At 62.5% G+C, this 115343-nt stretch carries 110 protein-coding genes, 1 tRNA gene and 2 pseudogenes (2 of these 113 cut by a window edge); 50 read left to right on the top strand and 63 right to left on the bottom strand.

The window, feature by feature from the left end:
• Positions 1 to 1624 carry the 3' portion of a cytosine permease gene (locus ATN37_RS16865; RefSeq protein WP_003946122.1) on the top strand. The gene continues 62 nt to the left of window position 1, outside the view, so only the last 1624 of its 1686 coding nucleotides appear in the window; its start codon lies off the left edge, out of view; it ends in the stop codon at positions 1622 to 1624.
• Between the two features lie 55 nt (positions 1625 to 1679).
• Here ATN37_RS16865 and ATN37_RS16860 read toward each other — a convergent pair whose 3' ends face one another.
• Entirely contained in the window at positions 1680 to 3071 is a 1392-nt protein-coding gene (locus tag ATN37_RS16860; protein ID WP_063315960.1) for an MFS transporter, read from the bottom strand.
• A 173-nt stretch (positions 3072 to 3244) separates the two neighbouring features.
• Here ATN37_RS16860 and nhaA point away from each other — a divergent pair, with 173 nt between their 5' ends.
• The 3 genes from nhaA to ATN37_RS16845 are packed head-to-tail and all read left to right on the top strand — an operon-like array spanning position 3245 to position 6036.
• Positions 3245 to 4579 (top strand): Na+/H+ antiporter NhaA, encoded by a 1335-nt coding sequence (gene nhaA / locus ATN37_RS16855; RefSeq protein ID WP_007732414.1) that lies wholly within the window; start codon positions 3245 to 3247, stop codon positions 4577 to 4579.
• Entirely contained in the window at positions 4576 to 5085 is a 510-nt protein-coding gene (locus ATN37_RS16850; RefSeq protein ID WP_007732413.1) for a phage holin family protein, read from the top strand. Before nhaA ends, ATN37_RS16850 begins: the two co-directional genes overlap by 4 nt.
• Before the next feature lie 15 nt (positions 5086 to 5100).
• Positions 5101 to 6036, top strand: coding sequence for an alpha/beta fold hydrolase (locus ATN37_RS16845; RefSeq protein WP_007732412.1), 936 nt, complete (start codon positions 5101 to 5103; stop codon positions 6034 to 6036).
• Between the two features lie 3 nt (positions 6037 to 6039).
• Here the strand turns inward: ATN37_RS16845 and ATN37_RS16840 are convergent, their stop codons facing one another.
• The 4 genes from ATN37_RS16840 to nth are packed head-to-tail and all read right to left on the bottom strand — an operon-like array spanning position 6040 to position 9388.
• Positions 6040 to 7230, bottom strand: coding sequence for a MarP family serine protease (locus tag ATN37_RS16840; RefSeq protein WP_003946095.1), 1191 nt, complete (start codon positions 7228 to 7230; stop codon positions 6040 to 6042).
• Positions 7227 to 7946, bottom strand: coding sequence for a CoA pyrophosphatase (locus ATN37_RS16835; RefSeq protein ID WP_058038253.1), 720 nt, complete (start codon positions 7944 to 7946; stop codon positions 7227 to 7229). Before ATN37_RS16835 ends, ATN37_RS16840 begins: the two co-directional genes overlap by 4 nt.
• Positions 7943 to 8596 (bottom strand): TlpA disulfide reductase family protein, encoded by a 654-nt coding sequence (locus ATN37_RS16830; RefSeq protein WP_003943500.1) that lies wholly within the window; start codon positions 8594 to 8596, stop codon positions 7943 to 7945. The genes ATN37_RS16835 and ATN37_RS16830 overlap by 4 nt, the downstream gene beginning before the upstream one ends.
• Before the next feature lie 6 nt (positions 8597 to 8602).
• Positions 8603 to 9388, bottom strand: a complete 786-nt coding sequence (gene nth / locus ATN37_RS16825) for an endonuclease III (RefSeq protein WP_003943471.1) — start codon at positions 9386 to 9388, stop codon at positions 8603 to 8605.
• 80 nt (positions 9389 to 9468) lie between these two features.
• Here nth and ATN37_RS16820 point away from each other — a divergent pair, with 80 nt between their 5' ends.
• The 6 genes from ATN37_RS16820 to ATN37_RS16795 all read left to right on the top strand — a co-directional run bounded on the left by ATN37_RS16820 (position 9469) and on the right by ATN37_RS16795 (position 14202).
• Positions 9469 to 9741, top strand: a complete 273-nt coding sequence (locus ATN37_RS16820; RefSeq protein WP_019746620.1) for a hypothetical protein — start codon at positions 9469 to 9471, stop codon at positions 9739 to 9741.
• A 255-nt stretch (positions 9742 to 9996) separates the two neighbouring features.
• Entirely contained in the window at positions 9997 to 10671 is a 675-nt protein-coding gene (locus tag ATN37_RS16815) for a Crp/Fnr family transcriptional regulator (RefSeq protein WP_003943506.1), read from the top strand.
• Positions 10672 to 10800: 129 nt separating this feature from the next.
• A complete protein-coding gene (locus ATN37_RS16810; RefSeq protein ID WP_007732407.1) occupies positions 10801 to 11271 on the top strand; it encodes a nuclear transport factor 2 family protein in 471 nt (156 codons plus the stop codon).
• A gap of 15 nt (positions 11272 to 11286) precedes the next feature.
• Positions 11287 to 11847 (top strand): TetR/AcrR family transcriptional regulator, encoded by a 561-nt coding sequence (locus ATN37_RS16805; protein WP_003943459.1) that lies wholly within the window; start codon positions 11287 to 11289, stop codon positions 11845 to 11847.
• Positions 11848 to 11932: 85 nt separating this feature from the next.
• Entirely contained in the window at positions 11933 to 13225 is a 1293-nt protein-coding gene (locus ATN37_RS16800; RefSeq protein WP_063315189.1) for a carboxylesterase family protein, read from the top strand.
• A 50-nt stretch (positions 13226 to 13275) separates the two neighbouring features.
• A complete protein-coding gene (locus tag ATN37_RS16795) occupies positions 13276 to 14202 on the top strand; it encodes a LysR substrate-binding domain-containing protein (protein ID WP_218695418.1) in 927 nt (308 codons plus the stop codon).
• A gap of 58 nt (positions 14203 to 14260) precedes the next feature.
• Here ATN37_RS16795 and ATN37_RS16790 read toward each other — a convergent pair whose 3' ends face one another.
• From ATN37_RS16790 to ATN37_RS16750, 9 genes are all read right to left on the bottom strand, one after another.
• A complete protein-coding gene (locus ATN37_RS16790; protein ID WP_003943460.1) occupies positions 14261 to 15619 on the bottom strand; it encodes an MFS transporter in 1359 nt (452 codons plus the stop codon).
• A gap of 184 nt (positions 15620 to 15803) precedes the next feature.
• A complete protein-coding gene (locus ATN37_RS16785; protein ID WP_218695417.1) occupies positions 15804 to 16799 on the bottom strand; it encodes an amidohydrolase family protein in 996 nt (331 codons plus the stop codon).
• A gap of 3 nt (positions 16800 to 16802) precedes the next feature.
• Positions 16803 to 17324: a 3-hydroxyanthranilate 3,4-dioxygenase gene (locus ATN37_RS16780; protein WP_003943511.1), complete on the bottom strand. Its 522-nt coding sequence runs from the start codon at positions 17322 to 17324 to the stop codon at positions 16803 to 16805.
• The gene (locus ATN37_RS16775; protein WP_218695416.1) at positions 17321 to 17773 is read right to left on the bottom strand and encodes a RidA family protein; all 453 of its coding nucleotides are present in this window, start codon (positions 17771 to 17773) and stop codon (positions 17321 to 17323) included. Before ATN37_RS16775 ends, ATN37_RS16780 begins: the two co-directional genes overlap by 4 nt.
• Complete coding sequence (locus ATN37_RS16770; protein WP_003943526.1) at positions 17770 to 18543, bottom strand: 2-keto-4-pentenoate hydratase; 774 nt, start codon at positions 18541 to 18543, stop codon at positions 17770 to 17772. Before ATN37_RS16770 ends, ATN37_RS16775 begins: the two co-directional genes overlap by 4 nt.
• A 42-nt stretch (positions 18544 to 18585) precedes the next feature.
• Positions 18586 to 20061: a 2-hydroxymuconic semialdehyde dehydrogenase gene (locus tag ATN37_RS16765; protein WP_218695415.1), complete on the bottom strand. Its 1476-nt coding sequence runs from the start codon at positions 20059 to 20061 to the stop codon at positions 18586 to 18588.
• 126 nt (positions 20062 to 20187) lie between these two features.
• Positions 20188 to 20973, bottom strand: a complete 786-nt coding sequence (locus ATN37_RS16760; protein ID WP_007732381.1) for an MBL fold metallo-hydrolase — start codon at positions 20971 to 20973, stop codon at positions 20188 to 20190.
• Positions 20973 to 21443 (bottom strand): RidA family protein, encoded by a 471-nt coding sequence (locus ATN37_RS16755; protein ID WP_003943508.1) that lies wholly within the window; start codon positions 21441 to 21443, stop codon positions 20973 to 20975. Before ATN37_RS16755 ends, ATN37_RS16760 begins: the two co-directional genes overlap by 1 nt.
• Positions 21444 to 21448: 5 nt before the next feature.
• On the bottom strand, positions 21449 to 21613 hold the full coding sequence (locus ATN37_RS16750; protein ID WP_003943454.1) for a hypothetical protein: 165 nt from the start codon (positions 21611 to 21613) through the stop codon (positions 21449 to 21451).
• A gap of 53 nt (positions 21614 to 21666) precedes the next feature.
• Between ATN37_RS16750 and ATN37_RS16745 the strand changes: the two genes are divergently transcribed.
• Positions 21667 to 22680 (top strand): ArsA-related P-loop ATPase, encoded by a 1014-nt coding sequence (locus ATN37_RS16745; RefSeq protein WP_037130910.1) that lies wholly within the window; start codon positions 21667 to 21669, stop codon positions 22678 to 22680.
• Positions 22680 to 23858 (top strand): ArsA family ATPase, encoded by a 1179-nt coding sequence (locus ATN37_RS16740; protein WP_007732380.1) that lies wholly within the window; start codon positions 22680 to 22682, stop codon positions 23856 to 23858. Before ATN37_RS16745 ends, ATN37_RS16740 begins: the two co-directional genes overlap by 1 nt.
• Positions 23859 to 23876: 18 nt before the next feature.
• On the opposite strand, the gene ATN37_RS16735 is transcribed toward ATN37_RS16740, so the two are convergent.
• Positions 23877 to 24200, bottom strand: a complete 324-nt coding sequence (locus tag ATN37_RS16735; RefSeq protein WP_007732375.1) for a WhiB family transcriptional regulator — start codon at positions 24198 to 24200, stop codon at positions 23877 to 23879.
• A gap of 291 nt (positions 24201 to 24491) precedes the next feature.
• Here ATN37_RS16735 and ATN37_RS16730 point away from each other — a divergent pair, with 291 nt between their 5' ends.
• On the top strand, positions 24492 to 26861 hold the full coding sequence (locus ATN37_RS16730; RefSeq protein ID WP_003943525.1) for a transglycosylase domain-containing protein: 2370 nt from the start codon (positions 24492 to 24494) through the stop codon (positions 26859 to 26861).
• Between the two features lie 95 nt (positions 26862 to 26956).
• On the opposite strand, the gene ATN37_RS16725 is transcribed toward ATN37_RS16730, so the two are convergent.
• Complete coding sequence (locus ATN37_RS16725) at positions 26957 to 27433, bottom strand: GatB/YqeY domain-containing protein (protein ID WP_003943491.1); 477 nt, start codon at positions 27431 to 27433, stop codon at positions 26957 to 26959.
• A 132-nt stretch (positions 27434 to 27565) separates the two neighbouring features.
• On the opposite strand from ATN37_RS16725, the gene ATN37_RS16720 reads away from it, so the two are divergent.
• The 4 genes from ATN37_RS16720 to ATN37_RS16705 all read left to right on the top strand — a co-directional run bounded on the left by ATN37_RS16720 (position 27566) and on the right by ATN37_RS16705 (position 29490).
• Positions 27566 to 28534, top strand: a complete 969-nt coding sequence (locus ATN37_RS16720) for a metallophosphoesterase (protein ID WP_003943461.1) — start codon at positions 27566 to 27568, stop codon at positions 28532 to 28534.
• 54 nt (positions 28535 to 28588) lie between these two features.
• Positions 28589 to 28662: transfer RNA gene (locus ATN37_RS16715), tRNA-Pro, on the top strand.
• Positions 28663 to 28736: 74 nt separating this feature from the next.
• Positions 28737 to 29060 carry a hypothetical protein gene (locus ATN37_RS16710; protein ID WP_003943496.1) on the top strand — a complete coding sequence of 108 codons (324 nt, stop codon included), beginning with the start codon at positions 28737 to 28739 and terminating at the stop codon, positions 29058 to 29060.
• Positions 29061 to 29136: 76 nt separating this feature from the next.
• Positions 29137 to 29490: a VOC family protein gene (locus tag ATN37_RS16705; protein WP_064689103.1), complete on the top strand. Its 354-nt coding sequence runs from the start codon at positions 29137 to 29139 to the stop codon at positions 29488 to 29490.
• A 1-nt stretch (position 29491) separates the two neighbouring features.
• On the opposite strand, the gene ATN37_RS16700 is transcribed toward ATN37_RS16705, so the two are convergent.
• Positions 29492 to 31048, bottom strand: coding sequence for an acyl-CoA synthetase (locus ATN37_RS16700; RefSeq protein ID WP_007732369.1), 1557 nt, complete (start codon positions 31046 to 31048; stop codon positions 29492 to 29494).
• A gap of 189 nt (positions 31049 to 31237) precedes the next feature.
• On the opposite strand from ATN37_RS16700, the gene ATN37_RS16695 reads away from it, so the two are divergent.
• Complete coding sequence (locus ATN37_RS16695; protein WP_003943522.1) at positions 31238 to 32269, top strand: ABC transporter substrate-binding protein; 1032 nt, start codon at positions 31238 to 31240, stop codon at positions 32267 to 32269.
• A 57-nt stretch (positions 32270 to 32326) separates the two neighbouring features.
• Here ATN37_RS16695 and ATN37_RS16690 read toward each other — a convergent pair whose 3' ends face one another.
• On the bottom strand, positions 32327 to 32803 hold the full coding sequence (locus ATN37_RS16690) for a MarR family winged helix-turn-helix transcriptional regulator (protein ID WP_003943458.1): 477 nt from the start codon (positions 32801 to 32803) through the stop codon (positions 32327 to 32329).
• A gap of 120 nt (positions 32804 to 32923) precedes the next feature.
• On the opposite strand from ATN37_RS16690, the gene ATN37_RS16685 reads away from it, so the two are divergent.
• Entirely contained in the window at positions 32924 to 34540 is a 1617-nt protein-coding gene (locus ATN37_RS16685) for a DHA2 family efflux MFS transporter permease subunit (protein ID WP_064443026.1), read from the top strand.
• Positions 34541 to 34569: 29 nt separating this feature from the next.
• On the top strand, positions 34570 to 35298 hold the full coding sequence (locus tag ATN37_RS16680; RefSeq protein ID WP_256933314.1) for a hypothetical protein: 729 nt from the start codon (positions 34570 to 34572) through the stop codon (positions 35296 to 35298).
• 5 nt (positions 35299 to 35303) lie between these two features.
• Here the strand turns inward: ATN37_RS16680 and ATN37_RS16675 are convergent, their stop codons facing one another.
• The 3 genes from ATN37_RS16675 to ATN37_RS16665 all read right to left on the bottom strand — a co-directional run bounded on the left by ATN37_RS16675 (position 35304) and on the right by ATN37_RS16665 (position 38656).
• Entirely contained in the window at positions 35304 to 37049 is a 1746-nt protein-coding gene (locus tag ATN37_RS16675; protein WP_256520289.1) for a cholesterol oxidase substrate-binding domain-containing protein, read from the bottom strand.
• A 118-nt stretch (positions 37050 to 37167) separates the two neighbouring features.
• Positions 37168 to 37971, bottom strand: coding sequence for a metal-dependent hydrolase (locus ATN37_RS16670; protein ID WP_007732353.1), 804 nt, complete (start codon positions 37969 to 37971; stop codon positions 37168 to 37170).
• Positions 37972 to 38191: 220 nt separating this feature from the next.
• Complete coding sequence (locus ATN37_RS16665; protein WP_003943487.1) at positions 38192 to 38656, bottom strand: hypothetical protein; 465 nt, start codon at positions 38654 to 38656, stop codon at positions 38192 to 38194.
• Positions 38657 to 38823: 167 nt separating this feature from the next.
• Here ATN37_RS16665 and ATN37_RS16660 point away from each other — a divergent pair, with 167 nt between their 5' ends.
• A complete protein-coding gene (locus ATN37_RS16660) occupies positions 38824 to 39528 on the top strand; it encodes a response regulator transcription factor (protein ID WP_003943475.1) in 705 nt (234 codons plus the stop codon).
• The gene (locus ATN37_RS16655; RefSeq protein ID WP_218695413.1) at positions 39525 to 40904 is read left to right on the top strand and encodes a sensor histidine kinase KdpD; all 1380 of its coding nucleotides are present in this window, start codon (positions 39525 to 39527) and stop codon (positions 40902 to 40904) included. The genes ATN37_RS16660 and ATN37_RS16655 overlap by 4 nt, the downstream gene beginning before the upstream one ends.
• Here the strand turns inward: ATN37_RS16655 and ATN37_RS16650 are convergent.
• The 7 genes from ATN37_RS16650 to ATN37_RS16620 form a co-directional block, all read right to left on the bottom strand.
• Positions 40801 to 41790 carry an LLM class F420-dependent oxidoreductase gene (locus ATN37_RS16650; protein ID WP_007732341.1) on the bottom strand — a complete coding sequence of 330 codons (990 nt, stop codon included), beginning with the start codon at positions 41788 to 41790 and terminating at the stop codon, positions 40801 to 40803. The two genes, ATN37_RS16655 and ATN37_RS16650, sit on opposite strands and share 104 nt — an antisense overlap.
• 6 nt (positions 41791 to 41796) lie before the next feature.
• Positions 41797 to 42483, bottom strand: coding sequence for an HAD family hydrolase (locus ATN37_RS16645; protein ID WP_003943463.1), 687 nt, complete (start codon positions 42481 to 42483; stop codon positions 41797 to 41799).
• A gap of 269 nt (positions 42484 to 42752) precedes the next feature.
• Positions 42753 to 44204 (bottom strand): catalase, encoded by a 1452-nt coding sequence (locus tag ATN37_RS16640; protein WP_003943483.1) that lies wholly within the window; start codon positions 44202 to 44204, stop codon positions 42753 to 42755.
• 31 nt (positions 44205 to 44235) lie between these two features.
• Positions 44236 to 44790 (bottom strand): Fur family transcriptional regulator, encoded by a 555-nt coding sequence (locus ATN37_RS16635; RefSeq protein ID WP_218695412.1) that lies wholly within the window; start codon positions 44788 to 44790, stop codon positions 44236 to 44238.
• A gap of 112 nt (positions 44791 to 44902) precedes the next feature.
• Positions 44903 to 45646 (bottom strand): helix-turn-helix domain-containing protein, encoded by a 744-nt coding sequence (locus tag ATN37_RS16630; protein WP_218695411.1) that lies wholly within the window; start codon positions 45644 to 45646, stop codon positions 44903 to 44905.
• Complete coding sequence (locus tag ATN37_RS16625) at positions 45615 to 47234, bottom strand: AMP-binding protein (protein ID WP_218695410.1); 1620 nt, start codon at positions 47232 to 47234, stop codon at positions 45615 to 45617. The genes ATN37_RS16630 and ATN37_RS16625 overlap by 32 nt, the downstream gene beginning before the upstream one ends.
• Positions 47228 to 49198 (bottom strand): thiamine pyrophosphate-dependent enzyme, encoded by a 1971-nt coding sequence (locus tag ATN37_RS16620; RefSeq protein ID WP_218695409.1) that lies wholly within the window; start codon positions 49196 to 49198, stop codon positions 47228 to 47230. The genes ATN37_RS16625 and ATN37_RS16620 overlap by 7 nt, the downstream gene beginning before the upstream one ends.
• A gap of 279 nt (positions 49199 to 49477) precedes the next feature.
• Here ATN37_RS16620 and ATN37_RS16615 point away from each other — a divergent pair, with 279 nt between their 5' ends.
• From ATN37_RS16615 to ATN37_RS16585, 7 genes are all read left to right on the top strand, one after another.
• Complete coding sequence (locus tag ATN37_RS16615) at positions 49478 to 50395, top strand: alpha/beta hydrolase (protein ID WP_054187024.1); 918 nt, start codon at positions 49478 to 49480, stop codon at positions 50393 to 50395.
• 72 nt (positions 50396 to 50467) lie between these two features.
• Positions 50468 to 51766, top strand: a complete 1299-nt coding sequence (locus ATN37_RS16610; RefSeq protein ID WP_143542547.1) for a sugar ABC transporter substrate-binding protein — start codon at positions 50468 to 50470, stop codon at positions 51764 to 51766.
• A 17-nt stretch (positions 51767 to 51783) separates the two neighbouring features.
• Complete coding sequence (locus ATN37_RS16605) at positions 51784 to 53313, top strand: sugar ABC transporter ATP-binding protein (protein ID WP_218695408.1); 1530 nt, start codon at positions 51784 to 51786, stop codon at positions 53311 to 53313.
• Between the two features lie 8 nt (positions 53314 to 53321).
• Positions 53322 to 54335 carry an ABC transporter permease gene (locus ATN37_RS16600; protein WP_168421999.1) on the top strand — a complete coding sequence of 338 codons (1014 nt, stop codon included), beginning with the start codon at positions 53322 to 53324 and terminating at the stop codon, positions 54333 to 54335.
• A complete protein-coding gene (locus ATN37_RS16595; protein WP_218695407.1) occupies positions 54332 to 55183 on the top strand; it encodes a mycofactocin-coupled SDR family oxidoreductase in 852 nt (283 codons plus the stop codon). The genes ATN37_RS16600 and ATN37_RS16595 overlap by 4 nt, the downstream gene beginning before the upstream one ends.
• 49 nt (positions 55184 to 55232) lie before the next feature.
• Entirely contained in the window at positions 55233 to 56066 is an 834-nt protein-coding gene (locus tag ATN37_RS16590; RefSeq protein ID WP_054187020.1) for a mycofactocin-coupled SDR family oxidoreductase, read from the top strand.
• A gap of 26 nt (positions 56067 to 56092) precedes the next feature.
• The gene (locus ATN37_RS16585; RefSeq protein ID WP_218695406.1) at positions 56093 to 56395 is read left to right on the top strand and encodes a hypothetical protein; all 303 of its coding nucleotides are present in this window, start codon (positions 56093 to 56095) and stop codon (positions 56393 to 56395) included.
• A 258-nt stretch (positions 56396 to 56653) separates the two neighbouring features.
• On the opposite strand, the gene ATN37_RS16580 is transcribed toward ATN37_RS16585, so the two are convergent.
• From ATN37_RS16580 to ATN37_RS16565, 4 genes are read right to left on the bottom strand one after another with little or no spacing between them, the layout of a single operon-like run.
• Positions 56654 to 57301, bottom strand: coding sequence for an acetoacetate decarboxylase family protein (locus ATN37_RS16580; RefSeq protein ID WP_218695405.1), 648 nt, complete (start codon positions 57299 to 57301; stop codon positions 56654 to 56656).
• Positions 57285 to 59000, bottom strand: a complete 1716-nt coding sequence (locus ATN37_RS16575) for a GMC oxidoreductase (protein WP_158170261.1) — start codon at positions 58998 to 59000, stop codon at positions 57285 to 57287. The genes ATN37_RS16580 and ATN37_RS16575 overlap by 17 nt, the downstream gene beginning before the upstream one ends.
• Positions 58997 to 60481 carry an NAD(P)/FAD-dependent oxidoreductase gene (locus ATN37_RS16570; RefSeq protein WP_075831939.1) on the bottom strand — a complete coding sequence of 495 codons (1485 nt, stop codon included), beginning with the start codon at positions 60479 to 60481 and terminating at the stop codon, positions 58997 to 58999. The genes ATN37_RS16575 and ATN37_RS16570 overlap by 4 nt, the downstream gene beginning before the upstream one ends.
• Entirely contained in the window at positions 60478 to 61002 is a 525-nt protein-coding gene (locus tag ATN37_RS16565) for a TetR/AcrR family transcriptional regulator (protein ID WP_223304522.1), read from the bottom strand. The genes ATN37_RS16570 and ATN37_RS16565 overlap by 4 nt, the downstream gene beginning before the upstream one ends.
• Positions 61003 to 61185: 183 nt before the next feature.
• On the opposite strand from ATN37_RS16565, the gene ATN37_RS16560 reads away from it, so the two are divergent.
• From ATN37_RS16560 to ATN37_RS16540, 5 genes are all read left to right on the top strand, one after another.
• Complete coding sequence (locus tag ATN37_RS16560) at positions 61186 to 61890, top strand: LuxR C-terminal-related transcriptional regulator (protein WP_075831937.1); 705 nt, start codon at positions 61186 to 61188, stop codon at positions 61888 to 61890.
• Positions 61891 to 62039: 149 nt separating this feature from the next.
• Complete coding sequence (locus tag ATN37_RS16555; RefSeq protein ID WP_232354230.1) at positions 62040 to 62306, top strand: helix-turn-helix transcriptional regulator; 267 nt, start codon at positions 62040 to 62042, stop codon at positions 62304 to 62306.
• Positions 62307 to 62437: 131 nt separating this feature from the next.
• Positions 62438 to 63505 carry a sensor histidine kinase gene (locus ATN37_RS16550; RefSeq protein ID WP_218695404.1) on the top strand — a complete coding sequence of 356 codons (1068 nt, stop codon included), beginning with the start codon at positions 62438 to 62440 and terminating at the stop codon, positions 63503 to 63505.
• Positions 63502 to 64599: a hypothetical protein gene (locus ATN37_RS16545; RefSeq protein ID WP_075831935.1), complete on the top strand. Its 1098-nt coding sequence runs from the start codon at positions 63502 to 63504 to the stop codon at positions 64597 to 64599. The genes ATN37_RS16550 and ATN37_RS16545 overlap by 4 nt, the downstream gene beginning before the upstream one ends.
• Positions 64600 to 64646: 47 nt before the next feature.
• The gene (locus ATN37_RS16540; protein ID WP_007732306.1) at positions 64647 to 64952 is read left to right on the top strand and encodes a hypothetical protein; all 306 of its coding nucleotides are present in this window, start codon (positions 64647 to 64649) and stop codon (positions 64950 to 64952) included.
• Between the two features lie 6 nt (positions 64953 to 64958).
• On the opposite strand, the gene ATN37_RS16535 is transcribed toward ATN37_RS16540, so the two are convergent.
• From ATN37_RS16535 to ATN37_RS16520, 4 genes are read right to left on the bottom strand one after another with little or no spacing between them, the layout of a single operon-like run.
• Positions 64959 to 65855, bottom strand: coding sequence for a hydroxymethylglutaryl-CoA lyase (locus ATN37_RS16535; RefSeq protein ID WP_374103517.1), 897 nt, complete (start codon positions 65853 to 65855; stop codon positions 64959 to 64961).
• A 16-nt stretch (positions 65856 to 65871) separates the two neighbouring features.
• Positions 65872 to 67086: a CaiB/BaiF CoA-transferase family protein gene (locus ATN37_RS16530; RefSeq protein WP_003943481.1), complete on the bottom strand. Its 1215-nt coding sequence runs from the start codon at positions 67084 to 67086 to the stop codon at positions 65872 to 65874.
• 36 nt (positions 67087 to 67122) lie between these two features.
• Entirely contained in the window at positions 67123 to 68889 is a 1767-nt protein-coding gene (locus ATN37_RS16525; RefSeq protein ID WP_218695403.1) for a multicopper oxidase family protein, read from the bottom strand.
• 56 nt (positions 68890 to 68945) lie between these two features.
• Positions 68946 to 69785, bottom strand: coding sequence for an alpha/beta fold hydrolase (locus ATN37_RS16520; RefSeq protein ID WP_007732299.1), 840 nt, complete (start codon positions 69783 to 69785; stop codon positions 68946 to 68948).
• Positions 69786 to 69850: 65 nt separating this feature from the next.
• On the opposite strand from ATN37_RS16520, the gene ATN37_RS16515 reads away from it, so the two are divergent.
• Positions 69851 to 70627 carry a TetR/AcrR family transcriptional regulator gene (locus tag ATN37_RS16515; RefSeq protein WP_218695402.1) on the top strand — a complete coding sequence of 259 codons (777 nt, stop codon included), beginning with the start codon at positions 69851 to 69853 and terminating at the stop codon, positions 70625 to 70627.
• Between the two features lie 47 nt (positions 70628 to 70674).
• Entirely contained in the window at positions 70675 to 71979 is a 1305-nt protein-coding gene (locus tag ATN37_RS16510) for an HNH endonuclease signature motif containing protein (protein ID WP_218695401.1), read from the top strand.
• A gap of 88 nt (positions 71980 to 72067) precedes the next feature.
• Here ATN37_RS16510 and ATN37_RS16505 read toward each other — a convergent pair whose 3' ends face one another.
• Together ATN37_RS16505 and ATN37_RS16500 are read right to left on the bottom strand one after the other, a co-directional pair.
• A complete protein-coding gene (locus ATN37_RS16505) occupies positions 72068 to 73000 on the bottom strand; it encodes an oxygenase MpaB family protein (RefSeq protein WP_218695400.1) in 933 nt (310 codons plus the stop codon).
• Position 73001: 1 nt separating this feature from the next.
• The gene (locus ATN37_RS16500) at positions 73002 to 74783 is read right to left on the bottom strand and encodes an acyl-CoA dehydrogenase (RefSeq protein ID WP_218695399.1); all 1782 of its coding nucleotides are present in this window, start codon (positions 74781 to 74783) and stop codon (positions 73002 to 73004) included.
• Positions 74784 to 74932: 149 nt separating this feature from the next.
• On the opposite strand from ATN37_RS16500, the gene ATN37_RS16495 reads away from it, so the two are divergent.
• Both ATN37_RS16495 and ATN37_RS16490 read left to right on the top strand, forming a co-directional pair.
• Complete coding sequence (locus tag ATN37_RS16495) at positions 74933 to 75583, top strand: TetR/AcrR family transcriptional regulator (protein ID WP_007731498.1); 651 nt, start codon at positions 74933 to 74935, stop codon at positions 75581 to 75583.
• A gap of 43 nt (positions 75584 to 75626) precedes the next feature.
• A complete protein-coding gene (locus tag ATN37_RS16490; protein ID WP_003943507.1) occupies positions 75627 to 75968 on the top strand; it encodes an Imm51 family immunity protein in 342 nt (113 codons plus the stop codon).
• 62 nt (positions 75969 to 76030) lie between these two features.
• On the opposite strand, the gene ATN37_RS16485 is transcribed toward ATN37_RS16490, so the two are convergent.
• From ATN37_RS16485 to ATN37_RS16470, 4 genes are read right to left on the bottom strand one after another with little or no spacing between them, the layout of a single operon-like run.
• Positions 76031 to 77065: an aspartate-semialdehyde dehydrogenase gene (locus ATN37_RS16485; protein WP_042447794.1), complete on the bottom strand. Its 1035-nt coding sequence runs from the start codon at positions 77063 to 77065 to the stop codon at positions 76031 to 76033.
• Between the two features lie 6 nt (positions 77066 to 77071).
• Positions 77072 to 78337: an aspartate kinase gene (locus ATN37_RS16480; protein WP_003943494.1), complete on the bottom strand. Its 1266-nt coding sequence runs from the start codon at positions 78335 to 78337 to the stop codon at positions 77072 to 77074.
• Positions 78338 to 78386: 49 nt separating this feature from the next.
• Positions 78387 to 79340 carry a hypothetical protein gene (locus tag ATN37_RS16475; RefSeq protein ID WP_047271599.1) on the bottom strand — a complete coding sequence of 318 codons (954 nt, stop codon included), beginning with the start codon at positions 79338 to 79340 and terminating at the stop codon, positions 78387 to 78389.
• Entirely contained in the window at positions 79340 to 79705 is a 366-nt protein-coding gene (locus ATN37_RS16470) for a hypothetical protein (protein WP_003943492.1), read from the bottom strand. Before ATN37_RS16470 ends, ATN37_RS16475 begins: the two co-directional genes overlap by 1 nt.
• 270 nt (positions 79706 to 79975) lie before the next feature.
• Here ATN37_RS16470 and leuA point away from each other — a divergent pair, with 270 nt between their 5' ends.
• Together leuA and ATN37_RS16460 are read left to right on the top strand one after the other, a co-directional pair.
• Positions 79976 to 81784 (top strand): 2-isopropylmalate synthase, encoded by a 1809-nt coding sequence (gene leuA, locus ATN37_RS16465; protein WP_218695398.1) that lies wholly within the window; start codon positions 79976 to 79978, stop codon positions 81782 to 81784.
• 240 nt (positions 81785 to 82024) lie between these two features.
• Positions 82025 to 82402 carry an SHOCT domain-containing protein gene (locus ATN37_RS16460; protein WP_003943489.1) on the top strand — a complete coding sequence of 126 codons (378 nt, stop codon included), beginning with the start codon at positions 82025 to 82027 and terminating at the stop codon, positions 82400 to 82402.
• Between the two features lie 161 nt (positions 82403 to 82563).
• Here ATN37_RS16460 and ATN37_RS16455 read toward each other — a convergent pair whose 3' ends face one another.
• Positions 82564 to 83457, bottom strand: a complete 894-nt coding sequence (locus tag ATN37_RS16455) for a LysR family transcriptional regulator (RefSeq protein WP_003943476.1) — start codon at positions 83455 to 83457, stop codon at positions 82564 to 82566.
• A gap of 89 nt (positions 83458 to 83546) precedes the next feature.
• Between ATN37_RS16455 and ATN37_RS16450 the strand changes: the two genes are divergently transcribed.
• From ATN37_RS16450 to ATN37_RS16435, 4 genes are read left to right on the top strand one after another with little or no spacing between them, the layout of a single operon-like run.
• On the top strand, positions 83547 to 84488 hold the full coding sequence (locus tag ATN37_RS16450) for an EamA family transporter (protein ID WP_218695397.1): 942 nt from the start codon (positions 83547 to 83549) through the stop codon (positions 84486 to 84488).
• A 25-nt stretch (positions 84489 to 84513) separates the two neighbouring features.
• A complete protein-coding gene (locus ATN37_RS16445; RefSeq protein ID WP_003943457.1) occupies positions 84514 to 85767 on the top strand; it encodes a MurT ligase domain-containing protein in 1254 nt (417 codons plus the stop codon).
• Positions 85760 to 86473, top strand: a complete 714-nt coding sequence (locus tag ATN37_RS16440) for a type 1 glutamine amidotransferase (RefSeq protein ID WP_003943465.1) — start codon at positions 85760 to 85762, stop codon at positions 86471 to 86473. Before ATN37_RS16445 ends, ATN37_RS16440 begins: the two co-directional genes overlap by 8 nt.
• Before the next feature lie 59 nt (positions 86474 to 86532).
• Positions 86533 to 88233 (top strand): VWA domain-containing protein, encoded by a 1701-nt coding sequence (locus ATN37_RS16435; protein WP_218695396.1) that lies wholly within the window; start codon positions 86533 to 86535, stop codon positions 88231 to 88233.
• 4 nt (positions 88234 to 88237) lie between these two features.
• Here ATN37_RS16435 and ATN37_RS16430 read toward each other — a convergent pair whose 3' ends face one another.
• From ATN37_RS16430 to ATN37_RS16380, 11 genes are all read right to left on the bottom strand, one after another.
• Positions 88238 to 89401, bottom strand: coding sequence for a low temperature requirement protein A (locus ATN37_RS16430; protein ID WP_218695395.1), 1164 nt, complete (start codon positions 89399 to 89401; stop codon positions 88238 to 88240).
• A gap of 66 nt (positions 89402 to 89467) precedes the next feature.
• Positions 89468 to 90595: an acyl-CoA dehydrogenase family protein gene (locus ATN37_RS16425; protein ID WP_050656969.1), complete on the bottom strand. Its 1128-nt coding sequence runs from the start codon at positions 90593 to 90595 to the stop codon at positions 89468 to 89470.
• Position 90596: 1 nt separating this feature from the next.
• Complete coding sequence (locus tag ATN37_RS16420) at positions 90597 to 91802, bottom strand: acyl-CoA dehydrogenase family protein (RefSeq protein WP_058038230.1); 1206 nt, start codon at positions 91800 to 91802, stop codon at positions 90597 to 90599.
• Between the two features lie 17 nt (positions 91803 to 91819).
• Positions 91820 to 94030: an acyl-CoA dehydrogenase gene (locus ATN37_RS16415; RefSeq protein ID WP_218695394.1), complete on the bottom strand. Its 2211-nt coding sequence runs from the start codon at positions 94028 to 94030 to the stop codon at positions 91820 to 91822.
• Positions 94031 to 94057: 27 nt separating this feature from the next.
• Positions 94058 to 95188, bottom strand: coding sequence for a steroid 3-ketoacyl-CoA thiolase (locus ATN37_RS16410; protein ID WP_218695393.1), 1131 nt, complete (start codon positions 95186 to 95188; stop codon positions 94058 to 94060).
• A complete protein-coding gene (locus ATN37_RS16405; protein WP_218695392.1) occupies positions 95185 to 96039 on the bottom strand; it encodes an SDR family oxidoreductase in 855 nt (284 codons plus the stop codon). Before ATN37_RS16405 ends, ATN37_RS16410 begins: the two co-directional genes overlap by 4 nt.
• Position 96040: 1 nt before the next feature.
• Positions 96041 to 97249, bottom strand: a complete 1209-nt coding sequence (locus ATN37_RS16400) for a DegT/DnrJ/EryC1/StrS aminotransferase family protein (protein ID WP_218695391.1) — start codon at positions 97247 to 97249, stop codon at positions 96041 to 96043.
• Between the two features lie 32 nt (positions 97250 to 97281).
• Positions 97282 to 98463: a lipid-transfer protein gene (locus ATN37_RS16395; protein WP_099696764.1), complete on the bottom strand. Its 1182-nt coding sequence runs from the start codon at positions 98461 to 98463 to the stop codon at positions 97282 to 97284.
• Complete coding sequence (locus ATN37_RS16390) at positions 98460 to 98873, bottom strand: hypothetical protein (RefSeq protein ID WP_007731530.1); 414 nt, start codon at positions 98871 to 98873, stop codon at positions 98460 to 98462. The genes ATN37_RS16395 and ATN37_RS16390 overlap by 4 nt, the downstream gene beginning before the upstream one ends.
• The gene (locus ATN37_RS16385) at positions 98870 to 99298 is read right to left on the bottom strand and encodes a Zn-ribbon domain-containing OB-fold protein (protein WP_054781277.1); all 429 of its coding nucleotides are present in this window, start codon (positions 99296 to 99298) and stop codon (positions 98870 to 98872) included. Before ATN37_RS16385 ends, ATN37_RS16390 begins: the two co-directional genes overlap by 4 nt.
• Entirely contained in the window at positions 99295 to 99873 is a 579-nt protein-coding gene (locus ATN37_RS16380) for a MaoC family dehydratase N-terminal domain-containing protein (RefSeq protein ID WP_054188606.1), read from the bottom strand. Before ATN37_RS16380 ends, ATN37_RS16385 begins: the two co-directional genes overlap by 4 nt.
• A gap of 65 nt (positions 99874 to 99938) precedes the next feature.
• Here ATN37_RS16380 and ATN37_RS16375 point away from each other — a divergent pair, with 65 nt between their 5' ends.
• Positions 99939 to 100652 (top strand): TetR/AcrR family transcriptional regulator, encoded by a 714-nt coding sequence (locus ATN37_RS16375; RefSeq protein ID WP_172827063.1) that lies wholly within the window; start codon positions 99939 to 99941, stop codon positions 100650 to 100652.
• Here ATN37_RS16375 and ATN37_RS16370 read toward each other — a convergent pair.
• The 4 genes from ATN37_RS16370 to ATN37_RS16355 form a co-directional block, all read right to left on the bottom strand.
• Positions 100639 to 102111: an MFS transporter gene (locus ATN37_RS16370; protein WP_218695390.1), complete on the bottom strand. Its 1473-nt coding sequence runs from the start codon at positions 102109 to 102111 to the stop codon at positions 100639 to 100641. The genes ATN37_RS16375 and ATN37_RS16370 overlap by 14 nt on opposite strands.
• A gap of 86 nt (positions 102112 to 102197) precedes the next feature.
• Positions 102198 to 102767, bottom strand: coding sequence for a TetR/AcrR family transcriptional regulator (locus tag ATN37_RS16365; protein ID WP_007731538.1), 570 nt, complete (start codon positions 102765 to 102767; stop codon positions 102198 to 102200).
• Positions 102767 to 103387, bottom strand: coding sequence for a recombination mediator RecR (recR, locus tag ATN37_RS16360; protein ID WP_003943917.1), 621 nt, complete (start codon positions 103385 to 103387; stop codon positions 102767 to 102769). Before recR ends, ATN37_RS16365 begins: the two co-directional genes overlap by 1 nt.
• A gap of 12 nt (positions 103388 to 103399) precedes the next feature.
• Complete coding sequence (locus ATN37_RS16355) at positions 103400 to 103738, bottom strand: YbaB/EbfC family nucleoid-associated protein (RefSeq protein WP_003943929.1); 339 nt, start codon at positions 103736 to 103738, stop codon at positions 103400 to 103402.
• A 109-nt stretch (positions 103739 to 103847) separates the two neighbouring features.
• Between ATN37_RS16355 and ATN37_RS16350 the strand changes: the two genes are divergently transcribed.
• The 3 genes from ATN37_RS16350 (at position 103848) to ATN37_RS16340 (ending at position 106540) form a co-directional block, all read left to right on the top strand.
• On the top strand, positions 103848 to 104648 hold the full coding sequence (locus ATN37_RS16350; RefSeq protein WP_007731541.1) for an Rv3717 family N-acetylmuramoyl-L-alanine amidase: 801 nt from the start codon (positions 103848 to 103850) through the stop codon (positions 104646 to 104648).
• An 84-nt stretch (positions 104649 to 104732) separates the two neighbouring features.
• Positions 104733 to 105029 carry a hypothetical protein gene (locus ATN37_RS16345; RefSeq protein WP_218695389.1) on the top strand — a complete coding sequence of 99 codons (297 nt, stop codon included), beginning with the start codon at positions 104733 to 104735 and terminating at the stop codon, positions 105027 to 105029.
• On the top strand, positions 105029 to 106540 hold the full coding sequence (locus ATN37_RS16340; protein WP_118604753.1) for an alpha/beta hydrolase: 1512 nt from the start codon (positions 105029 to 105031) through the stop codon (positions 106538 to 106540). The genes ATN37_RS16345 and ATN37_RS16340 overlap by 1 nt, the downstream gene beginning before the upstream one ends.
• Before the next feature lie 54 nt (positions 106541 to 106594).
• Here the strand turns inward: ATN37_RS16340 and ATN37_RS16335 are convergent, their stop codons facing one another.
• Complete coding sequence (locus tag ATN37_RS16335; protein ID WP_218695388.1) at positions 106595 to 107029, bottom strand: SRPBCC family protein; 435 nt, start codon at positions 107027 to 107029, stop codon at positions 106595 to 106597.
• A gap of 338 nt (positions 107030 to 107367) precedes the next feature.
• On the opposite strand from ATN37_RS16335, the gene ATN37_RS16330 reads away from it, so the two are divergent.
• Entirely contained in the window at positions 107368 to 108771 is a 1404-nt protein-coding gene (locus ATN37_RS16330; RefSeq protein ID WP_007731548.1) for an FAD-binding oxidoreductase, read from the top strand.
• Positions 108768 to 110069 (top strand): class I SAM-dependent methyltransferase, encoded by a 1302-nt coding sequence (locus tag ATN37_RS16325; protein ID WP_003943932.1) that lies wholly within the window; start codon positions 108768 to 108770, stop codon positions 110067 to 110069. The genes ATN37_RS16330 and ATN37_RS16325 overlap by 4 nt, the downstream gene beginning before the upstream one ends.
• Positions 110070 to 110105: 36 nt before the next feature.
• On the opposite strand, the pseudogene ATN37_RS16320 reads toward ATN37_RS16325, so the two are convergent.
• From ATN37_RS16320 to ATN37_RS16305, 4 genes and pseudogenes are all read right to left on the bottom strand, one after another.
• Positions 110106 to 111144: pseudogene (locus tag ATN37_RS16320) on the bottom strand (type IV toxin-antitoxin system AbiEi family antitoxin domain-containing protein).
• A gap of 140 nt (positions 111145 to 111284) precedes the next feature.
• On the bottom strand, positions 111285 to 113426 hold the full coding sequence (locus ATN37_RS16315) for a 3-hydroxyacyl-CoA dehydrogenase NAD-binding domain-containing protein (RefSeq protein WP_003943799.1): 2142 nt from the start codon (positions 113424 to 113426) through the stop codon (positions 111285 to 111287).
• Between the two features lie 45 nt (positions 113427 to 113471).
• Complete coding sequence (locus ATN37_RS16310; protein WP_007731553.1) at positions 113472 to 114686, bottom strand: acetyl-CoA C-acetyltransferase; 1215 nt, start codon at positions 114684 to 114686, stop codon at positions 113472 to 113474.
• 222 nt (positions 114687 to 114908) lie between these two features.
• Positions 114909 to 115343: pseudogene (locus ATN37_RS16305) on the bottom strand (multicopper oxidase family protein) (it continues 1375 nt past the right edge of the window).

The following is a 115343-nucleotide window of genomic DNA, read 5'->3' as shown; positions in this document are numbered from 1 at the left end:
TGCCGCACTGAAGGAGACTCTGGAGGACTACACCCTCCGATTTGCGCCACGCAGCTACCGCAAATGGGGAACCGGCGTCGTCGCGACCTCCGCGCTCGGCGGAATCGCGTATCTCGCAGACTTCTCGATCGGCGCCAACATCGGCATCTCGTACGGCACCGGTAACGCATTGCTGGGCATCGCCGTGTTTGCCGTCGTCATCATGGCGACCGGCTTCCCACTTGCCTACTATGCCGCGCGATACAATATCGACCTCGATTTGATCACTCGCGGAAGCGGTTTCGGCTACTACGGCTCGGTGGTCACCAACGTCATCTTCGCGACGTTCACCTTCATCTTCTTCGCGCTCGAAGGTTCCATCATGGCCCAGGGTTTGAAACTGGGGCTCGGGATCCCACTCTCGATCGGCTACGCGGTCTCGACCCTGATGGTCATTCCACTGGTCATCTACGGAATGAAGGCTCTGGCAAAGCTCCAAGTGTGGACGACGCCTCTGTGGCTCGTCATGATGGTGCTGCCGTTCCTGTATCTGCTGTTCAAGCACCCTGATTCGGTGAGCGCGTTCTTCGCCTTCGGCGGTGAGGACGGCGCAAACGGCAAGGGCGTCAACTTCGGATCGGTGATGCTGGCCGCGGGTGTCTGCTTGTCGCTGATCGCACAGATCGCCGAGCAGATCGACTACCTACGCTTCATGCCGCCCAAGACGCCGGAAAACACCCGCCGTTGGTGGGCTGCAGTAATTCTCGCCGGCCCCGGCTGGGTGATCTTCGGCGCGTTCAAGCAGATCGTCGGACTGTTCCTCGCCGTGTACATCATCGCGAACGTCGTCGACGGATCCTCGATCGCCAACCAGCCCGTGCACCAGTTCCTCGAGATCTACCAGGACATGATGCCGCACTGGCTGGCCATGACGCTGGCCGTGATCCTCGTGGTCATCAGCCAGATCAAGATCAACGTCACCAACGCGTACTCCGGCTCACTGGCCTGGACCAACTCGTACACCCGCGTCACCAAGACCTACCCCGGACGCATGGTCTTCGTTCTGGTCAACCTGGCGATCGCACTGATCTTGATGGAAGCCAACATGTTCGACTTCCTCAACACGATCCTGGGCTTCTACGCCAACTGCGGTATCGCCTGGGTCGTGGTCGTCGCCTCGGACATCGCGATCAACAAGTACTGGTTGAAGCTCTCCCCGAAAGTCCCCGAGTTCCGACGCGGGATGCTCTACGACGTCAACCCCGTCGGCTTCGTGTCGATGCTGCTGGCCGCGGGAGTGTCGATCCTGGTGTTCTTCGGCGCTTTCGGTTCGACGATCAAACCGTTCTCCCCGATCGTCGCGATCGTCATCGCACTGGTGATGCCGCCGGTCCTGGCCGTCGCCACCAAGGGAAAGTACTACCTACGACGCACCGACGACGGCATCGATCTGCCGATGTTCGACGAGTACGGGAACCCCTCCGGTGAAACGCTTCTGTGCTGCGTCAGCGGAATCGAATTCGAGCGTCCCGACATGCTCGCGTCGAACGTGCCCGGCCCGAACGGCGAGAAGCAGTACATCAGCTCCCTGGCCTTGAGCACCGACAAGACCGGTGAGCACGTCCTGCCTGCTCAGCTTCCCTGACAACTGCTGTGCGCCTTTATTAACCGCCGGGGGTTAATAAAGGCGCACAGCAGGGTTATGCCCCTACATCGTCGAGCGACTCACCCTTCGTCTCACGCATGACCAGCAGCGCGACAAAAGTCAGCGTCGCCGCTACGAGAAGATAGATGCCGACCCAACCGACGCCGTAGTTCTTCGCGAGGTAGACGGCGATGAACGGCGCCACCGCTGCGCCCAGAATACTGGCCGTGTTGTACGCGATTCCCGAGCCCGTGTAGCGGACGTTGGTCGGGAAGAGTTCCGGGAGAACGGCACTCATTGGGCCGAAGGTCAGGCCCATGAGCAGCATGCCCACGATGAGGAACGCCAACATGCGACCGTCGTTCATTCCGTCCGGTTCGAGGAAGACACCGAAGGTCAAGCCGAACACCATGATCAGACCGGTGATGATCAGCAAGGTGATACGACGCCCGTAACGGTCGGCGAGCCAACCCGAGACCGGCACGGCGGCAGCGAAGAACACGACTGCGATCAACTGCAGGACAAGGAAATCGGTGTACTTGAAGCCCGCACCGGTTCCACCGTCGGCCGGCGTCTTGCCGGTTCCGTGGCTGAGAACCCAGGTGGTCATGATGTAGAACAGCGTGTACGTCGCGAGCATCACGAACGTACCGACGATCAGCTGACGCCAGCTGGTCTTGAATACCTCGGCGACCGGAGTCTTGACCTTCTCGCCGCGCTCGACTGCACGCGCGAACACCGGGGTTTCCTCGAGCTTGAGCCGGACGTACAGGCCGATCATCACCATGATTGCGCTGAGCAGGAACGGAATTCGCCATCCCCAGCTCAGGAAGGCGCCCTCGAGGTCCGGGCTGGAATTGTCGTGGTTCATGAACAACGTGATGATCAGGAACAGTCCGTTGGCCATGAAGAAGCCGATGGGCGCACCGAGTTGCGGCCACATCGCCGCCCAGGCCCGCTTGCCTTCCTTGGCTGTCTCGGTCGCGAGCAGCGCCGCACCCGACCATTCGCCGCCGAGCCCGAGACCCTGGCAGAAACGCATGAGCGCCAACAACGCCGGGGCCAGCAGTCCGATCTGGTGATAAGTGGGCAGCAGTCCGATGAGGAAGGTCGCGATGCCCATCGTCAGCAGCGAGCCGACCAGAGTTGCCTTGCGTCCGACGCGGTCACCGAAGTGTCCGAAGAGAATCGAACCGAGGGGACGGGCGACGAACGCGAGTCCGAACGTCGCCAACGACGCGAGAAGCGCGGTGGTGTCGTTGCCCTTCGGGAAGAACAGGTGCGGGAACACCGATACTGCCGCTGTTGCATAGATGTAGAAGTCGTAGAACTCGATGGACGTACCCACCATGCTGGCGACCACGATTCGGCTGCGCGGCACTCCGGCGACGGTATCTGCGTCGCCGCCCTCCGGCTTGGGTGGATTCTCACTGACTGACGTGCTCAAAACATGCTCCTGCGCCGTTATACGAAAGATGTCCAATTGGTGGGATAGTGTCCCAATCAGTAGGAATTGAACACCCGCGGGGTTTTCCGACGCAAATTCGGTTCGCGAATTCGGCTCAGCGGGCAATCCGCGATAAAATTCCGTAAAGGTGAGCCGGGAAGTCTGGTCGGCACGTGCATTCGATGCGTCACAACGTCGATCACGTTCATGTCTGTTGCATCCGAATTCGGTTGCACGAACAAAGGTCGTCCCCACGCGTGATCTCCACCCTGCGTTCCGAACTGTCCCGCTACCTCCGCACCGAAACGGTGGGCGGATCGATCCTCCTGATCGCTGCCGCCCTCGCTCTGATCTGGGTGAACTCTCCTTTCGGTGAGAGTTACATCGCACTACGTGACTTCCAGATCGGTCCGTCCGCACTCCATCTCGACCTCAGCTTGGGCACGTGGGCGCAGGACGGACTGCTTGCCGTCTTCTTCTTCGTCGCCGGCCTCGAACTCAAACGTGAACTGGTGGTCGGCGAACTCGCGGACCGCAAAGCCGCGATGCTCCCGATCATCGCGGCGTGCGGCGGCGTCCTGGTTCCCGCGATCATCGCGGCGTCCATCGGTTTCGGCACGCCCGGCATGGACAAGGGCTGGGCCATTCCCGTCGCGACGGACATCGCTTTTGCCCTCGGCGTGCTCGCGCTGACCGGCTCGAAGATCCCGGCGAGCGCCCGAGTTTTCCTGCTCAGCCTGGCCGTCGTCGACGATCTGCTCGCGATCATCCTCATCGCCGTACTGTTCACCGGTTCCCTCGCGATGTTGTGGCTGCTGACCGCGGCCGCAGCCCTGGCTGCCTACGCCTACGCCCAACACAAACGCATCACGACGCCGTTCCTCTACGTCCCGCTGGCACTACTGACCTGGTACGCGATGCACGAAGCGGGGATACACGCCACACTCGCGGGCGTCGCGCTCGGCTTACTCACCCGGGTGAGGCGCGATCCGGACGAGGAGTACGCGCCCGGTAGCCGTCTCGAGCACCGCATTCAGCCTTACTCCGCAGGCTTCTGTGTCCCCGTCTTCGCACTGTTCGCCTCCGGTGTTCCGATCAACGCGGCGGTACTCGGCGACATTTTCACCGACCCAGTAGGGCAATCGGTCGTCGTCGGTCTTCTGGTCGGCAAAACCGTCGGAATCTTCGGAATTTCCCTGCTCGCGATCAAATTGGGGATAGCAACCAAACCCAAGACACTGGAATTGAGAGACATGTTTGCCCTCTCAGTTCTCGGTGGCATCGGGTTCACCGTTAGCCTGCTTGTAGCAGACCTCGCATTGGACGGGGTCGGCGATGGCAGCGAGGCCGAGATAGCGAAGGCCGCAGTTCTCGTGACATCGTTGGTGGCATCGCTGATCGGATCAGCGCTGCTGTGGCGACGTGGACGAGTTCATGCGGCTCGAGACGACGCTTCCACCGCCATTGCCACGGACGCGAGAGAACTACCTGGAGAGGTCGACAAGTGAGCTTGACCAACGGAGAGAGCCAGCGCTTCACCGGAGATGGAGTACCGAACACGGTCTCTTCCATCCCTCTCACCGATGTGGACGCCCGCACGCCGGGCGAGGCCACCATCGGGGCCCTCGTCAAGGACGCGACCGCACAGGTCTCCACCCTCGTGCGCGCCGAGGTCGAACTTGCCAAGGCCGAGGTGACGGGCGAGGTCAAGAAGGGTCTGCAGGGCAGCGTCTTCTTCATCCTGGCCTTCACGGTTCTGCTGTTCAGCTCGTTCTTCTTCTTTTTCTTCCTGGCCGAGATGCTCGACACCTGGGTGCCGCGCTGGCTGGCGTTCCTCATCGTCTTCCTGATCATGGTGGTGACCACCGCGATTCTGGCGCTGCTCGGTTATCTGCGCGTGCGCAAGTTGAGGGCTCCGGAGAAGACGATCGAATCGCTCAAGCAGGCCAAGAACGTCATCCCCGGCAGCCATGACGACGCAAAGCCGTCGGTCGATTTCAACGCGCGCCGGTAGCGAGTCTGATCGAAAGTGGCAGCCCCAGATCCATCCACCGTCAGGTTCGACGGCCCCTGGATTCACCGGGACATTCACGCCAACGGCATCCGGTTTCACGTCGTCGAGGTAGGCGACGCGGAGCCGGATGCTCCGTTGGTGGTGCTTCTGCACGGATTCGCCGACTTCTGGTGGTCCTGGCGCCATCAATTGACGGCACTGTCCGAGCAGGGCTTCCGCGTCGTCGCGATGGACCTTCGTGGGTACGGCGACTCCGACAAGCCCCCTCGTGGCTACGACGGTTGGACGCTCGCCGGTGACGTAGCCGGCCTCATTCGTGCGATGGGTTACGGCAAGGCCACGCTGATCGGTCATGCCGACGGCGGGTTGGTGTGCTGGGCGACCGCGCTCCTGCATCCACGCCTGGTGCGGTCGATAGCGCTGATCTCGTCTCCACACCCGATGGCGCTCAAGAAAGCAGTCGTCCGCGACCCCTATCAGCGCCGCGCGCTTTTGCCCTCGTTCCTGGCCTATCAGGTACCGCTACGCCCGGAACGTCGGTTGACGGCCGACAACGGCGCCGAAGTGGAGCGTCTGGTTCGCTCGCGGTCGGGCCCCACCTGGCCGCAGCAACCCGAATTCGCAGACGTCATGAGCAAGATGCGGTCCGCGATCCGGATCCCGGGCGTCGCGCATTCCACCTTGGAGTACCAGCGTTGGGCCTTCCGCAGCCAGCTCCGCCCCGAGGGCCGACGTTTCATGCGTTTGATGGATCAGGTTCTTCGCATTCCGATCGTCCAGATTCACGGCGAACTCGACCCGTACGTGCTCACCCGTACCGTGCGTCGCGACAAGCACTGGGCTCCCGGCGAGAAACTGCGCACCATTGCCGGAGTCGGTCATTACGCGCATCAGGAAGCCCCCGAGCGCGTCAATCGCGAACTCGGGGACTTCCTCCTTACGGAGAAGTGACCGCTACAGGATGCACGCGCCCGTCGGTACGGGCGTCGATGCCGAGGCAGCCGCGTTCAACTGGCGCGAGACTTCCTGCGCGGTGAGGACGAATCCGGTGTCACTGTCGTCGACGGCAGCACCGAACACGACGCCGAGGACCCGCCCCTGATCATCGACCATCGGTCCACCCGAGTTGCCCTGCCGGATGGATCCGCGCACGGTGTAGACCTCACGCTGGGTGGTTCCGGCCTTGTAGATGTCCGGCCCGTTCAGGTTCAGGACCTCACGAACGCGGGCTGCGCTGGCCGTGTACGGACCACCGCCGGGGTAACCGAGCACCAACGCGTTGTCACCGGTCCGAGCCTGCTCCGGAGCGAACGGCAGCACCGGCGCGTCCAATCCGGGAACCGCCAGAATCGCGATGTCCACGGCGGAGTCGAAGAGCACCACCTGCGCGGGCAGTGCGCCCTCCATGGTGTCCACGGTGATGCTCTCGGTTCCGGCAACCACGTGGGCGTTGGTCATGACGCGTTCGGGGGCGACGATGAATCCGGATCCCTCGAGCGCGCGCTGGCAACTCGGTGCGACGCCGTTGATGCGGAGAACACTCGGACGCAACTGCGCCGCCAACGGACTGGCGAGAACGCTCGCGTCGGGTGCTTCGACCTCGGTGATGGGCGTGCGCCCGAACGGGCCGATGACGTCAGGCAGGCCGGAGGTGTCGAGCAGCGCCGAGAACTCGGTCGGGATGCGGCGCAGCCACTGCGGCGCCACTTCGTCCACGCTGGCGAGAACGTCCGAACCACGAACAGCGGCGGCAATATTCGGCTGCGACGAGGAAGTGAGCGGAATCGCGAGCAACCACGCCGCGACCACGACAGCCACCGCCTGTAGACCCGCACCGATGACGCTGTCGACGGATCGCGCCGTCGGACTGTGCATTCCGCTGCGCGCCGCGCGTCCGAGCACCATGCCGGCGACCTCGCCGATGATGACCAACACGACGATCAGCGAGATGCCCGCGAGGATGCGCAGCTTGCCTTCGGTGACGTGCACGAGCAGGTGCGGCGCCAACAGAATCCCGGCGACGGCACCGAGGATCACGCCGACGAACGCCAGCGCCGACGCCACCGCGCCCTGACGCCATCCGGACGTGGCCGCGATGAGGGCGACCAGAACGATGGCGATGTCCACCCAACGAGAACCTGTCATCGCGGCACCGCCGAATCCTCGACACCTTCACCGAACTCGGACAGCGCTGTGTCCAGGTCTCTCACGTCCTCGTAATTCCACGGAATCTCCCAGCCCGACACCGTGAACAGCGCCGCGAGGATTCCTGCTGTGAACCCCCAGACCAGCATGCCGTCGGCGCGGAACGCCGGGCCCTGGTATCCGAGGGGATGTCGAACCTGAAACCGGTTGTCTGGGTCGAGCAACGTGCGCAGCGGCACCCGGGCCACCCGTCCGACCTCGCCCTCGTCCTGAATGCCCACCGTCGTCGGCTGCTCCCAGTAGCCGAGCACCGGCGTCACGTCGAAACCCGACGGCGGGATGAAGATCTCCGGCAGCACGGTGAGCGGCTGAACTCCGCTCGGATCGAGCCCGGTCTCCTCCTGCGCTTCACGCAGCGCGGTGCCGATGGGGCCGTCGTCGCCCGGATCGGCGGCACCGCCGGGGAATGCGACCTGTCCGCTGTGCTGACGCATCGTCGACGCCCGTTGGGTCAGCAGGACGTCTGCGCCCTCCGGCAAGCCGCCGACGGCGAGAGGGTCGGCCTCACGCGGTCCGCCGAAGAGCACGAGCACCGCGGCCGGACGCGTCACGGTGCCGCGCGGCGCGCGACGCTCGAGGACGGGGTTGATCCGATGGGGATCGGTGGGCTGGGTGCTGGCGACAGCGCGCAACCACTCGGGAACCGGTGTGCTCATACGACGACTCCCAGATATTGCGCCGCAGCGGCGGCGATCTCGTCCGCACTGCGGAAGGGTTGGGGCAAGACCTTGGCGACTGTTCCATCCGCGCGCACGAGCACCGACACCGGCAGCACCGGCGGTGCGCCCACTGCGATCCGTACCTTGCCGTCACCGTCCTGGACGCCGGGCAAACGCACCGAGTAGTCGATGAGTCGCGTCAAAGCGTTCTCCTGATTCGGATCCGAATGCACGGTCAGCACGTTGATGCTGCCGTCGGCGCGCTCCGCGAATTCCTGAAGGTACGGAAGCTCTTCGGCGCATGGCGCGCACCAGTACGCCCACAGATTGAGCAGAGTCGGCTTTCCGCCCACCGCTGCGGCAAGGTCGACGGGCGCTCCGTCGGAGACGCAGTCGAGGGTGATTCCGGCGAGAGCCGAGCCGGCAGGCGCTTCGCCGGTCGGAGTCGGGCAGGAGGCCAGAGCCGCCTGGCTACGGAGTTGATCGAGCGATTCCGACGACGGAGTGAACGTCGGCGGCTGATACGCGGACGAGGACGGGCCCGTCGAGGTGGGCGTCGTGTCGTCTCCTCCGCGCGGCCAGATCGCCACGACGAGAGCCGCGACGACCACGAGCGCAGCGAGAGACCATCTTCCGGCACTTGTCATCGGTGATCACAACCCTGCCAGGGCGAGCAGATGATCGGTCTCGGGGCCTTTCACCAGGGCCGCGGCCTCGGTTTTGTCGGTCGGGCCGAGACCGTACGACGGGCAGTCCTTGGCCAGAACACACACACCGCATGCGGGCTTGCGCGCGTGGCAGACCCGTCGGCCGTGAAAGATCACGCGATGCGAGAGCAGAGTCCATTCCTTACGTTCGATCAGTGCCCCGACGGCGTGTTCCACCTTGACGGCATCTTCTTCCTCGGTCCACTTCCACCGACGCACGAGCCGACCGAAGTGGGTGTCGACGGTGATTCCCGGAATGTCGAAGGCATTGCCCAGCACGACGTTCGCGGTCTTGCGTCCGATGCCTGGGAGTTTCACCAGATCTTCGAGCTTGTTCGGGACCTGCCCGTCGTGGCGTTCGAGTAGCGCCTGACCGAGTCCGATCAGCGACGTCGTCTTGTTCCGGTAGAAGCCGGTGGAGCGGATGTACTCCTCGAGTTCGGTCCGATCGGCTTCCGCGTATGCCTTTGCGTCGGGATAACGGGCGAAGAGTGCCGGCGTGACCATGTTGACGCGGACGTCGGTGCATTGCGCCGACAGGATTGTCGCCACTGCCAGTTCCAACGGAGTCGTGAAGTCGAGTTCGCAGTACACGTGTGGGAAAGCCACAGCGAGCTCACGATTCATCCGACGCGCCCGGCGTACCAATCCGAGGTGTGATTCTTCCTTCCGCGCACCCCCCGAACGCGGTTTCTTCCGCTGCTCTGAACTGCCTGTCGGGGTGGTCTGCACTCAGACAACTGTACGGATACGACATGAGTGGAGACTCCGTCGTGTCGATTCTGAGACCTTCGACGTGTTTACTTCCCCCTATGCAAGGACTCGCAGTAATTCTCTTTCCGCTACTGCTTATGCTCTTTGCCCTGGCGATGGAACGAGTCGAAGGGCGATTGCGTCGGCTCTCGGTCCAAGAGCATGAAGTAGAAGACTTCCTCGACCAGGCAAGTCACGACGACGTCGCCCGCCTGGCAAGCGATGGGTTTCCCCATGCGTTCGCCCGCTTCCACCGGAAGCGTAAGGGCCGTCAGTCGGAGGCTCCCGAGAGCGCCAGCCTGGGCGAAATCCGGACACAACGGGCAAGTTGACGGCCATACAAAGTAGTCACCGCAGCGGATTCCGGAAGAATTTTCGGCTCTTACGTGGCATCAATCACTCGTCGCGAGCTAACGGGACGTAGACTTCGATGCCGTACCTGTTGCATTGAACACAGATTGCATTGGACACAGTGTCTCACTCATGAGGGCTGAGCCTGTGTACGACGGTTTGTGCACAGCGAGGGTACAAAGATAGATAGCGCAAAAATGACACCACAAACGAACAAATCCCAACAAGGAGCGCACGTGGACGACGTCCTGGCAAGAGCCGGCATCTTCCAAGGAGTCGAGCCCTCAGCGGTAGCGGCGCTGACAAAGCAGCTGCAGCCCGTCGACTTCCCCCGTGGACATGTCATCTTCAACGAAGGTGAACCCGGTGACCGCCTGTACATCATCGTGTCCGGCAAGGTGAAGATCGGTCGACGCTCACCCGACGGTCGCGAGAATCTGCTGACGATCATGGGCCCGTCCGACATGTTCGGCGAACTGTCCATCTTCGACCCCGGCCCCCGCACCTCGACGGCTACGACCGTCACCGAGGTTCGCGCCGTGAGCATGGACCGCGACGCTCTCAAGGCATGGATCCAGCAGCGCCCCGAGATCGCCGAGCAGCTTCTGCGCGTTCTCGCCCGCCGTCTGCGTCGTACCAACAACACCCTGGCCGACCTGATCTTCACGGACGTTCCCGGCCGTGTCGCCAAGGCGCTCCTGCAGCTCGCGCAGCGCTTCGGCACTCAGGAAGGTGGCGCCCTGCGCGTCACTCACGACCTCACGCAGGAAGAGATCGCCCAGCTCGTCGGCGCTTCCCGCGAGACCGTCAACAAGGCGCTCGCCGATTTCGCACACCGCGGATGGCTTCGCCTCGAAGGCAAGAGCGTCCTGATCTCGGATTCCGAGCGCCTCGCTCGTCGCGCGCGCTAGCTCTTCCTGTTCGACTCTTTCGGCCGCTCCCGCTTCTGTGGGGGCGGCCGAAGTCGTTCACTGGACTCTTGTTGTACCTATCGGTAAAGTCTGTACCGATAGGTACATATCTGATCGAGAGGCCCCGCAATGACCGTCCGAGCACCGATTCCGCCCTTCACTCACGAAACTGCCGTCCAGAAGGTCCGCCTCGCCGAGGACGGATGGAACTCCCGCGACCCGCACAAGGTGTCACTGGCCTACACGCCGGACAGTTGGTGGCGTAATCGGTCGACGTTCGTGACCGGCCGATCCGAGATCGTCGAACTTCTGACCGAGAAGTGGACCCGCGAACTGGACTACCGGTTGATCAAAGAGTTGTGGGCACACAGCGACGACCGCATCGCAGTGCGATTCGCGTACGAGTGGCACGATCACGACGGGCAGTGGTTCCGCTCCTACGGCAACGAGAACTGGGAATTCGACGCCGACGGACTCATGCACCACCGTCATGCCAGCATCAACGACGTTCCCATCGAGGAGTCCGAGCGAAAGTTCTTCTGGGATCCGACCGGACCACGCCCGCACGATCATCCGGGCCTGAGCGAGTTGGGTCTGTGATGAAAGGATGAATCCATGGCCAGACAGGTAGCTGAACGCTCGGACACGATTCCCGCTCTCGCGAACGTGTTTCGAACCTACGGGTTCGACGGAGCAAGCCTGGCCGTCATCACCGAACACACCGGTTTGGGCAAAGGCAGTCTCTACAACTTCTTTCCGCGCGGGAAGGAAGAGATGGCCGAGGCGGTGCTCGACGAGGTCGACGGATGGTTTCGCAGCGAAGTCTTCGAACCTCTTCGAGCAGAATCGGTTCCACCGAGGCAGCGCATCCAGAGTATGTTCGCTACCGCGGGCGACTACTTTCGGTCAGGGCAACGCATTTGCCTGTTCGGCGCATTTGCACTCGGTGAAGAGCGAAACCGCTTCGGCGCCAGGGTGCGAACATACTTCGACGAATGGACAGCGGCTCTCGAGGCGGCACTCGTCGGTGCCGAAGATTCCATCGGACTCGCCGAAGAAGCCGTGGCCGGGATCCAAGGGGCGATCGTGATGTCCCGGGCCCTGGACGACGGTTCCGTATACAGCCGAGTGACGACGCGACTCGAAGATCGACTGGTACAGGCACTCACGCCGTAACGCATACCGCACGACCACAAAGGCATTTGTGCCGCGGCATCCACCTGGCATGCTCGAAAAAGCATGCACAAGAAGAAAGGAACCCATGCCCTCGTTCGAGACGGTGATCGCATCCACCCCTTCGGGGAAGGTCCGCGGCCGAAAGCGTGACGGTTCCTACTACTTCGGTGCGATCCCCTACGCCAGCGCACCGCGCTTCGAGAAGCCGCGACCGGTGGAACCGTTCTCCGACGTCTTCGACGCCACAGCGCTTGGAACGGTCTTCCCCCAACCACCTTCACGACTCGAACGCATCATGGGGCCACCGCTCCCCGAACCGGGGCACAGCGAGGACAGCTTCACCGTCACCGTCACAACCCCGTCGCTGACCGGTCATCGCCCGGTGATGGTGTGGCTTCACGGTGGCGGGTACTCCAGTGGCGGCGGCTCACTCCCCTGGTACGACGGCGGCGCTTTGTCAGCCGAGGGCGACGTCGTCGTGGTGTCGGTCAACTATCGCGTCGGCGTGCTCGGATACCTCCTCCTCGACGGCGTCAGCGAAGGCAATCTCGGGGTACACGATCAGATCGCGGCGCTCGAGTGGGTGCGCGAGAACATCGAGGCATTCGGCGGCGACCCAGACTCGGTCACCGTATTCGGGCAGTCGGCCGGCGCCCATTCCATTGTGAATCTGTTGAGCAGTAACAACTCTCGAACCCTGTTCCATCGAGCAATTCTGCAGAGCACCCCACGGCCGGACCTCAACTTCACGCAGGCTGCCGCGATCGAGAACGGGGAGACGTTTGCCCGACTGCTCGACGGAGATCCTCGGACCGCACCGCTCTCCCACATTCTCGACGCATTCCGCGGCACGGCTGTCGAGTTCAGCCGGCGGTCCCCCAATGTCGTGCAACCGCCCTTCGCGCCGATCTCCGAACTGGAACCGGTGATCCGAACTTTCGAAACAGCGCCTGACGTCATCGTGGGATACACCCGAGAGGAGGGATCTGCTTTCGTGCGCGACGTAGCGGGAGTACCCGATCCCGAACACGTCGCCGAAAAGGCACTGACACAGAACATGTTTGCCGAACCGGCAATGGAGCTGGCCGAGACCTTCACAGCGGCCGGCGCGTCGGTGTACACGTACCGCTTCGACTGGGCACCGACGGACGACGTCTTCGGAGCAACTCACTGCATAGAACTACCCTTCGTGTTGGGAACCGAGCAGTCCTGGCAGGGCTCACCGATGCTGGGCAGCAGCGACTGGCAGAGCATCGACGCACTGGGCCGTCGGATACGCCGGCACTGGACGTCGTTTGCGCACACGGGAAGTCCGGACAGCAGCGAAACCTGGGAGAAGTACACCTCGTCCCAATCGATCGGAATCACCTTCTCCTGAGCAACTTCGGGCGCCTACCCACCCGGAGAAATCCCGTCTAGGATTGCTCCATGGACATGCCCAAGCTCCTCGACGGGCGACTCAAACTCCGCCATCTCCTGCTCGTCGACGCATTGAGCCGTCAGGGCAGTGTGGTCGGCGCCGCTGCCGCACTTCACATCACGCAACCTGTCGCGACTCGGAGTCTGCACGACATCGAGTCCATTCTCGGCGTCTCGCTCTTCGACCGCGGCCCTCGCGGCATCACCCCGACCATTTTCGGCGAGGCCTTCACAACTCATGCACGGGCCGTGATCGCGCAGCTGACCGAAGCCGGGCGACACGTCGTCGAACTTGCCGACGCCAATCGCGGAACCGTCATCGTGGGAACACATCTCGCCGGATCCAACGTGCTGCTTCCCGGCGCTATCGCGCGCCTGAAGGTTCACCACCCGTTGCTCACCGTCGTCGTGCGCGAAGGTACGCCAGAGCAGTTGCTCACCGATCTGGAAGCGGGCCGAATCGACCTGATCGTCGGCCGGCTCACCTCACCTACCGATGACACCGCGACAAGACGGAACCTCTACGCCGAATCCGTCGAACTCGTCACCCGCGTAGATCACCCGCTCGCTCACCGCGAGGACGTCCAACTCGAAGAACTACGCGGCTTCCCCTGGATCCTTCCCGGGGTCGAGACAGTGCTCCGCCGCGAACTCGAGGAGTTCTTCGCCCGCAACGGCTTGCCGTTGCCCGAAAATCGGGTCGAGGCAACCTCTTTCCTCACCGTGCGTCAGCTACTGGCCGAGACCGACATGATCGCGGTACTACCGAGCCTCATCCCCCGCGACGACGCGCGCTTGACCACCCTGTCCATCACACTCGATCCGATCGGGCACAGCGTCGGCATCACCTCGTCGGCGACTCGCACGTCGAGTCCGTCCGCGCAGGCCCTGATCGCGACGCTGGAGTCCTTTGCAACTGAGCTCATGCGACCATGAAACGCCGATCGGCCCGTTCCCTCCAGAGGGAACGGGCCGATGTCGGATCGACCAGGACTCAGGCGTTTTCGGAGACGCGAATCTCCTCGTGCTCCAAGCCCCGCGACGAATCGGGGACAATCTTGAACAGGGCGATGGCGCCGACCAGGCTGATCGTGCACACCCCGGCGAGATACCAGGTCACACCGACCGAAGATCCGGTGGCGTCGAGCAGAGCCGTGGCGATCATCGGTGCCAGTCCACCGCCGAGAATCGCACCGCTCTGGAGGATCAGAGACGAGCCGGAATAGCGGACCTTGGCCGGGAAAGTGTCGGCGATGATGCTGCCCTGGACACAATGTGTGACCGGAACGATCAGGCCCATGCCCAGGAACGCGATGACGGCGACCATTTTGTTCTCGGTGTTGAGGAGCGGGAAGAACACGATGCACCACAACAGGATTGCAGCTGATCCGCCGATGAACATGTGCCGACGCCCGTACTTGTCGGCGATCTTTGTCCAGAACGGGATGGAAAGGAACCACAGGACTGCTGCCGCGGTCACGCTGAGCACCAGGAATTGCTTGTCGTAGCCCAGATGTTGAGTTCCGTACGACAGGGTGAACACCATGAAGGCGTACGCCACGGCGGAGTTCGCCAAGCACGCGGCAAGCGTGAGAGACAAACGGGGGAAGCCGACCTTGAGCGACTCACGCAGCGGGAAGCGGACTATTTCGCCCTTCTCCATGATCCCGGCGAAAGACGGCGACTCGGTGACGCGCAGGCGAATCACCAGACCGATCGCCACCAGAACGAAGCTGAGCAGGAACGGGATTCGCCAACCCCACGAAGCGAATGCCGAGTCCGACATCACGGCGTTGGTCGTCAGGAAGATGCCGTTGGCGAGAACCAGTCCGGCGGGTGTGCCCATCTGCGGGAAACCTGCATAGAGATTCTTCTGCCCCGCCGGCGCGTGCTCCATCGACATGAGTGTCGCGCCGGCGCCTTCACCGCCCAGACCGATGCCCTGAACGACGCGCATTGCCACCAGGAGGACGGGCGCCCAGAAACCGATGGAGTCGTAGTTCGGGATGAGGCCGATGAGTGTGGACCCGACGCCCATCATCACCAATGAGACCACGAGCGTGGCCTTGCGCCCGATCCGGTCACCGAAGTGCCCGAACACGAGTCCACCCACCGGCCGTGCAATGAACCCGACGGCGAAGGTGCTGAAGGCAGCCAGCGTGCCGGCCGTGGGGCTCAGGCTCGGGAAGAATTGTTTGTTGAAGATCAACGCGGCGGCTGTGCCGTAGAGGAAGAAGTCGTACCATTCGAGAGTTGTGCCGGCCAGGGTTGCCATGGCAACTCGGCTACGGGCCGCTTTCTCCGGCAACGGCTTTCCGTCGCTCGTAGTGCTGTTGGATATCTTGTCTGACATCGCGGAACCTATCGATTGGATGGGGCAGGCGGACGATGAAGTCTGTAGTCACCGACCCCGTCTTCGGGATTGTCGGTATCACGAGCGTCGTCGATCGTTGTGTTTGGAATTGTGCTCGCTCGAGACATGACTCACAAATGCCGAATTCACCGTCCGCCATACCGGAAAAGGTATAGCCGGGGTCTCAGACGAGACCCAGGAAACGTTCGGCATTCCCCCGCGAAATCAGTTGGCGCGCAGTATCGTCCAAGAACTCACTCTTGCGAACCACCTCACCGACCGGACGCTCCCCCAAGGGGTACGGGTAATCACTACCCACCATCACACGGTCCACCCCCACCGTGTCCATCAACAGTCGCAGCGCACGCTCGTCGAAGACGACGGAATCCACGTAGAACCTTCCCAGGTAGTGCGAAGGCGGGAACTGCGACGTACCGATGATGTCGTTGCGGCCGTGCCAGGCGTTTTCCATCCGGCCCAACCAGAACGCGAAAGATCCACCACCGTGCGCAAATCCGATCTTGAGACGATCGTCGATCTTGTCGAACACCCCACCGAGAATCAGTGCGAGTATCGACAGGTGCGTTTCGGCCGGCATCGCAGTGAGCCACTGCGCCATCCAGCGATCGAGGCGCGGAGAGTTGGCCATGTCCCACGGGTGCACGAATACCGGCACGTCCAGCGACGCGCAGTGCTGCAGGAACGTCACCACGCCCTCGCTGTCGAGGTCCAGATCGCCGACATGATTGCCGATCTCGACACCGCGGTGCCCGTTCGCGATGCACCGCTCCAACTCACGGCACGCTGCGTCGGTGTCTTGCAGAGGCACCTGGCAGAACGGAATCAACCGATCCTTCGCCGGCTCCACGATCTCGAGTGCGAGGTCGTTGAAGATCCGTGCAATGCGACTTGCCTGCTCACCGCTCCGGCCGTAGTTGAAGAACGCCGGAGTAGGTGAGACGACCTGCGTCTGCACGCCGTCGGCATCCATGTCCCGAAGCCGCACCTCGGCGTCCCAGGCATCGGATTGGATGCGACGGAACTCCTTGGTGCCCATCATGATCATTGCTTCGGTTTCCGACTCGACCTTCAGCCACGGCGCTTGCGGCCCCGCGTCTTCGGTCAGATCCGGCCACCCGTTGGGCACGTAGTGGGTGTGGATGTCGATCAGGTTGCTCATAGCTCAGCCCTTGCCGGGATGGAGCGTGCCGCACTTGTCACACGTGCGGGCTTCTTCGCTCTCGTAGAACTTGACGAACACCGGCGGAAGGTCGGCCACGATGTCGCGCACCTGAAGTTCGACCTCGTGAATCTTGTGATCGCATTCGAGGCAGTACCACTGGAACTTCTCGAGCGTGCCTTCCTTGCGGACGCGTTCGATGACCAGGCCGATCGAGCCCGCGGTGGGACGCTGCGGCGAATGCGGAATGTCTCCTGGCAGCAACCAAGTTTCACCCTCGCGAATGTCGACGCGCTGAGGACCGTCTTCGGTCATGACATTGACGTGGATGTCGCCTTCGAGCTGGTAGAACCACTCCTCGTACGGATCGAGGTGGTAGTCGGTCCGCTGGTTGGGGCCGCCGACGACCTGCACGATGAAGTCGTCTCCGAGCGCCATCGTCTGATTGTTGACTGGCGGCTGCAGGAGGTGGCGGTTGTCGTCGATCCACTTCTTGAAGTCGATGACGGGAGGAATCGTGGTCATGATGCATTCTCCGTATCTTCGGACGCCGTGCGTCGGGAGGCGGGCACGTACGCCACGCCGGAAATTTCGATGAGCAGGTGAGGGTGGGGCAGCTGGTGAACAGCCACAGTCGTTCTCGTCGGACCGTTTTCGTCGAACAGTTCGGCATACACCTCGTTGTATCCGCCGAAGTCGTTCATCGACACCAGGTAGGAGGTGACCTGAACCAGATCACTCAGTTCTCCACCCACTTCGGCGAGAATCGCCGCGATGTTCTCGATGACGGCACGCGTCTGCGCCCGAATGTCGAGCGCCGTGGTTCCCATCTCGTCGACCGCGACGCCGACAAACGTGTTGTCGGGCCGACGCGAACTAGTCCCGGAGACATAGACGAAATCGCCGACCACCTTGACGTGGGGGAACTTTCCGCGCGGCTTCGCCAGCCTCTCGATGACCTGCGCCCCACTCATCGCTTCACACCTTTCACCGTGACGGTTCCGAGTCCGTCGATCGTGCACTGTGCGACGCCCTCGTCGAGTCGCACAGCTGCTGTGGCGGCACCGGCCAGAATTACCTGCCCGGCGCGCAACGGGATTCGGCGTCGACGAGCGATGTCGAGCAGTGCATGCAGAGCTCGCACCGGATCGCCGAGAATGGCCGACGTGGAACCGACTACCGTCTCGCCGCCGACTTCCATACGTACGGAACGGTCTTCGACGTTCTGTAGCGGCAGCCACCTCCCGATCACGTACCCGGCAGCGCTGGTGTTGTCAGCGACGACGTCGGTGTAGGTGAAGCGGAAGTCGCGGTACCGCGAGTCGATGATCTCCATAGCGGGAGCCAGTGCGTCGACGCAGGTTTCGATGTCGACGTTCGGATCGTCGAGATCGACGTCCTTCGACAGGCGGTATGCCACTTCGGGTTCGATCTTGGGATGAATGAACGTCCTCAGGTCGACTTCGCCGCCGTTGCTCACGCACATCGCGTCGGTCAACTGACCGACGATCACTTCGGAGACACCCATCTGCGCCATCTTCGCTTTGCTCGTGAAGCCGAGCTTGATGCCCACAATCGATTCACCACGGCTGGTGCGCCGTTCGAGGAGTTCGTTCTGGATCCGGTAGGCCTGGTCGATGTCGATGGTGTGTTCGTCGGCGAGGCTCGGCGTGTCGGTGCGCGTCTGCGCAGCGTCGTCGAGGCGACGCGCGAGCGCGGATACGGTGTCTTCGGGGGCTGTCATCACGCCTCGCTCATTTCTGGAAATCTTTTGCGGTTTCGATGTTCACAGTTGCACACATACATTCGTCGGTTCGGTGTAGAAGTGCAGCGAGGACTCGCCGCCCTCACGTCCGATGCCGGACAGGCCCATGCCGCCGAAGGGAGATCGCAGTTCGCGGGTGAACCACGTGTTGACCCAGGAGATTCCGACGTTCATCTTCTGCGCGACGCGGTGCCCGCGGCGCAGGTCGTTGGTCCACACGGAGGCAGCAAGGCCGTACTCGGTGTCGTTTGCGAGGGCGATCGCTTCGGCTTCGGTCTCGAACGGAATGAGTGCTGCGACGGGTCCGAAGATCTCCTCGCGCACGGCGCGATCCTTGTTGGTCAAGCCTGTCCACAGGGTGGGTTCGATCCAGGATCCGCCCGACAGTTCCTGTCCGAGGTCCGGAATACCGCCGCCGGTCAGCACTTTCGCGCCTTCCTGCTCGGCGATCTCGAAGTAGTCGAGTACCTTCTTCCGGTGTGCCTGCGAAATGAGCGGTCCGGTCGTCGTTGCATCGAGCGTCGGGTCGCCCAGACGCAATCCTGCTGCCCGCTCGACGAGTCCACCGGCGATGTTTTCGAAAATGCTGCGGTGCACGTACACCCGCTCGGTGCACAGGCAGACCTGGCCGGTATTGGTGAACACCGATTTGGTCAGGCCCGTCAGGGCTTCGTCGATGTCGACGTCGTCGAAGACGATCGCGGCGTTCTTGCCGCCGAGCTCGAACGAGACCGGACGGACTCGCGGCGCAACGGTTTTCATGACATGCGAACCCGTTGCCGAAGATCCGGTGAAGGTGACCCCGTCGATACCGGGGTGCGTGGTGAGGAACTCGCCGGCCGAGTTCGCACCGAATCCATGGACAACGTTGTAGACGCCGGCAGGCAGGCCGACCTCTTCGAGCACCTCGGCCAGCAACGACGCAGTCGCCGGGGTCTCCTCGGAAGGTTTGACCACCACGGAGTTTCCGCACGCGAGCGCGGGCGCAACCTTCCAGGTCAGGAGAAGCAGCGGCAGGTTCCACGGAACGATCACGGCGACGACGCCGAGCGGCTTGCGGATCGCGTAGTTCAGCGCCTGCTTGCCGCCCGCGAGATCCGTGACAAACGATTCCAGTCCCGCCGCGGCGACGATGTCGGCGAAGGTGCGGAAGTTCGTCAGGGCGCGCGCGACGTCGAGTTCGCGTGCCTGCGTGATCGGCTTGCCGGTGTCCGCCATCTCTGCGGCGACGAACTCTTCGAATCGCTCCTCGATCCGGTCGGCGGCGCGTCGCAGCAGAGCCGTCCGCTCTCGAACCGGCGTATCGGCCCAACCGTTGTCCAGAGCACGTCTGGCAGAGGTCACGGCCCGATCGACCAGGGCCTTGTCGGCCTCGTGGACCCGGGCGAGAACACGGCCCGTTGCTGGGTCGACCTGATCGAAGCTCGACGACTCGTCGGGTTCGACATAGGAGCCGTCCACGTAATTGCGGATCCATCCGTCGCATTGTGAGGTCATGGACTAACTATTGGCCCGTGACCCATATCAAACAAATGCAAAAACTGCCGCCAGCTATACCTCGATCGGCATAGATGGCGGCAGTTCGGCTACACAACTCAGCTCTTCGTGTCGGCGCCGAGCGCCTCAGCGGCGCAGATACGCCAACTGCACGTTGACGGATTTCTCCGCCACCGGCCACAGCTTCGGGTCGACGTCGGAGTAGACGTGCTCGACTACGTCGCGCACCGAGGCCGACTCCCCCAACGTCGACAGAGCGGCCCGCACCTGATCCAGACGCTCCTCGCGGTGGGCGAGGTACTGCTGCGAAATCGCCTGCAGATCGGGTAGGTCCGGACCGTGCCCGGGAAGAACCGTCAGTCCTTCGCCGAGTGCGGCCAGCGATCGCAGCGAGGTGAGGTAATCCCCCAGATCGCCGTCGGAGTCGTCGAGAACTGCCGTGCCGCGGCCGAGAATGGTGTCGCCCGTCAGCACGCTCGCATCGTTCTCGATGACTATCGACACCGAATCCGCGGTATGGCCCGGCGTCGCGAGGATCCGCAACTTCAGGCCCGCTACCTCGATCACTTCACCGTCGACAAGCGCCGAAGCGCCCCCGCGAAGAAAAGTTGGGTCGACGGAACGCACTGGAGCCGAAGTCAATTCGTGGAAACGGTCCACCCCGCCGGTGTGGTCGTAGTGCCGGTGCGTGATCAAGGTCAGCGCTACCGGACCGATACCAGCGACACGTTGCAGGTGTTCCTCGTCGTTGTCGCCTGGATCGACGACAACACACTCGACGCTGCCCGGAGCGTGCAAAATCCAAGTGTTCGTACCGTCCAGCGTCATCATGCCCGGGTTGTTCTCGAGCAAGACCGAAGCGATGTCGGTGACGCGGCGAAGCTGCGCGTAGGCGGGATGGACAGTCGACATCAGCGAACTTCGACGATCAGTTCCACCTCGACCGGAGAGCCGAGGGGAAGTTCTGCCACGCCGACTGCCGAACGGGCGTGGATACCGGCGTCGCCGAGCACCTCACCGAGGAACTCGGATGCGCCGTTGATCACGCCGGGCTGACCGGTGAATCCTTCGGCGGATGCCACGAAGCCGACAACCTTGACGACACGGACGACGTTGTCGATGCCGACCAGGGCGTCGATGGCAGCGAGAGCGTTGAGCGCGCAGGTGCGAGCCGCGGCCTTGGCGTCCTCATCCGACACGCCCGCGCCGAGCTTGCCGGTCAGCGCCAGTTTTCCGTCGACGAACGGGAGCTGACCCGACGTGTACACGTGGTTGCCGCTGCGAACCGCGGGAACGTAAGCAGCGACGGGTGCCGCGACGGCGGGAAGTGCAATGCCCAGTTCGGCGAGACGCTCCGACCAGGTCTGTGTTGCCTCTGCCATGTGATTCAGCCCTTCGGACGCTTCATGTACGCGACGTGCTGCTCGCCCGACGCGCTCGGCAGGACGGCGACGAGTTCCCAGCCGTCGACACCCCAGTTGTCGAGAATTGCCTTCGGATTGTGGACCAGCAACGGAGTCACGGTGTATTCCCAGGAAGTTATTTCGCTCATGCGGTGAGCCTATCCCGCGTACATCTTCGGCCCCAGACTTATAGGCTCGCGGTGTGGTTGCATCCCAAGATGAGCTGAGCAGGACCTGGCCCGAGTCTGCGACGAAGGCCCGCCTGCACTTTGTGTCAGGTAAAGGCGGAACCGGTAAGTCCACGGTTGCCGCCGCGTTGGCGCTCGCGTTGGCCGAAGGCGGCAAGCGCGTTCTCCTCGTGGAGGTCGAGGGCCGCCAGGGAATCGCGCAGCTCTTCGACGTACCACCGCTTCCACCGCAGGAGACCAAGGTCGCGGCCGCCGAAGGTGGCGGTGAAGTGATGGCTCTGGCCGTCGACATCGAGACCGCGTTCCTCGAATACCTCGAAATGTTCTACAACCTCGGCTTCGCCGGCCGGGCGATGCGTAAGTTCGGCGCCATCGAATTCGCCACCACAATCGCTCCAGGCCTTCGCGACGTTCTGCTCACCGGCAAGATCAAGGAGTGCGTCATCCGCACCGATCGAACCGGCAAACGCGTGTACGACGCCGTTGTCGTCGATGCTCCCCCGACCGGGCGGATCGGCAGCTTCCTCGACGTCACCAAGGCGATGGCCGACCTCGCCAAGGGCGGCCCGGTGCATTCTCAGAGTGAAGGCGTCGTTCGGCTGCTGCACTCGCCGGAGACCGTCGTACATCTTGTTGCGCTTCTCGAAGCGCTGCCCGTTCAGGAAACCGCCGACGCCGCCGCAGAACTGGCGCGTGACGACCTCAACCTCGGTGCCATCATCGTCAACCGCGCCAGCCCGAGGTTCTTGCCCGAAGACCAACTCTCCGGTGCTGCAGCCGGCAACATCGATGCAGCTTCGATCCGGTCGACGCTCTCCGATGTCGGCATCGATCTGTCCGACGACGACTTCGCCGGCCTGCTCACCGAGACGATCGAGCACGCGTCGGTGCTCGAAGCTCAAGAATCCAGTGCGGAGAAGCTCCGCGAGATCGACGGCGCGCGGGTGCAACTTCCCGCACTCGCCGACGGCGTCGATCTCGGTGGGCTCTACGAGCTGGCCGAATACCTCACGGAACAGGGCGTGTGATGACCGAGACCACCGAGAACGTGACGGTCGGCAGTTCCAGGACCGGCCGACGCGCAGCTCCTGCCCTCGATATTTCGGCGATCATCAAGGACCCGACGGCCCGGATCGTGGTGTGTTGCGGCGCAGGTGGCGTCGGCAAGACCACGACGGCTGCGTCGCTGGCGTTGCGGGCAGCCGAAGAGGGCCGACGCGTAGTCGTCCTCACCATCGATCCGGCCCGTCGCCTCGCACAGGCCTTGGGTGTGGCCGAACTCGACAACACTCCGCAGCCGGTGAAGCTGGGTCCCGAGGCTACGGGCGAACTCCACGCGATGATGCTGAACATGCGTCGGACTTTCGACGAGATGGTCATCGAGCATTCGAGCCCTGAGAAGGCCGAGCAGATCCTGGCGAATCCCTTTTACCAAACCGTTGCCACATCGTTCTCCGGAACGCAGGAGTACATGGCGATGGAGAAGTTGGGGCAGCTGGCGTCGAACGACGCGTGGGATCTGGTGATCGTCGATACCCCGCCGTCGCGCAATGCGCTCGACTTCCTCGACGCTCCACAGAGGCTCGGAACATTCCTCGACGGACGGATGATTCGGCTGCTCTCGGCACCCGGCCGTGGCCTGACCAGGCTCGTGGCCGGCGCGATGGGATTGGCCCTGAAGGGTGTCTCGACCATCGTGGGAAGCCAAATGCTTTCGGATGCATCGGCATTCGTGCAGTCGCTCGACTCGATGTTCGGCGGTTTCCGTGAACGCGCCACGAAGACCTACGAGTTGCTGCGTCAGCCGGGGACTCATTTCCTGGTGATCGCAGCGGCCGAGCCCGACGCTCTCCGTGAGGCGGCGTTCTTCGTCGATCGCCTTGCGGGTGACTCGATGCCGTTGGCCGGTCTGGTTCTCAACCGCACTCACCCGACGTTGACGGCTCTGCCTGCCGATCATGCGGTGACCGCCGCCGACAAACTGGAAGCGAAGGAAAATGCGACCGAGGCCGAGGCCCTCACCGCAGCCGTTCTCCGCATCCATGCCCATCGGGCAGTGATCGCGAAGCGAGAAATCGCCTTGCTGAGTCGATTCACCGCAGCTCACCCGAGGGTGCCGCTGATCGGTGTTCCGTCGCTACCGTTCGAGGTCTCGGACCTCGAGGCGCTGCGCGCGGTGGGAGATCAGCTCACTCGTAAGGGCTGATCCCCCGATCGACCTGGATCAGACTGCTGAGTGATGCTGGCGCTGGTCTTCGAAGAACTCGGACCAGGAGTCGACGTCGGGGTGCTGCTTGAGCAGTGCACGGCGCTGACGTTCGGTCATTCCGCCCCACACACCGAACTCGACACGGTTGTCGAGAGCATCTGCTCCGCACTGCATGAGGACCGGGCAGTGACGGCAGATGGTGGCTGCCTTGCGCTGTGCGGCGCCACGAACAAAAAGTTGGTCGGGATCGACCTCGCGGCATCGCGCCTGAGTTACCCAGGCAATTCGTGCCTCGGCCTGCTCGATGTCCAAACGGCTACTCGGGGTGGCTGTGTACATTCTGGGTCCCCTCTACAAAGTCTGACCGTCGCCATGAGGCGAGCAGCGCACCATCTCAGCCGTCTCGCGGTAGCACGTGAAAGCTGAGACACATTCGTGATCGAGTGTTACGTCGATCACACTGATCACAATTTAGGTAAAGAACGCCCCTAACGCAAGACGGTCGGGAGCATTTTTTGGTACGGCAGTACAAAGCGCGTGTTCAGGAGGTTTTGAACACCCGCAAAACACTGAAACCGGTTCCAATGGGTGGGCACACGTACTCTGTAGATCGTGTCGATTGCAAAAACAGTGGCGAAGCTCGCCGGAAGCTCCGCATTGGCGGGTGTCCTGGTCGCAGGGGTGATGTTCCCGGTGGCCGGCGGATTCGGATTCGCGTCCAATCGCGCTGCCGATACCGTCGACAACGTCTCGGCCGAACTGGTCGAAGGCACGGTCCCCGCGGTGTCCACCATGGTCGATGCGGCAGGCAATCCCATTGCCTGGCTGTACGACCAACGACGCTTCGAAGTCCCGAGCGAGAAGATCTCCAACAACATGAAGTTGGCGATCGTCTCCATCGAGGACCGCCGGTTCCCCGACCACAAGGGCGTCGACTGGCAGGGAACGCTGCGCGCCTTCCTCACCAACACGACGACCGGTGAAGTGCAGCAGGGCGCGTCGACACTCGATCAGCAGTATGTGAAGAACTACCAACTGTTGGTCGTGGCCAAGACGGATGCCGAGCGCCGCGCTGCCATCGAGACCACCCCGGCCCGAAAGATCCGCGAGATCCGGATGGCGCTGACGCTGGACAAGGAGCTCACGAAAGACGAGATCCTCACCCGGTACCTCAACCTCGTACCTTTCGGCAACGGATCCTTCGGCATTCAGGACGCGGCTCAGACCTACTTCGGCGTCGACGCCGCAGATCTGACCGTTCCGCAGTCCGCGATGCTGGCCGGCATGGTTCAGTCCAGCTCCGCGCTGAACCCGTACACGAACGTCGAGGGCGTGACCGAGCGTCGTAACACCGTGCTCGACACCATGATCACGAACATTCCGGATCGTGCCGACGAGTTCCGTGCAGCCAAGGAAGAGCCCCTCGGCGTCCTCGAAACCCCCAACAACTTGCCGCGCGGCTGCATCGCTGCAGGCGATCGCGGATTCTTCTGTGATTACGCACTGAAGTACCTCTCGGATGCCGGAATCACCCGCGACCAGATCAACGAGGGTGGTTACCTCATCAAGACCACTCTCGATCCGCAGGTCCAGGCGTCCACCAAGGCCGGACTGAACGCGAACGCGAGCGCCAACCTCGACGGCATCGCGAACGTGATGAACGTGATCAGGCCGGGCCAGGATTCACACAAGGTCATCGCGATGGCCAGCAGTCGCACGTACGGACTCAATGCCGACGCCGACGAAACCGTCCAGGCGCAGCCGTACTCCCTTGCCGGTGACGGTGCGGGTTCCGTCTTCAAGATCTTCACGACCGCTGCGGCGATGGAGAAGGGCCTCGGCATCAACGCGACCCTCGACGTGCCCAAGCGCTTCGAAGCCAAGGGCATGGGTAGCGGTGGTGCGGCAGGCTGCCCGGTCTCGACGTACTGCGTGGAGAACGCCGGCAACTATCCGCCGACGCTGTCCGTGACCGACGCCCTGGCACAGTCCCCAAACACCGCTTTCGTCAAGCTCATCGAGGCGACCGGCGTCACGCCGACCGTCGACATGGCTGTCCGTCTCGGCATGCGCTCGTACGCCGATCCCAACACCTCGGGCTTCGACGAGCGCAGCATGGCCGACTTCCAGAAGGAACAGAACCTCGGTTCGTTCACCCTCGGCCCCACCTGGATCAACCCGCTCGAACTCTCCAACGTCGCGGCCACTCTCGCCTCGCACGGCAAGTGGTGCCCGCCGAGTCCCATCGATTCGGTCTTCGACCGCTACGGCAAGCCCGTGGCCGTCACCGAGCAGGGCTGTGAGCAGGTCGTCGAGCCCGGCTTGGCAGACACACTCGCCAACGCCATGAGCCGTGACGACGTCGGCGCCGGTACGTCTGCCGGTGCCGCGAGCAGCGCCGGATGGAGCCTGCCGATGTCGGGCAAGACGGGTACCACCGAGACCCACAAGTCCTCGGCGTTCCTCGGTTTCACCAACAACCTCGCTGCGGCCGTCTACATCTTCGGCGACTCCCCGACACCCGGCGAGATCTGCTCGAGCCCGCTACGCCCCTGCTACAGCGGCAACCTGTACGGCGGTACCGAACCGGCGAGATCCTGGTTCGCGGCAATGAACCCGGTCGCCAACAACTTCGGGCCCACCTCGCTGCCCCCGATCGACGAGAAGTACGCACGGGGATCACAGAACGGCCAGGTTCCCGAGGTTGTCGGCCTGAGCCAGTCGGCGGCGACGTCGAGGTTGCAGGCGTCCGGCTTCACGGTCAATTCCGTGACCACGGCATCCGGAGCACGGGCGGGAACGGTCACCGGAGTTTCGCCGTCCGGGTCCGCGATCCCGGGTTCGACCGTCACGATCTACATCAGTGACGGGTCCGTAAGGGCTCCGGCAGCACCCGCATCCCCGGCAGCTCCAGCAGCTCCGGCACCGGGCGCGACTCCCCCGGATGCGACTCCGCCGGGAGGCGAACCCGCACCGCCTGCGGGGACCCCACCGAACTGACGGCCCTGAAAACTGACGGCCCTGAAAACAAGAACGGCCGCGATCTCCGAGTGACTCGGAGTTCGCGGCCGTTTTCGGTTTCCGGTGGCGCGCTTCTACAGGCGGGACTTCACTGCTGCAGAGATACGTGCGCCATCGGCCTTGCCCTTGGCCAGCGCGCTGGCGGCCTTGATGACCTGGCCCATCTGACGCATACCCGGACGCTCACCGAGCTCCTCGGACACCTGAGCGAGGGCGGTGTCGACGACGTCGACGAGTTCGGCGTCGGTCAACGGCGTCGGCAGGTACTCGTCGATGATCTGAGCTTCGGCGCGCTCTTTCGCGGCAAGTTCACCGCGGCCGTTCTCGGTGTAGATCTCGGCCGATTCGCCGCGCTTCTTCGATTCCTTTGCAAGGACTTTGATGATTTCTTCGTCGGTGAGGACCCGTGCTTCCTTACCGGCAACCTCTTCGGTCTGGATGGCTGCCATGAGCATCCGAAGGGTGGCTGTACGTAGCGGATCCTTCGCCTTCATGGATGCAACCATGTCGGTTCGGAGGGTGGCTTTGAGCGATGGTGTCGTGTCGGACATGGTGGAAACGCTACGCGCTCGGCGTTTCGAGCGTGCCGATAGTTACCTCCGCCCGGACACAATTCTCTGTGGAATAGCTGTAAAAGGCAGCGAGAGCGACGCAGAAGAACGCCACACCCGTATCCTTGAGAGGTGTCTTCCCAGTTCCGCACCAATCTGACCCGCACCGCACTTGGTGCCGCGGGCGCCGCTGCACTAGGGATCGGGTACGCATCCGGCATCGAACGCAATGCATTTGCACTGCGTGAGGTGACGATGCCAGTCCTGGCGCCCGGTTCGTCGTCGCTGCGGGTCCTCCATCTCAGCGACCTGCACATGATGCCGAACCAACGGTTGAAACAGAATTGGTTGCGTGAACTCGAAGGCCTCGACCCCGACCTCGTGGTCAACACCGGCGACAACTTGTCGCATCAGCGCAGCGTCCCGGCAGTGGTCCAGGCGCTCGGCGATCTGTTGGCTCGGCCGGGTCTGTTCGTCTTCGGCAGCAACGACTACTTCGCTCCGAAACCGAAGAATCCACTGAGCTACATCTTCAACAAGGACAAGCGCATCACCGGCGATCCCCTCCCCTGGGGCGATCTGCGGGCCGCGTTCACCGAACGTGGATGGCTGGACATGACCCACGTGCGCCGCGAACTCGAAGTGGCCGGTATTCGCATTGCTGCCGCCGGCGTCGATGATCCGCATCTGAAGCGCGATCGCTACGACACCGTCGCCGGAACACCCAATCCCGTCGCCCAGCTCAAGCTCGGCCTGACGCACTCACCCGAACCTCGAGTTCTCGACCGGTTCGCCGACGACGGCTACGACCTGGTGCTCGCCGGCCACACGCACGGTGGTCAGCTGTGCCTTCCGTTCTACGGCGCGCTGGTCACCAACTGCCAGATCGACCGATCCCGGGTCAAGGGACCGTCGAAGTGGGGCGCACACACCCAGCTGCACGTCTCAGCAGGCATCGGCACTTCGCCGTGGGCTCCGGCACGCTTCTGCTGCCGCCCCGAGGCAACTCTGCTGACTTTGGTTCCGGCGACCAGGCGCGAACCGGAGCATGTCTCCGCACACAGTTCCGCAGAGTCTCCAGCGTCGGTTCTACGCAACTGACCTGCGGATTTAATGTCAGTCGACTCGGTAATGTAAGCTAACCGAGGTTCGACACGGGGTGTGGCGCAGCTTGGTAGCGCGCTTCGTTCGGGACGAAGAGGTCGTGGGTTCAAATCCCGCCACCCCGACAGTGAAGAACAGAAATCGAGGCCCTTCCGCTTACGCGGGAGGGCCTCGATTTCGTTGACGATAAGGTGAAGCCGTGGCATCCGAACCAGACTTCGCGCACAACGACATGGCGAGCCGTAGCCGACGTGAGAAAGCTGTCGGTCTTGCCAAGTTCGCCTGGGATCGCGATATCAGTAGTGCAGAGTTGCTCGACATGCCCGACGATCGGCTGCGCAAGCTTGCGCGGGCGGCGGGCGCCAATCCGCCGAGCACGCGGGAGACCTGGACGATCGCAGCCGGACTGCTCGACGAGAAAGCCGTGTGGGCAGCAGCCAACCCAGACCGTCCCGAAGCTCGGCGTGAGCATCCGGACGAGAAGATCATGTGGGTGAAGAAGCCGATCGAGCCCTGGCTGTGACAGCCGAATTCAGCGCAGGTGTGACAGCCGAATTGAGTGCAGCTGTGACAGCCGAATTCAGCGGAGCTGTGAAGCGGTGATCGGGCAGGTCGATGAAGTAGTTGTGGATTGCTCCGCACCAGCCCAGTTGGCGACCTTCTGGGCCGGAATCCTCGGTGGGCAGCCGGTGGAGCGGAGCGCGGAGTGGGCGTTTGTCGACCCTCCAGGATGGACTCGCCTCGCCTTCCAACGTGTACCGGAATCCAAGCTGACGAAGAATCGTCTACACATCGACGTCAGTGTGGATGACGTCGTCGCTGCGACCGAAGCTGCCGAGCGCCTCGGCGCAACTCGGGTCGGTACTGTCCAGCAGGACCCGGCCGGCACCGTTCAGGTGCTGCTGGATCCCGAGGGAAACGAGTGGTGCGTCGTCCGAAGTGCCGGAAGGTGATTTACGCTCCCGCTACGGTTTCGCGAGCCCAACGGTAGTCGGCCTTACCGCTGGGCGAGCGGAGGATGGTTGGTACGAGCACGATCGAGCGGGGGATCTTGTACCCGGCGACGTGGGTGCGGCAATGCTCCGACAATGATTCCGTCGCAACATCTTCGAATCCCGGTCGAACCTGCACCACCGCGGCGACCTTCTCACCGAATCGAGTGTCGGGCGCACCCGCCACCAAAGCGTCGAAAACTGCCGGGTGAGTTTTGAGTGCCTGCTCCACTTCTTCGGGGTAGACCTTCTCGCCGCCGGAGTTGATGCACATCGAACCGCGCCCGAGCAGCACGATGGTTCCGTCGGCTTCCATCGTGCCCATGTCCCCGAGTACCGCCAGACGAACCCCGTCGACGACGGGAAAAGTTGCAGCAGTCTTGGCCGGGTCGCCGAAGTAGGCAACAGGAACATGGCCGGCCCGGGCGATGAAACCGACTGTGTCCGAGCCTGGTTCGATGCGACGGAATTCGTCGTCCACAAGAATCATGTTGGGGTTGGATCGAATTCGCTTGGAACCGTCCTCACCGAATTCGACGACGCCGTCGTTGCCGGATTCCGAAGCACCGAATGCATCCTTGATCACCAACCCCGGTAGTCGGGTTGTCAGTTCTGCCTTCAGGTTCGGGGAGAACAACGCGCCACCCGACCCGATCAGTTGGAGAGTCGAAAGGTCGTAGCGCCCTTCGCTTGCGGTGATGGCGTCGGCGATCGGCCGAGCAATTGCGTCGCCGACGACGGTGATTCCGGTGATCTTCTCGGCCTCGACCAGTCGCAACACTTCCATCGGATCGAAGCTGCGGGTCAGCACTCGGGGCGCTCCCATGAGGAATGCCGTGAGCAGTGAATAGATTGCGGCTCCATGCATGAGCGGCGGGATGAGTAGCAGCACAGTTGGATTGGTGTTCGCTACAGCTGCATCCACAACCTCTTCGAGGCTACGACGCGGCGGCCCGCTGAGGTTCGCTCCGGACAGGGCGGCAAAGAAGAAGTCCTCGTGCCGCCACACCACACCCTTGGGCATTCCGGTTGTACCGCCGGTGTAGATGATGAAATGGTCGTCGTTGCTGCGAGGGCCGAAGTCGCGGGTATCAGTCTGCGCGGCAAGGGCGTTCTCGTAGTCTTCGCCGACGATCAGCACGTGGGTGATCTCCGGACACTGCGGAACCACGGCCAATGCCGTCGGCGCGAATTCCTCTTCGACCAGCAGTGCCACCATTTGAGAGTTGGTGTAGATGTACAGGAGTTCTGCATCGGTATAGCGGAAGTTGACGTTGATCGGTACCGCTCTGATCTTCAAGCAAGCCAGGAGCGCTTCGACGTACTCGACGCAGTTACGCATGTGAATACCGACGTGCTGCCCAGGCTCGACGCCCACCGACTGCAGGTGATGAGCGAGTCGGTTCGATCGCAGTTCGAGTTCGGCGTAGCTCAATCGCACGTCTTCCAGAATCAAGGGAACTCGATCGGGGATCGCATCGGCAACGGCCTCGAACAGATCGGCAATGTTCAGGGTCATCGAAATCCTCACTACACGCGTCTTCGCTTACCAGTACAGGTCTTTCGCGAAGCTAACACGTTGGTCGCACCCTGTAGTCCGAATTGCGTAGCGGTCCCGCTGAGCGAGACCTGACGCGCCGCTCACCTGGCGTCAACGGTGCGGATACCTCCCTGACCAAGCCCGATAGCCTAAAGGTAGGGTAGCCTAATGCACTCACGCACCACTCTCCGGAGCCGCACGTCGGTCCGGGTCGCCATGGTTGCCTTGGCGACTGTTTTTGCCGCTACGGCCTGCGGCTCTTCCGACGCCGGCGGCAACGCGAACGGCAACACCGATGTCGCGACCGGCGGCAAGCTGTTCAGCACCGCCGACACGGAAACCGCGAAGCTCGGCAGCGATGCCGCGCCAGGCGAGTTCCCTCGCACCATCACCCATGCCCTGGGCGAGACCACCCTCGAGGCCAAGCCGACCCGCGTCGTCGTCCTCGACAGCGGTGAACTCGACGAGGTTCTCTCGCTCGGGATCACCCCGGTCGGCATCGCCAGCCCGGAAAGCGCCGCCGGTCAGCCGTCGTACCTGGCGGACAAGTTGGTCGGTGTCCCCGATGTCGGCACGACCAACAACCTCAACCTCGAGGCGATCACCGCACTGCAGCCCGATCTGATCCTCGGCAGCAAGCTGCGCCAGGACAAGCTTTACCCGCAACTCGCGGCAATCGCTCCGACGGTCTTCAGCATCCGCCCCGGCTTTCCGTGGAAGGAGAACTTCCTCCTTGCCGGTGACGCACTCGGCGAGGAGACCAAGGCTGAGCAGGTTCTCAACGACTACCAAGAGCACGCCGACAAGGTACGTGAGTCGATCGACGGCTCCCCGACCGTTTCACTGGTTCGTTTCATGTCCGGGAAGCTGCGCCTGTACGGCAATCTGTCGTTCATCGGCGTCATCTTGAAGGACGTCGGCCTGCCCCGCCCGGCGATCCAGGACATCGACGAACTGGCCGTCGAGGTCAGCCCCGAAACGATCACCGAGGCGGAGGGTGACCGAATCTTCTACTCCAGCTACGGAAATCCCGCCGACACGGGCCAGACCACGGTTGTTGCCGGACCGCTGTGGGCCAGCATGGACGCAGTCAAGGAAGGACGCGCCACCGAGGTGAGCGACGAGACCTGGTTCCTGGGCCTCGGCCCGACAGGTGCCGGCCTGGTTCTCGACGACCTGCAAGCCAAGCTCGGCAAGTAGCCGTCACCGGCACAAAGAACGCCGCCCGACTCTCCGGAGTCGAGCGGCGTTCTTTGTTCAGCGGTTGTCCTGCTCGAGGTGTTCGTTCATCGTCGAGTGAAGGTCGACGAGAAATTCCTCGAATCGACTGAGCAGTTCGGGCGGGTACTTCGCCATCATGGCGTCGAGTCGCACGGCAAGGGGCCCGAAGAACTCGTCCGCCAGGTCCTGCACATGCGCACTGCTGTGCAGCGTGACCACTCGCCGGTCGGCATTCTCTCGGGTCCGGACGATATGTCCCGCCTTCTCCAGGCGGTTGAGCAACGCGGTGGTTGCACCCGACGTCAGCGAGATCCGCTCTCCGAGGCGGGCGGGTGAGAGCGGCGTCCCCTTCTCCTCGGCAGCGGTGATTTCCATCAAGGCAGTCGCGTCGGTGGAATGCAGGCCGAGCCACGACGCGAATCGATGGCTGAATTCGGTGAACGTGCCACCGTACGCGCGGAATTCGTCCATCAGCCGCTCCCGCTCCACGGAGATGTCGCGCGGTGCCTCCACCTCGGTGATCCCACCTTTCCTGTGCCAGACGGCGGCCGGTCGAGCCCAGCGCGCACGTTGACAACTTACCGCCTCAAATATACCTTCATAATAAAGTTACTTCACAATGGAGGTTTATTCGTGAACATCTCACCCACCACCCGCAAGTGGTTGGGCCTGATCGCCATTGCACTCGGCGTGGCACTGATCGTCGTCGACACCACGATCGTCAACGTCATAGTTCCCTCGATCATCGAAGATCTCGGGATCAATTCCGTTCAGGCTCAATGGATCCAAGAGTCCTACGCAATCGTGTTCGCGGCACTCCTGCTTCTGGTCGGCAGAGTTGCCGACCTGGTCGGCGCCCGTCGTATCTTCATCGCCGGTGTCGTCGTGTTCGGCGCAACGAGCCTGCTGGCCGGACTGGCGCCGAACGGCGGTCTGCTCATCCTGGCGCGCTTCCTGCAGGGCGCCGGCGCGGCCATGATCCTGCCCACGTCACTGTCGCTTCTGAACGCGATGTTCACCGGAAAGGCGCGCGGCCAGGCCTTCGCGGTCTGGGGCTCCACCATCGGCGCTGCATCCGCCCTCGGTCCATTGCTCGGCGGCTGGCTTGCCGAACATGCCTCATGGCGTTGGGCATTCGGGATCAACATTCCGCTTGCTGCGCTCATTCTCATCGGCGCAGTGCTGTTCATCGCACCCTCGACGCGCACCGCAGGGCGCGTCGACGCCACCGGAGCGGCACTGTCCATCGCCGGCCTGGGCCTGCTGGCCTTCGGACTCGTCGAGGGACGAACGTACGGGTGGCTGACCACGAAGGAACCCTTCGATCTATTCGGTCTGTCATGGTCCAGCGGCCCGTCGCCGGTTCTGGTGGCGCTGGTTCTCGCCGTTCTGTCGCTCGGTGCGTTCGCCTACCGTCAAACCATGCTCACCCGCAGCGCCGATCCGTCGCGGGCACTGATGGACGTACGGTTGTTCTCCATCTCGTCGTTCCGCAACGGCAACATCGCGACGCTGATCATCGGACTCGGCGAGTTCGGAATCGTTGCGGTGCTTCCTCTCTGGCTCCAGTTCACGCTCGGATACAGCGCCCTCCAGGCAGGGCTCGCGCTGGTTCCCATTGCCATCGGCAGCTTTGTCGCCAGTGGTGCGAGCTTCGGGCTGGCATCGAAGGTCTCGCCGTTGGGCTTGGTCCGTATCGGCCTGGCTCTCGAAGCGCTCGGTCTCGCCGGTCTCGGATTCATCGCTGCGACAGACAGCCCCTGGTGGACTATCGCCGCAGTGCTGTTCTTCTACGGAATCGGCGTCGGTTTTGCGACTGCCCAGGTGACCAACGTCGTGCTCGAGGAGATTCCCGAGCAGAGCGCCGGTCAAGGCTCCGGCATTCAGAGCGCGTTCCGCCAACTCGGATCCGCACTGGGCATCGCTGTCCTCACCACGGTCTTCTTCAGCACTCTCAATTCGACGCTGAACAACGACCTCACCGGATCCGGTGTCGACCAAGCTCAGGCTGATCAGTTGACGCGGGCAGTCACCGACAGCGCAGGCGCCGCCATCGACTCGCTGGCCGGTTCACCGAACACTGCCTTCGTCGCCGACGCTGCCCAATCTGCGATGACTCACGGCATCACACTCGGCGGATACCTTGCGGCCGGATTTGTCGTGGTGGGCCTGATCGCCACGGCGCTCATCCCGAACAAGCCTGCCCCGTCAAACGAGGAGGAAACGAAAGCAGCAGCCGACGTCGCCTGACGGTCGGATCGGTGCAGTACGGTGCCGGTATGCGATTGTCCTGGTCACGGTCAGCACAGTCACGGTCTGCACAGTCACGGTCAGCACCGGGGCTCAGTGAGGCCGACATTGTCGCCGTACGTGAGCAAGCACGCGAACTGGTAGTCCCAGGTTTCGCGACGTTCGACGAAATCTGCGAAGCCGCCCGAGACTGTGTCGAGGGCGGCTTCGAGAACGACGAACTCGGCAGTCAGATCGACGCAGTAGTGCGTGAGGTCTGGGACCACAGACTCGAGGAGCAGACCCAGTGGACGGCTCCCGGAGACTTCGAGCGCCTCTCCGCAGCCTTCGCCGAACTCGAACGCAACGGCATCGTGGCCCGGATGAACTTCACCTGCTGCATGCAGTGCGGCACTACCGAAATCGACGACGAACGCACGCCGTCCGAACCCGACGAGAACGGGTATCCCTTTGCTCAGTGGGCGTACACGTTCTTCCACATGCAAGATGCGGAGCGTCTCGGCGACGAGCCGTCCGATCTCTACTTGTCCTACAGTGCGTTTCGTCCGGCCCACGATCTCGATCCCGCACTGGTCGCCGCTGCCTTCGGCGGCGACGAAACCGCCAAGGCACACATGATCGCGCACACCGATCAGACCGTCGGGCGCCAGGTAGCCGACGCACTCCGAACTCAGGGGCTGAGCGTCGATTGGAACGGTGACAACAATCAGCGTATCCGTGTCACCGACGTATGTTGGCGCAAACCGCTTCCGCAGTAGGAGATTCAGCTGGGTGGCAATACGCGGTCGAGGAACGTATTGCTGAAGACGCGGTGTGGGTCGTGTTCGTCGAGAGTGGCGAGAGCGAAGTCCCAATTCCCGTCGCCACCGGCACGGAAGGTGGCAGGCACTGTGCTGGTGAGGAATTCGTCGTCCTGGTACGCCGCCTGATCGGTGAATGCCCACCCCTTGGACCACTCCGGACGGAAGGCCGCGTAATCGCCGGAGTAGTTCGCGACCATCCACCGTTCCATTTCGCGAAGGAAGGCAGGCAATCCCGCGGTGCCGGGAATCGAGACCACGTTCATCCAGATCGCTGTGTCCCAGTCCTGACGATCCGCCCGCGGCCGCACCGCTGACAGGTCCGGCACTCCGGCGCTGTCGACCAACACCTCGCCGTCATCGTCGACACCGCAGAGACGCACTTCGAACGGCATGTTGACGGGATACCGCCCCAGCGACGCGTAGTGCGTCATTCGTTCGTTCAGCCAACTCGTCATCTCGTGGACGACTCGGCCGATGTTGGACCGCTTGGTGATCACGGCTCCGCCCCCGGCTACGACGCGCAAGGTCGTGTGCCGGAGGTAGAACAGAACGTCTTTCGACCAGCCCCAGAGATCGTCGGTGTCGGTCAGCACCAATCCTGCTGCTACAGCGCCGAACTGAGAGGCGCCGAACAGCGGTGTCGCAGCTTGGAGACCCTGTGCCACCATCCCCAACGGGGTGGTGACCTCTTCGGGAATCGCGTCGGAGAAGAAGTAGTTGTACGGCCCGCTCACCTCTCGGGACTCCGGCGGTTTGACCGGGGTCGGTGTCCAGACCTTGAGCCACGGTGTTTGCGTGAACGGGAACCAGATTGCTTCCACCCGTCCGGATTTCTCGACGAAACTCTCGTAGGTACGCCCTGGCGAACCGGGAGCAGCAAAGAGTTCTTGCCACGGAATGTCGGTGAAACTCTGGCACCGCAGCCGATAATTCTCCCCGGCTTGCAGCGTCACGGAGGTGACGAAGGTTCGACCCAGATGGGTCAGGAAGGCGGTGCTCTCGACGTCCGATCGGTGAAATGTCTTCAGTGCGTACCGATTGATGCCTTCGTCCCACGCCACCACCGTGATCTCGGTGATCAGGTTGCTCAGCGAACCATACGATTGACCAGGGGTGATCGTCTCCCCCACAGCCGGATAGGTTGCCCCGTGAGCACCGATCGCCAGCGCGCCGGCGATGGACAGCTCACCGATCGCCGGAGAGTTGGCCCAGCCGAGCCCTTCTCGCTCGAGCGCTGTCAGAATCGCTTCGATACTGGCGCCGGCGCCCGCCGTGACCGTTGCGGGCGTGCCGTGCTGCACCACAACCGAATTCAGTTTGGCCATCGTATCGACCAGCAGAACTCGATCCGAAGGCGCGCCGGGCACCACCGTCAACGGACTCCACCCGTGCATCGTTCCCTTCGCACGCACTGTGTACCCGTTGTCGAACGCCCAGTTGGCGAGGGTGACGACGTCATCGCTGTGACGTGCCGTGGCCGTCCACACGCTGTCGAGCATGATTTCTCGCGACCAGTTCGCGTACGCCTGCTGTGACAACGGAATGTCCGACGGAAATCCGGGCGGTGGCGCGATGGTCGATGCCGAACCCCAGGGAACTGCTCCAGCCGGCGCCCAGGAAATGCCCGCGAGAGCAGCTGCGCCGGCACTCGCTGCGAGAAATCCGCGCCGGCTCACACCGTCTTCGCTCGAGCTGTGCTCTGCCATGCGCTCTGCTTGATGCACCACTGCTCACTCCGTCAGCCGACTCGGTTCATGTCAGGGACGAACGTAGAACAAATATGATTACGATGCCAGTGGTTCCGTAATAAAAGTTTTCCGAAGCTCACTGCACCATCGGAGCGAAGACCGCGTAGATCGCTTCCGGGGCACCGTCGAACGCACTGATGATCAACCAGGCAGTCAGAACCGTCAACGCCGGCCCGATCAGGATCTTCTCGAGGTTCCCACCTGCACGGATGGACAGGAATGACGGCAGCCGTTGTTCCCACCATCGTTTGCCGCCGAGCGGAATCAGGGGCGCGAGAAACGGCACCCCTTCCTTGGTGATCGCATCGCCGAGACAGTGCGTGGCGCAACCCAGTGCCACCGCAACACCTAGCCCCGTGGATCCAGCCTCACTCGGATACCACTGCCAGGTGAGGGCAGAGAGCACCAACGCAACGGCGGAGACCGCGAGCCAACCCTTCTCCTTGGCCAATTCACCCGCCAATCCACGGATGGCCAACCCGAGGCAGAAGAACAGGGTGATGATGATGGCTGGCTTCCCGAACTGAACAACCAGCGCCGAGACCCCGGCACCCAACCCGGCGGCGAACAGCGCGGTGTGCGTGAGCGTCCGATGCCCACCACGACGCTTGCCGTCCTTCTTGCCTTTGGTGATGCGGTAGAAGGTCACCGAAATTGCGTCGATGCCTTTGGCCAGAGCCTTGCTGAGCGGACCGAATGATCGCGAAACCGTCGACTGACCGGTATCGAGGTCGGGAAGCAAGGCGGCTCCGGCACACACCCCGGCAAAGGTCAAAGTTTCCGCAGTGGATGTGGGCCCTCCCCAGTCGAGAGGCAACAACTCCGCAACCACCAACCCCACAGCAGCACCGGACATCGCGTGGGTGGGGCCCATGACCATGAAACACAACACCTTTCGAAACGCGCCCCGCATCAGGCCGTACCGCACCCTCTGCAAGACACCACACACATGACGCCGTCGGCGACGGCCCCGGCATGCTCGCCGAGACCGCCCCGAACGTAGCAAGTGCTACCGACAGGCTTGACCAACCTCCAGACCCAGTTGAGTACGGCCGTACCGTTCCAGGTCAAAGCGGTTCATGCGGAGCTTTTTTCGCTCGTCAGCCCGCGGCAACCGTGCATGACAGGGCAACGCCTTCCTCCAGCGGAGCGACACCGGCCATGTCGAGCACCTCTGCCGGAACACCTTCGGTCGTCGGAGCCCACTCGACGGTCGGCAACGCCGGCACCCCTTCACGCGCAACGAATGTCGCAGCTTCGCTCGGCACTTCGATAGTGACTGCGGCCGTACCGGCCTCCTCCGCGCGCACGACCTTCCCCTCGTCGATGAGCTTCTGCAGCTCCTCGTCGGAAATCGGCGCCGCGACACCACACGCTACTTCGGGAGCCACACCCAACTCGGCTGGAGCGGTCGCGATCGACCGCACCGCCACCGGTGACCCGTCGGAAATCGGGTTGGAAGCCCAGGCGATTCCCGGCGCCACTGCCATACCGAGGACCGCCACGGACGCCACCACCACACCGGTCCGGCGGGCCCGCTTGCCGTTCACTTTCAATCGCGTCATCGTTGTTCTCCTTGATCGAACGTTCTCGAGTTCTCGGCGCGGTCGCATCCGAGAAACCCGAGGTTATGAAGCCAACACTGCAGATCTGTTGTCGGTTTCTTAGGAGTTGATGAGAATGCGACGGCCCTCGCTCCGAGCGAGGCCCCAGGCCTTGATCCGATGGCACCATGGCTGGGGTGAGTACACGCGAGCGCATCCTGATCGTTGACGACGACGCGAAGGTTCTGAATTCGCTCGAACGTGGACTCCGATTGTCGGGCTTCGACACGGCAACTGCCGTCGACGGACGATCGGCCTTGTCATCGGTGAACAAGCAATGCCCGGCCGCGCTCGTTCTCGACGTCAACATGCCCGGCCTCGACGGCGTCGGGGTGGTGACCGCCCTGCGCGCGATCGGCAACGAGGTTCCGATCTGCGTACTCAGCGCCCGAAGTTCCGTGGGTGATCGCATCGCGGGGCTGGAGGCGGGCGCCGACGACTACCTCACCAAGCCCTTCGAGTTGGCCGAGCTCGTCGCCAGACTCCGCGCATTGCTTCGACGCACGACGCGAGCCACCCCGTCGGTCGACCATCCGATCACGGTGGGACCGCTGACGGTCGATCTCCGTGGCCATCGAGCGCACATCGACGGTAGGCGAATCGAACTCACCAAAAGAGAATTCGACCTGTTGTCGGTACTCGCCGAGCACGCCGGTGTCGTACTCAGTCGCGCACAACTCCTGCGACTCGTCTGGGGTTACGACTTCGCTGCCGACACCAATGTCGTCGACGTCTTTGTCACCTACCTACGCAAGAAACTCGAAGTCGACGGAGCGCCCCGCGTGATCCACACAGTGCGTGGGGTGGGCTTCGTCCTGAGGGCCGAACGATGAAGCGGCCGCTGTCACTTCAGACTCGCGTAGCCATCGCCTCGGGCCTGGCCGCCGGAATCGTGATTGCCGCGATCGGAATTGCGTTCGCGGTCTTTCTGCGTGTCAACGGATCCGAACAACTCGAACGCACTCTCGATTCCGTCACCCTGGGCGTCGCGGCGAGTGCGCCGAGCCCGCTATTCATTGAAACACCAACTGCAACAACAGAACCATCCGTGGTCAGCCCCGGATTCAACGCCGCGACCGTCAGCGCCTTGGCTACCACCGATGTTCGCAGTCGTGATGTTCTGGTGCCCGGCGACAGCGGCGCCGCACTGGCCGTCAGCATCCCCGAAGACCCACTGACCCAGGCAATCCGTGAACAGCAGTTCCAAGTGGCCGCTGCAGCAGTGGTCGCCATCCTTGCCGCGGCCGGGCTCGGTTGGTTCCTCACCGGCCGAGCCGTCCGGCCACTACAGCAATTGACCGAGACCACCAGTTCGATCGGCAACAACCTCGACGTCGACGGACTCTCGCGCCGGGCACCGTCGGTACGTGGAACGCGAGAAGCCGAAGAACTGTCGGAGGCAATCCACAGCATGCTCAGTCGCATCGAAAGCGATCGAAGCCGCACCGAGGAGGCGTTGGAGTCGGCACGCGATTTCGCTCGCGTCTCCGCCCACGAACTGCGCACACCTCTCACGTCGATGCGTACCGATCTCGAAGTTCTCGCAACACTCGATCTCACGGAAAGCCAACGGCGCGAACTGTCCGGCGAATTGTTGGAGGCGCAGCGCCAGATCGAGCGCACCCTGACCGACCTCGAGACTCTAGCCCTGGGTGACGTGGCCGATCCCGAGGATTGTGCCGACGTCGATCTCGTGGAGGTTGCCGATCGCGCCGTCGCTGACGCAGGCCGTCTGCACCCGCAGGTCGACGTTCGTTTGAAAGCACCGGAAGAACTTTCGGTTCAGGCCTTTCCCGCGGGTATCCGTCTGGTGCTGACCAACGCCGTCACCAATTCCGTTCGGCACGGCAATGCCGACGAAGTCGAGATCACCGTCCGATCAGGGGCTGCGACGGGTTCGGCGACGGTATTCGTCGACGACAACGGCACCGTGATCGCGCCTTCGCAACGCGAAGCGATGTTCGAGAGATTCGTTCGTGGTACCGGTGCGGGCGACGCCGGAAGCGGTTTGGGACTGGCCCTCGTCGCGCAGCAGGCGAGGCTGCACGGCGGTAGCGCGCGACTCGACAAGAGCCCACTCGGCGGAACTCGATTGATCTTCTCGATCAACCCAATTCGACGTGCAGAGCCTCGAGCAGCGGCTTGGCCGCCTCGTCGAAGAATCGGTCTTGGGTATCTCCACCGATCTGTACGAGTGCCACATCGGTGAATCCGGCGTCCGTGTATGCCTTGACCGCTTCGACGATCACATCGAGATCGGGACCACACGGAATGCTTTCAGCTACATCCTCTTTGCGCACGAACTGAGTCGCACCCGAGAAGCTCGCCGGCGTCGGCAGTTCGGAGTTCACGGACCACCCTCCGCCGAACCACCGGAACTGCTGATGAGCTCGTGCAATTGCCGTGTCGCGATCAGGGTCCCACGAGATCGGAATCTGACCGATGGTCCGGCCTGCGGGAGCCAATCCGTATGCTCGGCCGTGCACGTGCTTCCACAAGTGCACTAGCTCCGAATCCGGTTGCACGGCAATCAGATCGTCGGCCATCGGACCGAAACGCTCGACGGACTTGTCTCCGGACATGGCCAGCGCCAGCGGAACCGGGTTCTCGGGGAGATCCCAGATCCTGGCGGACTGGACGTCGAAGTACTCCCCCTTCCAGCTCACCAGATCTCCGGCGAGCAGTGCGCGAATGATGCTCACCGCCTCCTGCAGCATGTCCTGGCGGGTGTCGATGGACGGCCAACCCTCGCCGACCACATGCTCGTTCAGGCTCTCGCCACTTCCCAATCCCAGGGTGAAGCGTCCGTCCGCGAGGATCTGGATCGTCGCAGCTTTCTGAGCGACGACGGCGGGGTGGTACCTCACGGTCGGACAAGTCACGTACGTCATCAAACCGACTCGCTCGGTGGCGTGGGCGACTGCCCCCAGCACCGACCAGGCGTAGGGTGCATGCCCCTGCTCGGTCAGCCACGGCGAGTAGTGATCACTCATCACTTCGAAGTCGAAGCCGACTTCTTCGGCCCGAACTGCATGGCGAACCAGTTCTTTCGGACCTGCCTGCTCCGTCATCAAGGTGTAGCCGAATCGTGCCATCACTGATCAACTCCCGGTATCTAGGCCTGAAACGAGTTCGGAAATCACACTGCCGTCGAGGTGGTCGAGGAGGTCGCGGGCGTCGTCGTACACGGCAGCCGCACCCGCACCTTCGAGTTCGTCGGTCGACATGCCGCCGCTGCGCACTCCCACAGCCACAACGCCCGCCCATGTCGCCGCCTTCATGTCCCAGACGGCATCCCCGACCATGACCGCATTGCCCGCGTCGACACCTGCCTTCGCGAGCGCGACCTCGATCAGGTCCGGATCAGGTTTGGCCTCGTCGACGGATTCCGAAGAGGTGGCGGCGTAGATCATTTCGTCGATGTCGAGCGTCCGGCGTAGCAACTTCAGTTCGTCGTCCGGCGCCGAGGTAGCGAGCACCACGTGCAGTCCGAGCGAGTGAACTCGGCGGATCAACTCGCGCGCTCCCGGCAGTACTCGGAGACGGTCGGCCGACTGCCGGTAGTACGTGGTGTGAAGTTCTTTGGCTCGCGGTCCGCACCCGTCGATGTCTTCGCCGAGCAAGGACTCCAGTAGTTGGTCTCCGTCCATGCCGATGCTGCGGTGTACCCGCCACGCGTCGACCGGGCGACCTACCTCGAAGAAAGCTCGCGACCACGCTTCTACGTGCAGATAGTTGGAATCGACGAGCGTTCCGTCGATGTCGAAGAGAACCGCACCTATTGCCATGGGAATTGACTGCCCAACACCTCGGTTCGCGAAACTTGTGCCCCGAGCATTCTCAGCTCGAGAAGCGGATCATGGAGAGTGCGAACAGCAGAAGTGCACGTCGAACAGGGGTGTCGTCATGGAGTCAGTCGTTGTATTCCTTCTCGCATGCTTCGTCTATTGGTTTGCGCTTCTGTAGTTGGGTAGACGGAAACGGACCGCTGCCGGGAAGTGATTTCCCTTGCAGCGGTCCGCATTCGGTAGACCTAGGCGATGCTCATGTCAGCGGGTCACTGACCTGCGCGTACACCTTCTTCGACGCGCTTGCCCAAATCTGCGTCGACGTTCTTCCAGTACTCGAAGACACGCAGCAGAACTTCTTCGCTGACGCCGGCAAGGGCGTGGCCGACGATGTTGCTCACCAGGCGCTCACGAGCTGCGTCGTCGAGAACTTCACGGACCAGCGTTCCGGCCTGCGTGAAGTCGCCGTCCTCGGCGTGCTCGATGTATCCGGCGCGCACTGCCTTGCCGTCGAATGCCCACAGTCCTTCGTCACCGGCAACCGACGGATCGGCATGCGGTCCGCCGTACGAGTTCGGTGCGTACACCGGCGTCGACGGGGAATTGAAGCTGTAACGCATGGCGCCCTCCTTGGAGTAGGAGTTCACCTCGTTCTTCGGGGCATTGACCGGCAGGTCGGCGTAGTTGGTGCCGATGCGGTAACGATGTGCGTCGGCGTAGGAGAAGACGCGGCCGAGAAGCATCTTGTCCGGGCTGAATCCGATGCCGGGCACCACGTTCGACGGCTCGAACGAAGCCTGCTCGATCTGCGCGAAGAAGTTCTCCGGGTTGCGGTTCAGCGTCCACTTGCCGACCTCGATCAGTGGGTAGTCCTTCTGGGACCAGACCTTGGTGAGGTCGAACGGGTTGAAGCGGTAGCCTTCGGCCTCGTCGACCGGCATGATCTGAACCTTGAGTGTCCAGCTCGGGAAATTACCGGCCTCGATGGCGTTGTACAGATCCGCGCGGTGGTAGTCGGGATCGCTACCGGCGAGGCTGTCTGCTTCGGCCTGCGTCAGGAACTCGATGCCCTGATCGGTCTTGAAGTGGTACTTCACCCAGAAGCGTTCACCCGCAGCGTTGACCCACTGGTAGGTGTGCGATCCGAAGCCGTCCATGTTGCGCCAGGTCTTCGGGATACCGCGGTCACCCATCAGCCAGGTCACCTGGTGAGCGGTCTCGGGACGCAGAGTCCAGAAGTCCCACTGCATGTCGTGGTCACGAAGACCGGAGCCGGGCAGTCGCTTCTGCGAACGAATGAAGTCGGGGAACTTGATGGCGTCCTTGATGAAGAACACCGGGGTGTTGTTGCCGACGAGGTCGTAGTTTCCCTCTTCGGTGTAGAACTTCATCGCAAAACCGCGCGGATCGCGCCAGGTGTCCGGGCTGCCCTGCTCACCGGCGACGGTGGAGAAGCGGACGAGGGACTCGGTCTTCTTACCCGGCTGCAGGAACGCGGCCTTGGTGTACTTGCTGACGTCGTGGGTGATGACGAGTTCACCGAAAGCGCCGCCGCCCTTGGCGTGGACGATGCGCTCCGGGACACGCTCGCGGTTGAACTGCGCGAGCTTCTCGATCAGGTAGTGGTCGTGAAGGAGCACCGGCCCCTGAATACCCGCGGTCAGCGATTCGTCATCACTTGCGACCGCGATACCGAAATTGTTGGTGGTGGGCTTGGTCATGGCGAAGCCTCCTAGCGTTGTGGGCTGGGCGTCAGAGGAGCGGGGCTGCATCCGAGTCGAACGCATGGGCTGCATGCGAGGTGACTGACTCGGAGGTTCTGGACGCATCAATTCGATTCTGCGAGACCGCGTCCGACTCGGTGTCGGATTCGGCAGAATTCTTCAGGCAATCTTCGCAACGGCCCCAGAACACGACCTCGGCTTCGTCGATTTCGAAGCCGTGATTATCGGAAGGTTCGAGGCAGGGAGCTTGGCCGACAACACAATCGACGTCGACGACCTTGCCGCAGCCGCGACAGACGAGGTGATGGTGGTTGTCACCAGTCCTCGTCTCGAACCGTGCGGGCGAACCCGCCGGCTCGATGCGTCGCAGCAATCCTGCGTTCACGCATGCCTTCAGCACGTCGTAAACGGCCTGTGTGGATACCGATCCGAGCTGCTGCCGCACGAGTGCTGCAACAGAATCGGCGTCTGAATGCGGTTGGGCTGTAACCGCATCCAGCACGGCGAGGCGCGGAGCAGTGACCCTCAACCCGACGGCGCGCAGTTGCGCTCGGGGGTCGAAGTCATGCTCTCCGTCTCGCATGTTTCCCAGTATGCCGCTTTTCTGGAATTAGTCAAGAAAAGGATTGCCTAAGTTGAATCGAGACCGTTGTCACACCTAGCGGCGTCACACCCAGTGCATCGCACCCGGTTACTCAGCCCAGGACGAACCAGATCGCCTTGACCGTCTCGTCCGTCTCGTTGCGCAACCGGTGGGGAACGTTCCCGACCAGGTGTATCGCTTCACCCGCCTTGAGGAGCCGACGCATTCCGTCGATGTCGATCGTCAGAGTCCCTTCCAGCACGTACCCGTAGTCGTCACCCGAATGAGTCTGCGGTGCATCGCCCGGTGCGGAATCGGCGCCGGGCTCGTACTCCGTGAGGAGGAACTGGACGTGATGGTTCGCGGGAGTGTTCGCCAACCGTTGCCAGCGAACACCCGACCGAAAGGTGAGGCAGTCGGAGATCCGCGGTTCGTGAGTCTTCGTTTCGGATGCGGACTCCCGTTCCGGATCGACGCTGTTGCCGAGCAGCACGTCCAAGGACAGGTTGAGTTCGGTCGCGATCGCAAAAAGCGTGTTCACCGCGGCCTGACTCTGCCCCAGTTCGAACTGCGACAGGAAGGACGGCGATACGCCGAGCCGCCTCGCCAATTCACGAACCGGGATTCCCTGTCTCGTGCGTTCGGCACGAACCGTCTTGCCTACCGACGTCCCCAAACCGTTGTCCTCCGTCTTCTGTTTGCGCGCCGCCGCCTTGGCCGGCGCCGACTTCTGCTGTGCCGACTTCTTCTGTGCCGTCGTCTTTTGGGGAGTCGTCTTGCGCGGTTGCGATTTCTTCGATGCAGCCGCTGTCGACTCAGCCGTCTTACGAGGTGGCTTTGCGCCGGTTGCCGTCATGTCCGAACTCGCTTCCGTAGGTCTCGGGGACCGCCTGTGCGGAGCCCAAGCCTAGCGCTCGACGTAGGAGAAACTTCTGAACCTTCCCACTCTCCGTCCGAGGAAGCGACGCAACGGTCTCGACTCTCTCCGGAGCTTTCTGAACGGCAAATCCTTCGGACAGCAGGAAGATCCGCAGATCTCGAACGCTTGGCGGATCACCGTCCGGAACCACGAAGGCGCACGCGCGCTCGCCCAGATCCTCGTCCGGATACCCGACCACCGCCACCTCTCCCACATTGGGATGAGCCTCGAGGGCCCACTCGATGTCGGCAGCGCTGAATTTCTCTCCGCCCCGGTTGATGATGTCCTTGATCCGTGACGTGATCCGGATCTGACCGGGTCCGTCCACGGCGGCTACGTCGCCGGTCCGGAAAAAGCCGTCCTCGGTGAACGATTCCTCGTTGATCGAGCTGTCGACGTAGCCGACGAACAGTTCCGGGCCCCGCACCAACAGCTCGTCGTCTTCGCCGAGCCGGAATTCGTTTCCGCCGATCACAGCTCCTTCGTTCTCTGCCTGCAGGTCGATGTCACCGAAAGGATCACCCATGACGAGGGTCGGAAGTTCCGTCGATCCGTAGGTGCGAACAACCGCCGTCCCCATCACGCGATGGGCCCGACGCACCAACTCGGGCGGAATCCCGGCCCCACCACACACGAATCGGGTCAGCTGAGATCGTCGATATCCGCCCTTCTCGTAGGCGTCGGCGAGACCACGGAGAAACGGTGTCGCGCTCACGGTGAACGTGCATTGCTCGCGTTCGATCAACGCAACTGCCACTTCGGGAACCCAGCGTTGCATCAGAACGGTAGAGCAGGCTGCCGCTGCCGGCAGAACTACCGCATACGAAATTCCGGTGATGTGGGGTAACGGCGAAGGCATGAAGATTCGGTCCTGCGAATCCACGCCACAATGCGCGATCAAGCTCGAACTCTCGGCCATCAGGGTCCGATGTGTGTGAAGCACGCCTTTCGGAGCCGAGGTGGTTCCCGACGTGTAGAGAACGAGGGCGACATCGTCGGGATCCGCGCGGTGGTCGGGCCGGTTCGACTCCATCCCGAAGTCCAGGAAGTCGTCGAACGTTGTGCGTCGCAACCCACCTTCGCCTCGAGCCTCCACCAGAAGAACCTCTCGGCCCAGATCACGGAGCACCGTCCCGAGTTGCTCGACGTGACGATATCCGCGGTATTCCTGCGGGGCTACGATCACCGACGGCTCAGCTTGCTCGACGATGAAGGACAACTCGTGTGCGCGGTAAATCGGGACCACCGGAAGGAGAATGCCGCCGGCAAGCCACGTGCCCCAGGCCGCAACCACGGATTCCCACCAGTTCGGCAGTTGAACGAGTACCACTTCTCCAGGCTCGAATCCCGATTTATGCAGTGCGCCTGCAAAGCTCGTTGCAGCGTCCACCAATTCCTGGTAAGTCCACCGCACACTCTCGTCGACAAGGGCCAGTGCTTCGGGATCGCGACGCAGGGCGTCGAGAAGCATCTCGGGCAGCACCCCGCCGCCGGTCATTGCCCGCGGGCGGGTAGCGCTCAGCACGACATCACCCGCCGAACGGCTGCAACGATGTCGTCAGGTCCGACTTCCCACTCACGTTCGAGCACCGGCGCATAGGGCGCAGGCGCGTACCGTGCTCCCACCCGCACTACCGGCGCGTCCAGTGAATAGAACCCGGAATCCACCGCCATAGCTGCGATCTCGGCTCCGACGCCGAAGTCCACGACGGCTTCCTGGGCAATGACCATCCGGTTCGTCCGACTGAATGATTCGAGAATCGTCTCCCGATCGAGCGGAGCAATCGTTCGTAGATCGATGACCTCGGCATCGATCCCTTCGTCTGCCAACGTCTGCGCCGCGACCAAGGCGTGCAATGCCATACGCGACCACGAGACGATGGTGACGTCCGAACCTGGTCTCGTCGCCGCTGCCTTTCCGATCGGAACCCGAAAATCCCTGCTCGGCAACAAACTCTTCTTCTCGTACAGCAGTCGATGCTCGATGAACATGACCGGGTTGTCGTCCTCGATCGCTGCCCGCAACAACCCGTATGCATCCGCGCCCGAACTCGGCATGAGCACAGTCAGTCCCGGGATGTGCGCCAACAGCGCCTCGAGACTCTGCGAATGCTGACCACCCGACGATCTGCCGGAACCGAACTGCGTCCGCACCACCAACGGCAGACTCACTGCGCCGCCCGTCATGAACCGAAGTTTTGCCGCCTGATTCATCAACTGATCCAGGCACACCCCGAGGAAGTCGAGGTACATCAGTTCCACGACGGGCCTACGGCCCGCCATCGCGGAGCCGACGGCAAGACCCATGATTGCCGATTCGGAGATCGGCGTATCGAGCACTCGACCCGGATACTTTGCGGCCAATCCCCTGGTCAGACCGAAAACATTTCCGCCGGCAACGTCGATGCCGGCAAGAAACACATCCGGATCGGCCGCCAGAGAGTCGTCGAGCGCCGCCTTGAGGATCTTGGACTGCGACACGGCCGCGCCGCCCGCGCCGACACCCACGTCGAGGCGGTCCGGCGGGTAGATGCGACGCGGCGAAAAGATGTACTCCATCACGCTCGACGCCTCCGGTTGCGGCGACGACCGCGCGAAACGCTCCGCCTCGGCGACCACCGCCCTCACCCGCTTGTCCACCAGATCGAGTACTTCGTCCCCGATGCCGAGCTCTCGGAGTCGGCCACGCGTCAGCGTCAGTGGATCGGCCGCGAGAATGTCTCGCGCCATCTCGTCCTTGTCGCGGTACACCTGCGGATCGCCCTCGTAGTGCCCGTGCACCCGCAGAGTCGTGACCTCCACGAACACCGGACCACCGCTGCCTCGCACCTGCTCGTACACCGGCCGAATACCGTCGGCGACCGCCTCGACGTCGTTGCCTGCCAGCGTGATCGATTTCATCCCGTATCCCGCTGCGCGCGCAGAGATCGGGACAGGATGCTGATCCACCGTCGAGGAAAACTCCGAGAATCCGTTGTTCTCGCACAGGAAGATGATCGGCAGCTTCCACAGAGCAGCCATGTTCATCGCCTCGTGGAACGCACCGGTCGCAATCGCCCCGTCACCGAAGAACGCCACCACCAGATCGCCCTCACCGCGATCCTTGGCAGCGAAAGCCGCACCGACGGCAATCGGCAACCCCGCGCCCACGATCCCGTTCGCACCGAAGATCCCCAAGCGGGGATCCGCCACGTGCATCGAGCCACCCCGGCCGTTGTTGGCTCCGGTGACCTTGCCCATCAACTCCGCCATCATCCGGTCGGGCTCGAGACCTTTTGCCAGAACGTGGCCGTGCCCGCGGTGCGTCGAGGTGATGACGTCACTGACCCGCGCATGAGTGAGAGCCCCCACCGCGCACGCCTCTTGACCTATCGAAGTGTGAACGAACCCGGGAATGGTGTCGCCCTTGTAGAGCGTCGAGATGCGCTCCTCCATCATCCGGATCAACAACATCTTTTCGTAGGCACACAGAACTTCTTCGCCGTTCACGAGCCGGAACACCTCCAATAATGCTGCGCTCGTTACGAATACATGCGCAGTGGGTGAGCAGGACTATACCGACGGATTTTCCTTGCTGTCCAGTGGCACTTGACAAAGGCTGTGAGGTGACTCACGATTACGGAGTACTTCGGATCCGCGACGATCCGCTCGGGGCAGTTGGCACGAGCGAACCGCGTCGATGCCGTAATACGCACGGCGACAAGACCGTCCGTTTTCTTTCGTACCTACTTCCGTTCAGCTTTCACTCGTTACATGAGGAGTCGCGCAATGCGCCGTGAAGATGTCGAATTCTCCAGCGACGGAGTCACCGTTCGCGGTTGGCTGTACCGACCCGACACCGACGACGACGTTCCGGCCGTCGTACTGGCAGGCGGTTGGTGCTACGTCCGCGAATTGGTCATGCCCTATTACGCCGAGGCCTTCGTGACGGCCGGTATGGCTGCGCTGGTCTTCGACTACCGCAACCTGGGCGTCTCGGACGGTGAGCCCCGCCAACATCTGGACCCGAAGCAACAGATTCGTGACTATCAGAACGCGCTCAGCTTTCTCGAGCGCACTCCCGGCATCGACAACGACCGTCTCGGCGCCTGGGGAATTTCCTACTCCGGCGGCCACGTGATGATTCTCGCCGCGACCGATCCCCGGGTGAAGGCCATCGTGTCTCAGATTCCGGTGATCGACGGGTACCGCAACATGCGTCGGATCCACGGGACCATGGGTTATCGAAAGCTGTGGGACGCAATTCTCGAAGATCGCCGACTCCGCTTCGACGATCCGGATCAGCGACTGCACATCGCGCATGCGAGCGAGAACCCCGAGGAAGAACTGTCGTCCTGGCCGTTCCCCGAGACGAAGACGACCTTCGCGGCACTTCAAGCCACCGAAGCTCCTCTCTACCAGAACAGTTCGACCATGGAATCCGTCGATCTCCTGCTCGACTACGACGTCAACTACTTCGTACCCCGGATTCTCGACACGCCGTCGATGATGATCGTTGCCGAAGGCGACGACCTCACGTTGTGGGACTTGGAGATCGAGAGTTTCAACAACATCCCGACTCCGAAGAAAGAACTTGTCGTCCTACCGCACACGTCGCACATGACGCTCTACAGCGATCAGTCCAAGCTCGCAGTAGCGGCCGAACACGCTTCCCGTTGGTTCACAACGCATCTGCTGGCGAAGTAGCGAAATCTCCCGTTTCCTCCACACCTCGAGACAACCTCTCGAGCCCCCTCTTGTGAGACCAAGGATGTGATCATGCCTTCGATCGAATCGAAGATCGTGGACGTCGCGCGAAACGCGACGTTCTCTCATCCACTGACCCGACGTTCCTTCTTCGCCGCAATGGGCGCAGCAGGCATCACCCTCGGCGCAGTGGCCTGCGGAGCAGGCGGCAGTTCCACCAGTACCGCCGCCGGCGGTGGCGCCGGCGCGGGCAAAGTCCAGGAAAAGACCCTCTGCCAGGTCACAACTCTCTCCAACGACTACTTCGTCGCGTTCTCGGACGGCGGCAAGCAGGCGATGGACGCGCTGGGCGTGAGCATGTCCTCGGTGGAGGACCAGGGCAACGTCAACACTGCGCTGGGACAGGTAGGCAACGTCCGCGCTTCGGGCGGCAAGTCGATCTTCGGTACTCCCGCCACCGAAGCTCAAGCGGCAGCTGTCACGAAAGCCTGCCAGGCAGCCGGGATTCTGTATGCCAGCTCGTACACGGCGCCCGCCTGGTACACACCCGCCGACGCGGACAAGTGGGTCCGCTTCATCACACCGCCGTCCACCAAGATCGCCGTCGCAACCGCCAAGGCTCTGTTCGACAAGGTCGGCGGCAACGGAACCATCATTCATGTTCCGGGGCAGAAGGGTTCGTCTTCCGACGATCAACGGACAGCTGGACTGAACGCCGCGGCCAAGGACTACCCGGGAATCAAAATCGTCACCGCGTCGCCGGGCAACTGGACTTCGGAAGACGCGAGAAAGGCGTTCACGAACATCTTGCCTTCGGTGCCGGACTTCGTCGGGGTGTTCGCGCAGAACGACAGTCAAGCTGCAGGAGTCATTGCGGCACTGGACGCCGCGAAGATCACCGGCAAGATCGTGGTCGGATTCGACGGTAACAAGCAGAACGTCGAATACATCGCGCAGGGAAAGCAATACCTGACCAGTGCGACGGTCGGCGGACTCACGGCAGGAATTCTCGGTGTCACCATCTTCGATCAACTCAACGGCGTCGACCTGTCTCTGCCGGAGCGATTCCTTTCACAGGGAGCACTCCTGGTGACTCCGGAGATCGCCGACGACGTACTGAAAACCGTGTACGCACCCACACTTCCGTTCGACTGGGCAAAAATGAGCAAGGCCCTGCATCCTGACGATTGGGACCCGCAAACCGTACTCAACCCGATCGATCCGCGGGAGTACTACGCCGGCGTATCGCAGGACCAATACACGCTGAACAGCGCTTGGAACTCTGCAGATATCACCGGAGTACGCACCGAGTACGCAGCCGCGTTCCGCTCGGGCCCGTTGCTGCAGTACAAAGACCAACTCGTGGCCTGAGAATGAGTGATACGAAGGTGAGCGACACAGCAACCATCAGCTTGCGCGGGGTCTGCAAGAGTTACGGACCCGTTCACGCCCTCCAGGACGTCTCACTCGACGTCAGCAGAGGTGACGTTCTCGGCTTGATCGGTGAGAACGGCGCCGGAAAGTCAACGCTGATCGGCGTTTTGACGGGAACGGTGCGTCCCGACGCCGGAAGCCTCGATGTCAACGGGATACACGTGGAACTCGGCGACTCGCGTACTCTCCGCGAACTCGGAATCTCCGTGGTGGTCCAGGAGCAGTCATTGGTCGATGCACTGCGGGTGTACGAGAACATCTATCTCGGACGTGAGGGCGAGATAGGTGGTTGGGGACCCGGCCGGCGTCGGAGAATGCGCGACGCCGCCCAGTCGCTACTCGACACGCTCGGCATCGAGGGGCTGCGCGCCGACGTCGTTGTCGCCGAATTAAGTTACCCGCAAAGGCAACTGGTCGAGATCGCACGTGCCTTCTCGCGGATCACCGACGCCACCGAAGCGCCGGTGATCCTCCTCGACGAGCCGACAAGCGCGTTGACCGAGACCGAGGTGGAAATCCTCTTCGCGTTGATCGAGGGGTGGCGCGATCGGGTGTCGTTCATCTTCGTCTCTCACATCCTGCAAGACGTCCTGCGGATCAGCACACGGCTACTCGTACTTCGCGACGGGCGGTCCATCGAAACGCTCTCTGCTGACGGCGTCACGGCGGAGCAACTGCACGAGTTGATGGTGGGTAGCGAACGCAGCGCGGACTACTACCGCGAAGGCGAACAGACCGGAGTGCTGTCGACGAAGCCGTTGATCGAACTCCGAGATGCAAGCAGCGCAGGCGAGTTCGAGTCCGTCAATCTTGTCGTCCGACCGGGCGAGGTAGTGGGACTGGCCGGAGTCATCGGTTCGGGGAAAGCGTCGGTGGCTGCAGCAGTCGCGGGTGCGGAGTCGTTGTCGGGGGGTTCGATTCAGGTCGACGGTACTGCGCACGAGCACTGGTCGGTTCCCGCTGCCGTGGCAGCCGGAGTCCTGTACGTCCCGCCGGAGCGTGCCCAGGACTCCCTGTTCCGCAGCGCGTCGATCAGAAACAACATCTCGATCGGCTTCCTCGATCTCCTCCGCCACCCGTGGACGCGGCTACTGCGTTTACGGACCGAAAGGGAACGGACGACGCAGTTGGCCCGCGCGCTGCAGGTCAAGGCCCCGTCGTTGTCGACGCCCATCGGGGAACTCAGTGGCGGAAACCAACAGAAGGCGATCTTCGCTCGGTGGCAAGGTCGCGAATGCAAAGTGCTGGTCCTCAGCGATCCGACGCGTGGAATCGACGTCGGAACGCGAGAGGAGATCTACGGTTTGGTCCGGTCGATGGCTGCATCGGGGGTCGGTGTGCTGCTGTGCGCCGAATCCCTCGAAGAAGTGATCGGAATGTCCGACCGAATCGTGGTCATGAAGGACGGAGTCATCAGCGCAGAGCTGGCGGCCCCTGCAGAGCACAAGCCCGCCGAAGTCGACGTGATCAAGCACATGATGTGAGGAATGCAGTGACCCAGACACTCTCGAAGCAATCGCCGGCCAGCGATGCCGCAGCGCCGTCAGGCGCGCGCGGTCTGCTGAGTCGACTCGATCAGCACCGCAACATAGTTGTACCGACGGTTGCAGTGCTGGTCCTGATCATCTATTTCCAGTGGCGCACGGAAAGTTTCATCACTGCGACGTCCGCGCAGAACATTCTCAACCAGATGGCTTTCCTGACCGTGCTCGCGCTCGCCGGCACGTTTGTCATTCTGATCGGTGGTATCGATCTTTCGGTGGCGGCGACGGCCACTCTCGCCGGAATTCTGATCGCCACGTGGATCGACAAGTTCGGCGGCCCGTTGGCGATAGTCATGGTGATCGCCGCCGGGGCGGTGGTCGGACTGGTCAACGGATTGATCACGACAATGCTCAAGGTTCCGTCGTTCCTGGTGACGCTGGGAATGATGTCCGTACTCGACGGCATTTCCAACACCGTCTCCAAAGGCGGTCCTGTTTCCTATAATTCGAATCTTCTCCAGAGCCTGGTGAACGAGTCGATGATCCCCAACGTCCCCAACGGGGCACTGATCGCAATCCTGCTGACCATCGGCGCGACAGTCCTGGCATTCGGTACGTCGTTCGGTCGCCACATGTATGCGGTGGGCGGCAACGAACGCGCCGCGGCACTCGTCGGTGTTCGCGTACGACGCACCAAACTTGCGGTCTTCGCGGTTGCCGGAGCCGTCGCCGCGATTGCCGGAATCATCTTCACCGGCCAGGCCAGCACCGGCGTCCCGATGGGTGCAGGCCCCAGCCTGCTCAATTCCATCGCAGCCGTGGTGGTGGGCGGCACCGCACTGTCCGGTGGCGTCGGCGGCCCACATCGAACGATCCTCGGTGCACTCGTGATCGTGTTGCTGAGCGCCGGAATGGACCTGACCTCGGTCGACCCCTACACACAACTCGTCATCAAGGGCATCGTGGTGATTGCCGCAGTTGCACTGACCATCGACCGACGCCGATACGGAGTGATCAAGTGACCACCAGAGCACGCACCACCGGAAGAGTTTCGGGCAAGGTCGCGTTCGTCACCGGCGCAGCACGCGGCCAGGGCCGGGCACATGCGATCCGCTTGGCCGAGGAAGGCGCAGACATCATCGCGCTCGACATCTGCGCCGATGTCGAAGGCGTTCCGTACTCGCTGGCAAGCGAAGCCGACCTCGCCGAGACCGTCCGGTCGGTCGAGGCGGTCGGCGGACGAATTCTGGCCGAGGTGGCCGATGTTCGCGACTTCACCGCGATCAAAGGTGTCCTCGGCCGCGGAGTCGACCAGTTCGGTCACGTCGACATCGTCTGTGCCAACGTCGGTATCAACATCCCCTCACCTACACACGAACTCACCGAAAGCCAGTGGGGCACTGTCGTCGACATCGATCTCAGCGGCACGTGGCGAACTGCCAAGGCAGCAATCCCCTACCTGATCGAACAGGGCATCGGGGGCGCGATCATCCTGACCAGCTCGGCGGCCGGGCTCAAGGGATACGGCAACATCGCGCACTACACAGCCGCGAAACACGGCGTCAACGGGTTGATGAAAACTCTCGCGCAGGAACTGGCTCCCCACCGAATCCGAGTGAACACCGTCAACCCCACCCAGGTCGACACTCCGATGATCATGAACGACGCCATGTACGAGTTGTTCTGTCCGGACATCGACGAGCCGACCCGGGAGGATTTCGCCCCGTTGTCGCAAGCGATGAATGCGCTGCCCATCCCGTGGGTCGAATCCGTCGACGTCAGCAATGCCGTGCTTTTCCTCGCGTCCGACGAAGCCAGGTACATCACCGGCGTCGCACTGCCCGTCGACGCAGGCGTACTCGTCAAATAGCTCTCCGATCACCCACGTACACAACAATTTCAGCAACAGGAGGATCCCCATGACCGGACGATTCGAAGGCAAGGTCGCATTCATCACGGGTGCTGCTCGCGGGCAAGGGCGTAATCACGCATTGCGGCTGGCGCAGGAGGGCGCGAACATCATCGCTCTCGACTCCGTCAAGGACAACGACACCGTGCCGTACCCCTTGGCCACGGAGGACGACCTTCAGGAAACAATCCGTCTCGTCGAAGAAGCAGGCGGCAAGATCATCTTCTCGCACGCCGACGTGCGCAACTTCGACTCGGTCAAGCTGGCCCTCGAAGCCGGGCTCGATCGCTTCGGCCACGTCGACATCGTCATCGCAAACGCGGGCATCCTCTCCTTCGGGAACGCGCACGAATTGGACGAGGAGAAGTGGGGCGAAATGATCGACGTCAACCTCAGCGGCGTGTGGCGCACCGTCAAGGCCGCGATCCCCCACATGATCGAACAGGGCACCGGCGGCGCGATCGTCCTCACCGCCTCCGTTGCCGGGCTGCGCGCGTACACGGGTGTCGGACACTATGTTTCGGCCAAGCACGGCGTCGTGGGATTGATGAAGACCCTCGCCCAGGAACTCGCTCCGCATCGCATTCGCGTCAATACCGTGAACCCGACGCAGGTCGACACCGAGATGGTGCAGAACCAGGCGATGTACAACCAATTCGTTCCCGGCACCGACAATCCGGGTCGCGACGACTTCGCCAAGGCCTCCGGCGACATGATCCTCTACCCGATCCCGTGGGTAGAAAACGACGACGTCACCAACGCCGTCAAATTCCTCGCCTCCGACGAAGCGCGTTACATCACCGGCGTCGCGTTGCCCGTGGACGGCGGCGTGCTGGTCATGTGAGTGACCGACCAGTTCAGGAGACTCTCGTGAACCGAGTGACGAAGATGCCACCTCAGCTCTGTGGAGGGACGAGCGTCGCAAACACCCACGAATGCCAGGTTCGACGTGCCAAACGCTCGCGAAACCGTGGATCGTATGCGGACGACCTCATCGACTTCGCAATCCTGTGGCGCCCGTGGAACGGCGCCGCTGCCGAGGACATCTTCGTCACCTTCGGCCTGTCGACGCGGACGTATTACAACCGACTGCGATCAGCTCTGACTGGGCCGGCCGGATCGGACCTGTGCACGGCACTGAAAATGGAACTCGCCCAGCTCGGCGCTGCCTGAACTCGTCGGCCCTGCTTGAATCACTACACACCGCGTCGGAAATACTTCACGATCCCCGGGAACAAATCCGGGGAGACCGCCGTTGAACACCCTGTCGGCGTCCGAACAAGCCCCGGGCCCCACCCCTTTTGTCGCTGCGAGCGACCACCCGCGGAGAGGCGCCTGTGGGACGTCGACACCTGACTTTCACACCACACGACCAAGGCCGCCCGGTCACTGACGGGCGGCCTTGGTCGCTTTTCGCAGGTCAAACCCCCGTTACCGACGCCTGGCCGCTCCCGTAGTCATTTTTCCGCCCAGAATCACGACGCCGTGATGGGTGCCCGCAGCCAACCAGTCCGGCAGGGTCTGCCCCTCTGCCTCGACGCTCACGCGCGCGTATCGGAACGATCCCGTCAGCCTTGCCGACGCGATCGCCAGACCTCCACCGGACTCCGGCTGCGCAAATCCCAACCCCCCGGCAATCGGCAGACGCGGCCCGAGCATCCGCGTATCCGAACGCACCCGCCATCCGTCGCCGGTTGCAGTGAATTTCTGCTGCACGTCTCCGTCGAACTTGGCCAGAACCTTGGGTAGTTGCCAGTGGACTCGCCCACCGTGCACCGACGGTTCCGAATCCACCGCGATGAAAGGGACCGCCATCCGCGGCATAGGCCCGATCCGTTTCCCTGGCGCATGCAAGACCGGACTGGCGAGGATCTCGCGATACGGGCCGACCGGCGAATCGAGGTAGTCCACCATCATGGCCACCGTCATCGGAATCGTTCGACCATCCGGGCCGAGCTCGCGTGCCGCCGACGTACTGCGGTGCCACCACAGTGTCGCGCGAACGCGAGCCGGCCACGGGGGCGGATCACTCACCGGCCAGTCGACGCGGTCACTTGTCGATTCAGGCACGCTCCACATCGGACACCTTCTCAGCTCGAATGGTCAGGGGAAGCCGCAAAGCGCCTGGTGCATGCGTCGGCACCACCGGATCGGACGGCAAAGTCGGATCGATACGTACGTATGGCTCGCCGGTCTTCGGGCGGGCGTCCGCGCCACCCTTGTTCGGCCACATCGCGCACGCTCGTTCCGCCTGCGCAGTGATGGTCAGGGAAGGATTCACTCCGAGATTTGCGCTCACCACCGAACCGTCCATGACGTGCAGTCCCTCATGACCGTATGCACGCAGATACGGATCGACGACGCCACTCGACGCGCTGTCACCGATCGCGCAGCCACCCAGAAAGTGTGCCGTCATCGGGATGTTCACGATCTCGGCGATGGAACCGCCCGGGTCGCCGTCGATCTTCTCGGCGACCTTGCGAATGGCTGTATGGCCCTGCGGAATCCACTGGGGAGGTGGATCACCCGGTCCCGGCCTACTGGTGAGGGAACGCCCGAATCGTTTGGTGTTCTTGGAAAGTTCGAGGGAGTTGTCGTCGGTCTGCATCACCAGCGCGATGACGGTTCGCTCGGACCAGTTCCGTACCGACAAGGACCGGAAGAACGCACCGGGGTGCCGTGCCGCGACCGCCAGAGTCTTCAGCACCCGGGGAGTTCGCCCGCCGCCGTCACTCAGGACGGTCTGCAGAAGTCCTATTGCATTGCTGCCCTTGCCGTATCGCACCGGCTCGATGTGCGTGTGATCATCCGGATGAAAGGACGATGTGATCGCTACGCCCTGCGTGAAGTTCCGTCGACGCGACTTCGACGTTGCGGCCAGTACGGCTTCGGAATTGGTACGTACGACGGTGCCCAGAGTGTCCGACAGGTCAGGCAGGGCACCGGATTCCTTCATACCGAGCAGCAGTCTCGCCGTTCCATACGTTCCGGCGGCAACCACCACCTGATCGGCGGTGAACCGAACTTCTCGCCGGCGGACGCCGTCCGTTCGCCTCGCGAGCAGGTGATAACCACCGCTTGCGCTCGGCCGAAGTTCGGTGACGGTCGTGAGCGGATGAACCCTGGCGCCCGCTTGCTCGGCGAGATGGAGGTAGTTCTTGACCAGCGTGTTCTTCGCCCCGACTCGGCACCCGGTCATGCATCCCCCGCATTCGGTGCAACCGGTGCGTTCGGGCCCTTTTCCGCCGAAGAACGGGTCCGGCACGGAAACTCCTGCCTCCCCGAAGAAAACACCGACGGGGGTGGACGTGAAGGTCTCCCCCACGCCCATCTCTTCGGCTACGTCTTTCATCACCGCATCGGCCGGAGTGAAGGACGGATTGGTGCGAACACCCAACATCCGTTTGGCCTGGTCGTAGTACGGCGCCAGTTCGTCGTGCCAGTCCGTGATGTGCGCCCACTGACGGTCTTCGAAGAACCGCTTGGGTGGCTGATACAACGTGTTGGCGTAGTTCAACGATCCGCCCCCGACGCCGGCTCCCGCCATCACGAGTACGTCCGGAAGAAGGTGGATACGCTGAACCCCATAACATCCGATCCACGGCGCCCACAGGTACTTTCGCATCCGCCAACTGGTTTCGGGCAACTCGTCGTCGGCAAACCGTCGACCGGCTTCGAGCACCCCGACACGGTAGCCCTTCTCCGTCAGGCGAAGAGCGGCGACACTGCCACCGAATCCCGATCCGATTACCACCACGTCGTAGTGCGTCGTGGTCATGCCTGGACGCTTTCGATCTTGCGAGCGGAGTAGTTCTCACGATCGAAATGCTCCAGCAGCGAACGGAATTTGAATGTGAACGTCGGCCACTGCACCGAGTTGCGCCCCTCCGGATCGATGTACCAACTCGAGCATCCGCCCTTGTTCCACACCGTGTGCTGCAACTCGTGCTGAATTCCCTTGTTGTAGTGCACCTGTACCGACTCGTTGACATCAAGAGCGTCCAGTCGCTCACGTTTCATGGTGTTCAACGCGTCGTTGACGTACTCGGCCTGGGACTCGAGCATGTACACGATCGAACTGTGTCCGAGGTTGGTGTTCGGACCGTACATGAGGAACAGATTCGGGAACCCGCTGACCGCAGTGCCCTTGTAGGCATTGGGGCTACCGTTCCAATGCGCGGCCAGCGTTTCGCCACGTTTTCCGGTGATCAGATGCGCCACAGGCGGTTCCGTCGGCGTGAACCCCGTGGCGAAGATGATGGTGTCGACCTTGTGCTCGACTCCGTGCCCGTCGACCACCCCGCCCTCGGTGACCGAGACGAGCCCGCTGTCGACCAGGCTCACGTCCGCGCGGTCGAGGGTGCGCAACCAGTCGTTGGACAGAAGCATGCGCTTGCAACCGATCGTGAAATCGGGAGTCAGTTTCCGGCGCAACTCCGGATCTTTCACCTGTCTGCGCAGATGGAGGCGCGCGGCCGCCTCGAAGGCCGGCAGGACCCACGTCGCATGTGACATCGCGGCACCGAGCAACTCGCGAAAACCGTAAACCGCTCCGCGAACAACTTTCTGCGTAGCGGGAATCCGCGAGTACACGGCCTTCTGCGCCGCAGGCAGGGTGCGATCCATTCGCGGAATCACCCAGGCCGGAGTTCGCTGGAACACGGTGACATGGGCAGCAGGGTCGGCAATTTCGGGAACGAACTGAACCGCCGACGCTCCCGTTCCGATCACGGCTACGCGCTCACCACGCAGTTCGTGTTCGTGGTTCCACGTCGCCGAATGGAAAGTGGTCCCGGAGAATTGGTCGAGACCGGGGAAATCCGGGATCTTGGGCGTCGACAACGCTCCGGTCGCGGCGACCAGAGCTTTGGCCGTCAACGACCCTCGAGATGTCCGAATACGCCACAGCGCCGCATCCTCGTCCCACACAGCAGCTTCGAGCTCGCAGTTCAGGACTACGCGTTCCACGATGCCGGTGTCTGCGGCCACCTTCTTCAGATAGTTGTAGATCTCGGGTTGACGAGCAAAGGTATGACTCCAATCGGCGCTCGGCGCAAAAGAATACGAGTACAACGCCGTCGGCACGTCACAGGCACAGCCTGGATAGGTGTTGTCGCGCCAAGTGCCGCCGATGTCAGCTCCACGCTCGATCAACACGACGTCTGCAGCGCGGTTGTCGCGAAGCATTCTGGCGGCCAAGCCCATACCGGCAAATCCGGCACCGACGATCAGCGTTTCGACATGTTCGGGAAGCTTCACTTCTTCTCCACTCGGGATTGCCAGGCCGGCAACAGTCGCGCTCTGAGCGCGTCGTCGGCTTCGGATGTACGAAACAGGGCTGAGACGGCTAGCCCACGAACGAGTTCGATGGTGAGTTCGACCGACTCGGAATCGAACCGATCACCGAACAACTCGGCGCTGCCGAACTCGAGCGCCTCACTCACCTTGCGTTCGAGGGGCACCGTCGCCGCATGCAGAACGGGATCGGTCCGCGCCGCGACCCACAATTCGAGGGCGGCATAGAACAGCGGCCCGGAGAACGCGTCCGCCAGGACCTCGAGGCCTCGACCCCGATCCACCTCAGCGGTGAGGATTTCTTCCAGTCGTTTGTCGACCAGATACTCGACGGCCGCGACGACCAGCGATTCCTTGGTCGGAAAATGATGCAGTTGCGTACCCCGCGAGACGCCTGCCCGGCGGGCGATCTCTTGCGTGCTGGTCCGTGCGTAGCCCAGCTCGACCAACGATTCGACGGCGGCGTCGAGGAGGCGCCCACGCATCGCCGCTGTACGTTCGGCCTGGGTACGGCTTACTTTCGCATCGGAAGTGGTCTCGGTCACAAGACAACTGTAGAGCCGAAACGTAAAACAGTCCAGGCTGACTTCAAATCTTGACACGTAACATACCGGTCAGTCAGCTCTGCCTGATAACGTCCTCGCATCGAGCGGAGGGAAACAATCGCTATGCCAGAGCAAACAGCATTTCCACACCGCCGTGTCGGGTTGGTGGAAGACCACGAGTCGGTAGCAATCGGCGTGTCCGTGATGCTCGAGGACGAGCCGGACCTCGAATTGGTGTGCATCGCGACCACTGTGTCCGAGATGCTCGCTCAGAACGTCGCCTTGGATCTGGCAATCCTCGACCTCCGGCTGGCCGACGGTTCATCGCCCAAGAGCAATGTCGAGCAACTGCGGGCCGCCGGGCTCGAGACATTGATCTTCACCGGGGCGGAAAACCCGTACCTCGTTCGCTCGGCCGCCCGTGCCGGCGTACTGGGTGTTGTACGCAAGTCCGAACCGACTGCCGTCGTGGTTGATGCGATACGCGCCGCCGCGTCGGGAAGGCAGGTGGTGACGACAGAGTGGGCTGCCGCAATCGACGGGGATCCAGGTCTCGACGAAGTGGGTCTGAGCCCTCGACAACTCGAGGTCCTCGAACTTTACGCATCCGGAGAGAAGGCGGATCGAGTTGCGCGACTCACCGGTTTGGCGCCGCAGACGGTTAACGACTACCTCCAGCGCATCAGGCAGAAATATGCGGCTGTCGGACGACCCGCACCGACAAAAACGGATTTGTACAAACGCGCGGTCGAAGACGGGGTGTTACCAATTCCTGAACGGCCTACTTCCGGAAAAAAGCTGACTTTGACTAACAATGAGGTTCGGTAACAATAACTCTCACAGCACTGCCCCTGAGAATAGGGGCAGAGGAATTGATGTCTGGGAAAAATTTCCCTCTTCGAATTACATTCATATGACAAGAAGACGGCACTGTCGGGGGTCTGTCATTCCGCTACAGAGAAGTAAGGACGAAACTCATGACAGTCACTGTGGAAAACTGCATGTCACAGGATCCCGTCGGACCGCACCTTTCGGAGCGCGAAATCGAGGTTCTCAGGGAATGGCTACTGAGTGATTCGAAGTCACGCGTCGCTCAAAACCTCTACATCAGCGTGGGAACGGTGGGGACCCACCTGTCGCGGATTCGCGAGAAGTATGCCGACGTTGGAAGGAACGCACCGACGAAATGCGAATTACTCGTGCGAGCGATACAAGATCAGATAGTGACGATCGACGAACTCTGATCGACAGAGTTGCTTTCGACAAAACAGCCAGTGCTTCTGACGAAATTCTGAGGCTCTTCGGCCGTTTCATCGGCGCCGGCTATGTCTGCTATCTGATATTGCTTGCCCCTGCGATTGCAGAAGCCACCGCGATGTCTGCGTCGTGGTGGACTCCACTGGCGGTGGTCGCGACTTTCGGTAGTGGGCTGGCGCTGGGAGCATCGACGTTCCACGCCGACACCCGATGGGTGAAACGAACTGCGAGCGCAAATGCGGTTCTCTACGTCGTGGTCATCCTCCTGTGGTGGCCGGCGTGGAATGGTGACCACGTCACAGATTTCACCTTGTGGATTTCCAATTTCCCCGGCGTCGCCAGCCTTGCTGCCGCTGCAGCTTGGCGACCGGCCGCCGCCGTCGTGCACCTTTTCGTAGTGGCAACACTCGCACAGTTGACCAATCACATAATCCGGACGAGTCCCACGACGCACCTGTTGGTTCCCGACCTCGCCTTCGCCTGGACATTTTGCGCGGTTTTCGTAGCAGCGGCCGTCATGGCCTTGCGAACCGGACGAGTACTGGATGCGACCATCGCCACCACTCATGCCGCTGCCGCCGGCGCCGCCGCGGCCGAGGCCAAATCCGTCGAACGCGAGAGATTCGACGCACTCATCCACGACACCGTGATGTCGACTCTGCTCGCTGCTTCGAGAAACGATGCCGATCCCTCGGTCGTCGCTCAGGCGCGAAGGACGGTGGCAAGACTCGACGAACTGCGCTCCGGAACCGACCACGAGACGAGTTTCGACTTCGACGGAATCCTCGCTCAGTTGCGTTCAGCCGCTTCGGAAGTGGACGAAAACATCACGTTCGAGACCGCCCTCTCCGACGGGTCTGATCCGAGCGGATACGCACCCGACTCGATTCGTGCGATGGCCGGTGCGATGGCCGAGGCACTGCGCAACAGCGTCAAACACGCCGGAAGCAGTGCACGGCGTTCGGTCACGGTCACGGCAACCGCCACCCACCTCGAAGTAGTCGTCACCGACGACGGCGTCGGCTTCGATCCGAGCTCCGTCGAGACGCATCGCCTCGGAATCACTGTCAGCATCCGCAGCAGAATGCGTCAACTCGACGGCGGATCGGCAACCATTCGATCGTCACCCGGCCGCGGCACTTCGGTGACTCTGACGTTGAGCTTGCCCGTAGCGGTGATGACATGACCAGACCGGACGGACGAGATGTCCGCGATCTTCTCGGCATGCACAGCCGTGCTGCTCGATTCATGGCTGCATGCTTCGCGCTCACCTGCGTGATCTCGGTCGCCTACACGTCCTCCGACGTCCGCGCAGTCTGGCCGATGATCTTGGCAATTATCGTGTGCTCGACTGCGGCTTTCACACTCGTACTGAGCAGAGGCGACCCGATGCCGCTGGGGCAGAGCGTTCTGGTGTCTCTGACCGGCGCCGTCACGAGCGGCCTGGTGTTGTCAGTGGTTCCCGTCCCCGTCAACGACATGACTCAACTCTGGATGTTCGGGATGTCGACGGCAGTCTTCACCTTCATGTGCGTTCGTGGGCGTACAGCACTCGCGTGGCTCGGGCTTGGACTCATGGTGTTGGTGACCGCCATCTGGTCCTCCACCACCGGCCAGGGGGCCATGTACGGAGTGTCGTTGACGGTCATCAACGCGGGCCCTGTTCTGATGTCGACCTTCTTCGCATACACCATCCGTCCTCAAGCCAGGGTTATCTACGAACTTCGTGAGCGGTCCACCCAACGAATTGCCTCCGCGTCCGCCAGTGCTGCGATTCTCGAGGAACGCGACGCTCAACTCGACAGGCTCGATGTCCTTGCACGCCCGCTCCTCGAACGGGTCGCTTCCGGGGTTCCACTGACAACCACCGAGCGGCAAGAATGCGAACTCCTCGAGGCGCAACTCCGAGATTCGCTGAGGGCGACAGGCTTACAACAGACAGATGTCATCGATGCTGTGCGTGCCGCTCGAAACCGCGGCGTCGAAGTGGTCCTGCTCGACGACCACGGAATGGATGGCGCGAACGCCGACGTGCGCGACCGAATCCACTCGAGCATCGTCCGGGAACTCACCGCGATCACGCGAGGAAAAGTGACCATACGGATCCTTCCACCTCGGCGTACCGCTATGGCCACGATGCTGGTCGACACTGAAGACGTTCGACGAATCGAGTTCGATCACAACGGAATGCAGCTGCTACGGCAGGGGGACCGGGGAGAGCTCGGCACCTCGTCCATGTCCGTCGATTCGACTACAGACAGCGCCGTCGAACCCGAATAGCTTTCGAGGAGAGTGAGATTCACCGGGTCGATCACCAGGAGAAATGAATGATCTTCGAACTGCGTCCAGCGCATGTCGCGCGTGCCCTCGCCGCACTGTGTGCCCTTCCGATTCTGTGGACCTTCGCAGTAGAGGGAATCACCACGACAACGGAATACGACTACAGCACGGGCGAAGTGTCCTCGTCGAGCGACCTGGGCTCTCAGATCGGAAGCGTCGCGATCTGGATCGTCCTCGCGATCGCATTTGCCGCCGGTGCCTGGTATCTGGAGAAGCAGCGCATCGGTTGGCCGGCCGCGGCGCACGAGCAGCTGGTCAAACTGCAGCTGGCATCACCCAACCGAGAAGAGTAAAGGTCTTTACCGCTTCCGGTCGCCGGCGCGGAGAAGATTACTGGGAACCGTATGGCCCACTATCTCCTCTGCAACGGCAGCGGCACGAATGCTCGCATCCAGGTCGATACCTGTCGCAATGCCCATGTCTTCGAGCATGTAGACCAGTTCCTCCGTCGCGATGTTGCCACTGGCACCGGGAGCGAACGGACAACCGCCGAGACCTCCGGTGGACGCGTCGAGGTTTCGAACACCGTGCTGCACAGCCGCAAACGCGCAAGCAAGACCAGCGCCACGCGTGTTGTGGAAGTGCGCACCCAAGCCGAAGTCACCTACTCTTTCGCCCACAGCGTCGATCAATCGTCCGACACGTCCCGGCGTGGCAGTGCCGATGGTATCTGCGATCGAGAATTGATCAGCACCGAACTCCTTGGCCTGCTCCGCAATCCGCAGAACACGATCCGGGTCGGTTGGACCGTCGAACGGACAGTCCCAGGCTGTGCCCACGATGACCTCCACCCGTCCTCCGGCGTCGTGGACGATCCGGACGACCTCTCCGATACGTTCGGTCGCTTGCTCCGTCGTCGACCGAGTGTTGGCCTCGCTGTGGCCATTCGATGCCGACACAACATATTCGACGGTTTTCATTCCTGCGGCGACGGCCCGTTTCGCTCCACCGATTCCGGCGACCAATGCCGAGAACTCGATGCCGGGCCACTGGTGCAGTTCTGCTGCCAACAATTCCGCGTCGGCCAACGCCGGCACAGCGCGCGGTGAGACGAACGACGTCGCCTCGATACGCGAAACACCCGTCGCAGCCAGAGCGTCGACAAGACGAAGTTTCTCCGCCAGCGACACCGGGTCTTCGATCTGCAACCCGTCCCGTGGTCCGACTTCACGAATACTGACTGCTGGAATACCCACGCCAGGTACCGACATGTCAGATCACGCCCTTCGTCTTCAGTTCTGCCTGCTCGTCGTCCGAGAGTCCGAGGAGCCCGCCCCACACCGAGGAGTTGTCGTGACCCGGCGCCGACGCTCCCGCGTTGCGCACGGATCCGGGTGTCTCACTGAAGGTAGGCACGACGCCCAGGCCGAGGACGTTTTCACCGATCCGCTCGTCGTAGTGGTCGACGAGCATCCCACGCTCGATCAGCTGCGGGTCCTTGACGACATCTTCAACCGTATTGATCGGCCCGGCAACAACTCCCACTTCGGTGAGGCGTTCCACCAGGCTGGTGGGGTCTTGGAGCGCGACCCAGGCACTGATCAGTTCGTCGAGCTCGTCCTGATGTTTGCCACGCGCAACATGATTGGAGAAGCGGTCGTCATGCGCTAGTTCCGGTCGCCCCATGATGGTGCACAGACGCACGAAGAGCGTATCCTGATTGGCTGCGATCACCACCCAGTTTCCTTCAGAGGTCTGATAGATGTTGGACGGCGCAATACCCTCCAATCTCGTTCCCGAGGGCTGCCGGATGATCCCGCCCCGATCGTAATCCGGGATCGTGGATTCCTGCACCGCCAGACAGGATTCCGTGAGGGCAACGTCGACCACCTGACCACGGCCGGTCCGCTCTCGTGAGAGCAACGCCGCCAGCACTCCCTGAACGGCGAACATCCCGCCGAGAGAATCTCCGAGCGAAAGGGCAATACGCGGAGGCGCCTGCCCTGGATAACCGTTCAGATGCCGAAATCCGCTGACCGCTTCGGCTACCGAGGCGTAGCCGGCGCTCTTGGCTTGCGGTCCGCTCTGCCCGTAACCGGATACCCTGGCCAACACCAACTTCGGATTGCGCGCACTGAGAACGTCGAATCCCAGGCCCCACTTCTCGAGGGTGCCCGGCCGGAAGTTCTCGACCACCACATCGGCATGTTCGATCAGATTCAGAAACAGGTCTCGTCCCGCGTCGACGCGAAGGTCCAACGTCACACACCGCTTGTTGCGGGCGTGAACCGTCCAGAAGAATCGATGACCGTCCTGCTCGGCCTGACCCCAGGTACGAAGCGGGTCCGGGCGGTCCGGCGATTCGATCTTGATCACGTCGGCGCCCATGTCGCCGAGCAGTTTCCCGGCGAAGGGCCCGGCGATCAAGGTTCCGAGTTCAATCACCCGATATCCGTCCAGGGGCCCGGTGGGCGCACCTTCCGACACAGCTGCCTCCTCTGGGAACTTTTCTCCCCTTGAAGGCTACGTCACCACCCGATATCGCAACATCATGTCGTGGTCTTCGTGATCGAGCATGTGGCAGTGCCAGACGTACCCCTGCAGGTCCCCCATGCCGACTTCTCCGTGTGCCGAGTGATCTGCCATGGAACCTCTCACGAAAGTTGCATCCGGATCGAAGCCCAACTCGTCGGCCGTCGGAAAGCGCACGATCACGCGGGTAATCGAGTTGGCATCCACGATGACAGTGTCTTTCTCCCCCGTTTCCCAAACTTCGGGAGGCCGCAGCGGGGAGGTCACGAATTCCTCTGCCGACGGCGTCCACCGGACCCCCAGATCAGGTACCGGGTACCGCTGCATGAGCGCTGCAGTGTCGATGTTCTGGCGCCCCACAACGCGGAACGCCACCAGGTGCAGATGAATCGGATGTGGTTCCGTGGTGATGTTGATCAGATTCCATTGCTCGACGGCTCCCTGACGTGGCAGTTCGATATCCGAATCGGTGAACCTCAAATTGTTGAGCGACATAGTGATCGACGGGTAATCCGAGGGACGCGACAGCTGCATGATCGTGAGATTTCGCACCACATCCGGGGACGCCGGTTCGGCAGCAACGGAATTCAGCTGCTGCGGGATCGAGCCGGTGAATCCCTTTGCGTTGCCCACGTCGAACCGACAGAAGACCGGCATCACCTGCGTGCCGCGTTGCGCCACCGCAAGGGGTACCGGTTCGTCGTTGCGCAATTCCACCGTCGTGCCCGGCTCGAGCATACTGAAGTCGACAAGCAGATCAGCGCGCTCACCCGGACTCAACCGAACGTGATCCGTCGGCGCCGGGGCGGCCAGTAGACCGCCTTCGGACCCGATCACCCAGAACCGCATACGATTTGCGAAATGCAGATTCCACACCGAATAGGTTGCGGCGTTGAGCAGTCGCAATCGATACAGGCCGCGGGCAACCTCCACTTTCGGCCACACGACGCCGTTCACCACGCCAACGTCACCGGGGGTCGCCGGATCCCATGAACCTTGCGGAGTGAGCCACGTGGAACGGACACTCTGTTGACCGTCGGAGGTGAAGACCTTGTCCTGCAGAATCATCGGAAGCTCGAATTCGCCGGACGGCAAGCCGAGAGAATTCCCGGTGGTGCCTGTATCTGCGTCGTCACGGAGAAAATACATCCCGACCAGCCCGGCGTAGACGTTGAGGCGCGTCATTCCCATGGCGTGATCGTGATACCAAAGATTGCCGGCGGCACGACCATTCGTGTACTCGTGAACCAAACCTTCGCCCGGACGCTGAATCAGCTCCGGATGCCCGTCGAACTGCGGTGCAGTAACTCCTCCGTGCAGGTGAAGCGAGGTGGGGACCTGTGTGCGGTCGAGGTCGCTGACGCCGTGCAGACCCGGATCGACATCCGCGGCAAGCGGATACGCAGAAATGTCATTGGCATATCGGACTGTGACGAGCTGATCGACGTGAGCTTCGATGGTGGGGCCCAGATAATCCATTCCGCCGTAACCCAGCGACGGCGACGACGGTAGGTCCGGATGGAATCGGTGCATCGACGATGCCGCACGAAGCTCCAGGTTGCCACCCGAAATGCCCGGCAGGACAGGAAGGGTCTCCCGAAACGGTTCCAGACGGGGCGACGGAAGTTGGAACGGGCGCAGTGGATCGACATCAGGTGGTCGAGCCGTCGCTGATCCAGCGGACAACGCGCTCAGACCGGCCAGCAGGCCAAGCCCTTGAACAAACGATCGGCGACGGATCTTGTGTGACTCGTCCACTCACGGCCCCCTCACGCTGACGGCATCCGGAGCGGGTTACCCGTGTGCCCGCACGGTCAAACACCGACCACCTTCTCCAACCAGGGTTTGAGAATGGGTAGAACATGAGTCGGTTGCATTGCCTGCGTGTGATCCAGACCGTCGAGTACCTCGATATCCCACCCTGCCGACCGAACGGCGTCGAGGTCGAGATCGGCCGGCGCGACCCGTACCCCACCCCATCGGTCACCGTATTCGATGACGTCTCGCGAACCGACGAAACACATTCGCGGACAAAGGATGCGCCCTTGAATCGTTCGATCGTCGAATTCACCAAGTGCGCGGTACAGCGTCACGAACTGCCGGGTCTGCGCTCCGGTCAACGCAATGTCGATGGAGTTCCAATCGAATTCGTCTGATGATGCCGTGGGCTGTGATGTGCGCTGGGGCGGTTCACTCGCCATGCGGTGTGTAGCTTCGGTAACCTGGAGCATCGCCTTGTACGGCCCATCCACCGGCGGGAAACCACCCATGACCAGTGCGGTCAGACGATCGGTGCGCAGCGCCAACTGCAATCCGCACAGTGCCAGCCAGGAGTATCCGTAGTAGGCGAACTGGTCGATCCCAGCCGAATTCGCCACAGCCAGAATGTCGGACGCGATGTTGTCGGGAGTGAGCGTGTCCGGCGCGGGCGACGCCATCCGGTGCCCTTCGTAGTCGAAGGCAACCACAGTGAAGTTCGACGCCAACCCTTCCATGAATGTTCGACCGAGCGAGGGGTCAACGCCCCAGGCGCGAAGTTCGTCCGCCTTGATGCCGGTAGCCGAAATCGGATTCACAGGTATCAGCACGGCGGGGCCATGTCCGAGAACCTCGACCTCGATAGATGTCCCGTCGTGAAGTCTTGCCTCAACCATGTCCACTCCCAAATCTTTACACTGTAAAGTAATTAAGAATAGCGCGACTCCACGAAAGCGACAAGATGAACAAACAGGCAGGCCGACGCGATATCGCACGCACGATTTCACTTCTGTGGCGTCAACCCGAGACGCCTTCCGGCCGCCGAGGACCGAAGCCCGCGCTGTCCACGGACACAGTCGTTGACGCCGCGATCGAAGTCGCCGACGCCAACCCCACGACACCGTTGTCGATGCGCATGATCGGCGACCACCTCGGCCGCACTGCGATGTCGTTGTACACCTACATACCGGGAAAGGACGAACTGCTGGACCTGATGTACGACCGGGCGCATGTCGAGCTACCGCCGATCGCAGACACCGGCGACTGGCGCATGGCACTCTCCGACTGGGCCGCCGCACTCTTCGCCCTACATACACGCCATCCGTGGACATTGGATGTCTCGTTGGCGCGCCCCGTCCTGGGTCCGCACGAGCAGGCAGGACTCGAATCACTCCTGTCCATTCTCTACTCCACAGGTCTCGATGCTCCGACCATCCGCAGATCGGTGAGCATACTTTTCCATTTCATCCGGGGGTCCGCGCGGACCTTAGCTGAGATCCGAAGCGCCTCGACCATCGGAGATTCCGAATCTCATTGGTGGGCAGAGTCTTCTGCTGCACTGGCCGATGCTGCACCGGATTTCGTGGACGACTTCCCCCACACGACGCAGTTGGGTCGGGAGGCCCCACCGGTACCGGGCGGCGACTTCTATCTCGAACGAGAAACCGAAGAGTCATTTACTCAGGGCCTACAGATCCTCCTTGACGGTATCGAATCGAGGATTCGAAAACGCTCTTGACTCGAACGCATGTTCGAGTATGATTTGGGGAGGGGATCGGGGGGTCAATGAGTGTTTGTCTGTCGGAAGTGGTGTCGGGTTCTGCGGTGGGGTTACGCGGACGGTTGTGGCAGTTGACTGCTGCCGAGTTGCGCGCTGCTGCTGTCGAGGCGAGTGCGGAGATTCTTCGTCTCGAAGCTGTGCGTGTGGCGGTGGTCGACGAACTCTCGTTGCGCCCGGATGATCAGGTGATTGCCAGCCGCGGTGTGGGGTCCTGGTTGGCGGCCAACACGATGTTGCAGGTTCGGGACGGGAAGAAGATCGCCGCCCTGGGTGCGGCTTTGCGGCCGTTTCCGGCGGTGGGAGCTCGGTTCGATTGCGGGGATTGCTCGTTCGAGCATGCCGTGTTGATCGTGGCGTTCTGCGAGTCGCCACCTAAAGGCATGCCGGAGGAGGCGCTACCGAAGTGCATCGATTTGTTGTTGGCTGCCGCGTCGGGGGTGGAGGCGACAACGACGAAGGTGCGGAACGTGATCGCGACCTTGGAGCGAATCTTCGAATCCGATGAAATTCCACCCGCCGAAGACGTCGACCGGAACGAGCTCCGCATCGCCTCGACGCTCAATGGTCGCGTGGTGGTGCGTGGGGATTTCGACGCCCTCACGGGCGAAATGCTGCTCTCGGCCCTGTCGAATCTGACGATGCCCACCCCGGCACCCGATGGAACCCCCGATGCCCGGTCGGCGGCGAAGCGGACCGCGGACGGGTTCACCGAACTGATCCGGCGTTACCTGGACTGCGCGAAGACCGGCACCGACGGTGGCCAGCGGCCGCACGTGAACGTGCACATCAACGCCCGCGATCTCGCGGAGCATCGGGACTGCGCCGCAACACCCGCTGCTCCTGATGGTGGAGCGGCTGTGTCGGATCTCGACGTCGGGCACATGCCCTGGCTCGGACCACTGTCCGTATCGCGGACCAGGCTTCTCGGGTGTGACTGTTTCCTGTACACGGTTCTGCTCGACGATCACGGCGCACCGCTCGATGCGAAACCAGGAAAGAGGTTGGTCAACGCCGAACAGCGAGTGGCGTTGATCGCCCGGGACAAGGGCTGCGCCTTCCCCGGCTGCACGTGCGTACCCGCCTGGACCGATGCGCACCACATTAAGCACTGGGCCAACGGTGGCCCGACGGTGATGAACAACCTGGTCCTGCTGTGCCGTTCACATCACCGGCTGATGCACCGAAAAGCCGGGTTCGTCGGGAAATGGGAAATCCGAATAGGAGTCGACAACAAACCCTGGTTCATCCCGCCACCCTCGATCGACCCCGGGCAGCAACCGCGCCCAGCGAACACCACATTCAAAACCTGAGAACGAACCTCAGGCACAACAGAACACGGCCGAGCACCGCATCGAAGGGATCCCCCCGATGCGGTGCCAACAGACCGTGGCGAACCCGTCAGACGGCCTGCGCAACCTTGGCGGCTCGCGGGAATCGCTCCCGAATCTCCGCTGGCGTGACAACTCTCGGGTCCAGGGGTTGCTCGTCACGCAGGTGGCGCTCCAACACCTTGCCCGTCATCGGCGCAATGACTTTCAGAGCAGTGGTCATGTTCTTCGGTGAACTACCCAACCGGACTGCCGTTCGCACCGCGGGCGCAATTGCTCTGTCCAACAACGCTGGCTGATCGAACCCACCCATCGTTCGCATCCAGCCGGGCAAAGTCGCGATAGTGGCCGGCGCGACCAATCGGCTGAATGTCGCGAACTTCGTCTTCCCCTGCGCTCTCGGTGTTCTCAACAAGTAGTGCATCGCCCGGTTGGCACGCTCGGAGGTACACAATCTGGGCCTGACTTCAGCGAAGTACTCACGTACCTCGTCTCGGGAGCGTGGAACGTCGGAGGTCTTGCATGTCTGTAGTTCGGCAGCGATCACGCATTCTTCCCAGTACCGCTGCTCTTCGACAGCTGAAAGCGGGCCCGGCCCATACATCTCGTAGCACTTGAGCACCGAATGCCAACCCGTCACGTGGATCCAGAGTTGTGACGCCGGATTGTTTGCGCTGTAACGAGTTCCGGTGATCGGTTCGATGCCCGTAGCCTGAGCATGAACTGTCATGAGGTGGTCGGACAGCGCCAGTGCTGTCCGCCCGTCGGCAGTGGCGACGGTCAGGAAGTACGCCAAGGTTCGGTCGAGTCGCCCGGCCGGATCGCTGTAAATCCCGCTCATGTCTGCCACTGCGGCAGCCAAGAAGGGGTCGAAGTGCGCGAGCACCACCGACCGCTGGAACCCGATCAGCGCTGTCGGCGCGGCCCAGATCTTCCAACTGGGTGATCCTGGGCCGAAGAAGCCGTAATCCTCACGCGGTCGATTCATCGTCAGTTCAGACATTTCATTCCTCCCCGTTCGTTGAGCCTGCACCGTTCATTTCGTAGGCACCAGACAAGGCGACTACTTGCTGCCAGACGTACTCGAATCGCTCCGCCGCGAACGTGGGGCGCCGGATAGATGCCAGTGCCAACCGTTGCTGATCTTCACTGGCGCTGGGTTTTCCGTGCAACTCCACCGCTGCAGCACTGAAGTCGCGGACCAGGACATCGAAGATCTGATCCAGCACCCCACCGTTCCGCTGTCCCTCGTCCAATCCCAAGATCTCGGCTTGTTCGAGGATCAGCTGGCCGTAGACGACGAGGGTGAAGAGTTCGGTGATCGCAAGGCCGAAGTCCAAGTCGACCTGCTGCGCCGCATCCGGTGCAGCTTCGGCTAGAAGGGTCACGAGCGCTTCTGCCTGGTCCACGAACAGTGCAACGTTGGGAACATCCGCAAACTTCGCGTACACCGCTCGCCAGTCGTCGAATCGAACTTTCGACAACCCCCGTGCCGGACCCTGACGGAACAGGAACTCGTCGTCGGCTGCGTCGTTGCGCGTCGGAATCGCCGGAAATGACTCGGGGGCAAAGAGGTACGCCGGCATGAACTTGGCGATCAGGGCGAGATTGACGGCGACGGTCCCCTCGAGCTTGGGCAGCCCGTCGACATCCATCTTGGTCACCGCGAGGTAGCTGTCCTTCTCGAAGCCCTTTGCCGCAGCGATGTCGGAGAGCAGTCCGATCACCTTCTGTGCCTCGGTTGTCACCTTCATCTTGGTGACGGGATTGAACAAGAGGTAGCGGCGGTCCTCGGGCGATGCGGTGCGGAAGTAGTCCACCGCACGATCCGAGAAGAGCCTCATCGCCAGCAGGCGCGCGTACGCGTCGACGAATTCACGTCGTACGTGTGGGAACGCCGTGACGGGATTGCCGAACAGGATTCGATTGTGCGCGTGGGTAATCGTCTCGTACAAGGCATGAGTCGACATACCGATTCCGCCGAAGCACAGGTTGAACTTTCCGATGTTCACGGTGTTGAGTGCGGCACTGAATGCTGCCTCGCCGGTATGCAGGATATCCTCTGCCGCAACGGGATAGTCGACGAGTGAGAACTCCGCTACGTACATCTGGGCCGGAACGATGTTCTTCACCACGGTGAATGCCGGATGGTCCGAGTCGGCGTAAAAGAAGACGTACTGATCAGTGCCCTCCACTCCGTCGACACGGCCGAAGACAGAGACCGTGTTGGCGCAGTTGCCATTTCCGATGTAGTACTTCGAACCGCTGGCCAGGTACCCGCCGCTGCCGTTGGGCGTCAAGACCATGTCGGTGGAGTAGACGTCCGCGCCATGCTCTTTCTCGGACAGTCCGAATGCCGCAACGCCTCCGGAAGCCAAAGCGGAAGCTGCTCGCGCCCTTGCCGTCTCGTTGTCGCTCTGCCACACCGGCCCGAGACCGAGGATGGTCACCTGCCACGGGTACCAGTAGTTGAGTCCGTAGAAGCCGAGGATCTCGGACAGCGCGGCGATACGACTGGTATCCCAGCGCTTGTCAGAGTCGCCACCACTGTCGCGGGCGGGCGTCAGAAATGTGGCGAACAGACCTTCCTTCGCCGCGAAATCGAGGAAATCGGAGTAGAAGATCTTGTCGTGATAGTCGGCCAGGAGTCGGTTCTTTCCACGCGCCTCGAACCAGTCGACGGTCGCGCCCAGCAGTCTCCGCGTGGTCGCGTCGAACTCCGGCCGATCGTACGTGGAGGGATGGAGCAGCAGATCATTCGGCACTAAAGAGGTCGACGCTGTCATAGCGGTTGTTCTCCTCGAGATCTCGGCAGAGGCGCCTCACTGAGCACCATTCGAATACAACGCCACCGTAACAATTGCAGACGATGAATACAACGGTTGCGTATTATTCACGAAGAAGTGGCAGGCAGATTAGGGTGAGAGCGGAGGTGATGCACACGATGACCAGGTCACAAGCTGACGCAACGGATACACCGCGGCGCAAGTACGCCCCTCGCATGGCGCCCGAGCAACGTCGCGAGCAGCTCCTCGACGCAGCATTCGAGGTCACCGGCCGCGTTGGCCTGCACAACCTCAGCATGGAATCCGTCGCTGCCGAAGCCGGTGTCGGCAAGCCCGTCCTCTACACGATTTTCGATACCAGGACCGATCTCGTCGCTGCACTGCTGCGCCGCGAGCACGAGCGAGCCATCGCTCAGGTGCTCGAAACCATGCCGACAGATCTGAGCGAACTCGGCCCAGCGGCGTCGTACACCGGGACCGTCGGCGCCTTCGTCGACGCCGTACTGGAGAACCCGACGCGCTGGCGCCTGATTCTGACGTCTGTCGAGAACGCCCCCAGCGAGTATCACGGCTTGTTGAAGCTCTCTCGCGGAGCTGTCTTCGCCCGCGCCGAAGAACTGGCCCGCGCCGGGATTGCCCTCGAGTCGAAGCTCGAAGGCCTTGATCCGGTTCTCCTCGCACACACCATGATGTCGTTCGCCGAAATGCTCGGACGACTGGCCGTCAGCGACCCCGAAACCTATACCCGAGAACGACTTTCCAGTTTTGCCGTGGCCCTCGCCCAATCGGTCGGGCGTTAGCGGCCGACTGAAACCTGTCGGTCGGATCTGCTTCAATACACGCATGACATCACCATCGATCGAACCGCTACAGCTTTTCGAAACGTCTCCGGGCAACTGGTCACTGATGCTCACCGACCAGCATTTCGGCAAGGTGGCATCGATATTCGAGCAGGTAGAGGGTTTCGAAGGCTCCGGTTACGACTGGGCGTCGGTCGCCCACGCAGTGGTAGGCCGCGATGCACCGCATCTGGAGGGCCGCTTCGGCACCGATCCCGAAGCGGGCATGTTTGTTGCGTACGGCAGCGACAACGGAGCTCTCGGTGAGCTCGGAGCGCTACTCGCCAAAGCGTATTCGGATGCCGAGTACCTCGGTGGCCTGGTCGCCATTTCCGAACTCGACTAGAGCGCCTGTCGAAACGACACCGGCCCCACACCTAGGTGCGGGGCCGGTACCGAACGAAAGATCTAGCCGACCAACAGCTCGGCAATCTGAATCGTGTTGAGCGCGGCACCCTTACGCAGGTTGTCGCCCGAAACGAAGAGCGCGAGTCCGCGTCCCTCCGGGACACCCGGATCCTGACGGATACGACCGACCAGCGACGCGTTGCCACCGGCAGCGGCCAGCGGCGTCGGAACCTCGACCAGCTCGACGCCCGGAGCGTCGGCGAGGATCTCCTTGGCGCGAGCAACCGAGAGCGGGTTGGCGAACTCTGCGTTGATCGCGAGCGAGTGCCCGGTCACGACGGGAACGCGCACGCACGTACCCGAAACCAACAGATCGGGAAGTCCGAGGATCTTGCGGCTCTCGTTGCGGAGCTTCTGATCCTCGTCGGTCTCGCCGCTTCCGTCGTCGACCAGCGAACCTGCGAGAGGCAGGACGTTGAACGCGATGGGGGCGACGTAGTTGTTCGGGGCCGGGAAGTCGACGGCACTGCCGTCGTGAACCAGCTTCTCCGCGTCTCCGACTACGGCGCGCACCTGGCCGAGGAGTTCCTCGACGCCGGCGATGCCGCTACCGGACACGGCCTGGTAGCTGGAGACGATCAGACGCTGCAGACCGGCTTCGTCGTGCAGAACCTTCAGCACCGGCATCGCTGCCATGGTGGTGCAGTTGGGGTTCGCGATAATGCCCTTGACCAGGTTCTTCGTGTCCTGCGGGTTGACCTCGCTGACCACGAGGGGAACCTCGGGATCCTTGCGCCATGCCGAAGAGTTGTCGACAACGGTCGCGCCGGCAGCAGCGAAGCGAGGAGCCTGGGCGCGCGAGAGCGTCGCACCGGCTGAGAACAGGGCGATGTCGATGCCCTTCAGGTCCTCATCCGATGTGGCGGCCGCATCCTCGACGATGATCTCTTCGCCGCGGAAGGGCAGCTTCTTACCGGCGGAGCGTGCAGATGCGAAGAACCGCACCTTGTCCGCGGGGAAGTTCCGCTCTTCGAGCAAAGTGCGCATGACGATGCCGACCTGACCGGTCGCACCGACAACAGCGATAGTCGTCATGAGAAATTACCGTCCCGTTCCAGCGTGTACTACTGCTTCTTCTTCGCCACCGAGCCCGAAAGCGTCGTGGATGACACGTACAGCGTCGTCCAATTCGGTGTCCTTGACCAGCACTGAGATGCGGATCTCAGAGGTCGAGATGAGGTCGATGTTGATGTCTGCCTTGGCCAGCGCCTCGCAGAACGTGGCGGTGACGCCCGGGTGGCTCCGCATTCCGGCGCCGACCAGGGAAACCTTGCCGATGTGGTCGTCGAACAAGATCTGCGTGAAGCCGATGTCTTCCTGACGCTTGGTCAGGATCTCGACGGCGCGGGGGCCGTCGGCCGTCGGAAGCGTGAAGGTGATGTCCGTCTTGTTGGTCTCCACCTTGGAGATGTTCTGCAGCACCATGTCGATGTTGATCTCGGCATCGGAGACTGCGCGGAACACCTTGGCAGCGTGTCCCGGTGTGTCCGGCAATCCGACAACGGTGATCTTGGCTTCGCCGCGATCGTGCGCGACTCCGGTGATCAGGGCCTCTTCCACAGGAATGTCCTCCATCGATCCGGACACGATTGTTCCGGGCTTGGTGGTGTATGACGAACGGACGTGCACAGGCACGTTGTAACGACGGGCGTACTCGACGCACCGGAGCATGAGCACCTTGGCACCACACGCTGCGAGTTCGAGCATTTCCTCGAAGGAAACCGTCTCGAGGCGGTGAGCGTCGGGGACGATGCGCGGATCGGCGGAGAAAACGCCGTCGACGTCGGTGTAGATCTCGCAGACGTCGGCGTTGAGTGCAGCTGCCAACGCCACGGCAGTGGTGTCCGAGCCACCGCGTCCGAGCGTCGTGATGTCCTTGCTGTCCTGGCTGACGCCTTGGAATCCGGCGACCAGAACGATCGAGCCTTCGTCCAGCGCAGTGCGAACACGGCCCGGCGTGACGTCGATGATCTTGGCGTTTCCGTGGCTGCCGGTCGTGATGACTCCGGCTTGTGAGCCCGAGAACGAACGAGCTTCGGCGCCGAGGGAGTGAATTGCCATCGCTACCAAGGAGTTGGAGATGCGCTCACCCGAGGTCAGCAGCATGTCCATTTCACGGGCCGGCGGGGAAGGGCACACCTGCTGAGCCAGATCGAGCAGCTCATCGGTGGTATCGCCCATCGCTGACACCACGACGACGACATCATTGCCGGCCTTCTTGGTCTCGACGATCCGTTCAGCGACTCGTCGGATGCGCTCGGCGGTTGCCACCGAGGATCCGCCGTACTTCTGGACGACGAGAGCCACGCGTTTCTACCTCCAGGTCGAAATTGTTTACAGATACCAGAGGTCGAGCTTACCGAGGTGGTCCTGGGACTTCCCGATGCGTACTGCTGTTCGCCTCAGATCCGCGCGGGATCAGTTGCGAGATCCGCGATCGCATCAACGTCGCAGAACGCGAGCCACCGGCAACGTAACCGACCACCGCGACGGCAACTCCGCAGGCGAGAAGCACGCGGATACTGCTGACCAGCGAAACTGCCAGCGCGTCGTACACCGCGACTGCCGCCTCAGATGACGGTATGTCTGAATTCTGTAAATAGGCTCGCCGCACGACGGCCAGCGCCACCAACAGGGCGATCATCGCCACCGCCGTCGCCAGCCCGACCAGGGACAGTGCGCGCATTCGCCTCGGCGCAACTGCGACGGCCGCGATCGCACAGGCCAGCGACACCCACGGCAGCCAGGCCGCTGCCCGGTCGAGAGTGTTCGAGAGGTCCTGGGCCCGCACCAGCTCGTCGGACTGCAGGATCTCGAACTGCGGATCGAACGTCGGAAGACGATCGACGACGGTGAATCCTCGATCGCGGAGGTTCGTCCGCAGTTCTGTCATGATCGGCTCGAGGGACAAGGTGACTGTTCCGCTGTCGTCGGACCGAACGATGCCGTCGGTGGCTCTGCCGGTCACCATCGCAGCAAGTTGCGCGTGCGCCTGACGGTTGGCCGCGGTCCAGAGCGTCGCGAACTGGTCGCTGGAGACCAACGACTGAGCCGCCTCCCGAACAAGTTTCTCGGCTTGTCTCGTCACCACCTGCGGAAACCGGTCCAACCGCTGCGTCAGTTCCTCGGTCAGCCGATCAACGACAGCCGCTTGGACAGCAGGTTCGGAAGCCAACGGGGCAACCGTCTCGACGTAACTGTCGGTGTCGTTCACCTGGGTGTGGACGAACAGCGCGAGCACCGAGCCGGCAGCACCGAGACCAGCGAGAACGATCAGCAGTGAACAGACGATCCAGCGGATCGAGCGCATCACGTGTGCTTGGCGCGCGCCGGTCGAATCTTCGCGGTGATGTGGTGAATGCGGTGATCGTCAGCGGGTATCCGGAAGGTCTCGGTAACCCGAACGGTCATCAGGTTCCGCCCGAACAACCCGGCGTCGAGGAGGTAGTCAGCCGTCAGGTCGTCCCCGTCGACCGTCCACTCCACCTCACGAATGTCGCGGATCACGCGATACTGAGGACCTCCGGAAAGGCTGCGCCGCAAATGATTCCCCGAAAATCCGGTCTTGAGCCCGACCTCGTGGCGTACCGCGTCCGGAGCCAGCGGTACGGAACTGCCATCGTGACTGCGGAGCGCGTCGAGGTACGTGCTCGCCACGGCGATTCGGGGATCCATGGACGACAGTCCACCATTTTCGGGGCCGAAACGGCAGCACAATTCGGCGACAAATTGGACATGAGGGCGAACCCCACCGATTTCTCGCGAAATCCAGGAGTAGAGTGCTGTGCATGCAGCGCGCACTCCTTCTTGGTTGCCGCGACGGGGTCTGATCCAGACTGGCCTCCCGCCGCGGGGTTTTTGTGCGCCGGTCGACCAAGCCTTCCGGACTCATGGTCTTGACCAACAGGTCAACAGGCCGGGTCCACAATCCTGGAGATCACACCCATGTCCCCCGCTGACGCATTCACCACCGGCACTCGCACCATCACCCCGCCCACGAAGCCGGCACCGTTCGACCAGCCTGCGTGGAACACGCAGAAGAACTCGTCGATGCCGACGTTCCGCTACCGCCCGTTCGCCGAAGAGGTCGAGACGGTCACGCTGCCCGACCGCACCTGGCCGGACAAGATCATCGACCGAGCACCCCAGTGGTGTGCCGTTGACCTGCGCGACGGCAACCAGGCGCTGATCGATCCGATGAGCCCGGCGCGCAAGCGTCGTATGTTCGATCTCCTGGTTCGTATGGGCTACAAGGAGATCGAGGTCGGCTTCCCGTCCGCGAGCCAGACGGACTTCGATTTCGTTCGCGAGATCATCGAGGACGGCGCCATCCCGTCCGACGTCACCATCCAGGTGCTGACGCAGTCGCGTCCCGAGCTGATCAAGCGCACGTTCGAGGCCTGTGAAGGTGCCGAGAACGCGATCGTGCACTTCTACAACTCCACCTCGATTCTGCAGCGCCGCGTCGTGTTCCGCGCCGACAAGGACACGATCAAGAAGATCGCCACCGACGCCGCCGAACTGGTCCTCGCCGAGTCGAAGAAGTACCCGGACACGAACTGGCGCTGGGAATACTCGCCCGAGTCCTACACCGGCACCGAGCTCGAGTACGCCAAGGAAGTATGTGACGCCGTCACCGAAACCCTGGGTGCGACGCCGGCCAACCCGGTCATCCTGAACCTGCCCGCCACCGTCGAGATGGCTACACCCAACGTGTATGCCGACTCCATCGAGTGGATGCACCGCAACCTGGCCCGCCGCGATTCGGTCATCCTGTCGCTGCACCCCCACAACGACCGCGGCACGGGTGTCGCTGCAGCCGAGCTGGGCTACCAGGCCGGCGCGGACCGCATCGAAGGCTGCCTGTTCGGCAACGGTGAGCGCACCGGCAACGTCTGCCTGGTCACTCTCGCTCTGAACATGTTCACGCGCGGCGTCGATCCGCAGATCGATTTCTCGAACATCGACGAGATCCGTCGCACGGTCGAGTACTGCAACCAGCTGCCCGTCCACGAGCGTCATCCGTACGGCGGCGACCTGGTCTACACCGCGTTCTCCGGCAGCCACCAGGACGCGATCAACAAGGGCCTCGACGCCATGAAGGTCGACGCCGACAGCCAGAACTCCGACGTCGACGACATTCTCTGGCAGGTCCCCTACCTGCCGATCGACCCGAAGGACGTCGGCCGCAGCTACGAGGCCGTCATCCGTGTGAACTCGCAGTCCGGCAAGGGCGGCGTCGCATACATCATGAAGGCCGATCACGGTCTGGTGCTGCCGCGTCGTCTGCAGGTCGAGTTCTCGCAGTCGGTCCAGAAGATCACCGACGGCGAGGGCGGCGAGGTCTCGCCGAAGGAAATGTGGGATGTCTTCCACGAGGAGTACCTCGCTCCCATCACCCCGCTCGAGCGCATGAAGCAGAAGGTCACCGCGTCCGAGGAGGACGGCGGCACCGATGCGATCACCGCGATCGTCAAGGTGAACGGCAAGGAGCAGGAGATCTCGGGAACCGGCAACGGCCCGCTCGCTGCCTTCGTCGACGCGCTGGGAAGCATCAACTTCGACGTTCGTGTCCTCGACTACTCCGAGCACGCGATGTCCGCCGGTGACGACGCCCAGGCCGCGGCCTACGTCGAGTGCGCCGTGACGGGCCCGGAGGGTCAGAGCACCGTCGTCTGGGGTGTGGGTATCGCCACGTCGATCACGACGGCCTCGCTGCGCGCTGTGGTCTCGGCAGTGAACCGCGCCAGCTGACACTCAGCTCCTGACTCGTGAACAATCCCTGGTCTCACCCGATTTTCGGGTGGGGCCAGGGTCGTTTTCAGAGCACTGAAGATTTTCGGTCGATGTTTTCGATTCGGCATGACATTGGTCCCGAAAGAGTCGGTTAGCGAAGTTAACAAAAAGAATTCACCCATCGAGGATGATGCAGACGCCACGTGCGCGTGAGATAGTCAGCTCAGACAAATCCGACTTGTGAAATGGAGCTCGACAATGGATTCCTTTTGGGACTTCCTCTGGCTGATCATCATCAGCTTCGCGTTCATCGCGTACTTGATCCTGCTCTTCTCGATCATCACCGACCTGTTCCGCGATCACAAGACCTCCGGCTGGGTGAAGGCAATCTGGATCGTCTTCCTGTTCTTCATTCCGCTGCTCACCTCGCTCGTCTACCTGATCGTTCGCAGTGACGGAATGGCACAGCGGTCCCTCGAGGCTGCGCAGCAGGTCAAGAACGCACAGGACAGCTACATCCGTGAGGTTGCCGGAAAGTCCCCGGCCGAATCCATCGCAGATGCAAAGGCACTTCTCGACGCCGGCACCATCAGTGAAGAAGAATTCGCAGCACTGAAGGCCAAGGCTCTCGCCTGATACCGGCCCTCACTAAGCGACCCTCACTAAACCGTGAGGATTGCACTACCGAACGGGAGCGACACTAATTGTGTCGCTCCCGTTTTGTGTTCATTCACCAACAGCTGCTCATTCACCGACAGCCGTTCATTCACCAACGGCCCTTCATTCACCGACAGCCTTCATTCACCGACAGCACGCGCGACGTCACGAAAGGCGTCGAGCACGACTCCGATAGCCGGACTGCGGTTGGCGTGTAACCGAGTTGCCAATTCATAAACTCGTGCAGCGCGCACTCCCGCCACCGGTTTCCTCGAAACTCCGGGATGCGTGATCGCGTATCGCGGCATCAAAGCCACGCCGTGGCCCGCCGCCACCAGCTCTTCAATGACGCGGAAATCGTTTATCCGATGAGCGACGCGAGGCTGGACGCCGGTTACCGACGCAACCGACAGCAGAACGTCGTCGACCGGAAACCCGCCGCGCACGCTTATCCAGTTCTCGTCGGCCAATTGTTCCAGCCGGACCGAATCCTGCTCGGCGAGTGGATGATCAGGCCGCAGCACCAGATCGATCGGTTCACGCATCAGCGGTTGCACGCTGACCCGGGGAAACGACGTCTCGGCTCCGCGTTCGTCACGGTGGGTGAGGATCACATCGTGATCGGCCAACAGCCCAGGGACAGCGGACGCCGGTTTGTCGACGTCGTAGGCGTCGATGTCCACGTCCGAGTTCTTCAGCGCCGTCAGGACACCGGGCAGCAGGAGCGCCGCGCCGGAGGGAAAGAACGCGACTCGCACCTTTCCCCGCGGCGAGCCTCGGTACGACGCCATCTCGTCCGCCGCCCGGTCTAGCGCCGCCACCACGTCGTCGGCGCGAAGCACCAGCGCTCGACCCGCGTCGGTGAGGCGCAGCGTGCGCCCGTCCGGTTCGAGGAGCGAGACCCCCGCTTCTCGTCCGAGGATCTTGAGTTGTTGCGAGACGGCGGAAGGCGTCATCGAGAGGGCGAGAGCAGTAGCGCCGACGGTTCCTCGGTCGGCGAGCTCGCGGAGGATTCGCAAGCGCGTGGCATCCACACGGTGACGAATATCCATGTAGCAAAACTACATGGATAGTGCATCTATATTCGCTTGTTCTGATGCTTCGTAAGGCTCACGATTAACGCATGACTCCCCGCGACCGTCTCCTCGGCCTGACCGTGATCGTCTTGTGGGGTCTGAACTTCCTGGCCATTCGCGTCGGCCTGGATCATTTCCCGCCGTTCTTCTTCGCAGCGCTGCGGTTTCTGATCATCGCGATTCCGGTGGTCATCTTCGTGCCGCGTCCACAGGTGCCGCTCTGCTGGCTGCTGCTCTACGGATTCGGTTTCGGATTCGGCCAGTTCGTCTTCCTCTTCTGGGCGATGCATTCGGGGATGCCGACGGGCCTTGCATCACTTGTCCTGCAGTCGTCAGCACCGTTCACCGTCCTACTCGGCGCTTTCCTGCTCCGCGAGAAGCTCAGCGTCTGGCAGGTCTCCGGTATCGCCGTCGCCGTTGGCGGGATGTCCTTGATCGGCTGGGACCGCTCGCACCACGCGGCACTGCTGCCCGTCGTCCTCACACTCCTCGGCGGCCTGTCCTGGGCGTTCGGCAATCTCGGCAGCCGCTTGGCTGCGGCAAACACCGTCGGCGAGCCTGCACCGATGCGCTTGATGTTGTGGATGTGTGTCATCCCGCCGTTACCGATGCTCGCTCTGTCAGCCGTGGTCGAAGGCCCCACAGTCGGCTGGCACGCACTCGGCACCGCATTCAGCGCCGACGCCTGGCCGTCGCTGGTCGGGCTGGCCTACATCATTCTGCTCGGCACCATCGCCGGATCCGGGCTCTGGACGATGCTCATGGGCCGCTATCCCGCCGGCATGGTGGCGCCGCTCTCCTTGCTGGTGCCAGTCGTGGGAATCGGCGCGTCCTGGCTGTTCCTGCACGAGGATCCGAGCCCGTTGTCACTGGTCGGGGCGGTCATCGTGATCGCCGGAGCGAGCGCCGCACAGATGAGACGTAAGCCCGCGAACACTGTTTTCTCGGACACACCTGCAGCCTCACCACCGGCGCGACTCGGCGTCTGACGACGCCCTGTGCCAAACTCGGGCCGTGGGAACTGGACTATCGATCACAGCGCGCGGAAAGCTCGCCATGCGAGCTGCCGCAGCAGCATCTTGGGCATCGCAGAAGGCCGGTCGCGGCAAGGGTTCGATGATCGGCGGGCTGATCGCCCTCAAGATCGACCCGACGCTCATGACTCAGCTCGGACGCGGCAAGCGCACCGTCGTGGTCACCGGCACCAACGGCAAGTCGACGACCACGCGTATGACCGCCGCAGCGCTCGCGACACTCGGTGACGTCGCCACGCAGGCCGACGGCGCCAACATGGATGCCGGGATCGTGGCCGCCCTGGCCGCGCGTACCGATGCGACGCTGGCGGCACTCGAGGTCGACGAACTGCACGTCCCCCACGTAGCCGACGCCGTGAACCCGGAAGTGATCGTGCTGCTCAACCTCAGCCGCGATCAGCTCGACCGGGTCGGCGAGATCAACATGATCGAGCGGAAGCTCCGCGCGTGCGTCAATGCTCATCCGAACGCGGTGATCGTCGCCAACTGCGATGACGTACTGGTCACCTCCGTGGCATACGACGCCACCAACGTCGTGTGGGTTGCTGCCGGCGGCGGTTGGGCCGGCGATTCCGTCAGCTGCCCGCGCACCGGCGAACCCATCGTGTGGGAGGGAAAGCACTGGCGCAGTACCGGTTCCGACTTCGCGCGGCCCGAGCCGACCTGGTGGCTCGACGACGACAATCTCTACGGCCCCGACGGCCTGAAGATTCCGATGACGTTGACCCTCCCCGGAAAAGCCAACCGCGGCAACGCAGCTCAGGCCGTAGCGGCTGCAGCGGCTTTGGGTGCAGATCCGGTCGGGGCAGTTGCCGCCGCATCGACGGTTCAAGAAGTCGCAGGTCGATACAGCACCGTCGAGGTCGGACCGCACTCCGTTCACATGCTGCTCGCGAAGAATCCCGCCGGCTGGCAGGAAGCGCTGTCGATGATCGATCCCACGGTGGACGGTCTGGTCATCGCGGTGAACGGTCAGGTGCCGGACGGCGAGGACCTCTCCTGGCTGTGGGACGTGAAGTTCGAGCACTTCGAAGGTGTCAAGGTAGTGGCCGCCGGTGAACGCGGAACAGATCTGGCAGTTCGCCTCACGTACGCGGGCGTCGAGCACACTCTCGACCCGGACCCGTTGCGCGCCATCGCTTCCTGCCCTCCCGGACGTGTGGAGGTACTGGCGAACTACACGGCCTTCCGTGACCTCAACACTGCCATCGCGAAGGAGTCTCGCAATGTCTGACTCGACAGTTCGCATCGGTCTGGTACTCCCCGACGTCATGGGCACCTACGGCGACGGCGGCAATGCTCTGATCCTGCGTCAGCGTCTGCGGATGCGCGGCTACGACGCCGAAATCGTGGACATCACCCTCAGCGATCCGGTCCCCGATTCGCTCGACGTGTACACGTTGGGTGGCGCCGAGGATTCCGCTCAGCGCCTCGCAACGCGTCACCTCGCGAAATACCCTGGTCTGCAACGCGCCGCAGAGCGTGGCGCACCGGTTCTGGCGATCTGCGCTGCCATTCAGGTGCTCGGCAACTGGTACGAAACCTCCAGCGGCGAACGCGTCGAAGGTGTCTCGATGCTCGACGTCACGACCTCGCCGCAGGAGAAGCGTTCCATCGGCGAAGTCATCACGAAGCCGTTGATCGACGGACTCACCGCGCCCCTCTCGGGGTTCGAGAACCATCGCGGCGGAACAACTCTGGGTAGCTCAGCCTCTGGATTCGCACGTGTCACCCATGGTGTCGGAAACGGCGTCGGTGACGGATTCGAAGGCGTCGTGCAGGGTTCGGTGATCGGGACGTACATGCACGGACCCGCTTTGGCTCGCAACCCCGAACTAGCGGACCTCCTGCTCATGCGCGCCTTGGGTGTGAACGAGCTTGAACCCCTGCATCTGCCCGAGGTCGACAAGCTCCGCAAGGAGCGACTCGCGATTCGCTGAGCCAGTGTCGTCCGTTCGGACGACTGTTGGCCGGCCACGTCAGCTCGTAGCCTCGTTCCATGCGTCTTCGTGTGGCGATCTGTATTGCGGCGACTGCGATCATTGCCGTCGGGTGTTCGACGCAGGGCAGTGGCGGGCCCAAAGAAGCAGGCGGGACCCAGCAGGTAAGTGTCACTGCTGATCCGGCTTCAGAAGTGAGCGCAACGGCGCCTACCGTCATCGTGCTGGACGCCTCGGGGTCGATGAAGCAGGACGACGCTCCCGGTCCTCGAATCGATGCCGCCAAGAACGCGATTCACACTCTCGTCAGTGGCCTCCCAGACGATGCTGCGCTCGGTCTGATCGCGTACGGCACCGCCACGGGTAGCAGCGACGCCGAGAAGGTCGCGGGTTGCCGCGACATCAAGACCGTCGTGCCACTCGGACCACTCGATCGAAATGCATTCGCAGCGGGAATCGACGGGTTGTCCGCGTCGGGATACACGCCGATCATGGCTGCGCTTCAACAAGCCGCCGCCGCACTCCCCGCCGATGGTGAGCGCACGATCATCCTCGTCTCCGACGGGGAGGACACCTGCTCGACCGAACCTCCGTGTGAGTCCACCGAAGCGATGCCCCACGATCCTGACCTGACCATCCACACCATCGGATTCAAGCTCGACGCCGCTGCGTCCGCCCAGCTGAAGTGCATCGTCGACGCAACCGGGGGCATGGCGATCGACGCTGCCAACGCGGCGCAACTCACCGCACGGCTGGCGGTTGCCTCGGATCCCGAATCCGCACGGGAGCGACTCTCCACCAGCGGCTTCCGCAACCTTTGGATCGGCATGACGGAGGAGGAAACGCGGAAAGCCGCCGGCGACCTTGCGCCGGTATCGAAAACCGGAACAGTGGTCGTCCAGTGGCAGGACTGCGAATTGACCTTCACCGACGGCGTTCTCGTCGAAATCGCGCCCCGGACCGGCGCTGCCACACTGGACGGACTGACCGTCGGCCAGAAGATGCAGCGTGCCGCCGAACTTTACGGTCCCTTCACTGCCACAACCAATTCCGACGGGGAATCGGTCGCAGTCTTTCCGGCCGACACCGAAGCGGGAACCGGCTATCGCATCACCTTCACACCCGAAGGCAAGAAGGCGGATGAGGGAACGATCACCCGCATAGTCCTCTGCCGATGCTTGCCTGCGACTGCGGGATCATCGGCAGGCGGTACCCCGACCGAGATCGTGAATCTTGTTGCCGTCGACGGTTCCGGCAAACCCAAATCCGGTTGGAGCGTCCAAACGCCGGCCATGAAGATCAGCGAGTGCTACGCAGCATCACAGTCGGCTGTCACGCCGGGAGTCATCACCTGCGGAATCACCGCTGACGGCGCGGACGCGTGTTGGGTCGGCCCGGAGCCCGATTCGATTCTCTGCCTGCAATTTCCCTGGGGAACAGAACTGATCACCGCTCGAGGCGTGGACGGCGTCGAGGCCTATCCGCCGCCCGCCGACCCGACTCCCTTCGGGCTCGAACTCGAGAACGGCCTCCTCTGCCGCGTCCGGCACGGCGGTTCGTGGCCCTCTCCCGAATCGAACCCAAGCCTGGCGGGCGCCTACTCCTGCCGAGGGCAAGGGACGGATACCCCCATCGTGTGGTCCGAAAGCAGCTATCCGATAGATCGTTCCGAAGATCGGTGGACCGTGCTGGTCGGACCGTCGAAGGGACCGTTGGAAACCGTCGCCGTCACCAAGGCGATATTCCTTGCCGCCGAATGAGCGCTCAGACGGTTTCGGATTTGCCCTCGGTCAGAATCAGTTCCACGGCCAACAGCGCGGCGCAGGCCAGTCCCGCGACCAGTTCGGGCACCGCGGTGTAGGTACCACCGAGCACGACGACTATCGCGACCGAGAACGGCACGAGGGTGCGTACCGAGGAGTCGTGTAGTCGAATGTGGATGAACCACAAGGCGGCAAGGATGACCGCGACCGGAACGGTGACGGCAGCACCCGTCACCAACGCGCTGCCGTCACCGTGATGAGTCCAGAAGTCGACGCGCGAGGCCAACCCCGCACCGATGGCGGCAGCGGCGGCGAAGATGAAGTAGTGACCGAACCCCCAGACGAAGGGTGAGACGTTGTCACCGCCGATCACTTCGCCTGCATTGCGTTGGAAGTACAACCACCACAGGCTGAAGACAATCAGAATGCCGCCGATCACGACGTAGGTGACCTGCGCTGCCGGATGCTCACCGTCCACGGCGTCCTGAATCGCGATGGTGGTCGAAAGGATCGTCTCGCCCAGAACGATGATGAAGAACAACGAGTACCGCTCCGCGATGTGATGCGGGTGCCACGGCGTCATGCCCGGCTTCTCCGACCAGATCGGTACCGCGAATTCGCACAGAACCAACACCAGGAACGTCGGGACGTAAACGGCGGACGGCACGAAGTAGAAACCGATCCAACCGATCTGGACCAACACGATTCCGAGAGCGTATCGACGCGCCGTGAGCGCATGTTCGGGGTCGTTCCGCGAGACCCTGAGCCATTGGATGACCAGGGCTATTCGCATGATGACGTAGCCGACGATGATCAGCAGGGCGTCGTCGTTGAAGAAGCGGACGATGCCGGCTGCAAGGACCAGCGATCCGAGGATCTGGAATATGGTCAGCAGCCGGGCGATTCCGTCGTCGTTGTCGTACGCCGAGGTGAACCACGTGAAATTCAGCCACGTCCACCAGATCGCGAAAAACGCCATCGCGAAGTGCCCGACGCCCGAAGCCGCGTGCCCTTCGCTGATCGCGTGGTGCAGACCGGTGGCCGCTTGAGCGACCGCCACGACGAAGCAGAGGTCGGTGAGCAGTTCGAGCGGCGTCGCCACCCGGTGCGGCTCGTGCGGGTCCCGCGGAACCAACGGCCTGATGAACGAACTGGCGCGATTCACGAAGGGCAGAGTAGCGCGATGATTGCCGACGCGCTGCCCGTGACTGGAACCTGTCGTCTCAGATATTCACGCCGACGCCCCGATCTGGGCTCGGATCTCCAACTGATCGGCGAGTTCGGCGCCTATCGCCCCCGCGCTCCCCAAAGTGAAGGCGATCTGCCGTCCCCACAGGAAATAGCGGTGAATCGGATAGTCGACATCCGCGCCGATTCCGCCGTGCATGTGCTGGGTCGCGTGCACCACACGCAAACCGCCGCGCGACGCCCACCATTTGGCGACCAGCGCAGCCGCTTCCGCTTCACTCTCGACTCCGCTGTCCATCAGCCAGGCAGCGCGGTGGGTGGTCAATCTTGTGCTCTCGGTGTCGAGGTACGCGTCGGCGGCCCGGACGGCAACTGCCTGGTTGGTCGAGAGTGGACGTCCGAATTGCACTCGCTCGGAGGTGTATTTCGCCGTCATCGCCAGCGCTTCCTCGCAGACGCCGGTAGCCAGGGCCGCCAGAGCGACCCGCGCACGTCGTAACGTCCAGTCTCGAACCACCGCGCCGTCTGCGGGAAGTGCGTCAGCTGCAGTAACCGCAACGCCGTCGAACTGCACAGCGCTGTTGCTCTCGCGGTTCGTCACCGCAAGCGGTGTACGCACCAGCGCGTCCCGGTCCGTCGGCACGATCATGACGCTGACACTGCCGTCCGGCATCGTCACCGGAACCACCAGCGCGGCCGCGAACTCCGCGGCAGACACGGAGTCGGCGCGGCCTGACAGAACCCAACCGTCAGGCGCCGACTCGGCGCGAACCGCCGTCTCGGCGTTGTAGCCGGTGTCGAAGGCGCCGGTGACGATCACCGAGCCGTCGAGCAGTCCAGGAAGCCACGACGCTTTCTGCTCCGTACTGCCGAACTCGGCAATCGGCAGCGCTGCCGTCGAAATCACCGACCAGAGCGGCACCTGGGCGACCCGGCGGCCCTGTTGTTCGAGCACCGCTGCCAGGCCTAGCATTCCGAGTCCCGCTCCCCCGACCTCCTCTGGCAGAGGAATTCCCAGAACGTCGGAATCGGCGAGGAGCTTCCACAGTTCGGCGTCGAAACCGCCGGCGCCCTCCACTTCCCGCAGTCGGTCCACTCCGGACTTCGCCGAGAAGATCGATTCACTCAGATCCCGCACGGCGGACAAGTTGTCGTCGAATTCGAATTCCATGTCAGCTCTTTTCGTTCTGTGCAGCGGGCCGGCGACGCGCAGCAAGCGCCATGCCCAGACATTTTGCGGCGACAATTTCACGCATCACTTCGTTGGTACCACCGCCGAAGGTGTTGTTCTGGGCGCGTCGACCCAGGTTCTCGACCCGCCCTTCCAATACCGCTCCGGGTGTGCCGGGGCGCAGTAAGCCCTTGGCGCCCAGCACTTCCTGCAGCATGCCGTACGCACTGACGACGGCTTCGGTACCGAAGATCTTGGCCGCGGCCGAATCCCCGCCGCCCAAGGTGTTGGCGGCGACGTCCGCCACCAGTCGCAGGTTCATCAGGTCGGCAGCACTGAGCAGCGCGTAGACTTCCGCCAATTTCTCACGTACCCAACCGATGTCGTAGACGTGGCCGTCACCGGCGGGTTCGGTCTTTGCCCATTCGACCACCTCGGCAAAGAGCTCGTTGGCTATACCACCGCGTGCGGCCAGGGCAACACGTTCGTGGTTGAGCTGGTTGGTGATGAGCTTCCACCCTTGATTGAGCTCACCGACGACATTGGTGATCGGCACCCGAACATCTTCGTAATAGGTTGCCGAAGTGCTGATTCCGCCCACGGTGTGAATTTCGGTGACCGAGAACCCCGGCGAATTGGTCGGTACCAGGACCACGGAAATGCCCTGATGCGTAGGCGCGTCAGGATCAGTACGAACGGCAAGCCAGACCCAGTCGGCAAACACACCGGCGCTGGTGAAGATCTTGTTGCCGTTGATGACAAGCTCGTCACCCTCGATGCGGGCGCGTGTTTCGAGGGCCGCGAGATCGGTGCCCGCATTGGGTTCGGTGTAGCCGATGGCAAAGATCAACTCGCCCGCCAGGATCGGACGCAGGAAGAAGTCCTTCTGAGCTTGCGTCCCGTGCTTGATCAGAGCGGGTCCGACGGTGTTCAGCGTGACCAGCGACAGCGGCGCATTGGCGCGAATCACCTCGTCGTAGAACACGTACAGAGCTTCGGGGTTCTCACCCCGACCGCCGAATTCCTCCGGCCACCCCAAGCCCAGCCAACCGTCTTTACCCATTCGGCGCAGAATGCGATCGAAGACGGGGCCGCCTTCGGTCTGATCCACGAGAGCACGGCGGTCTTCGTCGTTGATGATCTCCGCGAAGTACGCCCGCAATTCCTTGCGCAGAGTCTTCGACTCCTCCGACAAATCCAAGTACATGGTGAAACTCCTAAGATCTACGAACGCGGCAGGCCGAGTACGCGCTGCGCGATGACGTTGAGTTGAATTTCGACGGTTCCGCCGCCGAACAGAATCGAGGGAAGTCCGATGTGGTCTATCGCGTAATTCGCCGACGGGTCGACAACGGCGGCACGAGGTCCGAGCAGTCGCAACAGATCCCGCGAGCCCTCACGCTGCGCCAGGGCGTTGTACACCTTCGACACGCTGATCTCGGAGCCCGGTTCCTGACCCGCCAGTCGCGCCGACACCCCGCGTAGATTCATCGCGGACAGTGCCAACTCACGAGAGATACTGCGGCCGAGGCCCTCCACTGCGTCTACGCGAGGGCAGTCGTGGCTCGCGTCGGCAATAACCTGACGGAACAGCCGACTCGAACCGTGGTGCAGCGTGCTGCCCATACTCAGGCGTTCGTTGGACAGCGTTGTCGCAGCAAGCTTCCACCCTTGCCCCGGCTCCGCCACCAGGCAGTCGTCCGGGACGAAGACGTCGTCGAGGAATACCTCGTTGAACTCCGACTTACCGGTGGCTTGTTTCAGCGGACGTACGTCGATGCCTTTCGAGGTCATGTCGACCAGGAAGTACGACAGCCCACGATGTTTCGGAGCGTCGGCGTCCGAACGCGCCAGGCATACTCCCCAATCGGCCTCGTGCGCGCCCGAGTTCCACACTTTCTGACCCGACAGGACCCAGCCACCGTCGACCTTGCGCGCTTTCGTGCTCAGACCGGCCAGGTCTGATCCCGCGCCCGGCTCACTGAACAGCTGGCACCAGATGATGTCGGCGCGCAGCGAAGGCTCGACGAACCTGTCCTGCTGCTCGGCGTTGCCGTGTTCGAGAATCGTGGGCAGCACCCATTCCCCGATCACCGTGGACGGTTGAGCCCAACCTCGCATCGCGAATTCGTGTGCGATGACGGCCTGTTCTCTCGGTCCTGCTCCCAGCCCGTACGGCGCCCGATAGTGCGGGGCTACCAGTTTGGCGTCGGCAAATCGGGCGCGTCGAGCGCTCCCCTTGGCCGGCGCCCAACTGGCGCTGGTGGTTCCGTCGTCGGGCAGCAGCGCAACCTCGTCCAGAACCCTGCGAACCTGCTCTCGTAGTTCAGGCAGCATGTCCGGGTCGACAAAGGAGAAATCCCGTTCCGAATCGGCAGACCGGTCTCCCAACGTGTGTGCCCACTTCACCTCGGAACCCGCCACCGCAGCGATACTGATTGCCCGGCGCCAGTACAGATGCGCGTCATGCTCCCAGGTGAATCCGATTCCGCCGAGCAACGTGACACATTCGAGGGCGTTCTCGATGCCGACGGGCAAAGCGGCCAACGCAGCTTGAGCCGAGACAAGTCTCTGTTGATCCTCGTCGTGCTCTTCGGACCGAGCGGCGTCCCACGCTGCGGCACAGGCAATCTCGGAGCGGACCAGCATCATGGCCGCCTTGTGCTGAACTGCCTGGAAGCTTCCGACCGGACGGCCGAACTGCTGCCGGGACTTCACATAGTCGACCGCGGTGCGTAGCGCCCACCCGGCGATACCGCTCGCCTCCGCAGCCAACACCGTGTTGACGATCAGTTCGACTCGGTGCGCCTGGAGACCCTCGACGATCAGCCCAGCGTCGACCTTGTGGTCGGTCAACGTCAGTGTCCCGATCGAGCGTGTCAGATCCACTCCGTCTTCGACCTCCACCGCAGCGGAAGACGACTGCTCGAGCCGGAACCACAACTCGCCGTCTTCGCTGTTCGCTTGCACGAGAACGACATCGGCTCCGGGTAGACCTAGAGCCGGGTCGGCAGAACCGCTCACGGTCCACCCTGCATCGCTGCGAGCCGCGCGCAATCCCACGCCGGTGCAGACTGCTCCGGTTGCACCGGCAGCCAATTCGGTCAGCATTGATTCCGCAGCTGGGCCGGCAGCTTTTGCGAGGATCCCACTGGCGATGACCGTCGGAACGTACGGTCCCGGGTAAAGCGCATCACCCAATTGCTCGACTACCACCGCCAGTTCGGCAAGACCTGCCCCGTCACCGCCGTACTGCTCCGGCAGGTGCACTGCGTGCAGTCCCTGACGGACCAATCCATCCCACGAGTCCGGCCGATCACCGGCGGCGTACCGCTTGACGTTGCTGCGCGTGTCGGCGATTCCACCGAAGCGGTTCGCGAATGCGGCTACCGCTTCCGCCAGGTCACGGTGATCTTCGAGCAGGGGCAGTGCCATGGCAGGTTCCTCAATCTTCGGTTCTTGTCAGATGCGTTCGAGAATCAGGCAGGTGGTTGCGGCGGACGCGCAGATCGCGATCAGTGCGATGGACTTGTCCCGGCGCTCCAGTTCGTCGATGACATTGGCCAACAGTCTGATTCCGGTTGCACCGGCCGGGTGGCCCAGTGCGATCGCACCACCGTTGACGTTCAGCAATTCGGGATCGACGCCGTGAACCTGCGCGAACGACATCGGTACCGAAGCAAATGCCTCGTTGACCTCGAACAGGTCGATGTCGTCGATCGTCAGACCGGTGCGTCCGAGCACGATGTTTGCCGCGTCCACGGGGCCGTCGAGCATGAACTCGATGTCTCCGCCGATGACGCACTGCGCCAATATCTTTGCCCGCGGCCGCACGCCGAGCATCCTGGCTCGATCCTCGGACATCAGTAGAGCGGCACTCGCACCGTCCGAGACCTGCGAAGACGTTCCAGCGGTGTGCAATCCGCCCTCTTGAACGGTCCGCAGTTTCGCGAGTCCTTCGAGACTCGATTCGCGCAGACCCTGATCCCGATGGACCGGAGCGTCAGAGCCCGGAGCGACCACATCGATGATGTGCGAGTCGAAGCGTCCTGCCTCCCATGCTGCTGCGGCTCGCTGCTGCGAGCGCAGCCCGAAGGAGTCGAGATCCTCGCGGCTGAAACCGCGCTTGACAGCAATCCGATCGGCCGCGGTGTACTGATCGACGGTATCGAGTGACCACGACTCCGGACGTGGTGTTCCGAGGCCGGTACCCACCTTGTACGTCAACGGAGCGCGGGACATCAGTTCCACACCGCATGCCACACCCACGCCGACTGCACCGATGGCAATCTGCCCGGCAATCAACTGCACCGATTGCTGCGCGGTTCCGCACTGCGCGTCGATCGTGGTGCAGCCCGCTTTCAACGGAAGGCCCGCATGCATCCAGGACGTACGCACGATGTTTCCGAACTGCTCACCGAGAGGCGTCACACAGCCGCCGATGACCTGGTCGACCGCGCCAGGATCCACGCCCACCCGATCCAGCACGCCTTTCTGCGCATAACCCAACAGTTCCGCCGCGTGGACTCCGGACAGCCAACCCTCACGCTTGCCGAACGGCGTTCGTGCTGCGTCCACGATGACGGGCTTCATGCCAACTTCTCGGTTCGTAATGCTGGGTTCTCCGGTAATGCTGCGCCGTCCAGACCACGCACGGTCAGGGACCACTCGTCGATCAGGTCCAAGCTGACGCTCGAGCGCGCGGTGAACTCGGTGTCGCAATCACACAGCGCTGTGACCGCTTCCACCATTTCTTCCATAGATTCGACCTGATCCGGCCGGATAGTCTCACCGACCAGGACTCTGGCGCCCTCACTGAGCACCGCTGCCCGCGGTTGAACCGTGTTGACGCGAACCCCCTGGCCGTAGAGTTCCACGCCCATGCCGTTGCTCATCCTGTTGAGCGCTGCTTTGGAGGCGCCGTACACGGTCATGGCAGTTCCCGGTTCGACCCACGTGAACGGCGGGCCATGCCACGGTTTGACGGTGCCACTGGACACGTTCACGATCCAGCCGTGTCCGTTTGCCACCATCCCCGGCACCACGGCTTGCATCAGATCGAGCGGTGCATGGACATTTGCCTCGAACATCAACCGTCGCCGCCGCAGTGGGTAATCCGAGAGCGGCTGATAGATCGCCGCTGCCGCGTTGTTCACCAGGATGTCGATCGTCCCGCCAAGCTTCTCGATCGCCAGCGGCACAACGGTGTCGCGCTGCTGCTCGTCCGTCAGATCTGCGACAAGTATCTCGACTTTGTTTCCGTACTTGGCAATTCGAGCAGCAGTCTCTTCGAGACTGCCCGGCAGGGTTGCATGCGTGCCGAGCGTCCGGGCCACGAGAGCGACGTCAGCGCCTTCCGCTGCCAGCCTCTCTGCGACGCCTGCACCGATTCCGCGGCTGGAACCGGTGACAAGCGCTCGGCGTCCTTCGAAGCGCCTCGTCATGCTATTTGAACTTCGAGGCGAAGCGATTGATGCTCTCCGCAATCCGGGCAACTTCGTCGTCACGCAGGCCGTGGCTCATGCCGAGTGTCATTCCTCGGGCGAAAACCGCGTCGGCTTCCGGCAATCCTTCGGCCGGCTGACGGAACTCGATGTTGTTCATCATCGGATGACGAGTGACGTTGCCGCTCCACACAGTTCGTGTGTCGATACCGTCGGCCTCGATGGCTTCCTGCAGGTCGCTGCGCGTGAAGGGGGCGTTCTCGTTGATCATCACCGGGTAACACAGCCACGCCGTGTCGAGACCGTCGAGTTCTACCGGCGTCGTGAAGAATTCGGGGTGGGCGCCGTATGCCGCCGTGAAGGCCGCAAATGTGGCCTTACGCGTCTTGTAGTTCTGTTCCAGCTTGTCGAGCTGCACGACGCCGTAAGCTGCGCCGAGTTCGGAGGGCTCGAAGTTCCACGACATGAGCTCGAAGATGAAGTCGTTGTCGTAGTCGACGCCGTCGAGTTCTTCACGGAAGACTCGGCCGGACTTGGTACTGCCGAACAGGTTCGGCTCGCTACGACGGCCCCAGCGGCGAAGCAGCAAAGCCTTGTCACGGCTGGCTTCGTCGTCGACGCACACCATTCCACCGGTTCCCGCGCACGTGATGATGTGTGCCATCGAGAAACTGGTGACGACGATGTCCGCCCGAGACCCGGTGGGAGTACCGCGGAGCGTGGCGCCGATCGCGTCACACGAATCCTCGATCACCTTGAGTCCATGGCGATCAGCGATATCACGGATGACGTCCCAGTCTGGGCAGTTGCCGGCCAGGTTCGGCATCAGGATGGCACCGGTCTTCGCGGTGACCATGGCTTCGATCTTGGTGACGTCGACGTTGAACGTGTTGGGTTCCACGTCCACGAACACCGGCACCAGACCGGCACGCACGATCGGTGCGATGTCGGTGGAGAACGTCAACGGCGACGTGATGATCTCACTGCCGGCAGGCAGTCCGAGCAGCTCGACTGCCAAGTACAAACCCGAGGATCCCGAGTTGCACATGACACCGAACTTCTTGCCGGCCAAGGCCGCGATACGTTCTTCCATCTCGAAGACGTTCTTGCCGATGCGCAATCCTTGATGCCCGCTGCGCAAGACGTCGACAACAGCCTGTATTTCTTCCTCGCCGTGGGTGGCCCTGGCGTAGGTGATCCGCTCGCTCATCTTGTTCCTGCTTTCTCGAATAGGCGGCAGATTCAGCGATCTGCCGAGAGGACGAGCGCACTGTGCGGGACGGGAGAGCCGCCGGTCACGAGCACGTTGTCCAGAGTTTTGGTCGGTTGATTGGTGGAGGTGCCGCGGATCAGGCGAACACCTTCGGCAATACCGTTGACGCCGTGGATGTATCCCTCACCGAGTTGACCGCCGTGGGTGTTGATCGGCAGGCGACCGTCCAGCTCGAGATTGCCGTCGGCGATGAAGTCTTTTGCCTCGCCCCGACCGCAGAATCCGTACTCCTCGAGTTGAAGCAGAACCATCGGGGTGAAAGCGTCGTAGAGAATTGCGGCATCGATGTCGTCCGGCCCGATACCGGCCTGGTCCCACAGTTGGCGCGCCACGAGTTCGACTTCCGGCATGCTGTCGATGTCGTCGCGGTAGTAGCTGCTCATCGAAATCTGTTGCGGACCTACACCTTGCGCAGCGCCACTGATGACCGCAGGTTTGTGCGGCAGGTCGCGGGCGCGCTCCGCACTGACGATGACCAGCGCCTGTCCGCCGTCACTTTCCTGGCAGCAGTCGAGCAAGCGGATGGGATCGGCGATCATGCGTGAGTTCTGATGGTCCTCGATAGTGATCGGGCGTTCGTAGAACCAGGCCTTGGGGTTGTTCGCCGCATGCTTGCGTGAGAGGACCGAGATCTGGCCGAAGTCGGCGCTTGTTGCCCCGTACTTGTGCATGTACAGCTTGGCGAGGAAGGCTTCCTGCTGCGCCGGGGTCAGAAGCCCGTACGGGTTGATCCAGTTCCGATACTCCTGGTCCGTCGACGCGTTGTACGCAAAAGGTGGCGGGCCGGCGCCGAATCGGTGACCTGATCTTTCGTTGAAGGCACGATAGACGACCACGACGTCTGCGACACCACTGGCGACGGCAAGCGCTGCTTGTTGAACCGGTGCGCAGGCACCGCCGCCACCGTGTGGAATACGACTGAAGAACGTCAGTTCCGGGATCCCGAGGGCGCGTGCGACCGCAATCTCGGGGTTGTTCTCCATGGTGAACAGCGCAAATCCGTTCACCTCTTCTGCCTCGATGTGAGCGTCGTCGAGCGCGGCGATCACGGATTCGCACGCCAACTGCCATTCACTGCGGCCGGAGTTCTTGGAGAACTCGGTGGCGCCGATCCCGGCGATGGCGGCTTGCCTCGAAAATCCTCGTGTCATGCGATTACCCTTTCCACCGGTTCGAGAGTCACGTCGGCCGTCACGTGTGTTCCGCGCGCGTTCTGCCCGAGAACTGTCACGGTGAGCGCCCGACCGTCTGCGGCGGTGACCTTGCCGGTGAATGTCATGGTGTCTCCGGGGAAGTTCGGAACACCAAGCCGTAGTGATGTTTTGACGATTCGCGATCCCGGGCCGGACCAGTCGGTGATATAGCGGTCGATGAGCCCGTTGGTGGTGTTGATGCTCATGAAGATGTCGGGAGTTCCGCGATCCTGTGCCTTGCCCGGATCGTGATGCACGTCCTCGAAATCCTGAGAAGAGATCGCGGTGGCGACGATCAGCGTTCGATCCAACGGCAATTCGAGGCTGGGGAGGACCGAACCCACTTCGCAGTCAATCAGTTTCGTCATTGCACCGAACCCCGTCGCCTCAGTTGCGGCAGCATCTCGCCGTGAGCGTGCTCGGAGAAGGTCACTTCGAGTTCCATGCCGAATTCGAGTTCCTCGTGATCGATCCCCGCGATGTCGGCAACCAGACGCGTGCCTTCTTCGAGATCGACGAGTCCCACGGCGAGTGGGTACTCGAAAGCAGGATCCTTCGGGTGATGGATGACCGTGAAGCTGTGCAACGTGCATCGCCGCGTGGATTCGACTGTGTCCCAACTGAACGAGCGGCATTCCGGGCAGGCGGGCGCTGGCGGGTGGCGCAGAGTCTTGCAATCCGCACACCGTTGGATCTCGAGGCGACCCTCTTTGGCCGCGGAGAAGAAGAAATCGTTGTCGTCGGTGACGGTGAGTCTCGGCACCGCGGTGTGGCGGGAGCCAGTCTCGCTCATGCGATTACCTCCTGGGCTTCGGGCTTGGTATCTGTCTGGGCATCTGGTTTGAATCTGAGCAGTCGAAAGCGCTCTTCGACCAGCGTCTTTCCGTCCTGGTCCACGTACTTCTTGAACAGAGTGATGAAGCACCCGTGACCGAGAGCCGTCTGTTTGAACGGCGAGATCGCTTCGATGGTGAAATGCGCGGTGACGTGGTCACCGGGGCTCAGCTCCGCGAAATACTCCTGCTCGACGTTGGTCGCGACAACGGAGGTGTATCCGGCCTCGTCCAACAGCGCCAGCAGTCGTGAATAGGCGAAGTCCTCGGAGACTCCGTCGGCACGAAGTTGCTGGACCTGCCGATAACGTCGGTAACCCGCCATCACCCAGGTCGAGATCATGGCGGGCGGACAGACGACGTCTCGACGACCGGTACTGCGAGCGGCTTCGGCGTCGACGTAGATCGAGTTGCGGTCGTCGTGTGCCTCGACCCAGTTGCGGATCATCGCCTCGTTGACGGCGTAGCGGGCGACGCGGGGTGGTTCGGCCTCTGCGCCTATGAAATTCGGAAACTGCGTCTGCAGGCTCTGCACTGAAATCCTCCGTGAACGAAAGTTGAGCAAGCGCTTGATTTTGAAGCTAGCATAGGAATCCGGAAGTGGAAACACGCGATCTCACCGACGAATTGGTTCGAGCCGGAGCTATCAGGCAGGATTGCGCTACGTTCGACGCCGGCAGCCCGGCACCCCCGAAACCCTGCCCTGAGCAGGACCGACAACCAGTGGAGATTTCAGTGGCATCACCAGATCGTCGGGAGAAGATCCTGGAGAGCTCAGCCGAGCTGTTTGCCAGAAAGGGTGTCGCCACCACGACCGTTCGCGAGATCGGCGACGCCGCCGGTGTGTTCTCGGGCAGCCTCTACCACTACTTCAAGTCGAAGAATGCGATAGTTGCCGAGCTCATGCGCGGCTTCATCACCGACATTCAGCTCCGCTTCGATCAGGTGGAGAAGACGGCAAACGACCCCGAGGAAGTCCTGCGCGGCTTGATCCGCGAGACGCTGGTCGTCATCGAACTACACCCGCACCCGACGGCGATCTACCAGAACGATCGGGCTTATCTTCGCGACAACGATCTCCTGCAATCCGTCGACGGGCCTTCCCGCCAAGTCCGCGAGCATTGGATGAAAGCGATTGCCGAAGGCGTCGATCAGGGAATCTTCCGCAAAGACGTGGCACCGGAAATTTTCTATCGATCGGTACGAGACACCTTGTGGTCGACAACGCATTGGCCGGATCGCCAGAAGTACACCACCGACGAGTTCGCGGATCTGATGATCACGCTCTTCCTCTCGGGATTCAGGGTCGCCTGACCAGATCCGGCAAATCCAGATGTTTCGGGGTTCGTCCCTGCGGCAACAGGATCGACACCGCGAACACGACCACCGCGCAGCCCGCGCACACCAGGTAGGCGACGGAGAATCCGGTCCACGACGTGGAATGTTCCGAACCGCTGATCACGAATGCAGCGAGAATGGTTGCCACCGTCGCACTGCAGATCGTGCTTCCGGACGTCCGCAGAAGTGAGTTCACCCCGTTGGCAGCCGCCAGTCGCTGACGAGGTACGGCAACCAGAATCAGCAGCGAGAGCGTGCTGTACACGATGGCGGTCCCGACCGCTGTGATACCCAGTGCTGCAACCACTCCCCACAGCGGCTTACCGGCAACGGCGTGAATCCCGTACCCGCCGGCGAGGAACACGGCGCCGGTCAACATCGCGGTCCGTGAACCGAAGCGGTCGGTGATACGCACCGCAACCGGTGAGAACAGCACCATCGCGATACTCGCCGGAATCTGGCAGAGCGCTGCCGCGATGATCGACAGGCCGTACCCGGCACCCGACCCCTTCATCCCCTGCAGCAGTTGTGTCGTGATCAGCGTGTTCCCGAAAAACGCGAACCCGACCAGCAGAGCCGCCAGATGCGGGATCAACACCGCACGTTTCACGAGAGCACGGACGTCGACCAGCGGATTGACGTTGCGCCGCTGTTGAATTACCCAGAGCGTGAACAGCACCGCCGACGCGGCCAGCATGGAGATCACCGCTCCACTGGTCCACCCCCAACTCGACCCCTGAGTGATCGGCACAAGCAGAGCAATCATCGCGGCGCTCAGACCAACCGCCCCGACGCCGTCGAATCTTCCCGACGGATTCGGCTCGGACTCTCGAATGAACAGCACCGCAGCAAGAGTCACGGACAGCCCGATGGCGGTGGTTACCCAGAACAGGACGTGCCAGTTCGAGTACTGCGCGATCATCGCGGAAAACGGTATGCCCAAAGCGGTTCCGACGCCGAGCGTCGAACTCATCATGGCCACTGCGCCGTTGACCTTGTTGCGTGGCAATTCGTCACGGAGCATGGAGATTCCGATGGGGATGACTGCCGACCCGGCCCCCTGCAACGCTCTCGCGAAGATGAGGACAGCGATGTCCGACGACAGCGCACACAACATCGAGCCGAGAGTCATCATCGAGAAAGCAACCAGAAGCATCTTCTTCTTGCCGAACATGTCGGCGAGTCGACCGAAGATGGGAGTGACGACAGCGCCGACCAGCAGCGTGACGGTCACCAGCCAGGACACGGCCGTGCGTCCAGCGCCGGTGAAGTGCGGCAACTCCGGCAGCAGTGGAACGATGACCGTCTGCAGAACAGCCTGGAACACTGCGGCGGCGACAACGATGGGGAACAGGAAGCGGGAGCGCGGCTGCGCGAGTCCCGTATCGAAGGTGGTGACTGCAGGCGTGCCCGGCGGACGGTCGAGCGTCGTCACCCCACACCGCCTGTTCTCACTAGGTAAATATCCGTTCACCTACATTAGGTGAACGGATATTTACCTAGCAAGAATTGTGACGCCGCTCACCCGTCGAGCAGCTTTTGCACCAGCGGTGCGTACAGCGCAACCACCTCGTCCTGGGTGCCGGTGGCATGGCCGGCCATCATCCGTCGGCGCATGATCGCCACTCCGACCACCATCGACATCGCCAGTTCCGCGCGCAATCTCGCGTCGGGGCCGGACAGGCGAGCTGCGAGGGTGTCGATCATCTGCGTCGAATAGTTCTCGCGCAGCTTGCGGTTGCTCTCTTCACTGACGCCGCTCATGAACAACAAGCTCATGGACAGCGGCTTGTACGACTCCAACGGCTTGGTGAACAGCGAGACCATGCGCTCGCCGAGCGAGTCGTTCGGGGCGTCGAAGACCGTGACCGCCGCTGCCCGGAAGTCGACCAACTCGTCGTACAACTGCTCTTTGGAACCGAAGTACTTGATGATCAGAGGCGCGCTGACGCCTGCGTCTTCGGCGATGTCCTTGAGCGTGATTTCGCGGTACGGCCGAGTCGCGAATGCTTTCCCGGCCGACGCGATGATCTGCGCACGCGTCTGCTCGGACGTACGACGCACCTGCTGACCTTGCTCCGTGCCGCTCATCAAGCGTTCCGCGACAATTCACGACGGCCGGACAATGCCCGACCCAGCGTCAACTCGTCTGCGAATTCGAGATCGCCACCCATCGGAAGACCCGAAGCCAACCGAGACACCGTCAGCCCCGGAATGTCTCGCATCATGCGAACGAGATAGGTAGCTGTCGCCTCACCCTCCGTGTTGGGGTCGGTGGCGATGATGACCTCGGACACGTCGACGCCGTCCTCCTGATTTGCGATGCGAGCCAACAACTCCCGGATACGCAACTGGTCAGGCCCGATCCCCGAGAGCGGATTGAGCGCACCGCCGAGCACGTGATAGCGACCCTTGAACTCACGGGTGCGCTCGACGGCCTGGACGTCCTTCGGTTCCTCCACGACGCAGATCACCGTGCGATCGCGACGTGCGTCGGCGCAGATGCGGCACTTCTCCTGATCGGAGACAGTTCCGCACACCGTGCAGAACTGAACGCCGTCACGGATGCGCTGCAATGCATTTTTCAAACGGTCGATCTCGGGAGGCTCCACGGAGAGCAGGTGAAAAGCGATGCGTTGAGCGCTCTTCGGCCCGACTCCGGGAAGCTTCCCGAGTTCGTCGATCAGATCCTGAACCGGACCTTCGTACACGCGTTCTCGTTTCTAGAAGCCGGGGAGACCGGGAAGGCCTCCGCCGAGTCCGCCGGCCAACGGGCCGAGCTTCTCAGCAGCGACTTCCTGTGCCTTGCGCGAAGCGTCCTCGATCGCGCCGATCACCAGATCCTGCAGCGTCTCGACATCTTCGGGGTCGACGACCTTGGGATCGATCTGCAGACCGACAACCTCGCCGGTGCCCTTGACCGTGGCGACAACCAGTCCGCCACCGGCCTGACCGGTCACTTCGGCCTGAGCCATTTCCTGCTGCGCCGCCATCAATTGCTGCTGCATCTGCTGAGCCTGAGCCAACAGAGCAGACATGTCGGGTGCTCCACCTGGTTGCACGAGCGGTCCTTTCTACAGAGTTATCCCCACCAGCGTAGTCGGTGCGCGCTACCGTGAGCGGGTGCGCCGGAACCAGTCAGACACCGTAAAACCGTCAAGTGGGTCAAACATGGCATCACGTGTGTTCCGCTCCACTGCCCTGATCGCCATGGTCGGGGCCGGGCTTCTGAGCGCTGCGTGCACGATTCCGACCGAGACTGCCGAGGCCACGACTTCGGTCGAGGTGTCTCCGCTGAGCACTGTCGCCGCTGACGTCCCCGCTGCGCTCACCGGCAAGGTCGTCTTCCTCGATCCCGGGCACAGCGGGGCGAACGACGACAGCATCAACACCCAGGTCCCCACGGGCCGCGGCGGCACCAAGAACTGCCAGACCACCGGCACCAACACCGATGCCGGGTTCCCCGAGCACACCTTCAACTGGGAAGTCGCGAGCCTGGTCAAGAGCGAACTCGAAGGCCAAGGCGCCACAGTGGTCCTGAGTCGACCGGACGACATCAGCGTCGGATCTTGCGTCGACGCACGCGCCGAAGCTGCCAATTCCTCCGGCGCCGACGTAGTGGTGAGCATTCACGCGGACGGCGCAGCAGCCGGAGCCGAGGGCTTCCACGTCTGCTACTCCGCGCCCCCGCTGAACGCGGTGCAGGCCGGCCCGTCCGTCACCTTTGCCGAAACCATGCGCGACTCACTCGTCACAGCCGGGCTCACCCCGTCGACCTACATCGGTGACGACGGGCTGGCACCACGCGCCGATCTGACGGGACTCAATCTGTCGCAGCGGCCGTCGATTCTGGTCGAACTCGGCAACATGCGAAATGCCGACGAGGCAGCGCGCATGACGAGCCCGGACGGTCAGCAGGAATATGCGTCCGCCGTCACCAGCGGAGTCACCGCCTTCCTCACAACCCCCTGACCTGTCTTCTGTGGAGAAATTCCACTTGTCCACAGGTATGTCGGCACCGCCGAGGTAGCCCGCTCACCTGGATACGGTTCTGCCATGGGGCCGATACTTCAGGTAGATTTCGCTGCTCTGCAGCAACTTTCAGCTGATCTGTCTCGAATTGCGGATCAGATCTCGGGGATCGATTCCGCCGGAACGATTTTCGAAGCCGCGGCGGCCCTGAATTCGTCCGCTGTCGCGGCTGTGTCGACTGGGAATGCCGGCGTCATCGCCGACGCGTACCGGCACCTGGCTACGCAATTGGGACTCATGGCGTCGGGAACCGCTGCCGCAGCACGTCTGTACGACGCTGCCGAGGGCGAAGTGGTGTCCGAACTGCGCGGAGCCTACTGATGCAGCCCACCGTCTCTCAGCTTCGAACGTGGTCACCGGAGAAATTGCGCACAAGCGCTTCGGAACTGATCGACATCGACCGGCAGATCGAAGTCCTCGGCAATGACGCCGGACGCAGCATCGACGCCGTCCGCGAATTCTGGCAGGGACAAGCGTCGAGCGCAGCCGCAGTGCAGTGGTCTGGCATCTCGCTTTCCTCGTCGCGGCTGTCGATTGCAGTTCGCGTAGTTGCGGATCTGTATGCCGGAGCGTCCAATACGATCGGTGCGGCGCGAAAATCAGTTCTGGACCTGGTCGAGGAGGCGACTCTCGAACACGGCTTGACGGTGTCAGACAGTGGAGCGGTATCGGCACCTGAGACGAAGCAGCCGTGGAATCTGGCCGACGCCATGCAAGATTCCGAAAACGACACGGCTGCAAAGGTTTTTCAGCAGAAGATCTCCACTGCATTGACGGCACTCGACGACGAAGACAACCGGGCCGCGACTGCTCTGCGTGCGGCATTCCGAGAGATCGGATCACTCCTTGGCAATCAGCCTGATCGCCTCGACCGCACTGTCGTCGACATCCTCGACGGGAGGTCGACACTCCCCGGAACACCAACGGAGCTACACCGACTCTGGGAATCGCTCACGCCCAACGAGAAAGACGCGTTGGCGAGGTGGGATCCGTCCATCGGTAGCCGCGACGGCCTTCCCGCCCTCGACCGGGACTACTACAACCGGCGGTACCTCTCTGCGCTCGAGCAGTTACCGGATCGAACGGTAGCTGCCGGATACACGGCCGTGCGCGGCGAACTTCGACCGGACACGTTCCTTCTCTCGGTCACGGATGGGCATGCCGTCGTGGCAGTCGGTAATCCCGATGCCGCCGGCAACGTCGCAACACTGGTTCCCGGAACCGGCTCCGGGCTGTCGGGCGTCGGCGGAGACCTGCAACGAACCAAGGCCATGTACGACGCGGCGGTCAGGGCGGCGCCAACGGAAGCCACATCAGTGATCCTGTGGTCCGGATACGACGCTCCCCCAGGCATTCCCGACGCAGCATCGGATCGGTACGCCACCTCCGCAGCGCCGAGGCTCGACAGCTTCCAGGACGGGTTACGAACCTCGCATGACGGTCCGCCTTCGCACAACGTGGTGATCGGTCATTCCTACGGCAGCACCGTCATCGGTGCTGCGACTACCCGTGGCGCTTCCCTCGACGTCGACGAACTGGTTTTTGTCGCAAGCCCCGGCGTCGATGCCGAGCGCGTGAACGAACTGAGCCTGGACGGCGTCGACTCGGCCGAGATGGCTCGCCATGTTCATTCGACGACGGCCTTCTGGGATCCGGTCCAATTGATCCCCACGATCCTCGGAGTCCACGGGTTCGACCCGTCGGATCCGGAATTCGGCGCGCAGGTATTCACCGGATCTCCCGGGGAGCCTGGGTTCGGAGTTCACAGCGATTACTGGGAAAGCGGAAACCCCGCACTCACCGAATTCGGACGGATCATTACCGGCCCATGAAAGAAGGCGCCGTACCGGTGAAGGTACGACGCCATCTCGGTGATGCAGGATCGGTTAGACGAGTTCGCGCTTGAGGTTGTCCAGGACCTGGGCCTGGATGCGCTGCAGACCCTTCGGAGCGAACGTGCGCTCGAAGAAGCCGCCGATACCGGTGGCACCCTGCCACTGGCTGAGCGTTGTCACCGTCGTTCCGGTGCCGTTGGGGGCAACGGTCCAGGTGGTGACGAGGCTGGAGTTCGCGTCCTTCTCGGTGATGACGTTGCCGTCGACCGTCACTGTCGCCTTGACGTCGCGCGAGCGCTTTTCCGTCGCCTTGAGCGTCCACTGCGCGACGGTTCCGTCACCCTGGCCACCTTCGACGACCTTGTAGTCGAGGTACTGCTCGGACAGGATTCGCGGGCGAACCGTCTCGTAGTCCGAGAGCGCCGCGAGCACCTTGTCGGGTGCTGCTGTGACGACTGTCGAACTCATTGCATTGACCTGACCCATATGCCCTACGTCTCCTTGCTCGACCAACGCGGCTCGATACCGCGAATGACTACCCGAATCCGCACCTCGAACTGCGCAGATATTCCTTTCCATACTGCCTGCTGCGCCCGGGTATCTCGACCATCTACCCATTCCGTGTGAGCTGGTTCACCACTCGGAGCATTTACCGAGTTCGATTGCAACAACTCGATCAAATTCGGGCATTAATACCCCTCCGGATAGCTTGCACACGCAACTACCGATAGCGTCAGGGTGTGACTCTCTCGTTCAATGGGGTAGTTCAGAAGTTAGATCGAATCCGGACAAAGCAAGGCCCGGGTTCCGATGCTGCGCGTGAAATGGGGTTCGAGCAGCACAGAGAAGGCGTCGAACGCCTACTCGCGTCATACCGCGCCATTCCCGCCGATGCTTCTGTACGCCTGGCAAAGAAGACATCCAATCTGTTCCGCGCTCGCGCCAAGACGTCGGCCCCCGGCCTCGACGTCAGCGGTCTGGCAGGTGTCATCGCCGTCGATGCGCAGGCGCGCACAGCCGACGTCGCCGGCATGTGCACGTATGAGGACCTCGTCGACGCGACGCTGCCCTACGGGCTGGCGCCCCTGGTCGTGCCTCAACTCAAGACCATCACCCTGGGCGGTGCGGTGACCGGCCTGGGCATCGAGTCCACCTCGTTCCGCAACGGCCTGCCGCACGAGTCGGTACTCGAAATCGACGTACTGACCGGAAGCGGCGAGATCATCACCGCAACACCGGACGGCGAACACGCCGAACTGTTCTTCGGTTTCCCCAATTCCTACGGCACCCTTGGCTATTCGACGCGATTGAAGATCGCACTCGAACCCGTCAAGAAGTACGTCGCCTTGCGCCACGTGCGCTTCGATTCGTTGAAGAAACTCGAAGAAACGATGGATCGCATCGTCACCGAGCGCGAGTACGACGGGATCGCCGTCGACTATCTCGACGGGGTGGTCTTCACCGATTCCGAGAGCTACCTCACACTCGGCGTGCAAACCGACGAGGAAGGCCCGGTCAGCGATTACACCGACCAGGACATCTTCTACCGGTCGATCCAGCATTCGTCACTCACCCAGCCCAAGACGGATCGCTTGACCATTCGCGACTACCTGTGGCGCTGGGACACCGACTGGTTCTGGTGCTCACGAGCTTTCGGTGCACAGAACCCGAAGATCCGGCGCTTCTGGCCCAAGCAGTACCTGCGCAGCAGCTTCTACTGGAAGCTGATCGCCCTCGACCACAAGTACGACATCGGAGATCGCCTCGAAAAGCGCAAGGGCAAGCCCCCGCGCGAACGCGTCGTCCAGGACGTCGAGGTACCCATCGAACGAACCGCGGACTTCGTCTCGTGGTTCCTCGAGGAAATCCCGATCGAACCACTGTGGTTGTGCCCGTTGCGTCTTCGTGAGCCAAGCCCGGCCGCCGCTTCTGCATCACGGCCGTGGCCCCTCTACCCCCTCGAACCCAAGCGCACCTACGTCAACATCGGCTTCTGGTCTTCGGTGCCGATCGTTCCCGGTGAGCGCGAGGGGGCAGCAAATCGACTGATCGAAGAAAAGGTCAGCGATTTCGACGGACACAAATCGCTCTACTCCGACTCCTACTACTCGAAGGAAGACTTCGAGGAGCTGTACTACGGCGGCGACCGGTACATCGGACTCAAGGAACGCTACGACCCGAAATCCCGTTTATTGGATCTATTCTCTAAGGCGGTGCAACGTAAATGACCACGTTCAAAGACTCCAAAAGCCAGGACAAGCTCTCTATTGCCGAGATTCTCGAGACGCTTTCCGACGGCATGCTGCCGCTTCGATTCACCGCGTACGACGGCAGCACCGCCGGCCCCGAAGATGCCGACTACGGACTGCACCTCAAGTCGACTCGCGGAACCACTTATCTCGCAACAGCTCCCGGTGACCTCGGCATGGCCCGCGCGTACGTCTCCGGCGATCTCGAAGCCGAGGGCGTCCACCCCGGTGATCCGTACGAGATCCTGCGCATCATGGGTGACGAACTCCACCTCAAGCGCCCGTCCGCACTGACGCTCGCCAGCATCACGCGCTCCCTGGGCTGGGATCTGTTGCGGCCCATCGCCCCGCCGCCCCAGGAACATCTCCCTCGCTGGCGTCGCGTCGCAGAAGGACTGCGTCACTCCAAGACTCGTGACGCCGAAGTCATCCATCACCACTACGACGTCTCCAACACCTTCTACGAGTACGTCCTCGGCCCGTCCATGACGTACACCTGTGCCGCTTACGACAATGCGGAACAGACGCTCGAAGAAGCCCAGGAGAACAAGTACCGCCTGGTGTTCGAGAAGCTCGGACTCCAGAAGGGTGATCGACTTCTCGACATCGGCTGCGGCTGGGGCTCGATGGTCCGCTACGCGGCCAGGCGCGGTGTCAAGGTGATCGGCGTGACTCTCTCTCGCGAGCAAGCGGATTGGGCACAGAAGGCCATCGAGGACGAGGGCCTCGCCGATCTCGCCCAGGTCCGTTTCTCCGACTACCGCGACGTGGCCGAGACCGGATTCGACGCAGTGTCCTCCATCGGCCTGACCGAGCACATCGGCGTCGGAAACTACCCGGCGTACTTCGAGTTCCTCAAGGGCAAGCTGCGTGAGGGTGGGCGTCTGCTCAACCACTGCATCACCCGTCCGGACAACCGAAGCAGCGCCAAGGCAGGCGGATTCATCGACCGGTACGTATTCCCCGACGGGGAGCTCACCGGTTCGGGTCGCATCATCTCCGAGATCCAGAACGTCGGCCTCGAGGTGCGTCACGAAGAGAACCTTCGCGAGCACTACGCACTGACGCTCGCCGGATGGTGCCAGAATCTCGTCGACAACTGGGACGCCTGCGTCGCCGAGGTCGGCGAAGGAACCGCCCGCGTCTGGGGCCTGTACATGGCCGGCTCACGACTCGGGTTCGAGCGCAATGTCGTTCAGCTGCACCAGGTTCTGGCCGTGAAGCTCGGCCCCAAGGGTGAGGCGCATGTGCCGCTTCGCCCGTGGTGGAAGGCCTAGGGGCAAAGCCCCTGTGCGCCTTTTTGGTAGTCGGCACTACCAAAAAGGCGCACAGGTGCCGCAGGCACCCGACTGCGTCCTCACCCAGCCTCCCCGCCGCAAGACCGTCTCCACCTCGTGCGCAACCTGGCACGGGGTCTTCATCACCTCGTCGAATCCGTAGACCAACCGCGGACGACCTGCCAGCTCTGCCGCATTGTCACGGCGGCGATCACGAAATGCCACTTCTGCCATGGAATGCGCCCACCGACCGTCGAGACGCACGATCAGCGGCACACTGACTTCGCTGTAGTCGCAATCCTCGTACAGCGTGCGGCCGTCGACGCGGACCGGAGACTGGCGTCTGGCCGACGGCAACCCGTGCGCCTGCTCCACGTCGACCGCATAGTGGTATTCGAGCGTTGACTGCACCCCGTCTGCCAGGAGTCGTACCGCATCGGAAAGCGCACCCTTGAATCGATGTGGTGTTCGTTCGTCAATCCGACGACGCACATCGTTCAACGGAATTCGCGCATTTGTCACTGTGGTGATGAGTGAAACGTAGGCGCTTCGCGCTGTGGATTCGGCGGTCGCAAGATCAATCGCGGTATCCGCCCGCGACGTTCGAGGTATGACTGACGGCACGCCGATGTATCGGTGGGCTCGGGATCGGTGGACGACTACCCCGGGGGTGAACCACGCCACCCACTCTGACAAGTGCACCCGACGTTCGCACTGGAACTCGGCGGATTGTCGCGGACTGACAGCGAGCGGACTTGCCGTAGGGCACGGTGACATGGACTGGCTTGTCTGCGTCGATGCGACGCATTCCCCATTCCTCAGCTGCAGTGTCGTGGCTCAGAATCGCTTGCGGGCCACCATAAAGCCAAGCGGCGTTCAAGATCATTTCTCTGGTGAGCGGGCCAGCGGTCACTGCATACACGCCTTGTAGAACGCGCTGCCATTCGCCGCGGTCCAGAAAGTTCCGCAGCATCCCTCGGTTGTATCCGAATGACGAGAGTTGCTGTTGCCGTACCAGACCGGATTGCGCATCGAGAATCCGGAGAAACTCGCTTCCACCATGAGACGTAGTCATGGCACCAAGCGTCAGGCCGAACTCCGACAGGACTGACGTGAAATTCGCTGTCGGAGTTCGTCTGTGGATATCTCACAAGCTGGGGATAAACCCCTGTGCGCCTTTTTGGTAGCCGTAACTACCAAAAAGGCGCACGGGGGCTATGCCCCTAGCGAAGCCGGCGGGGTGAACCGCGGGCCGTACTGCGCAGCGAGTTCCTTTGCGCGAGCGACGAAGCCAGCCGTGCCGCCCTCGTAACCGACGATGAACTGGTGAACGCCACCGGTCCAGGCCGGGAATCCGATGCCCATGATGGAGCCGATGTTGGCGTCCGCCGTGGTGATCAGGACGTTCTCGTCGAAGCACTTCTGCGTCTCGATCGCCTCGATGAACAGCATGCGGTCGATGAGGTCCTGGATTGGAGCATCGGAGGTTCCGGAGTTGAAGTTCTCGCGGAGTCCGGACCACAGGCCGGTGCGCTTGCCCTCGGCGTAATCGTAGAAGCCGGCTCCACCGAGCTTGCCCTTACGATCGAACTTCTCGACGAGGGTGTTGATGACCTCGCCGGCCGGATCTGCCGGCAGTTCCTTGCCTTCGGCCTTGGCGGCGTCGGCAGATTCCTTGCGGATCTTCTGCATGAGGGTGAGGTTGAGCTCATCCGAAAGCTGAAGCGGCGCAGCCGGGTAACCGGCCTGCATACCGGCCTGCTCGATGGTGGCGGGCTCGACACCCTCGGCGAGCATGCCGATGGCCTCGTTGATGAAGGTTCCGATGACACGCGAGGTGAAGAAGCCACGCGAGTCGTTGACCACGATCGGCGTCTTGCGGATCGCCTGGACGTAGTCGAACACGCGAGCCAGAGTCTCGTCGGAGGTCTTCTCACCGCGGATGATCTCCACCAGCGGCATCTTGTCGACGGGCGAGAAGAAGTGGATGCCGATGAAGTCTTCCTGACGCTTCACGCCGGTGGCGAGACCCGTGATGGGCAGCGTCGAGGTGTTCGAGCCCAGCAGCGCCTTGGGATCGACGATGTCCTCGATCTCCTGGAACACCTTGTGCTTGAGTTCCTGGCTCTCGAAGACTGCTTCGATGACGAAGTCGACGCCGGCGAAATCTGCCGGGTCAGCCGTCGGGGTGATCTTGGCGAGGAGTGCGTCGGACTTCTCCTGCGTGGTCTTGCCGCGCGAGAGCGCCTTGGCCTCAATGCCTTCGGCGTACGCCTTGCCCTTGTTGGCAGCCTCGATGCTGACGTCCTTGAGCACGACGTCGAAGCCGGCCTTCGCGGAGACGTACGCGATGCCCGCGCCCATCATGCCTGCGCCGAGGACGCCGACCTTCTTGATGGTGGACTTCTCGATGCCTGCCGGACGTGACCCGCCGCCGTTGATCGACTGCAGGTCGAAGAAGAACGCCTGGATCATGTTCTTCGCGACGCGGCCGGTCACCAGCGAGGTGAAGTAGCGAGCCTCGATGAGCAGCGCGTTGTCGATGTCGACCTGCGAGCCTTCGACGGCTGCGGCCATGATGGCGCGCGGAGCCGGCATCGGAGCGCCCTTGAGCTGCTTACGCAGGTTCGCGGGGAACGCCGGAAGGTTGGCAGCGAATGCCGGAGTGGACGGAGTTCCGCCAGGGATCTTGTAGCCCTTGACATCCCACGGCTGAACGCCGCCTTCGGGGTTGGCCTTGATCCATGCCTTCGCAGCCGGAACCAGTTCTTCTACCGAGCCGACGACCTCGTCGATGAGGCCGACTTCCTTGGCCTGAACGGGTCCACGCTGCTGCCCCTGGAGCAGGACACCCATGAGCGCGTTCTGCAGGCCGAGCATCCGCACGGTGCGCACGACGCCGCCGCCACCGGGCAGCAGGCCGAGGGTGACCTCGGGCAGGCCGATCTTGACGCCCTTGACGTCTGCCGCGATGCGGTGGTGGGTCGCGAGAGCGATCTCGAGACCGCCGCCGAGCGCCGCGCCGTTGATGGCGGCGACGACCGGCTTGCCGAGAGTTTCGAGACGACGCAGGTCTGCCTTGATCTCGACGCTGTGGTTGTAGATCTCCTCGGCCTGCTCGGGGCCGACCTTGATCATGTTCTTGAGGTCGCCACCGGCGAAGAAGGTCTTCTTGCCGGAAGTGATGACGGCACCGGTGATGGAGTCCTTCTCGGCGACCAGACGGTCGACGGTGGCCTTCATCGACGCGATGTACGCGTCGTTCATGGTGTTTGCGCCCTGGTTGGGATCGTTGATGGTGAGCACGACGATGCCGTCGGCGTCCTGGTCCCAGTTGATGATGTTCTGATCAGTCACTTTGCTTGACTCCTGGTAAGCCTCGTTGGAAGGACGGACGCCGCGTCAGACGCGCTCGATGATGGTGGCAACGCCCATACCGCCGCCGATGCACAGGGTGATGAGGGCGCGCTTGCCGCCACGACGCTCGAGCTCGTCGACCATCGTTCCGGTGATCATCGCGCCGGTTGCACCGAGCGGGTGACCCATGGCGATCGCGCCGCCGTTGACGTTGAGCTTCTCGTCCGGGATGTTCAGGTCCTTCTGGAACTTCAGGACGACGGAAGCGAATGCCTCGTTGATCTCGAAGAGGTCGATGTCGTCGACCGTCAGGCCGGCAGCTGCCAGAACCTTCTTCGACGCCGGCGTCGGGCCGGTGAGCATGATGGTGGAGTCGGCGCCGCTGGTGGCGGTGGCGACGACGCGAGCGCGCGGCGTCAGACCCATGTCCTTGCCGGCCTGCTCGCTACCGACGAGCACGAGGGCAGCGCCGTCGACGATTCCCGAGCTGTTACCGCCGTGGTGAACGTGGTTGATCTTCTCGACCCAGTGGTACTTCTGCAGCGACACGGCGTCGAATCCGCCGATTTCACCGATCACACCGAACGCGGGAGCCAAGCCGGCGAGGTTCTCTGCCGTGGTGCCCGGACGCATGTGCTCGTCGTTGTCGAGGATGGTGATGCCGTTGATGTCCTTGACCGGCACTACCGACTTGGCGAAGTATCCGCCGGTCCACGCCTTGGCGGCGAGGTCCTGCGAGCGCACGGCGTATGCGTCGACGTCGTCACGCGAGAAGCCCTCGATGGTGGCGATGAGGTCTGCGCCGACGCCCTGCGGCACGAAGTAGTTGTCGTAATTGGTGGCGGGGTCGAGTGCCCACGGTCCACCGTCGGATCCCATCGGAACGCGGGACATCGACTCGACGCCACCGGCAATCACCAGTTCGTCCCAGCCGGACCGAACCTTCTGAGCAGCCATGTTCACGGCCTCGAGGCCGGAAGCGCAAAAACGGTTGAGCTGAACGCCACCGACGGTGTCGGGCAGTCCCGCATCGTTGACTGCAACGCGGGCGATGTCCATTCCCTGATCGCCAACGGGGGTGACGACGCCCAGGATGAGGTCGGAGATCCGGTCCTCGTCGAGGTCGGGAAAGCGCACGCGCAGTTCCTGGATCAGACCCGTGACCAGCGAGATCGGCTTGACCGAGTGCAACGACCCGGTCTTCTTGCCGCGGCCTCGCGGGGTACGGATGGCTTCATAAATGAATGCCTCTGTGGTCACTGTGAGGTGTTCCTTCCGTGTAATTCGTCGAACCGGTCTGCAGATCGTCCGCGCCACCTTCGGTGGTGGCGCATGGCCGAGGTACAGACCTCAGCCCTTTCACTGTAGAACGTGTTCCAAATTCATGGGAAGGACCGAAGCGATCCTGCTAGGTGACCGAGGTGATCAGGTGCGCGAACGCCTGCCCGCTTCGGTTCATTTCGGGTGCGCCCCCGGAAGCACTCACGGCACGATGCGATACGGCAACATCATGTCGTGATCTTCGTGATCGAGTAGATGGCAATGCCACACGTATCCCTGGAGTCGACCAGAATCAGCCATATCGTGGCGCCCACCGCCCGTCATCCCACTACCCGTCATCACACCGCTCGGAAGACGATCGAACATCGCGTCGGGATCGAAACCCAGCTCATCCGCGGTGGGGAATCGCAATGATCCGGGTGACAGTGCCGCCGTCCACCCTGACGGTGTCCTTCATCCCCGCTTCCCACGGCGCCGGCGCGATCATCGGCCCCGCCTCGAACCCGTCGGGCGACGGAGTCCACTTGTTGCCGATCACCGGCTGCGGATGGCGGATCAAGTACTCCAGCGTCCGCATCGGTGTTCTGCCGAGAATCCGGAAATTCACCAAGTGCAGGTGTATCGGATGCGGGTCCG

The sequence above is a fragment of the Rhodococcus sp. MH15 genome, assembly GCF_019266045.1.
Taxonomy (GTDB): Bacteria; Actinomycetota; Actinomycetes; order Mycobacteriales; family Mycobacteriaceae; genus Rhodococcus_F; species Rhodococcus_F qingshengii.
The sequence above is the reverse complement of the archived record's forward strand: the minus strand, read 5'-3'. Positions and strand labels throughout refer to the sequence as shown.

What these genes read in the sequence shown, in the direction of transcription:
- ATN37_RS16840 (WP_003946095.1), bottom strand. Translation starts at nt 7,230, where the DNA reads ATGACAGGTTCTCGTTGGGTGGACATCGCCATCGTTCTGGTCGCCCTC.
- ATN37_RS16835 (WP_058038253.1), bottom strand. Translation starts at nt 7,946, where the DNA reads ATGAGCACACCGGTTCCCGAGTGGTTGCGCGCTGTCGCCAGCACCCAG.
- ATN37_RS16830 (WP_003943500.1), bottom strand. Translation starts at nt 8,596, where the DNA reads ATGACAAGTGCCGGAAGATGGTCTCTCGCTGCGCTCGTGGTCGTCGCG.
- ATN37_RS16820 (WP_019746620.1), top strand. Translation starts at nt 9,469, where the DNA reads ATGCAAGGACTCGCAGTAATTCTCTTTCCGCTACTGCTTATGCTCTTT.
- ATN37_RS16810 (WP_007732407.1), top strand. Translation starts at nt 10,801, where the DNA reads ATGACCGTCCGAGCACCGATTCCGCCCTTCACTCACGAAACTGCCGTC.
- ATN37_RS16805 (WP_003943459.1), top strand. Translation starts at nt 11,287, where the DNA reads ATGGCCAGACAGGTAGCTGAACGCTCGGACACGATTCCCGCTCTCGCG.
- ATN37_RS16800 (WP_063315189.1), top strand. Translation starts at nt 11,933, where the DNA reads ATGCCCTCGTTCGAGACGGTGATCGCATCCACCCCTTCGGGGAAGGTC.
- ATN37_RS16795 (WP_218695418.1), top strand. Translation starts at nt 13,276, where the DNA reads ATGGACATGCCCAAGCTCCTCGACGGGCGACTCAAACTCCGCCATCTC.
- ATN37_RS16790 (WP_003943460.1), bottom strand. Translation starts at nt 15,619, where the DNA reads ATGTCAGACAAGATATCCAACAGCACTACGAGCGACGGAAAGCCGTTG.
- ATN37_RS16785 (WP_218695417.1), bottom strand. Translation starts at nt 16,799, where the DNA reads ATGAGCAACCTGATCGACATCCACACCCACTACGTGCCCAACGGGTGG.
- ATN37_RS16780 (WP_003943511.1), bottom strand. Translation starts at nt 17,324, where the DNA reads ATGACCACGATTCCTCCCGTCATCGACTTCAAGAAGTGGATCGACGAC.
- ATN37_RS16775 (WP_218695416.1), bottom strand. Translation starts at nt 17,773, where the DNA reads ATGAGTGGGGCGCAGGTCATCGAGAGGCTGGCGAAGCCGCGCGGAAAG.
- ATN37_RS16770 (WP_003943526.1), bottom strand. Translation starts at nt 18,543, where the DNA reads ATGACAGCCCCCGAAGACACCGTATCCGCGCTCGCGCGTCGCCTCGAC.
- ATN37_RS16765 (WP_218695415.1), bottom strand. Translation starts at nt 20,061, where the DNA reads ATGACCTCACAATGCGACGGATGGATCCGCAATTACGTGGACGGCTCC.
- ATN37_RS16760 (WP_007732381.1), bottom strand. Translation starts at nt 20,973, where the DNA reads ATGTCGACTGTCCATCCCGCCTACGCGCAGCTTCGCCGCGTCACCGAC.
- ATN37_RS16755 (WP_003943508.1), bottom strand. Translation starts at nt 21,443, where the DNA reads ATGGCAGAGGCAACACAGACCTGGTCGGAGCGTCTCGCCGAACTGGGC.
- ATN37_RS16750 (WP_003943454.1), bottom strand. Translation starts at nt 21,613, where the DNA reads ATGAGCGAAATAACTTCCTGGGAATACACCGTGACTCCGTTGCTGGTC.
- ATN37_RS16740 (WP_007732380.1), top strand. Translation starts at nt 22,680, where the DNA reads ATGACCGAGACCACCGAGAACGTGACGGTCGGCAGTTCCAGGACCGGC.
- ATN37_RS16735 (WP_007732375.1), bottom strand. Translation starts at nt 24,200, where the DNA reads ATGTACACAGCCACCCCGAGTAGCCGTTTGGACATCGAGCAGGCCGAG.
- ATN37_RS16725 (WP_003943491.1), bottom strand. Translation starts at nt 27,433, where the DNA reads ATGTCCGACACGACACCATCGCTCAAAGCCACCCTCCGAACCGACATG.
- ATN37_RS16700 (WP_007732369.1), bottom strand. Translation starts at nt 31,048, where the DNA reads ATGACCCTGAACATTGCCGATCTGTTCGAGGCCGTTGCCGATGCGATC.
- ATN37_RS16695 (WP_003943522.1), top strand. Translation starts at nt 31,238, where the DNA reads ATGCACTCACGCACCACTCTCCGGAGCCGCACGTCGGTCCGGGTCGCC.
- ATN37_RS16680 (WP_256933314.1), top strand. Translation starts at nt 34,570, where the DNA reads ATGCGATTGTCCTGGTCACGGTCAGCACAGTCACGGTCTGCACAGTCA.
- ATN37_RS16675 (WP_256520289.1), bottom strand. Translation starts at nt 37,049, where the DNA reads ATGGCAGAGCACAGCTCGAGCGAAGACGGTGTGAGCCGGCGCGGATTT.
- ATN37_RS16670 (WP_007732353.1), bottom strand. Translation starts at nt 37,971, where the DNA reads ATGGTCATGGGCCCCACCCACGCGATGTCCGGTGCTGCTGTGGGGTTG.
- ATN37_RS16665 (WP_003943487.1), bottom strand. Translation starts at nt 38,656, where the DNA reads ATGACGCGATTGAAAGTGAACGGCAAGCGGGCCCGCCGGACCGGTGTG.
- ATN37_RS16660 (WP_003943475.1), top strand. Translation starts at nt 38,824, where the DNA reads ATGGCTGGGGTGAGTACACGCGAGCGCATCCTGATCGTTGACGACGAC.
- ATN37_RS16655 (WP_218695413.1), top strand. Translation starts at nt 39,525, where the DNA reads ATGAAGCGGCCGCTGTCACTTCAGACTCGCGTAGCCATCGCCTCGGGC.
- ATN37_RS16650 (WP_007732341.1), bottom strand. Translation starts at nt 41,790, where the DNA reads ATGGCACGATTCGGCTACACCTTGATGACGGAGCAGGCAGGTCCGAAA.
- ATN37_RS16645 (WP_003943463.1), bottom strand. Translation starts at nt 42,483, where the DNA reads ATGGCAATAGGTGCGGTTCTCTTCGACATCGACGGAACGCTCGTCGAT.
- ATN37_RS16640 (WP_003943483.1), bottom strand. Translation starts at nt 44,204, where the DNA reads ATGACCAAGCCCACCACCAACAATTTCGGTATCGCGGTCGCAAGTGAT.
- ATN37_RS16635 (WP_218695412.1), bottom strand. Translation starts at nt 44,790, where the DNA reads ATGCGAGACGGAGAGCATGACTTCGACCCCCGAGCGCAACTGCGCGCC.
- ATN37_RS16630 (WP_218695411.1), bottom strand. Translation starts at nt 45,646, where the DNA reads ATGACGGCAACCGGCGCAAAGCCACCTCGTAAGACGGCTGAGTCGACA.
- ATN37_RS16615 (WP_054187024.1), top strand. Translation starts at nt 49,478, where the DNA reads ATGCGCCGTGAAGATGTCGAATTCTCCAGCGACGGAGTCACCGTTCGC.
- ATN37_RS16610 (WP_143542547.1), top strand. Translation starts at nt 50,468, where the DNA reads ATGCCTTCGATCGAATCGAAGATCGTGGACGTCGCGCGAAACGCGACG.
- ATN37_RS16590 (WP_054187020.1), top strand. Translation starts at nt 55,233, where the DNA reads ATGACCGGACGATTCGAAGGCAAGGTCGCATTCATCACGGGTGCTGCT.
- ATN37_RS16580 (WP_218695405.1), bottom strand. Translation starts at nt 57,301, where the DNA reads ATGTGGAGCGTGCCTGAATCGACAAGTGACCGCGTCGACTGGCCGGTG.
- ATN37_RS16575 (WP_158170261.1), bottom strand. Translation starts at nt 59,000, where the DNA reads ATGACCACGACGCACTACGACGTGGTGGTAATCGGATCGGGATTCGGT.
- ATN37_RS16565 (WP_223304522.1), bottom strand. Translation starts at nt 61,002, where the DNA reads ATGCGTGGGCGCCTCCTCGACGCCGCCGTCGAATCGTTGGTCGAGCTG.
- ATN37_RS16560 (WP_075831937.1), top strand. Translation starts at nt 61,186, where the DNA reads ATGCCAGAGCAAACAGCATTTCCACACCGCCGTGTCGGGTTGGTGGAA.
- ATN37_RS16555 (WP_232354230.1), top strand. Translation starts at nt 62,040, where the DNA reads ATGACAGTCACTGTGGAAAACTGCATGTCACAGGATCCCGTCGGACCG.
- ATN37_RS16550 (WP_218695404.1), top strand. Translation starts at nt 62,438, where the DNA reads ATGTCTGCGTCGTGGTGGACTCCACTGGCGGTGGTCGCGACTTTCGGT.
- ATN37_RS16545 (WP_075831935.1), top strand. Translation starts at nt 63,502, where the DNA reads ATGACCAGACCGGACGGACGAGATGTCCGCGATCTTCTCGGCATGCAC.
- ATN37_RS16540 (WP_007732306.1), top strand. Translation starts at nt 64,647, where the DNA reads ATGATCTTCGAACTGCGTCCAGCGCATGTCGCGCGTGCCCTCGCCGCA.
- ATN37_RS16520 (WP_007732299.1), bottom strand. Translation starts at nt 69,785, where the DNA reads ATGGTTGAGGCAAGACTTCACGACGGGACATCTATCGAGGTCGAGGTT.
- ATN37_RS16515 (WP_218695402.1), top strand. Translation starts at nt 69,851, where the DNA reads ATGAACAAACAGGCAGGCCGACGCGATATCGCACGCACGATTTCACTT.
- ATN37_RS16510 (WP_218695401.1), top strand. Translation starts at nt 70,675, where the DNA reads ATGAGTGTTTGTCTGTCGGAAGTGGTGTCGGGTTCTGCGGTGGGGTTA.
- ATN37_RS16505 (WP_218695400.1), bottom strand. Translation starts at nt 73,000, where the DNA reads ATGTCTGAACTGACGATGAATCGACCGCGTGAGGATTACGGCTTCTTC.
- ATN37_RS16500 (WP_218695399.1), bottom strand. Translation starts at nt 74,783, where the DNA reads ATGACAGCGTCGACCTCTTTAGTGCCGAATGATCTGCTGCTCCATCCC.
- ATN37_RS16495 (WP_007731498.1), top strand. Translation starts at nt 74,933, where the DNA reads ATGCACACGATGACCAGGTCACAAGCTGACGCAACGGATACACCGCGG.
- ATN37_RS16490 (WP_003943507.1), top strand. Translation starts at nt 75,627, where the DNA reads ATGACATCACCATCGATCGAACCGCTACAGCTTTTCGAAACGTCTCCG.
- ATN37_RS16485 (WP_042447794.1), bottom strand. Translation starts at nt 77,065, where the DNA reads ATGACGACTATCGCTGTTGTCGGTGCGACCGGTCAGGTCGGCATCGTC.
- ATN37_RS16475 (WP_047271599.1), bottom strand. Translation starts at nt 79,340, where the DNA reads ATGCGCTCGATCCGCTGGATCGTCTGTTCACTGCTGATCGTTCTCGCT.
- ATN37_RS16470 (WP_003943492.1), bottom strand. Translation starts at nt 79,705, where the DNA reads ATGGATCCCCGAATCGCCGTGGCGAGCACGTACCTCGACGCGCTCCGC.
- leuA (WP_218695398.1), top strand. Translation starts at nt 79,976, where the DNA reads ATGTCCCCCGCTGACGCATTCACCACCGGCACTCGCACCATCACCCCG.
- ATN37_RS16460 (WP_003943489.1), top strand. Translation starts at nt 82,025, where the DNA reads ATGGATTCCTTTTGGGACTTCCTCTGGCTGATCATCATCAGCTTCGCG.
- ATN37_RS16450 (WP_218695397.1), top strand. Translation starts at nt 83,547, where the DNA reads ATGACTCCCCGCGACCGTCTCCTCGGCCTGACCGTGATCGTCTTGTGG.
- ATN37_RS16440 (WP_003943465.1), top strand. Translation starts at nt 85,760, where the DNA reads ATGTCTGACTCGACAGTTCGCATCGGTCTGGTACTCCCCGACGTCATG.
- ATN37_RS16435 (WP_218695396.1), top strand. Translation starts at nt 86,533, where the DNA reads ATGCGTCTTCGTGTGGCGATCTGTATTGCGGCGACTGCGATCATTGCC.
- ATN37_RS16425 (WP_050656969.1), bottom strand. Translation starts at nt 90,595, where the DNA reads ATGGAATTCGAATTCGACGACAACTTGTCCGCCGTGCGGGATCTGAGT.
- ATN37_RS16420 (WP_058038230.1), bottom strand. Translation starts at nt 91,802, where the DNA reads ATGTACTTGGATTTGTCGGAGGAGTCGAAGACTCTGCGCAAGGAATTG.
- ATN37_RS16415 (WP_218695394.1), bottom strand. Translation starts at nt 94,030, where the DNA reads ATGGCACTGCCCCTGCTCGAAGATCACCGTGACCTGGCGGAAGCGGTA.
- ATN37_RS16410 (WP_218695393.1), bottom strand. Translation starts at nt 95,188, where the DNA reads ATGAAGCCCGTCATCGTGGACGCAGCACGAACGCCGTTCGGCAAGCGT.
- ATN37_RS16405 (WP_218695392.1), bottom strand. Translation starts at nt 96,039, where the DNA reads ATGACGAGGCGCTTCGAAGGACGCCGAGCGCTTGTCACCGGTTCCAGC.
- ATN37_RS16400 (WP_218695391.1), bottom strand. Translation starts at nt 97,249, where the DNA reads ATGAGCGAGCGGATCACCTACGCCAGGGCCACCCACGGCGAGGAAGAA.
- ATN37_RS16395 (WP_099696764.1), bottom strand. Translation starts at nt 98,463, where the DNA reads ATGACACGAGGATTTTCGAGGCAAGCCGCCATCGCCGGGATCGGCGCC.
- ATN37_RS16390 (WP_007731530.1), bottom strand. Translation starts at nt 98,873, where the DNA reads ATGACGAAACTGATTGACTGCGAAGTGGGTTCGGTCCTCCCCAGCCTC.
- ATN37_RS16385 (WP_054781277.1), bottom strand. Translation starts at nt 99,298, where the DNA reads ATGAGCGAGACTGGCTCCCGCCACACCGCGGTGCCGAGACTCACCGTC.
- ATN37_RS16365 (WP_007731538.1), bottom strand. Translation starts at nt 102,767, where the DNA reads ATGAGCGGCACGGAGCAAGGTCAGCAGGTGCGTCGTACGTCCGAGCAG.
- ATN37_RS16350 (WP_007731541.1), top strand. Translation starts at nt 103,848, where the DNA reads ATGGCATCACGTGTGTTCCGCTCCACTGCCCTGATCGCCATGGTCGGG.
- ATN37_RS16345 (WP_218695389.1), top strand. Translation starts at nt 104,733, where the DNA reads ATGGGGCCGATACTTCAGGTAGATTTCGCTGCTCTGCAGCAACTTTCA.
- ATN37_RS16340 (WP_118604753.1), top strand. Translation starts at nt 105,029, where the DNA reads ATGCAGCCCACCGTCTCTCAGCTTCGAACGTGGTCACCGGAGAAATTG.
- ATN37_RS16335 (WP_218695388.1), bottom strand. Translation starts at nt 107,029, where the DNA reads ATGGGTCAGGTCAATGCAATGAGTTCGACAGTCGTCACAGCAGCACCC.
- ATN37_RS16330 (WP_007731548.1), top strand. Translation starts at nt 107,368, where the DNA reads ATGGGGTTCGAGCAGCACAGAGAAGGCGTCGAACGCCTACTCGCGTCA.
- ATN37_RS16325 (WP_003943932.1), top strand. Translation starts at nt 108,768, where the DNA reads ATGACCACGTTCAAAGACTCCAAAAGCCAGGACAAGCTCTCTATTGCC.